This is a genomic window from Alteromonas sp. 5NS40-0096, from assembly GCF_057544385.1.
Genome location: NZ_BAAJLQ010000003.1, coordinates 461,373 through 574,594, shown reverse-complemented (window position 1 = coordinate 574,594; position 113,222 = coordinate 461,373). Strand labels below are relative to the sequence as shown.

Sequence of the window (113,222 nt, the reverse complement as noted above, 5' to 3'; positions counted from 1 at the left end):
AACCGGTGATGTTACCACGACCGTCATCAGTGTTCACACCCATGATCATATTGAACTGAACAGTTTGGTTGTCTGTTACAGTACCAGACGCTGGCGTTTCACCAATCGCTTCTAGTCTTTCTTGCCAGAAACCACTGTCGTTTTTGCTTTGGTTCGCACCGTATTGTAGGTCAAACTCAACGCCTTCGAAGTTTTGTCTTGTGATGAAGTTAACAACACCAGCGATTGCGTCTGAACCGTATACCGCAGATGCACCACCTGTAACGATCTCAGTACGCTCAACAAGTTGAGGAGCGATTAAGTTAAGATCCTGTGCGAAACCAGCAAGAGGGCCACCAGGTGGAAGACGCTTACCGTCAACAAGAACTAGTGTTCTAGTTGCGCCAAGACCACGTAGGTTAGCAGTTGAAGTACCTGTCGCGCCGTTCGCGAATGCAGTTGTTTGGTCAGCGAAGAAAGCTGGAAGAGTATTGATCAAGTCAACTGTATCAGTTGTGCCTCGAATATCGAATAACTCAGCGCTAACAGTAACAACGGGGCTTGAAGAAACAACGTTAGTCGTTGCAATTCGAGAACCGGTAACTTTGATTTTTTCTACAACTTCTTCTTCATCGGAAGCTGCGTCTTGTGCCAACGCTGCACCAGATAGCGTTGTCAAAGCTCCGAAAGCTAAGCCTAAACGAATAGACTTGGCCAATTTAGAACAATTATACATGTATTGTCTCCCTGGACCACTTTGATAAGTGTTTATTATTAATCGCGTGATTTAATCGCTTTGCGATTTTTATTATCAATCGCTCTCAGCGATTATTGTCGATAGGGCTAAACCCTAGAATCATAATAAACTCATAAGCAGACCAGAGGCAACTTCGAATCGACGAATAATTGCGATAAACGGTACTTTTTTCAGTAAAATCTCTCGCCATTGTAAATTTAGTGTTACAAATTGAACAAAAAACAACCAAACAAACGATTATTTTAGATTTTTTATAAAATTCAGTGGAACTAAATGAAAAGAGATCGGTCGCGAGTTTTTAGCGATCTAAAATAGGGATCGATATCAAAAAGAGAGTATTCAATAGACAAGAATGTCATCGCATTTCAGTAACCACTTAACCATAACAAGTCGATTTTCAACAAGGATAAAAACCTACCGAGAAAACTGATGTGGAAATATTTGCTCATTACAGAATAACTATCGCGTTATTCAACTCATTTATGGGTGAAAGAGATTATCAATGCACTGTTTTTCAGTGTAACGTCGTTTTTTCTAAAATAGAAACGGGTGCTATTTTCGATATACGGCTAACCAACATCCTATCGATAGTAAAAATAACCGCTTTTGCCAAATACTGAACTTGTATCCTAGACGACTAGCGTCCAGAATAAATCCTAGCCTCTAGGATCTATGAAGGCATTCAATAAAGGTGAAGTCAAAACAATAAAGGTTGAATAAATGAAACTCGACGACGATATCCACAATTACTACGAACATTTAGTACTTGATAGAATTGCAGAACTGGGGTTGGACAAAAACAAATCAGCCGATTACGTTGCTGACCTCTGTTGCCTTGCACTTAACCAAGTTCCCCCGCGTTATATACGTTATGAAGTTGACATGGCATTTTATTTACCTCAATCCGAACGTCAGCAAATGGAAATGAACGTAGAAAATGCGATTGAGAAAGCAATAAAATTCTTGAATCAAGCCAAAAACCGCAACGACAAAGAATCGTAGATAATAAGAGAAAAGCTGGGAGAATTTGGGTGGCGAGCTCCCAGCCACATCCCGGCACATGAGTCCCCTGCTGCGGCTGCTCCCTTCCGGGCCTGACCGAGTTCACAAAGTATCATTGCGGGAGGACCAAGAGCCCACCATAGAAACTGCTCTAGAGGTATGCCCCTCAAGAGGCTGCGCATTATGACGAGTTACCTCGTAAGATTCAAGTATTGTTTTTAATGCGCTCTTCTGCCATGGTATTTGCAATGATATTGGTCGCAATTTGCTCACTATCACTGCGTTCAAACACTTCTAGAAGGTTGTCAGCAATGCGTTCCAAATGTGCTTTCAATGCTTCATTAGAAGAAGATTCCATGCGTTGATGGAAAATATCAACAATACCACCGGCATTGATGACGTAATCAGGTGCGTACAGAATGCCTTTCTCGAGCAGTGCTGTACCGATGGACTCGTCAGCAAGCTGGTTGTTTGCAGCTCCTGCAATAACTTTGGCCTTAATTTGCTCGATCGATTCTCGATTCAGAGTGGCGCCCAATGCACATGGCGCAATAACGTCGACGTCAAGCGCGTAAATTTCCTCAGGTGACACTGCCGTCGCGCCCAGCTCATTTACTGCAATTTCAACACCCTCTGGAAAAATATCAGTAACAAACAACTCTGCGCCCTCTTTGTGAAGATGACGTGCCAGTCTCAATCCAACGTGCCCCAGCCCTTGGATTGCCACTTTCACCCCGTCAAGGGAGCGGCCTAGCTTGTGCTGTACTGCTGCGCGTAACCCGACAAATACGCCATAAGACGTCGCAGGTGCAGGGTTGCCATCAGGGATTTCGCCCGCGTAGTGGTACCTTGCATTTTTACCAGCAACAAACTGTGTGTGTTCTCCCATTGCTTCGATATCTGAAACGGCAATTCCAGAGTCCTCTGCCGTAATGTACATGCCACCTAATGAGTCAACGAAACGCCCCATCGCCGCCATCTTTTCTGGTGTTTTCTCTTTGCGTGCATCACCAATGATGACAGCCTTGCCACCACCCAATGCCAATTCTGCCATGGCCGCTTTGTAAGTCATGCCTTTCGACAATCTTAAAACATCCGTTAGCGCTTCTTCGCTAGAAGCATAAGTCCACATTCTACAACCACCCAAAGCAGGACCCAATGTCGAGTCATGCACAGCAATAATAGCGGAAAGCCCTGACGCCTCATCATGATGAAAAGCGACGTGCTCGTGTGAAGCGAATTCTGGATGATCAAAAACTGACATAGGTACTCTTCTTGTAATGGGTTTTCGCTTATAATAGCGAAAGTGTCAGAGGACATATCTTGCAATGTTTTTTGTACATCTCGTTTTGATTAAAAACTTTTTAACATATCCCTTTATTGACTAGGATATACATCCTAAAATAGAATTCATTCCATAATAAATATCATAATAAGCTTGGAACCCTAACGATGAAGCTTGATAAATTTGATCGCGAAATTCTGCGAGTACTCCAACAAGACGCCACCGTTTCAATGGCAGACCTAAGCCAAAGGGTAGGTTTGTCTCATACCCCGTGCTGGCGACGAGTCAAAAGAATGGAAGCCGAAGGTATTATTCGTGGGCGAGTTACCCTTCTCGATAGTAAAAAGCTCAACCTAGGCGTGTCCGTATTCATCTATGTAACCCTGAAGAATCACGATGGTGACTCGCTCACGGACTTTGAAAATGCAGTACAGTCAATCGATGAAATTGTCGAATGTCATACAACAAGTGGGGATAAAGATTACTTACTCAAAGTCATTGTCGAGAGCATCGAAGAGTACGAATTTCTATTGAAATCTAAACTGACTCACTTACCTCTCGTCGACCATATCAGTTCGACTTTTGCTTTAAAGCAAGTCAAGAACACGACAGAGCTACCAATCAAAAATCAGTAGCTCTGCAGTACTCACTAAAAGCGCGGTATCCGCGCTTTTTTTATTGCGCGTCAATTTGCTGTTCTGGCGCAGCCTTTTGGAACGCCTCTAGCTGCTGGCAATTTTCCGTAATTTTATTAATTAACGGGTAAGGAGACAGATCGACACCAAAGCGCTTAGCACTATAGATGTGTGGCACTAGACAGACATCGGCTAACGATACATCAAAATCAAAACAATATTTGCCTGCTTGGGTTTGCAGTTTCTCTTCGATTGCGGCAAAGCCTCTTGTTGTCCATTCCGATACCCAGGCTTTTACTTGCGCTTCATCAGCGTTAAAGTTTTGCTTGAGCGCGTTAAGTACACGTAGATTACACAATGGTTGAATATCACTGGCTAGATCAAGCGCCAATGCTTTAACCCTTGCCCGTTCAACGGTATGAGATGGCAATAATGGACAAGGCTCTCGATATCGTTCATCCAAATACTCTATTATGCTAATTGACTGGTTTAAGATGATGTCTTCGTCATCATCTACAAAGGTCGGCACCAAATTAGAGGGGTTGAGTTTGTGGTAGTCCTCCCCGTGTTGCTCGCCCCCATCTTTGACTAAATGCACGGGGACATATTCGTAGTCCAACCCCTTTAAATTAAGCGCAATACGCACTCGATAGGTCGCCGAAGAACGCCAGTAGCCATACAATTTAAGACTCATCACTTCACCTTCTGTCGTTTCGATTTTTATTATAAATTTACACTGGTTTTATTAATGCCGTACTCGCGAAGCTTGTTGGCTATGGCGGTGTGGCTCAGGCCTAACTTTTTAGCCAGTTGACGCGTGCTCGGATAGCTAGGGTAGAGCCTTCGTAGAAGGTCTCTTTCAAATTTTTTCACCTCTTCGTCCAAGGTGCCGTCAAAATTCTCATCTATGAAGGTCGCGGAAGGTGAACACCTAGGCAGTTGTACACTTTCTTTGGTCAATTCGTTGCCATCGAGTAAAGATAGCGCTCGGAACAACGCGTTTTGCAATTGCAGTACGTTACCCGGCCACGGGTATTGATTCAAAAAATCCACACAGGAACGACTCAACTTCGCAGGCCTACGACCAAGCTTATTACAGTGTTGGATAATGAAATGTTCAGCGAGTGGGATAATGTCTTGCTTTCTATCCCTCAACGCCGGAAGAACGAGGCTTAACGTGTTCAAACGGTAATAAAGCGATTTTACGAACTTTCCTTCTTCCACCATCTCGCCAAGATCGACGGCAGTTGTGGAAATGAGTCGCACATCTACCTCATGGCCGACAGACGCCCCAACGCGATAACACTTTTTATGCTCGATAACCGTCAACAACTTGTTTTGAAGTGTTAATGGTAGGGCATCAACGTTTTCAAGAATTACCGTACCGCCTGAAATACTCTCAAATAAACCGGGTTGGCTGGCAATGCTGCCTGCCTCAACCTGTCCAAACAATGCCGCATCGAGCAACTCACAAGGTAAGGCTGCACAATCGAACGTTTCGCACATCCCATCATTTCTTCGACTAGACTGATGAATCGCCGTTGCCAAGCTACTTTTTCCTGTCCCTTCGACCCCGAACAAAAGAATAGGATCGTCTTGATCAGAAGCTTTTTTGGCACTCTCTAGTACCTGTTGCATCGCTGGAGACTGAAAAATAAAGGAGTCAAAACTGTCCTTAGGCGTCTGATGAAACACACTGAGTTGTTGGCCAAGCCTGAACTCAGATTTTAGAATGACGACCGCTCCAGCCAATACCTCGGTTGAATCACCATCAGGTACTGTCACGGGTAGCACGTCTGCAAGATAATCTTGCTGGATAAATTTGACTTTAGAAGACTGAGCTTTTGGTGAATTAGACTCTAGCCAGCGAGAAAAGTTAAACCCTTTTACTACATCTGCAATGTCGCAACCTCTGACATCACTGAGGGCGGTTTCAAGGCCGCTGAGTACGGCCTCATTACACAACAAAACATTGCCTTTGCCGTCAATGGAAAACACAGGATCAGGTAATGTTTTCATGATAGTAGCGAGTTGTTGCTTTTCTCGCTCACCCGGCATGAAAGGGGTCGTTTTTACGTCTTCAATACCGTCGATACGACGGATTTGAGGCATTAAATGCTGAAAGTCGGAAAATTCAATGTTTGGGAAATTCAAAAAGATCTTTCCCACTTTATCGATTTCAATACCGCGTAAGTCGATATTGTGTGTGACCAGAATATCCAACACATCCTGTGTTATGCCTAGCCTATCCTGACAGCTGATCTCTAAGCGCATACCCTTCCTCTATGTAAAGTTATTTTTACAGGATATCACACTTTGGTTACATCTGAATATTTTTTTGGTCGCGCTTTATCGTACCTTCAGCTTGCAATTTTTTCTTTTGGCGGGAACATCGGCTCGAATAATCCAAGCTTTTTGGCCTCTTCTACCAACGCCATAATATCCATCTCTGCCATCGAGAACAGATCATCGAATTGGTCTAAAACGTAGTAAAGTGGCTGCATGATATCGATGCGATATGGGGTGCGTAACACATCCAGAGGACTTAACGCTGAGCGTTTTGCTTCATTGCTTTCAAGTGCGTATAAGGTTTCTCCGGGAGACGACAAAATTCCGCCACCGTAAATGCGCAAACCATCTTCGGTTTTAAGTAGGCCAAATTCAACAGTAAACCAATACAAACGCGCTAGGTAGACCCGATCTTCCTTTGACGCCGCAAGACCGAGCTTGCCATATGTTTGAGTAAAGTGAGCAAAAGCCTCATTGGTTAACAAAGGACAATGACCAAAGACCTCATGGAAGATATCGGGCTCTTGTAAGTAATCGAACTCTTCTCTACTGCGGATAAATGTGGCTACAGGGAATTCTTTGTTCGCCAACAGTGTAAAAAACTTCGTGAAGTTAATTAGCGCTGGTACCTCGGCAGTTCGCCATCCTGTTGTTTTTAACAGCACTTCGTCAATGTCTTTTAATTGAGGAATTCTGTCTTTTGGCATGCCCAAAAGTTCAATACCATCCATATACTGCTGGCATGCTCGCCCAGGTAAAAGCGTTATCTGTCTTTCGTACAATTCTGACCAAATTTGGTTTTCTTCATCAGTCCAGTGGATGATGCCGTTTTCATCAGATTGCTTGGACTGATATTGGGTGCTTTTACTCATGAACAACTTCTCAACTCGAATAACAATGGCTGCAAGTCTAGTGAAAATGAAATGAGAAAAAAGGCTATCTTGTGCGGTGAACTCGCTACAGATGTAACAATAATTTTACACTGTAAACTATTGTAAACACTGAGAAAACACTTATTTTATGCGGCAGAAACTAAAGTAACCATATGAAACACATAAAAAAAGCAGCATGGTTATGCTGCTTTTCTAGGTCGTATACTGTGACTACAGTCGGCTGATTTCTCGATTCAATTGGAACTCTCTTGAGGTGACATATTTCTCCATCGCACGAAGGCGTCGCTCTGCCTCATTAAAGTTACGTTGAATGTGGTGAAACGCTTTTTTTGGAGGCTCGCCCGCTTGCCAAGCTTTCGTTTTCACTTCAACTTTAGTACCGGCGGAGGTTTCTTGGTGGTTTCTCCACCCCTTTCCGCTTTGTTGGCCGAATCCTGATGTTTCAGGCATTGCCAAATCGCTTTGTTTCTTGTCGAGAATAAACCAACACGCAATATAGGTAACGAGTACAAAAGGCCCAGCCAGTAAGAAAAAACCTGTTACTGTGAGAATACGCACTAACCAAATTTCAATTCCGAAGTAGTTAGCTACACCAGCACAGACCCCGGCGATTCTCGCGTTCTCTGTATCTCTGTATAACCCCTTCTTCTGGTTCATGCGCGGTCCCTCCATTCTGGTGCTTCACTGTCCAAAATTGCTTCTAAAGTTTGGATTCTTTCCGACATCTGCTCCGCCTTATCAGCCAAATCTTGCATTGCAGTGTACTCTTCTTGCGTAAGGCCCTGGCTTACTTGGCGTTTACTTCGGTAGTGAAGAATCAACCAAATCGGTGCCACTATAATCATAAAGATAATAATAGGTGCAATTATCAGAGCTAAGATTTCTTCTTCCATGCCGTACCTCCTCGTTAAATATTCCGGCTGCGGCGGGGCGTTGCCCGCCTATGTCACTCGTAAACGACTTACTTCGCTTTTTTGTCTTTTGACTGCATTTGCGCTTTCAGTGCTTCAAGCTCTTCGTCAATTTTGTCGCCAGCTTCAAGCTCAGCAAATTCATCTTGCAGCGTTTTCTTACCTAAATCATAAGCTTCAACTTGTGATTCTAGGTCATCAATTTTACGCTCGTATTGCTCAAAGCGCCCCATTGCATTGTCGACCTTAGAGCTGTCCAAGGTTTTCTTAACATCAAGTCTAGACGATGCTGTCTTCTGGCGCATGATAATCGCTTTTTGACGCGTTTTGGCATCAGCGAGTTTGTCCTGAAGCTGTGCCACTTCATCTTGAAGCTTACCGATCTGTTCTTCAACGATAGCCAGCTCTTTTTTCAATGCTTCTGCCGCTTCTGCACTTTTCTTTTTCTCTTGAAGCGCCGCACGTGCTAAGTCTTCACGTTCCTTACTCAATGCAAGTTCCGCTTTTGCTTGCCAATCTTCGACATCCGCTTCTAATTTACCAACCTGAGCAATAATTTCTTTTTTGCTCGCAATGGTTTTAGCCGATACTGATCTTACTTCAACAAGTGTGTCTTCCATTTCTTGTATAATCAATCGGACCATTTTTTCTGGATCTTCCGCTTTATCCAGAATTGCGTTGATATTAGAGTTTACGATGTCGCTAAAACGCGAGAAGATACCCATAATCAATTCCTCTTACTCTAAATGTTAAATTACATGGTTACAGTCTTGGTATTAATGATTCAATATGCTTGCCAAGTTTACAAAAACTGTAACACCATGAAAAATAAAGATATTTTAAATTTCATTTATCTATCGTAACTGACCTTATTTTCATCTACACTATTAATTGGTCGAAATGACTAATTTTTGAGGGATTTAATGAGCAGGTTTCGCCAACAAGACAATTTGCTGGGTCAAGCAAACAGTTTTTTAGAAGTTTTAGAACAGATTTCACAAATCGCACCACTTAACAAGCCCGTTTTGGTCATTGGTGAGCGAGGTACGGGTAAAGAACTCATTGCCGCCCGCCTTCACTTTTTGAGTAAGCGCTGGGATCAGACGTACCTTAAACTCAATTGTGCGGCACTGAGTGAGAGCTTGTTGGAAAGTGAATTGTTTGGCTATGAAGCCGGCGCTTTCACAGGTGCTAGCAAGCGCCGAGAAGGTAGATTCGAAGTGGCCCACAACGGCACACTGTTTTTAGACGAGCTAGCCAATACATCGGGTTTAATTCAAGAGAAACTCCTGCGCGTAATAGAGTATGGCGAATTTGAGCGTGTTGGTGGAACCAAAACGGTCAAGGTCGACGTAAGGCTTGTTGCTGCAACCAATGAAGACCTACCGGCACTTGCTGATGCTGGTGAGTTTCGAGCGGATTTACTTGATAGGTTGGCCTTTGACGTCATTACTATTCCCCCACTACGAGAGCGGCGGGAAGACATCCTTATGCTAGCAGAGCATTTCGCCATTAACATGGCTCGTGAATTGGAAATGGAATTGTTCAGTGGCTTCACACAAAAAGCCAAAGGTATTCTTCTCGACTACGATTGGCCTGGTAATATCCGAGAACTCAAAAACGTCGTAGAGCGGGCCGTCTATCGATGCAACAACCCCCACATACCGGTGCATGAAATTATTTTAGATCCGTTTGAAAGTGAATTCAGGCCAACAGGTAGGGTGAAAACCAATGATCGCGTCACGTCGTCAAACGAATCGACATCGTCTTCTACCACTTCAACCCCCGTGGCCGACCAGCCAGCACAACCCGTAGCGCCGGCGAATCAATCCATTGTTGAGCCATCGCCGATCATGAACTTTCCGATAGACCTGAAAGAACGTTCGCAACAATATGAAATTGATATGATTCGCGGTGCACTTGAAGACAGCCAATTTAATCAAAAAAAGACAGCAGAAAAGCTCAGTTTGACGTACCATCAGCTCAGGGGCTATTTGAAGAAATACAATCTGCTTGACTCCAGTGAGGAATCAACAGAAGAATCGCGGTAATTACGTGAAAAAAAGACGTTATTTAGCACCATTTTTGCTACTTGTAGGCTTAAATGGTTGCTCTCAGAAAAACCAAGATTTTTTCCAATCGGGCATTATTTACTGTTCCGAGAGCAGCCCCGTCAGCTTTAATCCGCAGTTGGATACGTCAAGCACGACAGCAGATGCAACATCTCACCAACTTTACAACCGGCTTCTGGAGTTTGACCCTGTCTCCGGGCGTATTACCCCTAGCCTAGCGAGCAGTTGGTTGGTATCTGCCGACGGTTTAACCTACGCATTTCAGCTGAGGCGAGACGTTGAGTTTCACACAACCCCTTATTTTACTCCAACGAGAAAGTTCAACGCCGACGACGTCGTGTTTAGTATTAACCGATGGCGTGTTCCCAATCATCCTTATCACGATGTTTCTGGCGGACGTTATCCCTACTTTGATAGCTTGGGCTTGGCGGAAAACATTGCGAAAGTTGAGAGGGTCAATGGTTACCGCGTGGAGATTACCTTGCACGAACGAGATAGTGCCTTCCTAGCCAATCTTGCGAGTGATTTTGCCGTAATTTTGTCTGCTGAATATGCCGACACATTAGTGGAAGCGCAGCTAGCCAAAAATATCGATGACTACCCAATTGGTACAGGCCCATTCAAATTCGTCGACTACCGCAAAGACCAATACGTTCGGTACACGAAAAATGATAATTACTGGATCGACGAGCCAATAAGCGAAACGCTGATATTTGACATTACACCGAAAAGCTCGTTGAGGTTAGCCAAGCTGATGACGGGTGAATGTGACGCGATGGCATTGCCAGCACAAACTGAATTGACAGTAATTCGAGACCATGAGGATCTCAATCTCGAGGATAAACCGGGCTTGAATGTCGGCTATTGGGCATTCAATACGCGTCGACCACCGTTTGACAATCCGGATGTCAGAAGAGCATTAGCCTATGCCATCGACAAAAATAGTTTGCTGGAGGCCGTCTATTTTGATGGTGCGCAGCGAGCGAAGTCACTGTTGCCAGATTCAAGCTGGGCCTATCAAAACGATGCGGATGATACCGCATATAATCCAGTATTGGCGCGTAAGCTTCTCGATGACGCGGGTATCGATGAAGACTTCACAATGACGATTTGGGCCATGCCAGTTGAACGGATTTATAACCCCAATGCGTTAAAGATGGCTGAGCTCATCCAAGGCTATCTGGCGGCCATTGATATTGATGTTGAAATAGTCACCTATGATTGGACGACATTCCGAAAGCGCCTTGAAGATGGCCTTCACGACTCAGTTCTTATGGGTTGGTCTGCAGACAATGGCGATCCCGACAATTTTTATCGCCCTCTTCTCAGTTGTGAGGCGATACCATCAAAAACGAATCGTGCACTGTGGTGTAACGAAGACTTTGATATTTTGCTAGATGAAGCAGTTCAGACCGACGATATCGAGCGCCGAAAAGCCCTGTATGTACAAGTCAATCGCCTGCTGTACGAACGTCTACCATTGGTACCAATTGCCCATGCTTACCAATATCAAGCTTCGAGAAAAAACATTGAAGGCATGGAAATCAACCCATTTGGGGGAGTCAGATTTGCTGGTGTGGAGAAGCTGAAGTGATTACTGCGCTTTTTCGTTACATCACACTGTTCATTTTGACGCTCTTGGTACTTAGCGCACTGTCCTTTTCACTGGCCTATTTGTTTCCGGGTGACCCACTTGTCAATATGTCGGGTATCACGCCACAAAACCCGCTACAAAGAGACGCGCTAATCAGTCAGTACGGGCTAGACAAACCGTATATCGTCCAGTTCGGCTATTTTCTCGAGCGGCTTTGGGAAGGCAATTGGGGATACAGTTTCGTATCAGGTAGACCCTTAAAAGAAGAACTGATTGTCGCGCTACCGGCCACCATTGAGCTTTCCGCCTATGCCCTTTTGGTTTCTCTGGTTTTGGGTATCGGTTTGGGGTGTTTAGCGGGACTTCGAGCTTATTCAACAACGGATTTAACGCTCAATTCGTTAAGTATCTTCAGCTACTCCTTTCCGGTTTATTGGTTGGCACTGCTGTTCATACTCGTGTTCAGTTTACAGCTCGGAATTGTGCCGCTGTCTGGAAGGATCAGCTTGATGTTTGATATTCCATCGCAAACTGGGTTTATCCTGATTGATATTTTAATGGCCGATAACATCGATAGAAAGTTAGCATTTAGTGATGCCCTGCAACACCTCATGTTGCCGACCTTATCGATAGCGATTATCACGACAGCCTCTATCATACGATTAATGCGACGTTCTGTGATTGACGTATTAAACAAACCCTACATTGCGGCAGCGAGATCTCGAGGGTTGTCACGTTGGAAAATATTTTCGCAACACATTTTGAGAAATAGTCTACTCCCAATATTGCCACTTATGGCTATTCAAGTTACGACCCTCATCACAAATGCCATGATAGTTGAAACCTTGTTTTCATGGCCTGGTGTCGGTAATTGGCTGCTACAAGCTATTTATCAAAGAGACTATTGCGCTCTGCAAATAGGCATGCTGGCGGTATCCTTTGTCGTGATCACACTGACAATTGCTATCGACTTTTTTAACCGGTTAATCGACCCAAGTAGGGATAAATTCGATCGTGGCACAGTTTAGTTTTTACGACGACGAGTTTCAGCCATCACCATGGCAGCGTACGTGGCTTGAATTTAAATCTAGCCACGCCGCTATCATTGGTTTAGCCATGCTGACGTTTTTCTTGTTCTTTGCGGTTTTTGCGCCATTAATCGCGCCTTACGATCCTCTCGAACAGAACGTTGATGCATTGCTTGTACCACCCAGCTGGTACTTCAACGGTACCATCTCTCATTTATTTGGCACGGATTCACTCGGTAGAGATTTATTTAGCCGTATTATCTATGGCTGCCAAATCACCTTTGGCACTTCTATCATTGTGGTACTGGTAGCAATGATCATCGGCGTAAGCATTGGCGTAATCGCAGGTATGTTAAGTGGTGTTCGGTCAAGTGTCGTCAACCATTTACTCGATGCTTTGATGGCGATACCCACATTGTTAATTGCGATTATAATCGTTGCAATATTAGGCACCGGCCTCGTTAACAGTATGTGGGCCATTACGCTGGCATTGATCCCCCAGTTTGTTCACAACACTCGCTCTTTTGTGCGCAACGAAATGGAAAAAGATTACATACAATCCTCTCGGTTAGATGGCGCAAATCACTGGCAACTATTCACCTACTCGATTTTGCCAAATATGATTGAGCTGCTAGTCGTTCAAGGTACGCTGGCGCTATCGATTGCAGTGATTGACGTCAGTGCACTCGGCTTCCTTAACTTAGGTGCACAATCCCCACAACCTGAACTCGGCGCGATCCTCGCAAGTAGCTTGGATGTAGCCTATATCGCACCATGGCAAGTCGCCTTGCCCGGTTTGACTATATTTCTCATGGTTTTGGCAATTAACATTGTGGGTGATGGTTTGCGTTCGGCATTGCGAAAAAGGTTGGTGAGATAATGCCAGTACTCGACATCAAGAACCTGACTCTAGAAATGAACACGGGTACGGGTAAAGTCAAAGCCCTAGAGAAAATTAACCTCACCGTTAACTCAGGCGAAATACGTGCATTGGTGGGTGAATCAGGCTCGGGGAAAAGTCTGATTGTTGCAGCAATATCTGGCGCGATGCCAGTGCAATGGTCTCTAACCGCAGATCGCCTAACTTGGGATGGGAAAAATCTGCTGTCTATGTCGGCGGAAGAAAGACGCGAAATTATGCGAAAAGATATCGCCGTGGTGTTCCAGCACCCATCTTCCGCGCTGGACCCATCAGCTACCCTCGGCGAGCAGCTTGAAGAAAGCGTACCGATAGAATTTGTCGAAGGTAAGTGGTTTTGGGAACGTGCACAGTCACGGCACAAACAAGCTGTTGGCGTTATGCACAAAGTGGGTATAAAACAACACAAGAAATACATGAAGGCTTACCCTCATGAAATTTCCAATGACATTGCACAAAAATTCATGATCGCAATGGCGCTCATTTCCCAGCCCAAATTATTAATTGCTGACGACCCCACACGTGGCATGGAAACCACCACCAAAACCCAGATTCTAAAGTTATTCACACGTTTAAACCAAACCCGGGATTTAGGTATCTTGTTCATTAGCCACGACCTGCTGGCGATAGCCAATATGGCAACCACCATGACGGTACTATACTGTGGTCAAACCGTTGAATCGGGCAGGATGTCTAAAATCAGAAAGCGCCCATTACACCCTTATACTAAAGCGCTTTTGGACAGTGCCCCCAGTTTCAGAAATGATCTGCCGCCAAAATCGTGTTTACCTACACTAGAGGGCAGTATTCCAACATTACAGCACTTACCCATTGGTTGTCGGCTTGGTCCGCGTTGCCCCAGAGCGCAGCGCGATTGCGTAAGTATACCTGCGGTCAGACGCATACACGACCATACTTACAGCTGTCACTTTCCTCTCCATATGGAGAAAAACTGATGGAAGTAATGCGTATTGAAGAGCTGAGTTTCGAGAAGTGTAAATCGTCCAATTGGTTCAAGAAAGACGTAGTGTTTCAATTGGGCCCAATCGACCTTTCAGTGAATCGTGGTGAGACCATTGCGATTATTGGTGAGAACAGCTCGGGTAAATCACTGCTTGCCAAACTGTTAGTCGGTGCTGTACCACCAACCACTGGAACCATCTGGTTGCATGAGAGAAAAGACGGCCGAGACGCAAAAATCAGTGGCCCAGAGTGTAGGGCTGGCGACATCCGGATGATGTTTCAACAAACCAGTGAAGCGATGAACCCAGGCATCCCTGTAGGCCGAATTCTCGACGAGCCACTAAAACTCAATACCAACATCCCACAGACTGAGCGTATCGCTATTATTGAAGAAACACTGATAAAAGTGGGCTTACTGCGAGAGCACTATCATTTTTATCGCCACATGCTGTCAGATGGCCAACAACAACGCATCGCAATGGCGAGGGCTTTGTTACTCAACCCCAAAGTCATTGTAGCTGATGAACCTTTCGCAGCGCTTGATCCATCCATTCGCTCGCAAACCGTTAATTTGTTTTTGAAGCTACAGCAGGAAATGGGCCTCGCTTTTATCTTTATTTCTCACAACCTCGGCATTGTTAGACACATTGCTGATAAGGTCATTGTGATGAATGAGGGGCAAATTGTAGAATCTGGTGATACTGAAACGATCTTTCGCTGGCCAAAGCACATGGTGACAAAAAAGCTCATTATGTCTTATCAGTCTTTAGCCGCTATCAAACACCAGCGCTGAGCCTTCCATAGCTCAGCGCCTCGCATTAGCCCATTAGCCTACAAGGGCAAGTAAAATTCCCGCTGCAACAGCAGAACCTAATACCCCAGCGACATTTGGACCCATCGCGTGCATCAGTAAAAAATTGTGGGGATTTGACTCAAGGCCAACTTTGTTTACCACTCGCGCTGCCATAGGGACAGCTGACACGCCAGCCGCGCCAATGAGGGGGTTTATCCCACCACCACTTAGACGATTCATCAACTTTGCCATTAGTACCCCTGTAGCGGTGCCAATGGCGAAAGCGACAGCACCTAGTGCCAAAATCCCCAAGGTTTCAACTGTCAAAAACTTATCAGCAGAGAGCTTTGAACCTACCGCCAAGCCAAGAAAGATAGTCACGATATTGATCAGCTCATTCTGTGCCGTTTTACTTAAGCGTTCAACGACACCACATTCTTTCATCAGGTTTCCGAAACAGAACATTCCCACTAAAGGCGTGGCTGAAGGAAGGAAAAGAATCGTCGCAAGCAACACTGCCAACGGAAAAATAATTTTTTCACGCTGAGACACAGGACGAAGTTGAGCCATTTCAATCTTACGCTCTTCTTCACTGGTTAACGCCTTCATAATCGGCGGCTGAATAATAGGTACAAGTGCCATGTAAGAGTACGCTGCAACGGCAATAGCGCCAAGCAAATCAGGGGCAAGCCTGCTCGCCAAAAATATTGCTGTCGGCCCATCAGCGCCACCTATGATTGCGATAGCAGAGGCATCTTTCAGTGTGAATTCGAATCCGGGAACAAAGTTCAATGCGATAGCACCAAACAAGGTCGCAAAGATCCCAAATTGCGCCGCTGCGCCGAGCAATAGCATTTTGGGATTGGCAATAAGTGCCCCGAAGTCAGTCATCGCCCCTACTCCCATAAAAATCAACAAGGGGAAAACGCCCGTATCGATGCCAACGGTATATATGTAGTAGAGCAAACCACCAGCTTCGCTGAAACCCGCTAACGGTATATTGGTCAGCAGTGCACCAAAACCTATAGGGAATAGCAACAAAGGCTCAAACTTCTTGACAATGGCCAAATAGAGTAACAACAAGCCTACAGCCATCATAACGACTTGGCCTAGCTCGAAATGAGCCAAAGCCGTGCTTTCCCATAATACTCTCAATTTATCCATGGTTTAATTGAGCTCCAATAGTGCTTGCCCGCTTGTCACTGATTCTCCCTCAGAGACAAGCAGCTTAGCGACCACACCTGTGTGAGTCGTCCTAATTTCGGTTTCCATCTTCATGGCCTCTAAAATCAGTACAACATCACCTTCATTTACTTTGTCTCCGGGCTTAACAAGCAGTTTAAATACATTGCCAGCTAGGGGAGCATTCACACTTTTCCCGGCTGAGCTTGCCACAACTGACTGAGGGGCTTCTGCTGCAGGCCCCTGCGACGAGCTCACAGGCGTTATGTCACCCAGCTGCCCTGCTTCACCAACTTCTACGCGGTAAAGCTGACCATCGACGCGTACATCGTAGGTCGCAGGCCCATCAACATTGCCTTGTGATGGCTGAGCAGACTGTACTGGTGTCGCTTCAGGATTTGGTGCGGGTTCGAATGCCTCTGAATTCCCTCTATTTTGCAAGAACTTCAAACCAACTTGTGGGAATAGCGCGTACGTTAACACGTCATCTATCGTGTCATTCGCCAATTGAATATTGGTTTCTTGTGCTAGTTGTTCGAGTTCACCAGTTAGATTGTCTAATTCCGGCGCTAAATTGTCAGCAGGACGACAGGTAATCGCCCGTTTACCCTCTAGTACTCTCGCTTGCAATTCACTATTCACAGGCGCGGCTGTAGCACCGTACTCTCCTTTTAAGACGCCAGCAGTCTCCTTGGTTATACTTTTATAACGTTCACCTGTAAGTACATTGAGAACCGACTGTGTGCCGACAATCTGCGAAGTCGGCGTGACCAAAGGAATAAAGCCAAGATCTTCTCTAACGCGAGGAATCTCCTCTAATACTTGGTCAAACTTATCAAGGGCACCTTGTTCTCTGAGTTGGTTCTCCATATTGGTCAACATACCTCCTGGCACCTGAGCGAGGAGAATCCTTGCATCAACGCCTTTCAAGCTGCCTTCGAACTGTGCATACTTCTTGCGCACATCTCTAAAGTAACTCGCGATCTTTTCGAGATGAGGCAACGACAAACCAGTATCCCTCGGTGTGCCTTCGAGAATAGACGCAATTGTCTCAGTCGCAGTATGCCCGTATGTCATACTCATTGACGACACCGCCGTATCGAGAATATCGATCCCGGCATCAATGGCTTTCTGATAAGTTGCTGTACTCAACCCTGTTGTTGCATGACACTGCATGGCAATTGGTACACCAACGGCGTTTTTGAGTTTGGTTATTAACTCCTCGCATTCATATGGCTTTAGCAGGCCCGCCATATCTTTAATACATATTGAATGTACGCCTTGATCTTCCAGTTGCTTACCCATATCAACCCACAGGTCGATAGAGTGAACTGGACTAACGGTATAGGAAATCGTGCCTTGGGCATGTGCGCCGCAATCAATGGTTGCGCGAATAGCCGTTTGCAAATTGCGCATGTCATTCATGGCATCAAAGATGCGAAACACATCGACGCCATTTTCGTGAGCTCGCTCGACAAACCGCGTAACCACGTCATCAGCATAATGGCGATACCCCAGCAGATTTTGCCCGCGTAGCAACATTTGCTGTTTGGTTTTGGGCATGGCTTTCTTCAGCTCTCGTATACGCTCCCAAGGGTCTTCACCTAAATAACGAATACAAGCATCAAATGTTGCTCCGCCCCAAGACTCAACAGACCAATAACCAGCTTCATCCAGTGCCGCGGCGATAGGCAGCATGTCTTCTAATCTCAAACGGGTCGCCAGTAGCGATTGATGAGCGTCACGTAAAACGAGTTCGGTTATCGCAAGTGGGTTTGGCATAGTGTCTCCTGATTTTATTTGTTCTGTTGTCGATGCATCGCAATTGCCGCGGTAATCGCTGCAACGATACGATTATCGTTATGCGCACTGACTGTTTGAGGTGATGTTCCACGGGACATGGTTTCTTGAGGTGTGCTCTCTGGAAATTTGGCACAAACAAAAGCAATGAGTTTTACTCCGCCAATCAACAGGGTCAGGAATGCAAACACGACGACCATGCCCACTAGCATTAACGTTGCAGCTTCCATCAATTGAGCTGAGATTGATTCTGATACCATGAGTATCTCGATATGTTGAAAAATGAATCGAATAAGTAACATGCAGGAAAGCAAAAGACAACCGTAAAAAGGTCGCACTCTTGCATAATTAGTCTTATTTTCGAGGAAAAAACGAGAATATGTGATTAATTATGCACTTTTTGGACATACTGAATCAGCATTTCGGCACAAATAGATGTTTGAGGCGGTGAATTTTAGATACAAAAAAGCCCGCTTAAAGCGGGCTTTTGCAATGTGGCGCGTGTGGAAGGATTCGAACCTCCGACCGCCTGGTTCGTAGCCAGGTACTCTATCCAGCTGAGCTACACACGCGTAATGTGAGGTTTAGATTGGCGCGTGCGGAAGGATTCGAACCTCCGACCGCCTGGTTCGTAGCCAGGTACTCTATCCAGCTGAGCTACGCACGCGCATTTCTAAACTTCAATGCTTCTAAGAAGCAATAATGGCGGAGAGAGAGGGATTCGAACCCTCGATACCTGTATATAGGTATGGTTCCTTAGCAGGGAACTGGTTTCAGCCACTCACCCACCTCTCCGAAACTGTTTTAAATGTTAAGTCTTTATTCGAGGCTTATCAACTTACTTATTCGTAAGTGGGTGCAATTTAATGCTACAGCTACAATCCTTATATCCCTTACTCGGGAGCGATTCCAGCCGCCTCTCCTTAACGTGGAGCGCAGTTTACTGATTCATGAGGCGAAGTCAAACACTTTTTCAAACAAAAACGTTCGCATGCTTGGATTTTAAACAGATTGATGAATAATTGTTTTTTTTGAACAAGTATCAATCAACACACGCCACTTTTACCTGTCCGTTCAGAGGCACTCTCTAACAATAGTTTCATGGTATAAAAACAAAAAAGGCCGACATAAGCCGACCTTTTTGACATCGATTACTCGATGCTAGGCATCATCTTTTGGTGCACCTACAGATTGGCCACTTTTTTCGGCCTGTATGCGCATATAAATTTCTTCACGATGTACAGATACTTCTTTAGGTGCATTCACACCAATACGTACCTGATTGCCCTTTACGCCCAGTACAGTAACGGTTACATCATCACCTACCATAAGCGTTTCACCAACACGACGAGTCAAAATAAGCATTCTATTGCTCCTGTTCCTTAATCTTGAACATAATCCCTAATACTACACTCAACAACGGCACGACCCGTTTTGAGCAACAGCTTTCCATGTTTCTGTGTCACCGCAAAAACTCGCTGTCTTTAACTTATTGACGATTATAGCTTATCTGTCAACCAAGAAGCGACAGACTCCAGTGCTGACGACAAGTTTTCGGGTTTGTCACCACCCGCTTGCGCCATGTCCGGTCTACCACCACCTTTACCGCCAACCTGCGCGGCAACGTGGTTTACGAGTTCTCCAGCTTTCACTTTTGAAGTCAGATTCTTCGTCACACCGACAATAAGATTAACTTTACCTTGATTTGCAACGCCGAGAACCACAATACCCTCGCCAATGCGATTTTTGAGGTCATCCATCATGCCGCGTAGCGCTTTGGCTTCAACGCCCTCTAGTTCAGACACAAGGACTTTCACACCCTTAATATCTTGGCTTTGACTGAGGATGTCTGCGCCTTGAGCACTAACCAACTTTTGTTTCGCTGTATCGAGCGCTTTTTCAAGCTCTTTGGCTTGAGATTGCAAATTTGAAACCCGTTCAACCAACCCACTCGCATCGGTTTTGAGTAATCCTCCAACTTGCTGAAGCAATTGTTGTTGTGACTGGACCAAGTCCAGCGCCCCAACGCCAGTTACCGCCTCAATTCTACGTACGCCAGACGCGATTCCACTCTCGGCACTAATCTTAAATAAACCGATATCACCTGTTCTTTGTACGTGCGTGCCACCGCATAGTTCAACGGAGAATGGTCCCATGGTAACAACACGCACTTTTTCATCGTATTTTTCACCAAATAACGCCATAGCACCTGAGGCTTTTGCCTCGTCTAACTCCATTAACTGAGTAGACAGACCGTGATTTGCGCGAATTTCTTCGTTTACTCGTTGCTCGATTTGAATTAATTGTTCTGCTGAAACGGCCTCGAAATGGGAGAAATCGAAACGCAGACGCTGTGCATCGACCAGTGATCCTTTTTGCGTAACGTGTTCGCCTAAAATCTCACGCAGCGCGGCGTGTAGTAAGTGAGTCGCGCTGTGATTTTTCTTTATCGCTTCACGATTCTGCGTGTCAATTTTCGCGGTAATTGTCTGGCCTTTGTTGACGGTTCCCTTTGCAACACCTTTGTGAACAAACGCATTACCCATTTTTTGCGTATCTTCGACGACAAAAGTAGCGTCACCGATTAGCAACTCACCTGAATCACCTACTTGGCCACCAGACTCCGCATAGAAAGGCGTCTGATTCAATACAACTAGGCCCTGCTGGCCATCGGTTAATGAATCGACCAGTTGATTGTCGTAAACCAACTCTAATACCTGGCTTTCGTCTTCTGTCGATTCATAGCCTGTAAATTCAGTAGTTTGCTCTAGTTTCAGCAACTCATTGTAGTCAGAGCCGAACTGGCTTGCTTGTTGAGCGCGCTCACGCTGAGCTTGCATTGCCGCTTCGAAACCTTCTTCATCGATTTTAAGTTCGTGCTCTCGAGCAACGTCATTCGTTAAATCGGTTGGGAAGCCGTAAGTGTCGTAAAGTTTAAAAACAACTTCGCCAGGAATCGTATCAGATTTAAGATTAGCTAAAGTATCGTTCAACATTGCCATGCCTCTAGACAGGGTCTTACTGAACTGCTCTTCCTCGACTTTTAGCACTTTTTCCAATACTGGCTTTTGATCGACGAGTTCAGGGTATGCTTGCCCCATTTCGGTCGCCAATGCATCGACTAACTTATAGAAGAAAATGTTATCTGCGCCGAGTTTGTAACCATGACGCACTGCACGGCGAATGATACGACGCAGCACATAGCCACGACCTTCGTTGCTTGGCATCACACCGTCACAGATCAAGAAGCTACATGAGCGAATATGATCCGCAATCACGCGAAGTGACTTATTCTCTAAATCACTTGTGCCGACGACCTTAGCGGCCGCTTTGATCAAATTGTCAAAGATATCGATTTCGTAGTTACTGTGTACATCTTGCAATATTGCAGAAATTCGCTCCAAGCCCATACCTGTGTCTATGGAGGGCTTAGGTAACGGTTCCATGCTACCATCCGCTTGACGGTTAAACTGCATGAATACCAAGTTCCAAATTTCGATGAAACGGTCACCGTCTTCTTCAGGCGAACCCGGAGGCCCCCCCCAAATGTGCTCACCGTGATCGTAAAAGATTTCTGAACAAGGCCCACATGGACCAGTATCACCCATCGACCAGAAGTTGTCTGAGGTCGAGATTTTAATAATTTTTTCTTTGGGTAAACCAATTTCGTTTTCCCAAATGGAAAAGGCCTCATCGTCTTCTGAATATACAGTAACGAGGAGTTTGTCGACGGGCAAACCAAGCTCTTCAGTCAAAAATGACCAAGCGAATTTGATGGCGTCCGTTTTGAAATAGTCGCCAAAACTAAAATTCCCCAACATTTCGAAGAAAGTATGGTGGCGAGCTGTATAACCAACGTTTTCTAGGTCATTGTGTTTACCACCTGCTCTCACGCAACGCTGTGAAGATACGGCTCGCGTGTAAGACCGTGTTTCGGCGCCGAGGAATACATCTTTGAACTGGTTCATTCCGGCATTTGTAAACAACAGCGTAGGGTCATCAGAAGGTACGAGAGACGAACTCGCAACTGACTGGTGCCCGTTTTGACTGAAGAAGTCGATAAATTTTTGACGTATGTCAGCAGTTGATAATGTCATTGCTATTTTTTAGTCCTGTAAAACATGCCCGTGGGATTCATTGCCCGAACATTTAACGCTAAATTAGCGCGTATTAGCATGGATAATTTATAACCTAGAAGGGCGCAACAATACCACGGAAGCCCTTTGATTGTTAGGGCTTGTTTGTGATTGTTGCGCTTTTTCATACTACCTGGTTCACAATTTCATTTTTCATTGGACTCGCCGACAGAAAAACGAAATTGATTGGTTAGGTTTAGACACGTTAGTGAGGGTTTAGCGCATATTGAATCTCTTCATGACCAAATCCTCGATACTGTAAAAAGCGAATTTGCTTCGCCTTGTCCTTTGCTTCAGACGCTACGTGAGCGCCAAACCGCTTAGTTTTTGCGAGAAGCGCTAACTCGAACCAATCTGGGCTATTCTCTTCAAAGGCAAGCTGAATAGCCGATTCGTTTACTTTCATAGCAACCAGTTCTTGCCGTATTCTTCGCGCACCTTGCCCCTTCGCAATACAAGAGCGAACCCGCATTTCTGCATAGCGCGCGTCACTCTGAATGTCAGCGTCAGTGAACTCTTGTAAAATGGACAAAAAAGCCGCCGATTCCAAGCCTTTTTCAGACAATTTACGTATGATCTCAGTTCTCGCATGTTCTCGTCGTGCCAACATGCGAGTAATCGCGTCTGTAATGATCTTTCGATTGTTATCTGACATGGTTTCCTGTTGATATCAGCTCGCTGTGGCAATAGGGTAGAAGTAAGGGCGTATTACACGAATTTCAATGACGATCATATGTAAGGCACACAACAGTGTGTCAGATTTTAACACTGACGAATGGACGAGCCTGACTGGTGACGCAGGTCCATTTTTGCGTTTAGCATTTCTCCAAGCGCTAGAAGACACGGCATGTGTTGGCAATGATTCGGGCTGGATCCCGCGATACTACGGTGCATATGATGGCCAACGCCTAGTGGCTGTTGTGCCCGGTTATACTAAGCTCGATAGTTACGGTGAATATGTCTTTGATTTCTCGTGGGCCAATGCCTACCACCATCACGGTCTAAATTATTACCCCAAGTGGGTCAATGCGATTCCCTACACACCAGTGACAGGGCCGCGTTTACTGTGTAATGCATCGCATAGCGATAAAGCTTCCATTATTAATGCGTTGATTGAATTCATTAAAGCCGATCAAGAAGGCATAGCCTCATCGTTGCACTGGCTGTTTACTGACCACGAATCGTCGAACCATTTAGCGCCACATTTTCCTGCAGAGCGGCGTAACGTTCAATTTCAATGGTTCAACCGGTCATTTACGTGTTTCGATAGCTACTTAGCAGTATTGACGTCGAGAAAACGAAAAGACGTGAGAAAGTCAAGAGCCCGGATTCAAGCGCAAAATATCACGTGTCAACGTTATACTGGTGAAGCTATCTCGCAAACTATGATTGACTTTTTTTACCAGTGCTATCGTCAAACCTATTTGAAGCGCAGCGGCCACGAGGGCTACTTAAGTCTCGAGTTTTTTCAAAATCTCGCGCTGAATATGGCCGACAATATGTTAATTGTCATTGCTGAGCGAGATGGCAACCCCATCGCAAGTGCGCTACTCTTTTTTGATGAAACTGGGCTATTTGGGCGTTATTGGGGAGCCTTGACGTCCATTGACGGTTTACACTTCGAAGTATGCTATTACCAAGGTATAGATTTCGCAATTGAGCAAAACCTGCCAATATTTAACCCAGGAACTCAAGGCGAACACAAAATTCTACGCGGCTTTGAACCCATATACTGCTACTCACGTCACCATTTGTATCACGAAGGTTTCCATGATGCAGTGACGCGTTTCTTAGCAGAGGAAAAACCGGCAATTACGCATTACTATCAACAAGCATTCGATGCATTGCCATTTAACCAAGAATATTTAGATGTAATAACGACAGGTAACGAAGACTTTTTATCTTCATCACATTCACACAGAGACAGGAAAACATGAAAAAAACGATGATAGCCACTCTAGTGGCAGCTTCCGTGGGGCTCGCGGCATGTAGCCAACCACAACAAGTTGAAGAGACACCTCAAGAAACCGCACAAGCTCCCAAAGGTAAAGCGGAATTAGGTAGTTTTGGCGTTGAGCTCAGCGCCCGCAATGAAGCAGTTAAGCCAGGCGATGACTTTTTTATGTATGCCAGTGGTACATGGTATGACAACTATGAGCTCCCTGCCGATAAGACCCGTTACGGTGCCTTTACCAAACTTGCAGAACGCAGTGAAGAGCAAGTCAAAGAAATTATCGACAGCATTATGGCAAAGTCCGACCTCAATGCTGAAGAGAAATTGGTCCATGACTTTTACAAAGCCTACATGGATACTGAAACCATTAACGCGAAAGGCTTACAGCCAATCCAAGATACGTTAGACACTATCCAAAACATTCAAAACACCACTGATTTAACTAAAGTCTTTGGGAATGCGTGGTTAACAGGTACGTCTTCGCCTATCGGCGGCGGTTTGTGGTACAACCGACTTGACCCTAATCAGTATCAGCTAAGTGTTGGTGTTGGTGGTTTAGGGTTGCCAGATCGCGATTATTACCTTACCGATTCAGAACGTTTTGACGGTATCCGTCAAGCTTATGTTGCGCATATTGAGCAAATGCTTGGATTTGCAGGTGTTGAAAATGCTGCAGAAGAAGCGGCTAAGATAATGGCATTGGAGACGGCTATTGCAGAAGTACAATGGCCTCGCGAAAAGCGCAGAAACCGCGACCTGACTCTCAATCAGCTTGAACGCGCTGAATTAACGGATGCCTACGGTGGCTTTGACTGGGATGCTTTCTTTGCTCCAAGTGGACTGGCGATTCCTCATTTAAATGTGACTCAACCTCAGCCGGTTAAAGACGTTATTCAAATCATTAACGATACGCCGCTAGACGATTGGAAGTCATATTTGACTTACCACACAATCAGCAACAACGCTGGCTTATTATCAGAAGACATATACAACGCTAATTTTGATTTCTTCGGCAAAACATTAAGTGGACAACAAGAACCTCGTCCTCGTTGGAAGCGCGCCGTGAGCCAAATGTCTGGTACTGAAAGTCTTGGTTTTGCTATCGGTAAAGTCTATGTTGACCGTTACTTCCCCGAAAGTTCAAAAACACAGATGGCTGAGCTCGTCGAAAATTTGCGAAAAGCACTTGGCGAACGCATTGAAGGCCTAGACTGGATGGGAGAGCAAACGAAGGTCAATGCGCAGGCAAAACTTCAAGCTTTCAACCCGAAAATTGGTTACCCAGATGTTTGGCAAAGTTTTGAAGGTTTATCTATCAGTGATAGTGATCTGGTAGGTAATGTTCGTAACTTACGTCAGTTTTTCCAAGCAAAAGACGTTGAGAATGAACTTAAGCCGACTGACCGTAATCGCTGGGGTATGACCCCGCAACGCGTCAATGCATATTACAACTCCTCGTTTAACGAAATTGTATTCCCTGCGGCTATCTTACAGCCTCCATTCTTCGATCCCAATGCTGACCCAGCAGTGAACTATGGCGCCATTGGCGCGGTCATTGGCCATGAAATGGGTCACGGCTTTGATGACCAAGGGTCTAAATCTGACGCCAATGGTATTCAACAAAATTGGTGGACAGATGAAGACCGTGCCGCTTTCGAACAAAAAGCGGATACGCTAGCGGCGCAATACAGCGAGTATGAACCAATTGAAGGTAACTTCGTCAATGGCCGTAACAGCTTGGGTGAAAACATCGGTGATGTCGGCGGCCTAGCGATGGCGTATCACGCTTACCAACTGAGCCTTAATGGTAAAGAGGCACCTATCATTGATGGCCTAACAGGCGACCAGCGCTTCTTCCTTGCATGGGCCCAAGTATGGAGAGAAAAACGCACTGAGCAAAGTATGTTGAACCAGTTGCGTGGCGGCACTCACGCCCCAGGTCGCTACAGAGCCTTGGCTCCGAGAAACCATGATGCTTGGTACGAAGCGTTTAACGTTCAACCTGGCGATGCACTTTACTTAGCGCCTGAAGACCGTGTACGCATCTGGTAATCCAGTTGCTGTATTCTGATACTAAAAGCCACTTTCATTAAGTGGCTTTTTTATTTCCCAAAATCCACTCGACCAATACGTATTTAGTACACGAATATTAAAGCATCTTATTCGTTTTACCCATGCAAAAACAAAAAAGGCAGCCCTTTGGGCTGCCTTACCTTTTGAAAACGACAATGTATTATTTAGCGACGGCTGCGCCCATATCAACGTCAGCCTGTTGTGACTTTCCCGCAGATGAAGCCGCCTGCTTTTCGCTGTTCTGAACAATCGTCAAACCCGCTTGTAGTGCATCTAATCGCGTTGCGTGTTTATCTTCTTTGTCCATGTGTTCATAGACCTCTAAACCGTGTAACACCGCTTCGACTTCTGGTTTCACACCCGAAATCAACAGCTTTCTACCCGCGGCTTTAGCGTCGGTCGCAATCGTTTCTATTGCAAGCGCTGCAGATACATCCATAAATGGCACTCGCTCAAAGTCTAAAATAAGTACTTTGGCGCCGTCTTTCGCTTTTTCGCGAACTTGGTGACCAACATCAGCAGCCGCGCCGAAGCTCAAAGGACCGCCGAAATCGAACACGCGGATTTTGTTGTTAGCTTTGACCATGATGTCGTGCTCATCTGGATCATCCAAGTGATCAGGAATATTCTTGAGTGCTTCTAGTTGAGTATGGGCAACTTGTTTTACATAGGCCAAAGACGCAAGAACAACACCTGCCGCTACGGCTTGAATCAAATCAACAAAGACCGTCATTACTAATACGATTGCCATCAACACTAGGTCGAAACGCGGACCGCGATGAGACTTTCTGATATAGCTCCAATCGATGATATCTGCACCTGCTTTACACAGAATACCGGCGAGAACCGCATGTGGGATATGCTGAGCCAAACTTCCTAGCCCAAGTACGATTGCGAGTAGTAGTACAGCATGGACCATACCCGAGATTTGACCACGACCGCCGGTTCTGATGTTTACAAATGTACGCATTGTTGCGCCAGCACCCGCTATACCACCGATAAAACCAGCAACTGAGTTACCGATACCTTGACCGATTAGCTCTTTGTTACTGTTGTGGCGAGTACGAGTCATGTTGTCCGCGACCAAAGAAGTCAACAAGCTATCGATTGCGCCAAGCACCGCTAAGATAATAGCCGCTTCGACGACTAGCATCCAAGTGTCTTGCGTAAATGTTGGCATTTGAATTTCAGGCAAACCTGTTGGAATTTGCCCAAGTACTGGAACGTTGCCAATCATCAGACTCGCAATCGTACCGATCAATAACGCAGCCAATGTCCCAGGTACGTATTTACCTAGTGATGCAGGCCATTTATAAGCGATGATCAAAGTACCGATACCCAAGCCTAAAGTCGCAAAGTTAATATCAGCCAATGCTGCAGGTAAATCACCAATTGCCATCAATGTATTACTTGGAGACGGATGTCCCAGTAAGACAATGACTTGCAAGCTGATGATAATGACACCAATACCACTCATAAAACCCGATATAACTGGGTAAGGTACGAGCCGGATGTAATCACCAAGCTTGAGCACCCCCATTATAATCTGAAATACGCCAGCCAAGATAACAGCAGTGAAGATAAGTGCAGGGTCACCAGTTAAACTCGCAAAAAGACCTGCGAGTACAACAACCATCGGCCCTGTTGGCCCCGAAATCTGCGAAGGAGTGCCCCCAAACAGTGCAGCGAAAAATCCTACTGCAATCGCACCGTACATACCTGCTATCGGACCGAGTCCAGAGGCAACACCAAAAGCAAGCGCTAGAGGTAAGGCGACAATACCGGCGGTAATACCACCTGTTATGTCGCCACGAATGTTCGTTAAATCTATTTTCATTGGGTATCCTTATTATACTTATGATACTGAAAGCTGTTGCTCTGTACGCCTGTCTTTTTTCTTCAAACTCACAGTTGTCGCTCTCCTCGCAAGAGAAGCGACCATTAAAAACGTTGTCATTTCTGCCTCAACTTCCTTCAATTTGAGGATAGTTTGGCCGTCATTGCCTTGTAGAAGCACAATGACTGGCTGTGCTAAACAACGTTCTCTTTTGTTACTTCATCTACTTGAGAATGATCGAGCTTACCGCACTTTTCTTTCACCACACCTATCTCTGTACTGCAATGATTAAGCCACTGTTGGATTTGAGCCAGCACTTTCAGTGCCCCAAAAATCAAAAACACAAAAACGAACGCGACGCTAATCAATACTCCTAAAAATGTAATGTGATCGTTAACTTTTATGCAACAGTGTCTTTGATAGATTAATAGAATAGTACTTAACTTCGTGATAGTGTATCGCTATCAGAATTTATCAAAACCGCAAAGAAAAAGAACAAACCATTGAAATCTAAAGAAAAAAATCTATCTTTAAATCAAGTTCATTATTTTATTGCTGTGGCGAAACACCTAAGTTATCGACGAGCTGCACATATTTTGGGGATCAGTCAACCTACGCTGACTAACCAAATTAACAGTTTAGAAGAATATTTAGGCGTTACTTTGTTCGAACGCTCACGCACGGGGACCCATTTATCGGCCCAAGGCAGGCTTTTGCTAGAAGAAGCAGAGAGCGTGTTGTTGGCGTGCGCCAGATTTACTGAAGCGGCGCAAGTCTTGTCCGAAGGCGAGAATACGACCTATCGTTTAGGCATTCCACCTACGTTGGGCCCTTATTTGCTGCCCCATATCTTCCCTGAACTTCACAAAAAACACCCGGGTTTGAAATTCTACGTCAGAGAGGCAGCACCGAGAAATTTACAACAAGGGTTACTTAATGGTGATTACGATTTGATTCTATCGCCAATGACAGCGTCCAATTCGCAAATCATGATGGAACCGCTGTTCACTGAACCACTGAAGTTTGTTATTAACAGCGAACACAAATTAGCTGGCCAAAAATATATACAACCTAAAGCATTGGCAGGTGAAAAGATCCTGACACTTGAGGACAGACATCACTTCCATCACCAAGTCATGCAAATCTGTGGAGAACTCAACGCAGACCTCAGCCGAGATTATGAAGGTACAAGTCTAGATACGCTCCGGCAAATGGTAGTCATGGGAATGGGTTCAGCGTTCCTTCCCGGTTTGTACATTCACTCGGAGCTCCATGACCCGGAAGCACTTCACGTAACAGAGTTGAAAGGCAAGCCCATTTCGCGGGAACATTTCCTCGCATGGAGGAATACATCTCCTTCTCGAACTTTTTTCCGTCAACTAGCTGGTGAAATTCGAGAGCTCGTGGAAACCAAACTCGAAAGCGCGGTGATGACGACAAGCGTCGCGGACACGCGTTAGCGTTTTACATTGAAAATGATGTAAGCCAGAATTATTGATTCATTAATTTGAGGCATAGGGACTCTATACCTCAAACCGACGATAATATGCCAATGTACTTTCATCGGCCAATGGGCACAGGTTATCGCTTAAACTGGCTGACCACTTGTCTCAGCTCTTTTGCAACACCGTTAAGGTCAGCCGCCTCTGAAGCAAGCTCTTGCGCGTTACTACCCGTATTGTTACTGAGGTGAGATATCTCTTCCAGAGCGTGATTGATATCCTCTGCGGCAACGGTTTGTTGCTCTGTCGCACTCGCAATCTGTTGGCTTTGTTGCTGCACTTCGTCAATACTAGTCTCGACCGATGTCAAAAACTGCAGCACATTCTCCGTTTTTGCAACGCTGTCATTGGAGCGCCTTTGACCGTCGGCCATCACAGATTTAGTTTGATTAGCCATCGCTTGAAGTGTTTCAACCATTTTCCGAATATCGTCGGTTGAATCTTGAGTACGACTTGCTAGAGACCGAACTTCATCTGCCACAACAGCAAACCCCCTTCCCTGTTCGCCCGCGCGCGCTGCCTCAATCGCGGCATTTAACGCCAGTAAATTGGTTTGCTCAGCGATGCTATTAATAACATCAACAACTGCGCCAATGTTTTCTGACTCTTGGCTTAGCCCGTCCACAACGGCGACACCCTGCGCAATCGATTCGGCTAAATGATGTATTTCATCTTTTGCATTTTGTGCTTCCTTGACACCAATTTTTACCTGATTATCCGCTTCAATTGCTGCCCGACTCGAATGAGACGCATTGATTGAAATTTCTTCCACTGTTTTTGCCATCTGCTTCACTGCATCATTAACCGCACTCACCTGCTTGCGCTCTTGTTGCAGTTCAGTACTCGCACGGCTCGATACACTTTGTAGATGTGCAGCTGCCTCAGACACACTTTCTGTATGTATGGCTGTGTGCCCCATTAGTTTTTGCAGCTTTTCCGTGAATAAATTAAACTGTTTCGCAAGTTCACCTACCTCATCCTTAGTCGTCACACGAAGACGCTGAGTTAGGTCTCCATCGCCACTGGCAATTTTTGCCATCGCTTTCTTCATGCCAATAATTGGCGCGGCAATTAATCCACTCGCCCAAAAAGTAATAACAGAGATAGCTAAAATAATGGCAATTGCAATCCCAATAGCAGTAACGTAGGTCGTTTGAATGGGTTCTTGAACCACGGCGGCAGGTACGAGAATGCCGAGTACCCAATTCATCCGTGGGCTAGTTAATTTGGCGTGTTTGAAAACGACTAAATAAGGGATGCCTTGCCACGTGAGCTCATACATTCCTTGATTGTTGTTCTTAATATTGCCGACAAGTTCTGCGAACCCCTCACTGTCGTCAAACAAAGTGTCGAAATCAGTAAATTTGGTGCTCAGCGCTAAGTCGATATCTTGCTTTGGGAAATAGACAATTTGTTGCTTATCATCTAGTAAAAAGGCCGTACCCGTTTTTTCATACCGAATACCGTCAATGACTTCGCCTATGGTGCTAATCAGAATATCTACACCGCCAACGCCAAGTAATTCACCTTGATAAGTTACAGGGCCCTGAACAACAGCTGATATGGTATTGTCTTGAGAATCGACCGCTGGAGGTGTGACGTAGATTTCTCTGTTTTCTACTGCGGTATTAAACCAAGGCCTTTTGTTTGCGAAATACCCTTTAGTCACATCATTCGCATTGGGTCCATCCGTATCGACACCAACGCGCCCGCCCTCGTAGAAGTACTCACCGGTTTTTGCACTGGCAAAGAACGCCGATTTAATATTGGCATCCGGTTCGCTGATTGCTGGGAAAACCCGTTTTACTTCATTAATCTTATCAATATTTCCTCGTCCTCTTTCTTTATGAGAATCGAAAAAATCTATGACGTACGGGTTAAAGATAAAATTGTGCGCAACGCCACCATAGCGCGCAAAGAACTGCTCAATCGCTTGTGCTTCGAGAGTAATTAGGCTTTCTAATTCATGTTCAATCGTGGTTTTAGTATTGCTACCAATGAGCGAGACAACGACGGCAAAGGTCACAAAAAGCATGACACTGATGCTGCCACCGACAATTAGCATGAATTTCTTTTGTAACGACATGATATTCCCTTTGTAATTATTATTAATGGTGAATATGCATTTAGCACTGAGATATTTTTATAACAGAAAATCGCTTTGAAATAAGTAAAAAGATAGTTTTTATGGAATATGAAAATGCGCATCCTTTGACGTTGACGCATTTTCAACACCAATTTAGCGAGTTTTTAACTTCTTCCACACCAGCATGAGGTTGTTAGCTGGCATCGCTATTTTTTGCATCAACGTTAAACCGGTTTGCCAAGCTTGTAATTCTTCGATACTTCGGTAACCACCATACCCTCTCTCTAGTAATGAATAATGGAAGTCCTCATTACTTTGTGAGCTAAATTTCCCATTTTCTATGAAAGGACCATACTGACAAAACAAGCCCCCAGGCAGTAAGTGAGTGCTAACATCACTCATGAGATGCTGGACTTCATGCTTTTGCATGATATGAGCGGTATTGGCAGTAAAAACGCCATCGTACTTTCCAGCAGGGAAAGCATCAGCGCCAACAGTAAACGTAATCGGGCGCAATAAATTAGGGGCTGGATGCTCATCAATCCACAGATTAATGCCATCGTGATAATGGTCTTGGTCACTTGTTTGCCATACCAAGTGACTTAGGTGAGATGCAAAATGTACCGCGTGTTGCCCACTGCCACTACCAATTTCAAGCACACGCGTGCACTCGGCAAAGTGCCGAGTGAGCTGTTCAATAATAGGTTGCTTGTTGTTTTCACACGCTTGGCTGTAAGGTTTAGTCATCGAGATTTGGTGCCAACCATTTTTCTGCATTATCGAGAGACCATTGCTTACGCTCGGCGTAATCTTCCAATTGGTCTCGTTGTATTTTCGCCACAGCAAAATATCGACTGTCAGGATGAGAGAAATACCAACCAGAAACCGATGCGCCGGGCCACATTGCATAACTAGACGTCAATTTCATCGTAGTGTGATTTTCTGCGTCAAGCAAATCCCAAATCAACTGTTTTTCAGTATGCTCTGGACAAGCAGCATAACCAGGAGCCGGTCTTATCCCTTGATACTTTTCGCGAATCAGGTCGTCATTATCCAAATGCTCTTGCGCCGCATAGCCCCAGTAGTCTTTTCGCACTTGCTCATGAAGGTATTCCGCAAAGGCTTCAGCTAGCCTATCGGCAACGGCTTTGACCATTATGGCGTTATAATCGTCCCCTTGCTGTTCATAGGACTGAGCTAGCTCGTCTTCTCCAATGCCTGCCGTGACTGCAAACGCGCCGATGTAGTCTGCTATGCCCGTAGACTTAGCCGCGACAAAGTCACTCAAACAGTAATTAGGGTGGTTTTCTTTCAGTGTTTGCTGACGAAGGTGATGGGCAATGCCCAACAATTCATCCCTTGTCTCATCGGCGTAAATCTCGATATCGTCAGCGACACGGTTAGCTGGCCACAAGCCGAATACACCCTTGGCTTGTATATCGTTCGACTCGATCAAACTGTCCAACATCGCATTGGCGTCATCGAAAAGCTCTTGGGCTTGCTCCCCGACGACTTCATCTTGCAGGATTCTCGGGTATTTGCCTGCTAGTGACCACGTCAAAAAGAACGGTGTCCAATCAATATAATTTCGCAAGGTTTTTAAATCAGCAGATATAGCGGTTACACCGAGTTTTTTAGGCGCAGATGCGACTTTACTTAAGTCCAATTCCACGCTATTCGCTCTCGCGGCATCAAGTGATATTGGCTTAGAGCGAGGGCGCTTGCGAGCATGCTGGTCTCTTACTTTTTCATACTCTTTTTTGATTTCGGCGTGATAGATGGGCCTTTGTTCTGAAGAAATTAACTTTTGGCACACGCCAACCGCACGACTTGCATTTGGTACATAAACAACGGGATGTTCGTAATGCTGCTCTATCTTGACCGCGGTGTGAGCTTTTGACGTCGTCGCACCACCAATCAGCAAGGGTAAATCAAAGGCTTGGCGCTGCATTTCTTTAGCAACGTGCACCATTTCATCAAGTGATGGTGTTATCAAACCAGATAACCCTATCATGTCGGCGTTTTCTTCTTTTGCGACTTGCAAAATTTTTGCTGTAGGCACCATGACGCCTAAGTCGATAACCTCAAAATTGTTACATTGCAGCACAACGCCCACGATATTCTTACCAATATCGTGGACATCGCCTTTCACGGTCGCCATTATGACTTTACCGTTACTTGAGCCCGCTTCCTTTTCCTTTTCAATGTATGGCTGTAAGTAAGCGACAGCCTTCTTCATCACCCTTGCAGACTTTACCACTTGAGGAAGGAACATCTTACCCTCACCAAATAGGTCGCCAACCACATTCATACCATCCATTAAAGGGCCTTCAATCACATGGAGTGGCTTGTCTGCTTCTTGCCTAGCAATTTCGGTATCTTCTTCAATGAAATCCGTAATGCCTTTAACTAACGCATGTTCCAACCGCTTAGTAACTGGTAGCTCTCGCCACTCTAAGTTTTCCTTCGCCGCTTCTTTACCACTACCTTGGTATTTAGGCGCCAAATCAAGCAGCCTATCCGTTGCATCATCTCTGCGATTGAGAATGACATCCTCAACCGCCTCGCGAAGCTCTGGAGGAATTTCGTCATAGACCTCAAGTTGGCCAGCGTTGACGATCCCCATATCCATGCCAGCCTTTATAGCATGGAAGAGAAATACGCTGTGCATGGCCTCTCTAACAGGGTTGTTACCTCTAAACGAGAAAGACACATTAGACAACCCGCCAGATATGTGACAATGGGGTAGCGACTGCCTTATACGGCGAGTGGCTTCAATAAAATCGACAGCATAGTTGTTGTGCTCCTCGATACCTGTAGCCACAGCGAAAATATTGGGATCGAAAATAATGTCTTCGGGTGGAAAATCGATTTTGTCCACCAACAAGCGATAGCTTCGCTCACATATTTCAAACTTACGGTCTTCTGTATCGGCTTGTCCTCTTTCGTCAAAAGCCATAACGACCGTTGCTGCGCCGTAGCGTTTGATAAGCTTGGCTTGGGCGAGGAATTGTTCTTCGCCTTCTTTCAAACTGATTGAGTTGACAATGGCTTTGCCCTGGACACACTGCAGGCCTGCTTCAATGATGTCCCACTTCGAGGAGTCGATCATAATAGGCACGCGACTAATGTCAGGCTCGGATGCGATTAGGTTTAAGAAGCGCACCATTGCTGCTTTCGAATCCAACATGGCTTCATCCATGTTGATATCAATGATTTGCGCACCATTTTCCACTTGTTGACGAGCAACATCGAGTGCGCTTTCATAGTCTCCCTCGAGGATCAATCGCTTAAAACGCGCAGAACCAGTAACATTAGTGCGTTCACCGACATTGACAAAATTGGCTGTAGATTGACTCATAACACTACTCGTGAGAAAAAGCTTCAAGACCAGATAGACGCATTTTCACATCTAACGTGGGGACGATTCTGGGTTTGACCGATTCAACAGCATCTGCAATCGCTTTGATGTGGCCAGGTGTGCTGCCACAGCATCCTCCGACAATATTGACTAAACCGGATTCGGCCCACTCTTTGATATGCGTGGCCATTTCATCCGCTTCCATGTCGTACTCTCCAAATTCATTGGGTAAACCTGCATTTGGGTGAGCAGAAACCAAGCATTCAGCAATAGTCGACATTTCGTCAACATATTGGCGTAGCAAGTCCGGACCCAATGCGCAATTTAAACCAAATGATGTGGGCTTAACGTGTCGCAGCGAATTATAGAAAGCTTCCGTTGTTTGGCCAGACAAAGTACGACCCGACGCGTCCGTGATAGTACCAGAAATCATAACGGGTACTGAGCGACCTATTTGTTCAAATGCAACGTCAACAGCAAAAGCGGCGGCTTTGGCATTTAGCGTATCAAAAATCGTCTCAAGCATGATCAAATCGACATCGCCTTCCATTAGCGAGATTGTCGCTTCAACGTAATTATCGACCAATTGATTGAAAGTCACGTTGCGCATTCCGGGATCGTTAACATCCGGCGAAATGGACGCAGTTCTACTCGTGGGGCCTAACACGCCAGCGACAAATCGTGGCTTCGAAGGGTCTTTTTGCGTGCAGGCATCTGCGGCTTTTCGAGCAAGCCTAGCCGCTTCTCGGTTAATTTCAGGTACCAAGCTTTGCATATCATAATCAGCCATTGATAATGCAGTAGCATTAAAGGTGTTAGTTTCGAGAATGTCGGCGCCAGCCTCCAAATACTCGCAATGTATTTGATAAATCAGTTCTGGCTGAGTCAGTACCAATAGATCATTATTGCCTTTCACATCACTCGGCCAATCGGCAAACCGCTCACCGCGATAATCTTCCTCTTCGAGCTTGTGCTTTTGGATCATTGTGCCCATCGCACCGTCAAGCACGAGTATTCTCTCAGATGCAAGTTGCTTTAGGCGCTGTTCTAATGATGATTCTTTCAATGGTCTACCTTTAACCTTTACTCAGATCTGCCAAATCGTATGGCGTAGTTTGATATACGTAGTAGTTAAGCCAGTTGGTAAAAAGTAAATTACCGTGCGACCGCCACCTTACCATAGGACAATTGTTCGGGTTGTCATCCTTGTAGTAATTTTCGGGTAGTGCCGGCGTTTCGCCAGAACCCATATCCCTTTTATACTCTTGGTCTAGTGTCTCTGGGTCGTACTCTGGATGTCCAGTGATAAACACTAATCGCTTATCCTCGGAAGCAACGATATAGGCGCCAGTTTTCTCCGAGCTGGCTAGTACGTTTAGCCCATCAATACTCTGATAATCCGCAATTGGCACTTCACCAAATCTCGAATGCGGCGCGTAAAACTCTGGATCAAAACCGCGCATCAACTCATTGTGTACGTCTTGGACTTGGTGCTGAAAAACACCTGAGAGCTTATCAGATCGCAAGATGCGGCGCTTCCCATAAAAGTGATAGATAGCAGCATGAGCGGCCCAACATAAGAACATCGTAGATTGAACGTGGCGTTTGGCCCAATCCATGATGGTCTTCATTTTATTCCAATATTTCACATCTTCATAAGCCAACATGGCCAAGGGAGCACCGGTTATGATCAGTCCATCATAACTCTTACTGGCTACTTCATCGAACCCTAGATAAAAGTTATCGACGTGCGCTTGAGGCGTATTTTTCGATGTATGGTTATCAATACGAATCAGATCGATATTGATCTGTAATGGCGTATTCGACAACATGCGTAGGATTTGAACTTCCGTTTCGATCTTATTGGGCATTAAATTCAAAATTCCGATTTCCATCGGACGGATATCCTGCGTTGTGGCACGCTGGTCATCCATTACAAAGATATTTTCACCACCGAGAACATTCAGTGCCGGCAGTTCCGCAGGTATTCGAATAGGCATACTCACCCCAATAGTGATGTTTAATTACCTGATTGTGCATCTAGACGTCTAAAAAAGTCAACAAGTTTACGTCTAGACGTCCATACGCTTATTTAAAAAAAGCCGGCTCATGTCGGACATAAGTAAAGAGAAACGTATGGGAAAGTCCAGTGGGCGACGCCCGTCACTTTTGCTCGAGATTGAGCAACGCCTCGATTGAGACGGTTAATTGCTTTGATGAAGGTTAACCAGAAGCAAGGCTTCAGCTTGTGGCAGGTCGCATGCTTGCACTAACTCATCAACAGATGCTCCGTCTTTGGCAAGTTGTACGGCTTTTTGATACAAACGAGTACTGGGATCTTGTTGTTCCAATTCTCTTTGTTTGTTTCCCAGTTGATCGAGTTCGGATTGATACGCGGTGAATTGTTTAGCCATGACCAGACTTTTCGCACGTTCCTCCTCAATCTGATTAGCAATATCTGATACCGTACGTGTTAAATCTCGATTAGCGAGTTTAATCGTACTCAAGGTTGATACTTGATTCGCCAATTGGCGTTTAAGACCAACAATAACTATCAGCAACATCGCTACCACGCCACCGAGTACGACGAGTATCGAAAAAATTACGGTTGGATTAAAAACGTGTTCTAACAAACAGGTATCTACTTCACACTTCAGCTTTAGAAAGGAAGAGGCACGATAGCTCGTGCCTCTGAGACACTTACAGTGAGCTAATTTCGTCCCACTCTTCGTCGCTTAACAACTTGTTAAGATCGACAAGAATAAGTAGCTCGCCATCGCGGTTGCTCACACCTTGAATGAATTTAGCACTTTCTTCTGTACCAACATTCGGCGCACTGTCAATTTCAGAGGATTTTAAGTAAACCACTTCGGCTACGCTATCAACCAAAATGCCCACAACCTGTTCATCTGATTCGATGATAACAATACGCGTGTTGTCAGTGATATCCGTTGGCGGTAAACCAAACCTTGCCCGAGTATCAATAACAGTCACAACATTACCACGTAGATTGATAATACCAAGTACGTACTCTGGAGCACCAGGAACAGGCGCAATTTCGGTATATCGCAATACCTCTTGTACCTGCATCACGTTAATGCCATAGGTTTCCTCACCTAATCGGTAAGTTACCCACTGCAACACCTCATCGTTGCTATCTGCTGCGGCGTTATTTGTTCTTTCGTCATTCATTAACTTGGCTCCCAAAGCTATGGCATCTGGTCGTTACTGCCTAAGCCATTGTTCAACATTGAAATAAGTTGGTACACGTCTACCAACGCGCACATTTTTTCTTTTACCATTCCCGCGAGCCAAGGCCGTTTGCCTATGGATTCGCGCCACTTAACATCTTCTTTTGACAAAGTAACGGTATTAACCAATTTATCACTAGCAAGCCCCCAAGGGCTATTACCTAACATGATAAGATATTGATAGTTTAGCGTCTCTGCCAAATTTTGGTCATATTTTTCTGGCATGACCCATTGCGCCGTATCCACAACGTTAAGTTTTTCTTCTCTATGAAGCATCACGCCCTTAAACCATTTTGGTTTGCCAATTAATGGTCCGACTTTGTCTAGGTTATGGATACCACCTAATGTCGTCAAGGGGACTGCCATTGTTAAACCCGCCACTTCAAAAAACAACGCCTGAAACGTGGACTCCAGCTGATCGTGAATTGGAGCAAACTCTGGCGCTTCGTTTGACGTTACCGCGACTTCACTCTCCGGTTCAGTCTCAATAGCGGGGACATCGATTTCAACGGGCTCTTCATATGCGTCATCTTGAACTTCAATCTCTGGCATTGCAACGGAAGCTTGTTCCAAAAGCTTCGCAGCGCGCTCTGTTGCTTCCGATGGCGCATCAGGCTCCTGCAGTAAGCCATCGAGATAGTCTTTCATGACATCTTCTCTTGCGAATGGCGTACTCTTAGTCATAAACGGGTCTCTTTTTCCAACTGTTCTAACAACTTTTTATAGGCATACACGCCTCGCGCTCTCGGATATGCTACCGAAGCAGGCGACTGCGCCTGGCTCGCGTCTCTGAATCGCGTATCAACGGGAATAGTATGTTCCCATAGTTTGTCGCCGTAATCCGCAATCAAGCGCTTGTGTGCATCAAGTGCAGCATTGATTCTTTTGTCAAACATAGTTGGCACTATCAAAGTGTCAAATTCTTTGGCTAACGATTTACCCATTATTTCAAGGGTATGCATCATTCTATCTAGCCCTTTCAAGGCTAAAAATTCGGTTTGCACAGGTACGATAACGCGATCGCAAGCCGCTAATGCATTTACCATTAGCACACCAAGTACGGGTGGGCAATCCATCAGCACGTAGTCAAACTCGTGGCTGACTTTGTCTAGCGCTTTCTTGAGTACGAGCCCCATACCACTTTGCATGCCCATTTGTCTGTCTAACGTAGCCAGTGCCATGGTTGCAGGCAAAATAAATAAACTGTCTAACTTAGTTGGACACAAGCAATCAAGAACGTTATCGGCAGTGACAGATTGATTATTAATAAAAATATCGTAAACCGAAGTGGATAACTCTTCAGAATCAATGCCAAAGTAGTAGCTCAATGAAGCGTGAGGATCGGTATCAAGCAATAACACTCTCTTGCCTTGCTGCGCTAGCAAGCCACCAAGCGTTACCGTCGTCGTGGTTTTACCCACACCACCTTTTTGATTCGCAATCGTCCAAACCTTCAAATTGGCATACTCCCTAGCACGACTTTCCCCGACTAGCTTTCACACTCTTACCCCATTTCCGTTAGGATACAGCTAGCAATATTCTCTAGCCCAATGTTCTTTTCTGAGATGTTCGCTTGGGCAACCGCTTGCGGCATCCCGTAGACCACACAAGACTCTTGATCCTGGGCCCAAATTTTTGCACCGCGACCTTTTAAGGTTCGGGAACCTTCTCTGCCATCAGCTCCCATGCCCGTTAATATTACACCGAGTACGTCACCGCCGAATACACGCGCTAAACTACCAAAAGTTAAATCGACACTAGGCTTATAACTGATTTTTTCATCCGCGGATACATCGGTCACTTTTATTCGCGCTTGGGACGACGTGCCTTCGATGAGCATTTGCTTGCCACCAGGGGCAAGGTAAGCATGGCCAGGTTTAAGAACATCCCCACTCACCGCTTCAGAAATTTCAATCTTACAATGGTTGTTCAGGCGCTGAGCAAAGGCCGTTGTGAAGGTGCCAGGCATATGCTGTACGAGTACAATCGGATATGGAAAATTTGCAGGCAATGCCGTGAGCACTTTTTGTAGTGCAACAGGACCACCAGTCGAAGCTCCGATCGCTAAAACCTTGTAACGTTTCCCAGAGCGAACCACAGATTTAACCGATTCAACGTTTACCGCGGGCATACTGCTGGGCACACTGCTCATCGAAGATGACACCGACGTGCGATTGCCGGTCAAAACATTAGAAGAACGTAAAAACGTAGTACGTGGTGTACGAGGCGTACTGGTACCTTTCGCGTCAACGCCACGATTGCGTGTAATACCACTACGCCTTGCGATCATACGCACTTTATTCTTCAACAGCGAAGACGCTTCTTTTCTATCTTGAGCGATATCCTCAAAGCGCTTTGGTAAAAAATCCAGCGCCCCAGCTTCAAGTGCGTCAAGTGTTGCTTGAGCACCATCATGAGTGAGTGAAGAGAACATTATGATGGGAACGGGGCACTCAGACATGGCTTTTTTAACAGCAGCAATGCCGTCCATAACGGGCATTTCTACGTCCATCGTGACCACATCGGGTTTGAGTGCTTTGATTTTTTCTATGGCTTCTTGGCCATTGCGCGCTTCATCGATAACTTCGAGTTCGCGATCTTCATTAAGAATTTCGCGAACTCTGCGACGATAAAAGGTCGAATCGTCCACAATAAGGACTTTATAGACCATTTACGGTTTCCTTTTATTTTTATTTAAGCGCCTTTCTAGCATAACGTTTTAACAGGCTCGGAATATCGAGTATCAACGCAATACCACCATCGGACGTAATTGTCGCCCCCGCCATGCCCGGCGTTCCCTGCAGCAATGCGTCTAGCGGCTTGATTACCACTTCTTCCTGACCAATCAGTGCGTCGACAACAAAACCCACTTGTTGAGTACCAATTTGCACAACAACTACATGGCCTTTTTCGCGATCGATTGTTGCTCCACCGCGAATCAACCATTCGCCAAGGAAAAACAGTGGTATCGCTTTTGACCTAACAATCATAGTCAACTGACCATCAACCGTATTGGTTTTCTTGATGTCCATATTGATGATTTCGTTCACTGCGCCTAGAGGCAATGCGAAGGTTTGTTTACCCACCACAATCATTAAGGTCGGCAAAATAGCAAGGGTAAGTGGTACCTTGATCTCAAGTCGAGTACCTTGACCCATTTTAGAATCGATATTGACTGTACCGTTGAGTTGGTTGATTTTGGTTTTCACCACATCCATACCCACGCCACGGCCAGAGATATCACTGATTTCAGTCTTGGTAGAGAAGCCAGGTGCAAATATCAGATTAAAAGCTTCTACGTCTGACATTCTTGCCGCTGCGTCGGCATCAAGTACACCTCGGCTAATCGCGATATCCTTAAGTTTATCTGGATCCATGCCTTTACCATCATCAGTGATAGTAAGCAGGATATGGTCACCCTCTTGTGAGGCTGCTAACTTAACAACACCGGTACTTGGTTTACCTGCTGCAACCCTGTCATCAGGCATTTCGATACCGTGGTCAACAGAATTCCGCACCAAGTGAACTAGTGGATCGGCCAGTGCCTCTACCAAGTTTTTATCTAGATCGGTCTCTTCACCCTCTAGCTCAAGAACAATTTCTTTCTTTAAGCTTCTCGCTAGATCTCGGACGACTCGAGGAAAACGACCAAATACCTTTTTGATAGGCTGCATGCGGGTTTTCATTACCGCGCCCTGCAGGTCGCCAGTCACGACATCGAGGTTTGCAATTGCCTTCGACATGTTCTCGTCGTTGAGGTTAATCCCTAGACTTAACAATCGGTTGCGAACAAGAACTAGCTCACCAACCATATTCATGATCTGGTCTAACCGTTTAGTGTCGACCCTAACTGTGGTTTCTGCTTGAGGCGCAGCAGGAGCTGGCTTCTTGTCATCTTTCTTCGCTGGTGCCGCTGGCGCAGCTTTCGCAGCGGGTTTCGCTGGCGCTTTCGCTTTGGCCGCCGGCTTAGCTGTTTGTTCTTTTTTCGCCTTTTCTACCGCTTTTGTCGCCTCGGCATCTACTTTAACTCTTGGTTTTTCCGCCTTGGGGGGGGCCGGCGCGTCAACACTAGGCCCTTTGCCAGAACCGTGAAGTTGGTCTAGCAAGGCTTCAAATTCATCGTCAGTAATTTCGTCATCACCACCAGCCGCTTCTTGTGCTTTGGGTGCTTCGTTTTTCGCAGGTTCAGGATTAGACTCTGAGCCAAACTGTCCCTTGCCATGAAGCTGGTCTAATAACGCTTCGAATTCATCATCGGTGATATCTTCACTATCCGAAGCTGGTGCAGCGCTTGGAGCAGGTGCTTCATCCTGTTTCGCTGCTGTTTGCCCAGGCGCGCCAGAGCCGTGCAACTCGTCAAGTAGCGCTTCAAATTCGTCTTCTGTTATCTCTTCGATCGAACCACCGTCGCTTGCCTGTGTAACAGGCTCAGGCGCTTCTTCTAACTCAAAAGCGGGTTCTTCGGCAGGTGCAGCCGCTGAAGTGTCGTCGGCATTGCCAAAAATGTTTTCATCAGGGGATTCAGGTTCGCTAAGTTTGTGTAGCACCTCAACCAACGCTGCATCTGCACTCTCAAGAGGTTCGCGCGCTTTTACGCGCTCAAACATCTCAACGACCACGTCTGTGGCCTGCAAAATGACATCCATCAACTCTGGGGTCAATGTGCGTTGACCATTACGCATTATGTCAAAAACATTTTCCGCACCGTGACATATCTCCACTAATTCTGTCAACGACAAGAATCCGGCGCCACCTTTCACAGTGTGGTAACCGCGGAATATGGCATTTAGCAAATCTGCATCTTCAGGATTGTTTTCCAAGTCTACCAGTTGCTCTTGGAGCTGTTCCAAGATCTCGCCTGCTTCGACTAAGAAGTCCTGTAAAATATCCTCATCCACATCAAACGACATGCGCCTGCTCCCCTAAAAACCTAAGCTAGACAGAAGGTCATCAACATCATCTTGACCTTGAACAACATCATCACGCGACTCTGCGTCAATAATTGGACCTTCTGCTTCTACTTTATCGTTCTTTTTCTCAGTTTTATTAGCAAAATTAGAGACTTCTTTTTCGCCAAACATTGTGAGCATGTTAACTAGGCTGTCTTCGACCTCTTTTACGAGCTCAATAACACGGCGAATAACCTGGCCCGTTAAGTCTTGATAGCCTTGTGCCATTAACACTTCAGTTAACAAACTGGTCAACTTGGTCGAATCGGCAGACGTTTGCTCAAGGAACTGGTCCAATTCGGTACACAATGACTTAAAGCCACCCAGTTCTATTTCGCGAGACATGAGCTTTTTCCACTCAGGCATCACTTGGCTAATGCGCTCCGACAAGTTTTCAGCGATAGGCATACTTGCCTCAACCGCATCCATTGTCGTGTTGGCAGCTTTTTCCGTTTCTTCAATAACGTAGGTCAAGCGGCTTTGTGCATCAGGAATGTCTTGATTCGCAAGACCTGCAATGCGCTCATCCAATTGGAAATTGTTCAAAGAGTCATGGAGCTGACGAGTCAGCTTACCGACTTCCGCAAAAAGCTCGATCGACTCTTTCAATGAAGCGGCTTCCAACAAAGCGTTAGCCGCTTCGTTATCACCTTGCTCCAAATACGTGACGAGCTGCTTTGCTTCTTCGAGCGATATTGGGACGTTAGAGTTTGTTGACATCCAGTTATCCTCTTATTATTTCAGGAGCGCCTGGATTAACCTAAACGTTCAAAAATCTTGTCAAGTTTCTCTTTTAGCGTTGCTGCTGTGAATGGTTTAACAACATAACCATTTACGCCGGCTTGCGCCGCTGCAACAATTTGCTCTTTTTTGGCTTCGGCGGTTACCATGAGTACTGGCAAATGTTTGAGCTTGTCATCAGCTCGAATGTTGCGCAGCAAATCAATACCTTGCATTCCAGGCATATTCCAATCAGTTACAACAAAGTCAAAATCACCTTGTTGGAGCATCGGCAATGCAGTGCTACCGTCATCTGCTTCCTGGATATTGGAGAAGCCCAAGTCTTTCAACAGGTTTTTTATGATACGTCTCATAGTAGAAAAGTCGTCTACCACAAGAATTTTCATATTTTTATCCAAAATGGCCTCCACTGAGGGGTTAAATTGTTATCGTTTAGTTCGTGGTTCTATTCACCAGTCCGCCATGACTGCATTCGTGATTTGAGTTTTAGCATGGCCTGACTGTGTATTTGGCTCACTCTTGATTCACTGACTTCGAGTACTTCGCCTATTTCTCTGAGGTTCAGCTCTTCATCATAGTACAAGGAAAGCACAATAGCTTCACGTTCTGGTAATGTAGTAATAGCATGTGCGAGCGCTTTTTGAAAAGCGCCCTGCATTAAATCTTCTAAAGGCGTGTCATTTCCGCGGTTATCATCGGTAGTCAGAACATCCTCAGAGACGCCTAAGTCCTCAATACCCACCAACTTGCCCGCGTTCACTTCACCGAGCATTTGGTGATAACTCGCGATCGGCACATTTAGCTTGTCTGCAATCTCGGCGTCTCGCGCGTCACGACCGGTTTCTTTCTCAACCTGATTGATCGCTTCTGTAATAGCTCGGCTGTTTTTGTGCACAGAGCGAGGCGTCCAGTCACCTTTTCGGATTTCATCGAGCATAGCGCCGCGAATCCTAATACCGGCAAAAGTTTCAAAGCTCGCGCCTTTGCTACCATCAAAATTTTTGGCAGCTTCCAGCAAGCCGATCATGCCGGATTGAATAAGGTCATCAACTAATACGCTTGCCGGTAATCTTGCCATCAAATGATGTGCAATACGTTTAACAAGAGAAGCGTGCTGCTCTACCAGCTGCGCTTTATCGACTTGTTGTTGGTAAGCAGCTGCTTTGCTATTCACCCTTGATTACCCGCCACACTGTTTTTATTCGAGATAAGCTGTTCAATAAAGAACTCCAGATGTCCGCCAGGCTGAGCTGGGATTGGCCATTGTAGTGCTTTAGCTGCAAGCTGAGTGATGGCCATAGACGCTGGAGAACTGGGGAAAGCATCAACTATCGCCTTTTGCTTTCTCACTGAGCGACGGATGTTTTCATCAAAGGGAACCGTTGCCACTAGCTCTAGTGCCACGTCTAAGAAACGCCCTGTTACCTTTGACAGTTTGCTAAAGAGTTCTTGCCCTTCTCTAACATCCCTCACCATATTCGCAACAATTTTAAACTTGAATACGCCGTGCTCTCTGTTCAAGAGTTTAATCAATGCATACGCATCTGTCAGGGAAGTGGGTTCATCACAGACCACAACAAGGATATCTTGAGATGCTTTTGAGAAACTCAATACCATGTCGGAAATGCCCGCCGCGGTATCCACAATGAGTACATCAATTTGAGAGCGCAATTCGCTGAAAGCGCGAATTAAGCCAGCATGTTCCGTCGGCGACAGCTCAGTCATAGACTGTGTGCCAGACGTTGCTGGAGCGATCTTGATGCCATGAGGGCCGGTGATAAGAATATCATCCAGTGTGCATTCGCCCGACAAGACATGGGACAGGTTTCTTTCCACCCGTAATCCCAACATAACGTCGACGTTTGCCAGACCCAAGTCGGCATCCAATACCATCACGCGTTTACCTTGCTTTGCCATCGAAATGGCAGTGTTCAACGTGATGTTTGTTTTTCCTACGCCACCTTTACCGCCGGTGACTGCTATAACTTTGATTAACCGTGATTGATTCATCTTTCGTAAGCTACTCGCTTGATCTTCGATCATACTGCTCGTGCTGCATTTACCACATGATTGCCTCTAGTATGATTCAATCCGTACTTTTTATAAAGCTTTGCGGCAGCAGATACGAGAGATTTTCCATCAGCAACTTTAATGTCCTCAGGGACTTGCTGTCCGTCGGTGACATAACTCACCGGAATTTGGCGCTCGATGGCAACACTTAATGCTTCGCCCAGACTATAACATTCATCGACTTTAGTGAATATGCATCCATCAAGTTTTACCGACTCGTATGCATCAAATATATGCTGCAATGCTGAATATTGCGTACTCGCTTGTGCAACTAAATATTGTCTAATGGGTTGCGTATTAGCCTGAGTAAAGTTCGTCAACTGTTTAATTAAACGACTATCGCGCTGACTAAAGCCCGCAGTGTCCACTAAAATAAGGCGTTTGTGACGCAACTGGAACAACTGGTCAGCAAGCTCTTCACTTGACTGTGCCTTTCGCGTAACACAACCGATGATTTTGCCATAAGTAGCCAATTGCTCAAAAGCGGCAATACGATAAGTATCGATAGTAATCATCGCTACCTGGTCTGCACCGTATTTCTGCGCGTAACGAGCAGCAAGTTTAGCAACTGTTGTCGTTTTACCTGTGCCAGTGGGTCCTACAAGCGCGACCACACCACTATGAGACAGGATATCATTACCAGAAACATTCACGCGATTAGCTAAAAGTTTTAAAACGTATAGCCAAGCCTCTCGTTCAGTACAATCCGCTGGCGTATAATTTACGAGTTGCTCGGCTAGGCTTCGGCTAATCCCCATTCCTTCAAGTCGCTGTGCCAAATACCTCAAGGTAGGACGCTGGCGGCGTTGCTTCGCTTCCATTAAGTCAGCAACTTGATGTTGAAGCACGCTGCGCAAAGAGGCTAGCTCTTCTTTAATGCTGTCTAATTCACCTTGCTTTAACGATTGTGACGGTTGGGAGAAATCGTCAAAGCCATCATTCACCTCATTAACTTTTGAGTCGACAAGCGCATCGGCTGAAAAAAGTTCGGGTTCATGTGCGGGCTTGGTTGCCGGTTGTGTCATACCTCGAGGTTGAGATTGGGCTCGGGGCTGAGAATGAGGTTGAACCGATGGCTGAGGTGCTGGCTGTCTTTGTGTTGACGTGTGAGGTTGTTGCATCGATTGCTGAGATTGCTTCTCCAATAGCGCTTTAAGACTATCGGGACCATCGTCACCGATAATCTCGCTCAACGTCGGAACAGGTTTTCCTGAAAACGATTCGTTTTTAGGTGCCACTTTGGGTGTTGGCTCTTTGTCATACGCGGCGACGAGTTCGATGCCGTCAGCGACTTTGCGATTCGACATAATAACGGCGTCTTGACCTAACTCGGCTTTTACAAGGCTTAGCGCCTCTCGCATATCTTTGCCAAAAAAACGTCTAATTTTCATTCCCAACCTCTTTTCTCAATCGCTGTCAGATTATTGACCTATTGAGCTAACAATTTTAATTTGCTTATCATCTGGCACTTCCTGATAAGACAAGACATGCAGTCCCATCACGGCATTTTTCAGGAATCTAGACAGTACTGGCCTCAACATTCCCGACGTCAGCAGCACCGCCGGCTCTCCGGCTAATTCTTGCTGTTGACTAACTTGCTGTAACGATTGCTGCATCCGGTCAGCAAGTCCAGGCTCGATACCAGCGCCATTTTCTCCACCCGCTTGTAGTGACTGGTGCAACATCTGTTCCAAGTCTGGCGCCAAAGTTATGACGGGGATTTCTTGAGCCCCACCGCTTATTTCTTGAACAATCAATCTCTTGAGCGCAATTCGGGTAGCAGAGACTAGGACATCAGGGTCTTGGCTCTTAGGGCCGTATTCAGACAGCGTTTGCACTATGGTACGCATGTCGCGAATAGGCACACCCTCGTAGAGCAAGGTTTGCAACACTTTCACCACAGTACTGAGCGGGATGATATCTGGTACCAGTCCTTCGACTAATTTCGGACTGTGTTTCGCCAACATATCCAACAACTGCTGGGTCTCTTCATGACCCAACAATTGGTAGGCGTTATTGGTCAAGAGCTGGCTTAGGTGAGTGGCAACAACTGTTGCTGCATCCACGACAGTGTAACCAAGGGTTTGGGCATGCTCTCGCTTGCTAGGTTTAATCCAAACGGCTTCTAAACCGAACGCGGGATCTTGTGTCGGTCGGCCCTCTAACTTGCCAAATACTTGACCGGGGTTGATTGCCATTTCTTCATCGTGGCTAATTTGTGCTTCGCCAATACTGACGCCAAGCATGGAAATAGTGTAGGCGTTGGGGTCTAAGTCTAGGTTGTCGCGAATGTGCACTGGCGGCACCAAGAACCCGAGCTCTTGCGATAACTTCTTACGCACGCCCTTGATTCGCGTGAGAAGTTCTCCTCCTTGTGTTTTATCGACCAGAGGAATGAGACGATACCCCACTTCGAGACCAATCGTATCAACGTGTTGTACGTCATCCCACCCGAGTTCTTTGACTTCTGGCGGTGGTAGGTCTGATTGATCCACGGCTGGTAGCTTGGTGGCTTCCTCTTTGGCTTTGATGGCCTGCCGGCTTCGCCAATATGCATAGCCACCAGCCAAAGCAGAAAACCCGAGGAAAGCCACATGTGGCATACCTGGAATAATACCCATTACAAACAGCACGCCCGAAGTAATGTACAAAGCCTGCTGGTTGCCCAGTTGTTTGGTGATTTCTGTGCCCATCTCTTGCGTTTCGTTTTCACGCGTAACAATGATCGCGGTGGCAACAGACAATAATAGCGAGGGTATTTGAGCCACTAGGCCATCACCAATAGTGAGAATAGTGTAAACCTCAAGGGCTTGGCCAAAGTTGAGATTGTGTTGAATCATGCCGATAAAAAGTCCACCGACAATGTTAATCAGCATAATGAACAAACCCGCCACGGCATCACCTTTTACAAATTTAGATGCACCGTCCATTGAACCGTAAAAGTCTGCTTCTGCGGTGATTTCTTCTCGACGGTGGCGGGCTTCGTCTTGGTCTATGTAACCCGCGTTTAAGTCCGCATCTATGGCCATTTGCTTACCCGGCATCGCATCGAGTGTAAACCTGGCGTTCACTTCTGATATACGACCCGCGCCTGCCGTTACGACTTTGAAGTTGATAATCAATAAGATGGCGAAAACGACAACACCCACAGCGTAGTTTCCACCAATTACCACCTCGCCGAAGGCCTCGATGACCTTACCCGCCGCATCTCCGCCCTCGTGACCGTACAACAATACCACCCGTGTTGACGCAACATTCAGCGCCAACCGCAGTACCGTTGCAATGAGCAAAACGAGAGGAAATATACCAAAATCAATCGGGCGCTCGGTAAAAACAGCTACCAATATAATGACGAGTGAAAGGGCGATATTGAAACTGAACAAAATGTCCAGTAACAAGGGGGGCATAGGCAGTATGACCATCCCCATGATGGCCAATAGCACAATCGGTGCACCAAGACCTTGGGATAACTTTTGCAGTTGTGCCTTATCAAAACGCTGCAAATAGGCCGATAACTCCATGGGGCAACTCTCTCACTATCAAAATTTTGACGCTTTTGTCGGATAGTAGAGTCAGTTTCAACATGTGTGCCAAGTTGCTAGCGAACCAGTTCTGGCGGGATTGGCAAGTCTTTCTTGAGTGGTTTAGGACGTTTGCCTTTACCTGCTTTAAACGCTTTAAGTTGGAAAACATAAGCGAGTACCTGGGCTACCGCCATAAACAGGCCGTGCGGTATTTGTTCCTCAACTTCGGTGGAGTAGTAAATAGCACGAGCTAACATAGGTGAAGGCACGATCGGCACTTCATGTGCCCCAGCAATTTTTCGAATGTGCATCGCCAGTTCGTCAATGCCTTTAGCCACCAATACTGGCGCCAAACTGCCATTATCATCGTATTTTAATGCGACAGAGTAATGAGTAGGGTTGGTCACTACTACGTCGGCATTTGGCACTTCCTGCATCATCCTGCGAGCAGCAGCTTGATATTGTAGCCTTCGGATTCTGCCTTTTACTTGGGGATCACCATCGGCATTTTTGCGTTCGTCTTTCACTTCCTGCTTAGACATTTTCATTTCTTCATTGTGCTTATACGACTGATAAGGCACATCGAAAATAGCAACGGGTATCATGCCTAGGGTAATAAACAAAAACGCCCAGCCCAGCATATCAATGGCGTGAAAGATGTTGTTTGGGTAGGCTTCAAAGTCGAGGTGTAGGGCTTCGTCTTTAAAGAAGATTAAGGCAACGTATGCCATGCCCATGATCAAGAAAAACTTGGCAAATGACTTCAAAAGTTCAACCAAGCCGTTCATACCAAACATTCTCTTGAAGCCACTAATAGGGTTCATCTTATTGAATTTTGGCGAAGCAGATTCCCACGTAAAATTAAACCCACCCAATGCGATAGAGCCATAGATACCGCCAGCCATTGAAACCACCATGAACAATAACACGGGGCCACTCACCGCCGAGAGCATCTCTCCCCAAGCAGCAAACATATGAGTGGTATCGTAGGTTTCGTCACGGGATAAGGTAAACATGCGCTGCGTCATCAAATAGACACCTCTCGCAATATCGGATCCCAAAATCAATATTAAAATGGCGCTGAAGACCAACACTAGTGTAGTAGACAGTTCTTTCGATCGAGCTAATTGGCCTTTTTTCCTGGCATCTTCTAATTTTTTCGCCGTGGGTTCTTCGGTTTTGTCATGCGTATCTGCCATCGTCCCCTCCCCTTAAACTGGACATATCTGCAGTAGTTCACACATAAACTGCAGCGCCCGTTGCCAATGATTAGTAAAGTGATCGGTGAAGTTATCTAACGTAATCCAAATAATGACTAAGCCCATCATTTGAGCAATGGAAAAGCCGATGCTAAAGATATTGAGTTGCGGTGCCGCTTTTGTCATGACACCAAATGACAAATTGACAATCAGTAATGAGACAATCGGCGCCAGAGACAAGGTGACAGCAGCAACAAACATCCAGCTCGCCCAATGCGCTATGTTTTTGAACTGCTCGCCTGTCCACCAAGCTTCACCGATTGGAAAAGCCTCAAAGCTTAGGACGATCATTTCGATCATGGCGAGATGACCATCTAAGCTCCAAAATAATAACGTCGCCAAAATCAGGTAAAACTGACCGACAGCAGGGACATTGATACCATTAACTGGGTCAACAATAGACGCAAAGCCCAAACCCGTTTGCATGGCAACAATCTGACCGGCTAAAACAAATGTGTTGAGAACCAACATTGAAACAAAGCCGATGGCGAGCCCGATAAGCACTTGCTGAATACCAATGAGGAAGCTTCCCAAATCGACTAAATTGTCCATTGGCACTGGTGGAACAACTGGTAGAATGACAAAAGTGAGCATCACGGCTAACAGGGTTCTTGCTTGAATCGGAATAGTTTGGGCACTCATCCCAATCATTGCCGCAAACAAACCACTGATCCTCATAAACGGCATGAGAAAGTCCGCTAAGAACTGGTTGATGGTGCTCAGTGGGATTGTTGCTTCCACGGCTTAGCCAACCACCTGTGGGATACTTTCCACCATATGAAAAGTGAAGTCCATTAGCTTTTGCACCAACCAATTGCCTCCCCAACTCAAAGCCAACAGCGTTACAATTAACCTGGGAAGAAAGCTCATGGTTTGTTCGTTAATAGAGGTGGCCGCCTGGAAAACAGCAACGATAAGCCCCACAATCAAACTCGGTACAATAATGGCTGACACCAAGAGAATAACGAGGAACATAGATTCGCGGAGAATTTCGACAAAGACTTCAGGTGACATAGCGGCTCCTAGGTACCCATACCAAAGCTAGTTGCCAAGGTACCGAAAATTAGGTTCCAGCCGTCAACAAGCACAAACAGCATAAGTTTAAATGGCAAGGATACGATCATAGGAGATAGCATCATCATGCCCATCGCCATCAAGATTGACGCCACAACCAAGTCGATTATCAAAAAGGGAATAAAAAGCATAAAGCCGATTTGAAATGCCGTTTTCAACTCGCTGGTAACGAATGCCGGGATCAAGACATTCATGGGCACGTCAGCAGGATCGTCAAATTGATCTTCCATCCCGCCAATTCTGACGAAGGTTTCTAGGTCTTTGACCCGAGTTTGGGATAGCATAAAGGCTCTGAAAGGGCCCTTCGCTTCTTCAACCGCTTCCATCATGGTCATTTCCTCAGCCAAATATGGCTGCAATGCACGAGCATTGGCTTCTTCAAACACAGGCCCCATGATGAACATAGACAAGAACAAACTTACACCTATTAAGATCTGGTTGGATGGCGACTGCTGTAAACCAATAGCCTGACGTAAAATTGACAAGACAACGATGATTCTTGTAAACGACGTCATCAACATAATGAAGGCAGGTATCAAGCTCAAAGCCGTCATGATAAACAGGGCTTGAAGCGTCATAGTGTAATCTTGGCTACCATCACCATTAGTGGTAACCGTTACTGCTGGAATACCTTGTTGCGCTAATGCTGGCGCACTACTCAATCCGATAACCCCGACAAGTAATAACAACCATACCGATAAGCGACGTTTATTCATCACGCTGCCCTCTGTTGTTTGGGTTAATTTTGTCAGCCATAGCTTGCGCGAGCTTTTGTTGAAATGAACCCTGACTCGCCGTACTGGAATCGGCTTGTGTATCTATGGGCGTGGTTAACTTACTCAAGTGTGTTATTTGTTGGCCCGTTACACCGATGAGGTGCTGCTCACCGCCAACTTCTATGACCATGATCTTTTCTTTGACGCCAGCCATCATGCTGGCTACCACTTTCATATGACCGCCATTAACCGAAGTGACATTAAATCGACGCATCACATAGGCAACCGCGAAGATCAGGCCGACGACGACTAAAAGTGATAGAAAAATTGACGCTATTGAAGATATTGAAGAGTAGCTCGATGACGAGCCCGTGTTTGCAATAGCGGGAAGTGCAATGACCCCGAGCACTGAGGCCATTGATTTTATTAGGTTTTTACCTAAGCTTTTTAATTCTCTCGATTTGACTAATAACATCCGTTAACCGAATACCAAATTTATCGTTGACGACTACTACTTCTCCATGAGCAATCAACGTGCCATTTACTAAAACATCTAATGGCTCACCTGCGACTCGGTCAAGTTCGACAACTGAACCTTGGTTCAGTTGTAATAGGTTTCGGATACTAATATGGCTTCGGCCAACTTCCATCGAAATGGTAACCGGTATGTCCAGTATGGTATCGAGTTTCTTTTTTTCTTCCTGAGTTATTGGAGCGTCATCTGACAACTCGTCTAATTCGGCAACTTGGACATCATCGCCTTCAGGCTGCTCTGCCTCTGACTCAGCTTGTTCAGCCATTGCTGCAGCCCAATCGTCTAAGCCTTCTTCTTCACTCATGATATCGCCTCTGTTAAAGCCCTTGTTACAGGTCTTCTTCTAAAATTTGTAGCTCGGCGTCGTTGTCAATGACACGACCCCCTCTTGTTAGTAACTGCAGCTCAGATTTCACCGACTGAGGCCTTGCAATTTTATCTGTAATTTTCAGCGCTAAATTATCCCTAGAGCGGCCCAGCTTAGCGCGGAAAGTAGGTAAATCTTCAATCAATACTGTGATGTGCTCAGGTATTTCAACGGGTATGATGTCTCCAGGTTTAAATTCCATGAGCTCTCGCAACGATACTTCAAAATCCATCATGTGAGTGGTCAGTGCCACATTCACATCCATGATTTCATCCCGCAGCGCTTTACTCCAGCGCAGATCGGTATCTTCTTTGTCACTTTGGACACCCGCATCAAGCAACTCTCGAATCGGCTCCAGCATTGAATAAGGCAATGACACATGGAAATCACCACCACCGCCATCTAATTCAATGTGGAAAGAGCTAATCACCACGACTTCGGTGGGACTCACAATGTTTGCCATCGCCGGATTGACTTCTGAATCTAAATATTCAAAAGACACATCCATCACCGGAGCCCAAGCTTCTTTGTAATCTTCAAAGATAATTTTGAGCAACATTTGAATGATGCGTCTTTCTGTTGGCGTAAATTCACGACCTTCGATTTTGGCGTGATATCGTCCATCACCACCAAAAAAGTTATCGACAAGAATAAAGACCAGGCGCGCTTCCATGGTAATGAGGCCCGTGCCTTTTAACGGTCTAAAACGCACCATATTCAAACTGGTGGGTACAAACAACGTGTGAATATACTCACCGAATTTAATCATCTGGATGCCGTTAATCGACACCTCAGCGGAGCGACGCATCATATTGAACAAACTGACGCGCATGTGACGAGCGAAGCGTTCATTCACAATTTCCAGAGTAGGCATTCTACCCCTGACAATTCTATCTTGTGACGAGAAATCGTACTCTAACGCGGAGGAATCCGAGGGAGCATCACTTACCTCTTCTTCTTCAACATCATCTACGCCATGGAGTAGCGCATCGATCTCGTCTTGTGATAGTAAATCGCTCACTTATCTACCTACCTATTGCATTACGAAGCCAGTAAACAACACGCGCTCTACAATATCTGCGCCTGCAATTTCGCTCATCGCTCTTTGTACTTCATTTAGCGCTTGGTCACGCAGCGCTATTTTTCCGGCTTCTGTGACTAAGTCGTCAGCGTTTGTTGCACTGAACACTTGCAATAAAGTGCCTTCAATGCGAGGAATATGCGTTTTGGCGATTTCCTCATTATCCGTGCCTCGTACCATCAACTGAACTTTAATCTGCACGAGTCTGTCTCTACCATTGCCCGGTACGTTAAATATGAAGGGGCGAGGCATTGCAACGTACAGTGCCGTTCCGACTGCCGCATTGGTATCAACCATTTCCGCTGCAGGTGCTTGCTCTCCCTCTTCCATCAGTTGCTCAGCTGCTGGTTCATCACCACCAGAGAACAAGAAAAAGTACGCCGCGGCACCGCCGATAATCACGACTACAGCAATAATGATGATCAACATCATCTTGCCTTTTTTCCCGCCTTCTTCTATCTGTAATTCTTCTTCAGCCATGTCCATTCCCCAACTTGGTATTGGGTGTATTATCAAGCTTCACGGAAAAATCGCAACGGTTGAAATCAAACATAGGCATCAACGCCGCCTTGAAGTTGGCGTGTCACAGGTTGCTCTATGACATTCACGTCTTCTTCTTCATAGTCAAACGCTTCATTTCCCGTTCCTGCAAAACCTTGGTTTTCGTCCTGACCATCATGCGCTTGTCTGTCCTGCTGTTGAACAAACGCTTCTCCCAGTTCAATGCCTTGTTCGCTCAGCATATCCCGCAGTTTCGGCATAGCATCAGCGATGGCATCCCTTGCCGCAGCAGACTGGACGACGAAGTTAACACTTGCCGCCTCACCAGACACGTTCACTCTGACTTGCATGCTTCCCATTTCTGGTGGATCAAGGCGTATTTCTGCCATAGATTGCCTTGCATTCACCATCCAACGAATTTTTTCCGTTATCTGTTGTTTGCCTTCTGGAGTTTGAAATGCCGCCGGCTTTTCCGATGCTTGTGTTTGCTGCTGTGTGTGTTGGTTTTCTACTTGTAATCGCGTTGTCTCGCTGACTGATACATCAGCACCTGTATTCGAATCCAACGTGTAGCGCGCATCCGCAATTTGCTGAGCAAGATTTAAAAAGCCTTGAGACTGACTGATTTGTTGTTCAATTTGCGCAGTAATTTGTGGGGTGACAGTTACGCCACTTTCAACCAATGTTTGTGCAATCACATCATCTAGGTTAATGGCAGGTTCATGCCCTTGTTCAATTTGTGCTGAAATCTCCGCCACAGCAGAACTCAACGCGCTTTTGACTTGTTCTTGTAGCTGAGGTGTAGCATTGGGTACTGCGGCAACGACACTTTCTGTAATCCGTTGGATTGTCGAGGCTTGCACCGGCTCACTCTGAGCACCTAGCAATTGCTCTAGGCTCGCTTCTGGTAATTCAGGGCCGTCCGCTGATGGTGTAGCATTCACCACTGGAGTTTGTTCCGTTTTAGCGCTAGCGGTATTGATCAAATCAGCGCGATTCGATGACTCGCTAGTTAGAATTTGCTTTACAATTTCGGCATCAACGCTCAGCTGCTGTTCGGCGGTCACGACATCTGCCGCTTCAGGTACGTCATCTGAAGTCTGCGCGGTTAATGCTTGATTAATGAGCGTTGCCAGTTGCTTCAACGAAGCGGCTTCATCTTCGACACCTTGTTCATTGATAGGTAGTTCATCAGTCGTTTTTTCATTGATAGGTGCTAGTGTGGCATCGACTTCTAGCGCCGCTAACTCCACGTCGATAGACCCCGCCGATTCAGAGGATTCAGGAGTACCAACACCAGGAAAGATGGGCTCTTGAGTATATCTCGCTTCGAGAATATCGCGACTAATCTCATCCACTTCAGGGCCTTTAACCCCCAAAATATCACTGAGTTTTTGTGTTAGCCTGTCAACCGTTTCTTTATCAATATCTGTCAATGCGATGCCGTCATTTGTCGCATTCGCGTCACGGTTATCTTTAATTGCTCCTTGACGAAACGCTTCAACAAGCTCAGCAAGCTCTTTATTGACAGCCCTCACCTCGGTGACATCAGACTCATCAACACCTTTTTGGGAGCTTGGTTGATGCTGGACTTGGCGCGCATATTCAACCAATGCGATTAGCTCATCGGTACGCGAGCTGCCCTCATCAATTTTGGCTGTTTGTGAATCAGGAGCTGGCTTCACTGGCGCTCGCTCGGGGTAAGTCACGGCGTATGTCTCGGTTTGCTTGACTGCGTCTTCGGTCTCTATGTGATGAGGTTGGACTACAGTTTCTTTGACCGTGTTGGCAAACTCTTCACTGAGTTCTTGTTCATCGGCAGCAGTGGTAGAGGCAATTACACTACTCTCATCAAGCTGTTCGGATTGCTCGTCATTGGCGTGCGCTGCACTTGAGTCCTGTAATTCCCGTTTATCACTTGCGGGCTTTTCTTTCGGCTGGACACCAACCTCATTTGGCTGTTCAGCGCCATAGTTTTGCGACGCTTCTGTCACTTCTGTCGCATCGCTTTCATCATTCGAGAAGCGTTGACGAGGCTCTTCATTCCCCGCTTTGGACTGATTTAACAAATCCGCGAACAGTGCTTTACCTTCAGCACTCGACGTGTCTTCGCTACTGACTTCGACGTTAATCGGCAAAGCGGCAATATCTGAACTTTTAGCGGCAACCTGTTGCATCTTTAATCAAACCCAATCAATTCACTAAACAAAAAAGTCAGTAAAAACATAAACCTAAAATTTGGCATCTGCATTATTGACCTATAGTGATGTAGAAACAGCAATTACCGTTCCAACTTCAATGACTCGCAAATTAACTTTGCTTCCTCATTCTGAAAAAACGCTGGTTGGCAAGTTCGTCTAACATGCTTTGTTCTTGCCTTGCAGCCCGAATAGCCAGCTCGCTTTGTTTGCTTTCAATCAGCTTATCGACAGCTTTACGTCGCTGTTGTTGTTGTAACCATTTGGCTTTGCGCTGCTGAGCAACCATGTCCGCTCGTGCGATAACTTCATTCTGCTGTTCACAGGCTTTATCCAATTTGGCTACGAAAGACAAATGTTGATGATAGTGTTGCGCATCGACGCCCTCTTTACCGGTGGACTGTATTTGCTGCAGATATTCAACCCGGTATTGTTCTAGGCTTTGTAGTTTTTGCTTTTGCGCATTCAGTTCGTTTTCAGCAATGCGAAACTCATTGGCGAATCGCTGCTCTTTGTCTTGTTCCCAACGGGAAACGAGTTGAAGTTGTTTCACGCGTTGTTACCCCAGTCCTTTGGCTAGCGCTTGCATACCTTGCAAACTGTCATCGAAAGAAAGTGTTTGGCGCATACCCTGTTGCAAAAATGCATTGATTGCCGGTTCCGCCTGTATCGCTAAATCAATTCTCGGGTCAGACCCTCTTGCATAAGCACCAATGGAAATGAGGTCGCGGTTTTGTTGATAATTAGAGTAGACCTGCCGAATTCTTCTGGACTGCGTTTGATGCTCCTCGGAAGTCACTTGTGGCATGACGCGGCTTACCGATGCTTCAATATCAATCGCAGGATAATGACCAGAGTCTGCAAGTCGTCTAGACAGTACCACATGACCATCTAAGATAGCTCTTGCGGCATCAGCAATCGGGTCCTGGAGGTCATCTCCTTCGGTGAGTACGGTGTAAAACGCAGTAATCGAGCCTTGCCTTTCCCCGCCATTACCAGCGCGTTCAACTAAGGCAGGCAAGCGAGCGAAAACTGAAGGTGGATAACCTTTTGTCGCAGGAGGCTCACCTACAGCGAGGGCAATCTCACGTTGTGCCATGGCATAACGCGTCAAAGAATCAATCAGTAACAATACGTTCATGCCTTGGTCGCGGAAGTATTCAGCGATCGTAACCGCCGTCTCGCACCCCTTTAGTCTCATCAATGGCGACGTATCCGCGGGGGCAGCCACAACCACGGCTTTTTGACGCTCTTCCTCTGTCAGTATTTCCTGAATAAACTCTTTGACTTCTCGACCCCGCTCTCCGACTAGACCGACAACCACCACATCAGCATCAGCACCTCGAGTCATCATACCCATCAACACACTTTTCCCTACACCACTGCCTGCAAACAAGCCCATGCGCTGCCCAACACCAACGGTGTTCAGTGCATTAATGGCTCTCACTCCTACATCCATTGGCGTATTGATAGGACGACGAATAAGTGGGTTCATCGGCGGCTTCGACGTCGGTACCCGTGTTTCTGGAATAATAGCGCCGAGCCCATCTAATGGTTGGCCATTACCATCAACCACTCTACCAAGTAAGTTCATGCCAACAGGTAAGCCGCTGTCGCGACTGAGTGGCAAAACACGAGAGCCTGGCACGATGCCTCTGACGGCCTCAGTTGGCATTAAATAGGTGATGTCGTCACCAAAGCCGACGACCTCTGCCTCAATTTCCCCCTCAATGGTCTGTACCAAACACTGGCTGCCTACTGGCAGTTGGCAACCGACAGCTTCAAGTGTGAGTCCAATCCCCCTAACCAGTTTGCCTGCGGCAACCGTCGGCGGGTTGGGAATGTGTTGCTGGAGATTTTGAAAATGCTGAGCAAGAGAGTCAGTCATCTGCCAGACCTTGGTCTAACAAAAATTTGGTCAATATTTCTTTGCTGCGACGTTCTACAGAAACGTCGACCGCATTGTGCTCTGTTGTAATATCGCAGCCGCCTCTCTCGAGAGCGGGCGTCTCTACAAACTGCCACCCCTTTTCTGTCTCTACATCCTCTCCATAGTGGGCTTTTACCATGGCAATGTCTTCAGGATTTAGATGAATCTGGTAGCGATTTTCATTTATCGGAAGCGCTTTTAATCCTTCGCTTAATGCTTGTAGCACAACCTTTTCACTCAACACAGATTCCGTTCGAATCACAGCTTTTGCCAATGAGACTGAGAGTTTGGTGATTTCTTGTTTCGCTTGTTCAGTGACTTGTTCTAACGGATGATGGATTTGTTCGGACATAGACTGCCAATGATTGGCAAGACTGTTAATTGTCTCTTCGCCTGCAGCTAAACCCGATGCTTTCCCCTCTTCGAAGCCCGAATCAAATCCTTCTTTTTTACCCTCGGCTAAACCTTCTTCTTTTCCTTCTTGGTAGCCAATTTGCTTGCCTTCACTGTGACCTTCTTCATAGGCTGCTTGACGAATCGCTTCTATTTCTTCAGCAGTAGGCGGTAGAATTTCTTCCTCTTCTTCAGGAGGTTCATATACCCAATCTGACCGTCGATTTAGCGCATTCGTTTTGTTTTCTTCATGCGCTTTCACAACCGACTCAACGTAGGGAATGTCCCACGTTTTAGCATCGACTTCATCTGGATTGAGGCGCTTTACTGACATACGTCATACCTATTTTGAATCAACAACATTAGAGGAATTCTTCCCCGCCACCACCGCCAAGCATGATCTCGCCGGAGTCTGCCAAGCGTCGAGCAACCGATAGGATTTCTTTTTGTGCTGTTTCCACTTCACTGATGCGTACTGGGCCCATTGCCTCGAGATCATCAACCAACATTTCTGCGGCACGTTTAGACATATTCGCCGTGATCTTATTCTTGAGCTCTTCGTCGGCCCCTTTGATGGCTTTGAGCAAGGCGTCTTGTTGCACTTCACGAAGAATGGCTTGAATGCCTCTGTCATCGACATCGACGAGGTTATCAAAGACAAACATCAAGTCTTGAATCTGTTGACTCATTTCTTCATCTTGCTCACGAATCGCATCCATGAGCTGACCTTCAATATTGGTGTCGAGATAGTTCATAATGTCAGCAGCAGACTTAAGGCCGCCCATCTTCGCGGCTTGTGCACCGGCCTGTCCGGCAAACTGTTTCTCCATGATTTCGTTCAATTCTTGTAGCGCAGCTGGTTGAACTTCTTCCAAGTTGGCAACCCGCATCAACAGATCCAGCCTGACTTTTTCAGGGAACTGGGACAAGATTTCGGCGGATTGCTCTGGCTCCAAATACGACATAACAATCGTTTGAATTTGGGGGTGCTCGTTGCGGATGATACTGGCCACTTGTTTGGAATCCATCCACTTGAGTGAGTCCAAGCCTTTCGCGCCGCTTCCCATGAGAATTTGATCAATGAGATTCGCTGCTTTGTCTTCACCCAAGGCAGCCGTTAATGCACGCTTAACAAAGTCTTGGCTTTGGAAACCAATGGTTGAGTAATTTTGAATTTCCTCGATGAAATGTTTATGTACAGCCGTAATTTTCGACTGTGTCATATCATCGATTTTCGCCATCTCGGCACCCAATTTTTGCACTTGCTTTGGCTCTAAGTGCTTTAAAATTTGTGCTGCATCTTCTTCTGACAAGCTAAGCAGTAATATGGCAGCTTTCTCGACACCTTCGAGCTTACTGACATCATACCCGGGTTCTGTTGTCGCTAATTCTTCAGACATCTCTTTACCTTACTCGTCTTGTAGCAGCCAGCCCTTCACGACTTGGGCGGATAATTCAGGTTCGTTGGCAACAAGGGCACGAACGGCTTTCAATACATCTTCATCTTTGTGTAAGTCCGGCAGCATCAATGAACCATCCGGAGCAAAACCAACCGCTCCCTCATCAAACTCCTGGCTCAGCATGCTGATGGTTTCGTCACCCAAGTCAAGTGCTTCATCTGCATCAAACTCATCTCCCGCTTGTGCATCTTCAGGATTAAGCAGTTTCTTAACGATTGGACGAACAACAACCAATATGAGGACCAATGCCAATAAAAAGCCACTTACGAACTTAATTTTAGGCCACATTCCAGGTTGTTCCCAAAGCGGTACATCTTCGACCTCACCGGCATCAACTCTGCGGAAAGGAATACTGACCACCTCGAGAGAGTCACCGCGGGTAACATCGAAACCGATACCGCCTTGTAATAAACGGCGAATGTTGAGCAATTCTTCTTGATTGCGAGGCTCCGTTGTAACAGTGCCATCCTCTGCTGTAGTTGCGGTGTAGTCCACTGCGACAGATACGCTCAAACGACGGATAACCCCGGTTTGTTGCTTGGTGTGACTAATGGTCGTATCTAGCTCGTAGTTTCGTGTCGTTTCTTTACTGTTGCGGCCTGGTACAACTTGTTCGACATCACGCCCTACTGCGTTTTCTGGGATATTCGATTCTAGCGGCGGTTGATTCGTCAATGCTCCTGGAATACCACCAGCCACTTGGCCAACACTGTTTTCCTCTATCAACATTTCACTTCGAACGGCCGGCAGGTCGGGATTGTAACGGCGTTGTGTTTGCTCAACCGAAGTAAAGTCCATGGTGACATCGGCTTGCGCAGTGTAGTTACCCAAACCTAAAACGGGTATCAAGATGGCGTCAATTTTGTGAAGGTATTCTTGCTCCCGTTGCTGCTCGATTTCATATTCTTTGCGGGCACGTGCACTAAGCGAATCTTGTGAACCCGAATTCAGCAAGCGTCCATTGCTGTCAGTCACCGTCACTCTCGACGGCTCCATTCCTTGCACAGCAGAAGCAACGATATCTACTACCGCATCGACTTCTTCTGCCGAGATAACGGCGCCGCGCTTGGCTGTCAAGACAACAGTTGCACTGGCCTTTTTCTCACGTCGAGCAAATACATTCTCCTTTGGCATTGCCAGTAGCACCCGAGACTTTTGAATACTGCTGATGTCTTCAATCGTTCGAGCAATCATTTGCTCTCTTGCATGCTTAAGGCGTTCCATTTCAACTCGTTGACTAACACCAAATCCCATGTCTTGCATGATGATATCGGCGCCCGCCTCAGGCTTACCCGATACGCCCTGCCTCGTCATACCTAGTTTAATATCTTGGTACTGTTCGGCCCTTACGGAAACAAGGTTACCTTCTAATTTGTAGTCAATTTGATTAGCGTCGAGATAGTCGAGTGTTTCGATAAGCTCTTGTGTTTCCATTTTTCCCAATGGACGATAATCAGGCTCTTGCACCCAAATGACGATAAAAATGGCAATGGCGACACAAATAACTAGCACGACCACTAGCGTGATCTGACGCATCATATCGGCACTGCCGATGGCGTCCATAAATCCCGAGCGTTGTTCTGCCTCGGTGTCGGTTCCCATTCCCGAATCGGCAATCGTTAAATCTGTTCCAGTCGCTTCAGCCATCTCTCAAACCCCAATTACACCGGCATATTCATTATTTCTTTGTACGCTTCCAAGACTTTATTGCGTACCTGCAGTGTCGCTTCAAATGCGATACCGGACTTTTCCTTAGCAACCATCACTTCCGCTAAACTCAAACTGGTGTCACCCATTTCAAATCGCTGCTGCATTTGTTTTGACTCGAGTTGCATACTGTTCACGCCATCAACCGCGTTTTTTAGCATGGTGGCAAAGTCCTGGCCTGAGTGAGTAGGTTGAATTTGATCAACAGGCATTTCCGGTTGCAAACGCGTTTGTCCGATCATGGCCTGCATTTCTTGATACAAACTATTGGCTTTCACATCCATCTTGGCTTACCTCGGTTAAGTGCTCGAGCGCTATTTCGCTAATAATCACTTTCTGCAATTACCGAACCAACTTTAAAAACCTATAAAATTCATAAAGATAGAGTTACACGCCAATAAAATGACACAAAAAAAGCAGCTTGCGCTGCTTTTTTTACGTCTTACCGACACTATGCTGGTACTTGAATACCATCCTCACGCATCCTCGCGAGTTTATATCTCAATGTACGTGGACTGATACCTAACTTTTCGGCGACATCTTTGCGTTTGCCGTTACACAATTGCAAGGTATCAAGGATAATTTGATGTTCTTGTTGCCTCAATTCAGAGCCCAAGCGACTTGCGTCTTGGTCTGTCACATCGATGGAATCTGTAGGCACGGCGATTGCCTCAGCACTTTCTAACATTAAATCATCCGAATCAATCACTTCAGAATCAGCTAAAATCAGTGCCCGCTGGATCACGTTTTCCAACTCTCGAACATTACCGGGCCACGAATATTGGGTCAGTTTGTTTCGTGCTGCCGCACTGAGCTTGGGGCATTGGCTGCCATTACTTGACGCATGACGCACCAATAGATGTTCTGCAAGAGGCACTATGTCTCCAGTGCGCTGACCAAGTGGCAGCCATGTCAGTGGAAACACATTCAATCGATAGTACAAATCTTCTCTAAATTCGCCTGCGTCTACTGCCTGCTTGAGGTCTCTGTTACTTGTTGCAATGACCCTTACATCCAATTTAATGGTTTTACGGCCGCCTAAACGCTCGACCTCTCGCTCTTGCAGTACACGTAATAACTTAGCTTGCAACGCTAAGTCCATCTCGGTGATTTCGTCGAGTAAAATGGTGCCACTTTGTGCTTGTTCAAATTTTCCGGGACAGGCTTGAATCGCCCCCGTGAATGCACCTTTTTCGTAACCAAACAGCGTCGCCTCCAGCATGTTCTCTGGAATAGCAGCACAGTTAATTGCAACAAAAGGGGCTTCATTTCGCGGAGATTTATCGTGAATGTATCGAGATAATACCTCTTTGCCTGAACCACTTGGCCCAAGCACCATTACATTCGCTTCAGAGCGCGCCACTTTTTCAGCCAAAGTAAGTAACTTCAAACTCGAGGCATCAGCCACTATCGGCGTTCTCGATTCGACGCGCTGTGCTGGCGCGTAACGACCAACTAAGTTCAGCAAAACTTCAGGAGAGAATGGTTTGGATAGGTAATCTGTAGCACCATCTCGCATTGCTTGAACCGCATCGTCAATCGTAGCGTAGGCCGTCATCAATAATACGGGTAATTGAGAGAATTTGGTTTTGATATTTTTGAGCAGACTTAACCCATTCATACCGCCCATCTGAATATCGCTTACCACTAAATCGACAACGTGATTAGAGAGTACAACCAACGCTTCTTCCGCGCTGTCGGCAGCGAGAACACGGTATCCCCCTAACAGAAGTGTATCAACAAGCGCCTCTCTTAAGCCGGCATCGTCTTCAACGATAAGAATAGTTGTTTGGTTCATTATGCTGCTCCACTTACTGATACATTTGCGGTTTGGCTATTAGGTGAAATCAAAGGAAGAGCAATAGTGAAAACCGCACCGCGCGATGGCGCATTGATAACACTCAATTTACCTTGATGTGCGTGTGCTACGGTTTTGACTACTGCCAAGCCAAGCCCAGTGCCTTGGGTCTTGGTAGTGAAAAAAGGCTCAAATATTTTGTCTTTGTGTTCATCAGCCACACCGGGCCCAGCGTCTGCAACAGATAGGCAGAGCTGACCATCGAAGATATTTGCAGAGAGACTTATTGTCGATCCCTTTGGTGAGACTTGGCAGGCATTGTGAACTAGGTTAAGAATCGCCCCCTGCAAAGAGGTGATATTACCCATCACGCTTGCATGTTGGTCGAAACCATTAAACACGAGGTTCAATTGATGCTGTTGTGATAAGGTTTCGCTGTTCGGTTCTACAGCGCCGCGAATATCAGCCAGTGACAAACAACTTACCACTTGGTCATCACCTGACTTAGCGAACAACAACATGTCATTAACTTGGCTCTCAAGTTCTTTCAATCTGTCATTCAGTTTGTTGGCAAATTGATGACTGGCCTCGGGCGCTAAACCTTTTCGCTTTAAGTTAGACGCATACAACATGGCAGCAGATAAGGGAGTACGAACTTGGTGAGCGAGCGACGCCACCATCTTGCCCAGTGATGACAATTTCTGCATATGGCTGACTCGAGCCTGAAGCTGCCGAGTTTCGGTCAGATCCGTAATAACGATAAGCTGCCCTGGTTCGTTTTCCAAAGGCGTAATAGAAAGCTTAACTCGACGACCGTCCACCAACGATACCTCGTGGCCGTCATCGGCGCGAGGTTTGAATGAACGAGTAATTATCGTACGCCAAACTTGCCCTTCTAAAGGCTCGCCAAGCAAGTCCTTCGCTTGATGATTGGCCTGCCTAACTCTACCTTTGCCATCGAGTACGATGACACCTGCAGGCATTACCTGCAGAAGGTGCTGTAACTGTGATGACTGTTTGCGCAAAGCATCCAGTTCACTTTGGGTGGTAACCGTTAGGTTTTCGGGTGATGCACTGGCGGCACTGTATGCGACGCCTTCATACGAATGAACGTCGGAAGTCGAATACTCTAAATTACTTTCAAATGCCATGGCAATCACACCTCACTCTTTCAGATGGGTGAGATAAAGCATTTGCCATGCCAATTTTTTATTTCTTAAATTTCAATGATTTACAATGAAAAATGAGGCACTGACTCGGCGTCAAAAATATGACTTGGGAACGCGACTAGGCTTCGCCTTCCCTTTGGATATCATACTTGCGCATTTTCTCAACCAACGTGGTTCTGCGCATACCTAGCTTATCAGCCGCTCTAGCAACAACCCATTCGGTTTGATCAAGCGCTTGTTGAATTAACGTTATTTCGAGTTCAGATAAGTATTCTTTGAGGTTGACTCCTTCAACCGGCAATGCCGAACTCAAGGAAACTGAATTAACAAACTCTTCTTGCTCCGCTTCCTCCGAATCATCAGCTGCAGCGGCTTCTGCAAATAGCTCGTTAAATGCCTGCCTTTCCAGCAATTCTTCTGGATAATCTGGCTGGTAACTTTCAACTTCGCCATATTGATACTTAGGGGGCAAGTCGGGTACATCTACGATTTGATCTGGGTACAAAATAGAGAGTCTTTCGACTAAATTAGACAACTCTCTGACGTTACCCGCCCACTCGTGTTCCATAAGTGATGCAATCGCGTTTTCTGTAAAACGAACATTGACTCCACCGTCATTGCTCAATCGAGAAATGAGTTCTTGTAGCAGCAGTGGAATGTCTTCTCTGCGCTCGCGCAACGCTGGGCTGTCTATTGGAAACACATTCAAACGGTAGTACAAATCCTCACGGAACTTGTCTTCTTTGATCATGGTTTCAAGATTGCGATGAGTAGCAGCAATAATTCTCACATTACACTGAATCGGTCGAGTGCCGCCGACTCGCTCATAAGTACGTTCTTGCAACACGCGAAGCAGTTTCACCTGCATTTGCAAGGGCATATCGCCTATTTCATCCAAAAACAGTGTGCCGCCTTCGGCTAATTCAAAACGGCCTTTACGGGCACTGATTGCACCGGTAAACGCTCCCTTTTCATGACCAAAGAGTTCACTTTCCAATAGTTCTCCGGGTATTGCACCACAGTTTACAGGGATGAAAGGGCCATCTTTTCGCGCTGACATAAAATGTACGTTTCGGGCAACGACTTCTTTACCCGTGCCTGATTCACCAAGAATGAGAACATTAGCATCCGTTGGGGCGACTTGTTCAACCATTTTTCGCACAAATTGAATCTGCGCACTTTGCCCCACCAAACTGCGAAAAAGCTTAGTTTTTGCTTTTACCGACGAGCCTTGTTTTGGACGATTGCGCAAATATTCCTGACACCGATGAATACTTTGAGTCAACGAAGGGTACGTAACGGGGAGCGGCACTACGCTCACCAAATTCTGACCAGGAGAGATTATCGTACAATCTTCGCATACGCCGACGAATGGTAATTGTGGAAATGCCGAAATGATCGCCTTAGCAGCATTGAGATCTGACATATCGATGAGTACCGAACCCGACGTATTTCGCAATGCCGACTGACAATCATCGAACGACAATGCCACACAGCTATCGCCGATAAAGGTAATGATGGTTTCTAATTGTTGTTTAAGCTCGACGTTATTACTGACGAGCAAGATATCGGTCATCAATTCACCAAATTTGCGTATTTTTATTAGAGTTTAGCGCATACCCAGATTGTAGCGATAGTTGGAACGAGTGCAACTAACATATCAAAAAAGCATTGAATTTTAATACAAAAGACGAACTGCCTTTAAAATTGAAACACAAAAAAAGGGCGTACTATTTACGCCCTTTTTTTCAGATACTTACAAGTTAACTCAATAGAGAAAGTACTTGGCCTTGCTGTTGGTTTGACAGAGCTTGCACACTAATTGACGCCTGCCCCAACACATTATTTGCCGCTTGTTCAGATGTTGCCTGAGCGAAGTCAGTATCAGCAATTCGAGAACGGGCAGCAGCCGTATTAATATCAGCTTCAGATAAATTTCGAGCTGCACTCTCAAACCTTGATTGAACCGCACCGAGTTCACCTCTTGCAGACCCGATGGCTTCAATGGCTGCATCAGCTTCTTCAAGTGCTGCTTCGGCTCCACCAGCGGTTGTCACATCTACATTCAATAAACCAGACAACTGGCTAGCGATGTCGTTGGTTTCGACATCAATTTGTTGACCTGCATTTGCACCGACTTGGAAGCTGATATTACCGTCGCTTGTTAGCAGTTCCTGACCCGCAAAATTGGTTTGTTCAATGGTCTGTGAAATATTGTCTTGGAGCTGCGTGATTTCAGACTGAATCGCCTGGCGATCAGCGTCGCTCAAAATGCCATTCCCTGCTTGAATGCTTAATTCTCGAATGCGATTCACATCTTCATTGATGCCACCTAAACCGCCTTCTGCTACTTGAGCCAGAGAAATACCATCGAAAGCATTACTTATCGATTGGCGAGTCCCTTCGTTTTGCGCCGTTAATCGGTCTATGATTTGCTGCGCTGCTGCGCCATCAGCGGCGCTGTTGATACGGCTACCTGACGATAAGCGTTCAAAAACACTGTTTTGACGCTCCTGTACTTGCCCTATCAAAGAAGAACTGTTGTTGTTAATAATCATCTGGACGGTCCTCATCACCTCACTACTTGAGTATAACACAGCACTGCTCAAGTTATAACCAATTGAGAGTATGGAACGACATACCTAAATATCACTTCTGATAACCACCTCATTGCATAAACCTCAGCGAGTGTTTCGTTGAAGGGTAAAACGATGGAAGGTTTCCAGATTAACCTATAAAGTTAAGCGCCGCTAAGCCGATGATATTATGATGTAAATGCAATATGACCTTGTTGTTGGTCATGGTTAAGAATACAGATTGTCTGTGATTCGTTTTACCAAACGGAAGCGATATGAATATAGCCATTATTCCTGCACGTGGTGGGAGCAAACGAATTCCACGTAAAAACATCAAGCACTTTTGCGGAAAACCTATGATAGCCCACGCTATCGAAAATGGTTTGGCTAGCCAATTTATAGATAAAGTTGTTGTATCCACCGACGACGAAGAGATTGTAAGCGTCGCCAGAGAGTATGGTGCAGATGTCCCCTTCATCCGTCCATCTGAACTTGCTGATGACTTCACTGGAACTAGCCCAGTCGTCCGTCACGCCATTTCAGAGCTGCTTAAATTAAACTGGGATATCGAATTTTGTGCTTGTATCTATGCCACGTCACCACTGCTTTCTGTTGGTTTGATTGACGAGTGTTTTAACGAACTAAGCAGCCATACCGATACCGACTACGTATTCACTGCCGCAAGATACGCATTCCCCATACAACGTGCAGTAGTGAAAACGAAAAACGGTGGCGTAAAACCATTCGACGATTTCGGTATTACGCAGCGGTCCCAAGACTTAGAGCCTGCCTACCACGACGCAGGGCAATTGTATTGGGGACACTACGAAACCTGGCTAGATACAAACAAGCGTATTTTTGGTGAACATTCGAGAATGAAAGTCATGCCAGACCATCTAGTTCAGGATGTCGATACACCTGAGGATTGGCTTAGAGCTGAACTTCTTTACAAGCTTATTCAAAACGAGTCAGAACGTTGAAAATCGTGTTTCGTGTTGATGGTAACAGTGAAATTGGACTTGGCCATTTTATGCGATGTCTATCACTTGCCAAACAATGCGGTAAAGAACATGACATTTGGTTTTTGTCTCAAGAGGTTTCATCGGCGTTATTGTCTTTACTGCAACAAGCGAATGTAGCGCTATTGCCGATATTTGTTGACTCTCACCAAATCAATAATGAGAGTACCAACCAGCACACGGATGAGCAATCGACGCCTCAGGAAAAAGAGGCGATAATCTGCCTCGAAACGCTTGCCTTACAAGGTGTTGGTGACGTCGATCTATTGATCGTAGACCACTATGGTTTGTCCGACATTTTCTGTTCGAAGATGCGTGATAAGGCAAAAAACATTCTTGTGATCGACGACTTGGCCAATCGCCCCCATGATTGTGACATTTTGCTTGACCAAAACTTTTTTGAAGATACAAAAAGCCGCTATACGGGCTTACTACCGGAGCACTGCATTACATTACTTGGTCCCCAGTTTGCAATCTTGCGGGATGAGTTCTATCAAAAACAAGGCATTAATCGGCGCAAAAATCACCTCGTTGTCTGTTTTGGGGGGAGCGACCCTATGAATTTGACAGAGCGTGTCGTCGACATTTTGATATCATTAAAGCTCAATACGATAACAGCCGATATCGTAGTTGGTTCGGGCTACAACCGTGTTGAACAGTTAGAAGTCAAAGTAAAACAACATGAGAATATGACACTGTATGTCGACTGCCCAACTATCTCTCGGTTAATGCATCGCGGTAGCATAATGATTGGTGCAGGCGGTTCCATGCATTGGGAAAGAGCACACTGTGGAATACCGGGCCTAATCATTACGTTGGCAGAAAACCAAAGACAAACAACTCAGTGGTTAGACAAGAATGGGTGCTGTGTGTGGTTAGGTGACGCGGATGATATCGATGATTGGCAGATAAGCCAAGGTATCGAAGCGGCGATAAACTCGCCCAAAAGAATGCAAGACATTGCCACTAATGCTATGAATCTAGTGGGAAAAGCGACAAACTCTGCGTCCATTGCAGAATTGATTTTAGAACGTGTACGAGGTACTCATGAAGCCAATTAGAATTGGTGAAATTAACATCGGCTCGGGACTGGCTCCCTTCATTATTGCCGAAATGTCGGGCAATCACGGCCAATCCTTGGATAAAGCGTATAAGCTCATTGATGCTGCGGCAGAAGCCGGTGCACATGCCATAAAACTGCAAACCTACACGCCAGATACGATTACATTGGATTGCCATGAGAACGAATTTTTTATAGCGGACAAAAACAGCCTTTGGGAAGGCAACTCACTTTACGATCTTTACAAAGAAGCCATGACGCCATGGGAATGGCATGAGGAACTGTTCGACTACGCCAAATCTAAAGGATTACTCGCATTCAGTACACCATTTGATCTCACGGCGGTCGACTTTTTAGAAACACTCAACCCACCCTGTTACAAGGTCGCGTCATTCGAAAATACTGACCACGCTATTCTCGCCGCAGTTGCCAAAACAGGTAAGCCAGTCATCGTATCGACAGGTATGGCGACACAAGCGGAGATCGCTGAGTCGGTCGAGGTACTCAGGGAAAACGGCTGTGAAGATCTCATTCTTTTAAAGTGCACAAGCAACTACCCAGCGAACCCGGTTGACGCCAACCTCAGCACAATCCCTCATTTGCAAGCGTTGTTTGATTGTCACGTAGGATTATCGGACCATACTCTGGGTGTCGGCGTAGCGGTTGCGGCCACAGCGTTGGGGGCTACCGTTATCGAAAAACACTTTGTATTGGATAGACAAGGTGGTGAGGTAGATGCCGAATTTTCATTGGAACCTCACGAGCTTAAATTGTTAGTCGAAGAAACGGCTCGTGCTGCTGTCGCTATAGGCAAAGTTAATTACGGCGCAACCGAAAGGGAAAAGGCGTCTCTTGTACACCGTCGTTCACTGTATATTGCGCAAGATCTCAAAGCTGGAGATGTATTAACACCAGAAAATTTACGGTCAGTGCGGCCAGGGTTGGGCTTGGCCCCCAAATACTTGCCATTACTACTGGGAAAATCGCTAAAGCGTGACGCCCCGAAAGGGACGCCAATGAGCTGGGAGCTTTTATAATATGAAAGTCATTCTGTTTGGTGCAAGTAAAGGGGGAGAAAACTACGTTGCCAATCACCCCCAAGTCGATGTCATTGCTTTTGTCGACAACGATGCGTCTAAACAGGGCTCTAGTTTTTTAGGGAGACCTATCATCGCACCAGCCGAAATCTCGGCACACTGTATCGACAAAGTCGTGATCACGAGTCAATGGGTTGACCAGATTCACAGTCAGTTAAAAAATGATTTAGGTTTGCCAGACGAGAAAATTGAAATCCCCAGCAAACAATCAGTGAAAGCAGCCCTGCCTTTTGAAGATCCTGCAACATTGGCTTTTGCCGAGGCCCTACTGCGGTATTTGAACCAATTTTGTCAATCAAAAGGTATATCAGTCTGTTTAGACTCAGGTACATTACTAGGCGCGGTGCGAGACAAAGGGCTAATTCCGTGGGATGACGATATTGACCTCGCTATCGATAAAGACAATTTCATCAAACTTCAATCCCTTTTACCGGAGCTTGCAGCGAAGCTGTCGGACAAATTTAATGTTGATTGGCGTCTGGTAATCATTACAGTGAACGGTTTAGATGCCTGCATAAACATTGAATTCACAAATTCAAACAACAGTAATTTTGTCTTATTCGATGTCAGTATCCAGCGTAGAGAGTCAATCAACGGGTATTCCGAATTACTGTCCTCTGGCGGACTCTTTTTCGCCCCTGCAGCCCATTTTGACAGCTATGAATCAATCGACTTTCTGGGCGATGAATTTTGTGTACCTTCTGCTTCAAAAGACTTTCTTACGTTTATGTATGGCGAGTGGAGCCAACCCAAGAAAACAACGCAAATTACAGAATATGAAAATCGAAGAGCGACGATGCCTGCGCCGAAAACGGGTATCACCATCGAAAAACGATCTGTAAATTACTGAGGTATTGAAACAGCGTGAATGTACTTCTCTCAAGTTCAGGAAACAAAGTTCCTCTTCTGTTGGCTTTGAAAGATGCGGTGAGTAGGCTAGGCATTGGAGGTACTGTAACCGCGGGCGATATCAATAATCAGGTACTCACAAGTTACTTTTGTGATGCATTTTGGGAAATGCCAGCAACGATTGACGCCAACCGCTCCCAAATCATTACTGAGCTAAAAAAACATCAGATCACACATGTTTTACCGACGAGGGACGGTGAATTGCTTTTTTGGGCAAACATGAAACCGCTTCTACAATCCGAAGGAATTGATGTTATCGTCGCTAGTGAACCAGCGATAACGCGGTGTCTTGACAAATTGAAGTTCAGCCAACATAACGCTCCAAACATTATTTCCAGCTGCACAGATTTATCCGCTTTTGGACAACATAGTGAATCGCCTCGCTTCGTCGTTAAAGAGCGGTTTGGTTCCGGCAGTGCTTCAGTTGGAATCAATCTATCTGCAAATGACGCTTTGACTCATGCTAGCACCTTATCATCGCCGATTTTTCAACCTTACATTGACGGGCAAGAAATCAGTATTGACGCGTGGTTAACACAAGAGTATCAACTCAAAGCTGCGATGTGCAGAGTGAGGGCACTCGTGATCAACGGTGAATCACAAGTAACGTACACATTGCCGGATTCGCCATTCCTGCCACAAATAGAGCGGATACTTTCATCATTGAAGCTTTCGGGCCCAGTTGTGCTGCAAGCAATCATAAGGCAAGGTAAGTTGCATATCATTGAATGTAACACGCGATTTGGAGGCGCATCAACGCTCGGCATAAAAGCGGGTGTGGATAGCTTGTTTTGGAGTCTAAGTGAATCTTTAGGGGTAGATGTCAATGCTCTTCCCGTGTCACTCTGTGAGCAAACTATCAGACAAATACGCGCTGCGACAGACTTCTATCTATGATCTATATATTTGACCTCGATGACACCCTTTACGATGAACGGCAGTACGTCGAATCAGGATTACGGGCAGTAGCAGCGGTTTGCGAAGAGAACTGGGGAATTAACCAGGTGCTTGGGTTTAAGGCGTTAATCACACTACTGGATACGAACGGTCGCGGCCGGGTATTTGATGATTTCTTATCGATGTATGGCATAAATGCTAATAACGCCAATGTCCGAAAGTGTGTTTCGGCCTACCGATTACACACCCCATCCATTTCTGTCCCTACTCAACACCTGAAGATACTAGAAAGCTTACCCGCTCCGTTATATCTGGTGACAGATGGTAATAAAGTCGTCCAAAGCAACAAAGTGCAAGCGCTCGGCATTGAACATTATTTTAAACGGGTCTTTATTACACATAGATTCGGTGTAAAACACGCAAAGCCATCTACTTACTGCTTCGAACAAATAAAGAGAGCCCAGCAGTGTCAGTGGAGCGACATGACATATATTGGTGATAACCCCGCCAAAGACTTCGTCAATTTGAATAAACTGGGTATGCCAACGGTTAGGGTGTTAACAGGCGTTCATCGGTATACTAAAGCCAAACAGGGATTCGATGCGACATATACGATATCCTCTTTGAGCGACTTACAATCATTGACATTTTGACCGCTCGAAGTATCACATAATCCCATAGTTTATAATGCTTTATGGCAAATGTATCGACACGTGATATATTGTATTCATAACCATAAAAACAGCGAGCAACTCCATGTTCGACGGAAAATCAATTCTCATCACGGGCGGGACCGGATCGTTTGGTCATAAGTACGTAGAAACCCTGTTGGCGAGACACAAACCTAAGCGCTTAATTATCTATTCGCGTGACGAGCTGAAGCAGTTTGAAATGCAACAAAAATTCAATGCTTCCTGCATGCGCTATTTTATTGGTGATGTAAGAGATAAAGAGCGTCTCCACCGAGCAATGCAAGGCGTAGATTTCGTCATTCATGCTGCAGCTATGAAGCAAGTACCTGCTGCAGAATACAATCCGACTGAATGTATCAGAACCAATATCGATGGAGCAGAGAATGTTATCAATGCCGCTATCGACAATAATGTCACTAAGGTTATTGCGTTATCCACGGACAAAGCCGCCAACCCAGTCAATTTGTATGGAGCAACAAAACTTGCCTCGGACAAGCTTTTCGTAGCGGCTAACAACATTGTTGGAGCAGGTGCTTCGCGATTTTCCGTTGTGCGCTATGGCAATGTTGTGGGCTCGAGAGGTTCTGTCGTCCCGTTTTTTGACAAACTGATTGCAGAGGGTAGCGATCATATCCCAGTCACTCACAAAGATATGACACGTTTTTGGATAACACTGCAGCAAGGCGTAGATTTCGTTTTAAAGAATTTCGAGCGCATGTTGGGCGGTGAAATTTTTGTTCCCAAAATACCATCTATCCGTATTGTTGATTTAGCCGAAGCGATGGCGCCAAATACACCGATTAAATACGTAGGTATTCGTCCCGGTGAGAAGCTTCACGAAATGATGTGTCCTGGGGATATGTCTCTACACACCTTTGAGTTTGACGACCATTTTGTTATTGCACCGGCAATCAAGTTCTTCCATCGCAGTAACAATTTCACGTCCAATGCGCTAAATGAGCAAGGTCAACTTGTGAAAACGGGTTTTGAGTACGTGTCCGATACAAATGAAAAATTCCTGAGTATCGAAGAGATAAAGCAGTTTAACCGGGAAGCACAAAAGTGATTCCTTATGGTCGCCAGCACTTAGACCAAAAAGATATTGAGGCCGTACTAGACACCTTACAATCTGACTGGTTAACACAAGGTCCAGCAGTACCTAAATTCGAGAATGCTCTTGCCCAATATTGCGAAGCAAAATTTGGTATTGCAGTTAATAGTGCGACCTCTGCTCTGCATATTGCTTGTTTGGCTCTTGGCGTCAGCAAAGGCGATCTTGTTTGGACCTCACCTAATTCCTTTGTAGCCTCCTCTAATTGCGCACTGTATTGCGGAGCCGCAGTGGACTTCGTCGATATTGATTTGCAAAACGGCAACATGTGTGTCGACGCTTTAAAGCAAAAGTTAGAAAACGCTCAAGCGAACGACTGCTTACCAAAAGTAGTCATCCCCGTACATTTTGCTGGGCAACCTTGTGATATGGCACAAATTAGGGCGCTCTCCAAACGTTACGGTTTCTATGTTATCGAAGATGCCTCACATGCCGTTGGTGCAAAATATCAAAACAAGTTAGTCGGCAGCTGTGAATATTCTGATATTTGCGTGTTTAGCTTTCACCCGGTGAAAATTATTACCACCATGGAAGGCGGCATGGCATTAACTAATAACCCATCGCTTGCCGATAAAATGCGCATGCTACGCAGTCATGGTATAACGAATGACCCCGCCGTGATGACTGAAGAAAGTCATGGGCCTTGGTATTACCAACAAATCAGCTTGGGCTACAACTATAGGATGACTGATGTTGAGGCAGCACTTGGATTTAGTCAGTTGCAAAAACTGAAAAGTTTCGTTGAACAGCGCAATGCCATTGCTTCAAGGTATGATGATTTGCTCCTGAGTGCAGACCGTATTACTCCCCTAAAACAAAACGATAACTCCTACAGTAGTTATCATTTGTACGTAGTAAGAATCTCAGAGTTGGACAAAGATCAACACCAATCGCTGGTGGCAACATTAAGAAAAATGGGAATTTTCGCTCATCTCCATTACATCCCAATTCATATGCATCCGTATTACAAGACGATGGGCTTTCAACCGGGCGACTTTCCCAATGCAGAGCGTTACTATTTGCAAGCATTGACACTCCCCCTTTATCCTGACCTATCGAAAGAGCAACAAAACTATATTGTCAATTCCGTAGTCCAGACTGTAAATGAGTTGACTAAAGGCAGCTGACAGCGAGGCACTCTTGGATATTAAGCTGCTTGTTTGTGCTTCATAGTTTAAGTATTGGCGGTGTTCGCCGATATAAGGCGTAATAGCGGCGACTAATTTAAACCTTCACAAAACATTTCCATGCTCAAGAAAAAAGACATTCGACACATATACGATAGTTACACTCAACTCAGAAAAATGAAGAAGGTTGATGAACTACGTGTAGACAGCAAACCGAAGGCATTAAATCTCAACATTATTGATAGCTGTAATTCAAAATGTACGATGTGCAACATATGGAAAAACGAAGACAGCATAGATATTTCGCCAGAGCAACTTCGCGAGATTTTATCAGACCCTCTATACAATGAGCTCCAACACGTAGGTGTCACCGGTGGTGAGCCAACACTTCGCAATGATTTGCCTGATATATACCGTGTCATCATTGAAACTTTACCCTCTTTGAAAGGTGTAAGTATGATTACGAACGCCATCAATGAGAATGATGTGAAGTCGAGGATTCTAGCAATCAACGATATTTGCAAAAAACAACAGATGAACTTTTCGGTAATGATTTCCATCGATGGTGTAGGAAGTACTCATGACAGGGTAAGAGGTATAAAAAACAACTTTGCATCTTCTATAGCAATTTTTAACTTTTGTCGTGATGAGTTACAGATACCCACTTCATTTGGATGCACGATTTCAAAACAAAATGTGTGGGAAGTAGATGACTTTCTTTACTACGCCAAAAAGCATCAAATGTATGGCAGATTTCGCGTAGCAGAGTTCATAAACCGTTTGTACAACAGTAATAGAGACAAGGTCATCAGAAATTTCGACGAAGACGAAACCTATAACCTTCTACTGTTTTTTGAAAAACTTAAACGCAATTATGAGCCAGGTTCAACAATTAAAAGAACTTACCGGAGTATCCAGCATATGTTGCAAGGGGGCGAGCGTCTTATTGGTTGTCCCTACCATAACGATGGCGTGGTATTAGGTTCAAAAGGTCAATTGAACTATTGCGCTCCAAAAGGGACAGATTTCGGTAATGCATTAGATGCATCTTCAGAAACACTTTACAAAGCACACTTTTCTCAAAAAGAGCAGATTGTTGCCAAAGATTGTAAGAATTGCATACACGATTATCATGCAGGAATCACATACTCAGAGAAAAAAACGCAGCTCACAGAGCTTACTCATCACAGATTGCTGAACATAGACAACCAACACTTGGTTACTTGGTTAGCAAAAACACTAGAAAAGCCAATAAAAAACGCGCCCTATCAGGTATTTATAATTGGTTGGTATGGAACTGAAACCGTGGGCGACAAAGCCATTCTTGGCGGTATTATTGACCAATACAAACAAGCCCATGGTAACAATATTGAAATTGTTATCGGAAGCCTATATCCATTTGTTACAAAACAAACGTGCAAAGAGTTGAGCATATCGGCAAAAATCGTATCCACAAAGTCTCTCGACCTATTGCGTTATGCTAAAAGTGCCGATGAGGTTGTAATGGGTGGCGGACCTCTCATGGATCTTCACGAACTGTACATTCCGCTGTTGGGTTTTGCCGTTGCAAGAAAGTACAACAACAAAGCCGTGGTATATGGCTGCGGAATTGGCCCATTGCACGACACAAAATATCAGCATGCAGTACAGCGAATTCTGTCTCTCGCGACTGATATAAAACTTCGAGATAAAAAAAGTATAGAACAAGCTATTAAGTGGGGACACACTGAAGCCGAATTGACAGGGGACTTCGCAAAACCTTACATTGAGCGCCATTTTATAAAACAGAAGCTCGCAACGTCCGAACCATTTATTGCATGCTACTTACGAGATTGGACCTATGAATATTCTCGAGAATTTTCAGAACAGGAATTTGCGGTACGCAAAAAGAAATTCGAATCAGGCATTGCCAACCTGATAAAACAAAAAGCTGTAGAGTTAGGCATAAATCGAATCTATTTTGATCACATGCACAACTTTGATGTTGGCTACGATGATCGCGATTTTAGTCGATATTTTATTGAAACCTATTTTGCAGACACACCTGAGCTGGATTTAACCTTTAACAACAGGTTGTCATCAGTGAAGAGTATTGTCCACACAATGCAAACCGCTTCATATAATATCTGTATGCGTTTTCACTCGGTATTATTCGCCCACACTCTCGAAACCAACTTTACTGCTATCGACTACACAAATGGCGGTAAAATTAGTAACTACTTGGCCGATAGTGGTGATCTTGCTTGTATGATTACCCCGAGTGAGTTGATCGACTAATGAAAATTTTGCTTGTGAATACCTATGACAGAGGTGGGGCCGCAAATGCCTGTATTCGCTTGCATCAAGCATTATTAGGTGCGGGATTCACTTCACACCTTCTGACGGCAGACAAGTCTCGGGATGACATTCCAAACCATTTTAGCTATGCGGAATTCACGGGGAAAACTGCTGGAAACATTTTAAATAGACTAGCATACGTAGACATAGATGATCACGGCCCCTACTCTACGAAAGAGATAAAAAAGATATCCATGGCAGCCTCTGAGTATACTGATGTCTTTTCGTCCATATACAGTGACTATCGAATAGAAGATGCGCCTTCTATATCATCCTATGATATTGTTAATCTGCATTGGACGTCGAGATTCTTAAACTGGCCATCGTTTTTCGCGTCGACGCAAATTAAGCGGGTTGTTTGGTCCCTTCATGACATGGCTCCCTTCACCGGTGGCTACCACTACAGCGACGGATTTGAGGGTTACAAAGGCGATGATAGCTCGCCTCACTTTCTGCGTCACACATCAGACCCAGATTTTGCTAAAAAGCTCCTCAGTGAGAAGCAACACATACTCGCCAAATGCACAATTCCTGTCGCAGTAGTTTCACTATCGCAATGGCTTCACCAGTGTGCTCAAGATAGCACCTTGTTTAAATGCTACCCTATCAGGCGGATCCCAAATAGTGTGGATACCAAATTGTTTTGTTATGGTGATAGGTTGGCCGCGCGAAAATCACTCAAGCTGCCGTTAGATAAAAAGCTTATTTTGTTTGTGAGTGAAACTATTGCGAATAAGCGAAAGGGATTCCATCTGCTGGAGGCTGCGCTAGCGAATGCAAGCTCACAAGAAGTAATGCTGTGCAGCGTGGGGAAACTTACGGATAACAATCCTAACTTCCACAATTTCGGCAATATTGATGATGATGAACACCTCGTTGATATCTATCGAGCCGCAGATTTGTTTGTTTTGCCTTCGCTAGAAGATAACCTTCCAAACGTGGTTGTTGAAGCTTTGTGTTGTGGAACACCTGTTGTTGGATTTGAAATTGGTGGCATGCCAGACATGATCACCAATGGGGAGAATGGTTGGCTATCTCAGGAAATCAGTGCTAATGCTTTGTGGCAGTCGATTAACTGCGTATTTGACACTTACAAACAATATGATCGTAAACAAATATCCGAAAAAGCTCAGCGTCAATACAACTACTCGCAGCAAGCGATTTCATTTCACCACTTTGTTCAGTCGTTACTAAGCTAATCTACTTTTCCCTTGGCAAGGGTGTCGCAGTATAAAAATCCTCAGTCTCTGTGTGTATCATAATCATGGAACCTCTTGGTATCGCATCGTCATCTAAAGCTTTGTAGACAAAGCGTAAGGCTCTTCTAGGCATATCAGAGTTGTTTTGCGCCGAACTGTGAATGAGATAGTTGCTAAATAGGACGACGTCTCCAGGCTCAGTTTCTACAAATACTCGCTTGGACGCCTCTCCCTCACCCAATCGAATACGATCATGGTGAGTTGCACCCTCGACATGATACCACTCTCTAAACCCCCTAGAATGAGAACCTGGGATAACTTGTAAACACCCATTTTCTCGCGTCGCATTGTCCAGCGATACCCAAGCCAGAACTTTTTCACTCTCGTTAGGTTTATTTAAGAAATCTTGATGCCAAGGCACTTCGTTCTCTTTATCTGCGGGTTTATACAAATAAGAGTTTACGTACAGATAGACACTTCGTTGGAAGTAACTTTTTAAAAAGTCGACGATTTGAGTTTGCTCTGCGAACATTCTTACGGCAGGAAAGCGTTGGTATACATCATACAAAACACCATTGTCGGTTCGGTGAGTTAAATACCAACGGTTGGTAATATCTCTAGTTTCCCGCGCTGAAATAACATTCACCGCCTCTGAAAGTACATCGCCTTTGTTTTTACAGGTCGAGTCGTCGAAAACGTTTTTTAATACAATAAAACCGTTTTTATTGAAGCTATCAACCAGGGATATCACATCAAGTTCTGTCATATAATGCCTGTAAACTTGGAGAGCATTGATCCCATATGGCCTCACTTAGCTCTCTCGATAACTTATCTTTCCATTGACTCACACCTGCATCTCTGACAAAAGTAAAATCATTATCGAAATTCTGCTGATGGTTAGGCCTAGACAGGGTTTGCTCTAACTCTTTGACTTTAGTAGGCCGAGAGAATGAAATTGCATTTTCTAATACAGCATCAGGTAAATCCGCATCAAAACCATCGATAAAATGTCTAAAACACAGACTAGCTGACTGCATCATATCTTCATACTTGAATACCCATGACGCCCTATCCAACCAACTGTCGATGTGCTGATTATAAGCGGGAATCCCCATCTTGGGATCCGCGATAAAGTCTTCGAATGTACCCGAATAGCGATGGCTTTTTCTTTTCGAAGCATAATAATAAAAAGAAATCATCGTATCGCGAGGGTCTCTCAACAAATACAGTGCTTTCGGAAGAGAATAGAGACTATGGCTTTCGAATAGCTGATGCGTTTTTACTAGCCTTGGCAATTTACCACCATGCCATTCAAAAGATGTTAGATCATCTTTTAGACATTCCGGCATTATTTGCCCTAGCGAGTAAAAATCTACTGGTTTCTTGGCACCATTCATCAGGTTCACTAGGTTTGCAAAAACGAATCGCGTAAACGTAGAGCCCGTTTTAGGGAATGATACAATTAACACATCACTGGATGCTAAACCTTGTAACTTGTCTCGTTCCACAACCTTGTCCACCTTAAACTCTGCATTTATCGTTATGTTGATTAAACCATTCCCATGTCTGTACCAATCCAGCATGAAGCGCAATTTTTGGGCGCCAGTTAGTCAATGATGAAATCAAACCAATATCCAAGCGCTTAATTGGCGTCCCCTCTGGTTTACTTGTATCAAACACAAGTTCTCCGTCAAAACCTGAAATTTCCCGCAATGTATTCGCCAGTGCTTTAATGGTAATGTCTGTACCAGTGCCAATATTAATATGTGACATCATGTCTTGAACACCAGACTGTAAAACCGACCGAGGAAGCTCAGAAACTGCAACCACACCTTCGGACAAATCATCTACATGCAGAAATTCTCTTCGCGCATTTCCACTTCCCCATATATTTACCGATTCAGCTCGTGTAGATTTTGCGATATAAAACTTGTTGATTAAGGCTGGAATAACATGGCTGCTAATGAGCTCAAAGTTATCATATGGGCCATAAAGGTTGGTAGGCATGACACAACGATAATCTCTTTGATACTGACGGTTAAAACTCTCGCACAATTTAATACCAGCGATCTTTGCTATCGCATAGGGCTCATTCGTTGGTTCTAAATGCCCTTTAAGTAATTCGGATTCTACAATCGGTTGAGAGGCATATTTAGGGTAAATACAACTTGACCCTAAATACATTAGTTTATTGACATCAGCCTCATGTGCAGCAGCGATAACATTGGCGCTTATCAACAAGTTGTCGAGAATAAAGCTAGCCGGGTAATGTTGGTTTGCATGGATTCCTCCGACTTTTGCAGCAGCTAAATACACTTCATCTACGGCGTTAGTTTTGAAAAAGTGTCGCACAGCGCTCTGGTCAGTAAGGTCAAGCTGCGCTTTTTCAACAGTCAACAACTCAACTTCCGAATCTGCCGAGAGTGTGCGGCACAATGCCCGGCCGACCATACCATTGTGACCAGCCACAAATATCCGTTTTGCTCCCATTTTTACTGGTCTCCACTAATAGGAAGCTCGAAGCCATTTTCTTTTAAAAACGCGTGTCTTTTCGCTTCTTTGAAGTCTTCTTGTACCATTTCTTTGCACATAGACTTCGCCGAAATTCGCGGTTCCCAATTTAATTTATTTTTTGCTTTTTCAGCATCACCCAGCAATGATTCTACTTCCGCTGGTCTAAAATACTTTTCATCAACCCTGACAAGCACATCACCAACATTGACAGCGGGAGAGCGTTTTCGATCGACCTTTATCACGGTAGCCGTTTCATTTTTGCCCACTCCAGAGAAACAGAGCTCAATACCTAATTCTTGTGCCGACCACCTTACGAAATCTCTAACAGAATGCTGTTCACCCGAGGCAATTACGAAATCTTCTGGTTGATCTTGTTGCAACATGAGCCATTGCATATAGACGTAGTCTTTGGCATGCCCCCAATCTCTCAATGAATCTAAATTACCGAGATACAGGCAACTCTCTAGCCCCTGAGAAATATTCGCCAAACCCCGAGTGATTTTTCGAGTTACAAATGTCTCGCCGCGCCGCGGTGATTCGTGATTAAACAAAATACCGTTGCAGGCAAAGATACCGTATGCTTCTCTGTAGTTCACTGTAATCCAGTATGCATACAACTTAGCGACAGCATAGGGAGAACGAGGATAAAATGGCGTTACCTCATTCTGTGGTGACTCTACAACTTTTCCATAAAGCTCTGAGGTTGAAGCTTGATAAAATTTTGTTTTGTTTTGTAGGCCAAGTAACTTTATAGCTTCCAAAATACGTAAAGTGCCAAGTGCATCGACATCAGCTGTATATTCTGGTGAATCAAAACTCACTGCTACATGACTCTGAGCCCCTAAATTGTATATCTCATCAGGTTGTATCATTTGCACTAACTTAATGATGTTAGAGCTGTCAGTGAGATCTCCGTAATGAAGAATGAAATCTCTATATGATTCAAAAGGGTCTTGGTAAATATGATCTACACGTTGGGTATTGAAAGACGAAGATCGCCTCTTTATGCCATGTACTTCGTAGCCTTTTTCAAGCAACAATTCCGCTAAGTAAGAGCCATCTTGACCGGTTACTCCCGTTATAAGGGCTTTCTTTTTACGTGACATCAAAGATCTCTCCAACTCACTACGTTCATAGATTTGCTTATTTGACAAAGCGTCGTAGACACTTCATGTTCGTGTGTACCTTCAATACAATTAATGATGTAATCCAGTGCCATACCTTGGACTCGATTTAAACCCACAACAGAAATACCATCAATATCCTCAGTTTGCCCTACTTCAGAAACAACAAAACAAATCGGCGTTACTCCACCTTGAGAAAGAAGTTGTGCGACAATTAAAGACATTTGACGAGTTCCGAAAATGCCCACTCGCTTTCCAACATACTGCGAACAAGAAATTTGCTCTTTTACAACTTTATAGAGAAGTGCCTTAACGTCTAAAATATTTTTATCTAAATGGTGCGGGTCTCGTACTTGTGTTTCTCCCAGTAACATTGAAATGACGTCTTGTTCTCTTTTCAGAGTGAGCCGATTGTCATTTGTCGAGCTTACCCCCCCTTGACGAAAATTTGCAGAGATTAAATCAAGGCTCTTCCCCTGAAAACCGCTGATAGCAGCGTGCATGAAATAGCGATCTGCACACAGTTTAAAGCACTCGTTAAAAAGACCTATCTGTTCGAAAAGTGATGTTTTACAAAAGAATCCTTGATGACATAGGCTGAGGTTTTGGTCGATATTTGAATCTGTTAGCCACACTTCTCCAGTTTCGTCATTGACACATCGTACCCGCGTCGCAATGTAATCAACTTGATATTCGCTAAACGAAGCGATTACGCTCGAAATAATTTCAGTATCATAAAGAGAGTCGTCAGCACCCAAAAAGTAAATAATATCACCTGTAGCGAGTTGAATACCTCTATTAAAAGCGTGGTAAATCCCTCGATCACGTTTTGAAAATACAACCTGAACATGGTCATATCGAGCGACGACTTGGAGCGTGCTATCTGTTGAACCACCGTCGATAATAATATGTTCAATAGAAGCAATAGCCGATTGATTTGCCACACTTTCCAGACATTCATCGATAAGATGAGCACAATTGTATGTAGCGGTAACAATAGTTATCTTCATTTGTGATTCACAGATTTCTGAATTTGGCACTAAGCGAGAATCAAGAAATCATCGTCCTCTTTCATGTCTTTTGATTGAAGCAATAACGCCAGCTCTTTTCGCGCTGGTTGAGCCGCTATAACGATAATTTTTGCGAGGTCACCACCAAAGTACTCGTCGAGACTAATTACTGGAAACGTCGCCTCGCCAATACAAACACGCCTTCCTTCGGCCGCCTCCCACTCAACAAAAGCACTGATAGTTATATTGCGTTCAGATAAATAGCGACCAAATGACCTCGCCATCTGCCCCGTACCGAAAACAAATACTGATTTGTTTGTCATCGCAGGCGCAAAACGCTCCCACTTTTCACCAATCACCGCTTTTAAACCTTGATCCAAATCGTGCTCTGTCAATGTGGCAGTAACCGAGGTATCACTCACTCTTACTTTTACCAGCACTTCATCTACGCACCCAAACTTACGCCCAGCATTGAGCAACCTCAAAAACAACACGTAATCCTCGAACATTCGAAGATGTGGGTACCCGACCTGTTTGACCACATCAGCTTTTGCAAAATAAGTAGCGTGCGTGAAACACGGCCAATGCTTTAAGTTGGCTTCAATATCTGGTCTGCGAGAAATACCATTGAGTTCGCGTTCTTTACTTGCTTTAAAATTAAGGAAACGTTCTGAGCGGTCAATTACATCATTATCTGCGAAGTAAGACAGATGGCATTTGGCGATATCGACATCATTTTCAGTTAGGAATGTAAGTTGCTTTTCAAAGCGATTGGGTAAACATATATCGTCTGCGTCAACTTTTGCGATATATGGGCTTTCCACATAAGCCAATGCTTCATCCAATCGAGCCCCTACTCCCTTATTTGAATTACGAGGGAAAACTTTTAGGCGGCTATCATTGTAACCTTCGAGCATATCCAGTGTATCGTCTTGTGAACCATCGTCTATGACCAGTAATTCAAAATCCTCGAAGGTTTGCGATAGCACTGAATCCACGGACTGATGAATCCAACGACTGGCGTTATACGTCGTCATTAGAGCCGCTATTCTTGGCATTTAGCCTCACCCCCATTAGCCTTTCGAATTTCTGCAATCTTTGCCTCCTTTCGACGAACATATTCCACTTGCGAAATGTGCTCTCTTCGCAAGTCTGCAGCTTTTAATCTCGGCATGTAAATCAGCCGGTCGCCGCTTGCTAATACAAGTTCATCGCCACTCAAAGCCTTATCGCTGAGTACAATAAAATCTGGCCCACCGTAAATATGTCGAGACTGACCAAGGCACAGCATCTGGTCATAAAAAGACAACGACATTTCTGGGTGTTGCGTGTATTTTTGAAGAATTAGGACATCAGTTAATCCAGAAGTTAACGCAATCAGCGCAAGGTCTTGCCTTGACAAGTCATTTGCCTGAAGGGGGTTTGATGGATTCAGATAGTCTCCAGGGCAGACTATGGTTATACCGACAATGTCTTTACACATATCATCCGAGACGTGTTCAGCGATATTACAAACATTGGGATCGATTTTGATTTGTCCAGATTGACGAAGCCAATTCAGATGAACCCTGCGACTAGAAGAATCGGCATGGGACGTAGCAAGTTTAGTCATGTTTGTCAGTTTAACTTCAGACAAATCACTCCCCAAATACAAAGGCGTCTCTCGCCAGACATTGGATAAAACCTGTTTTCTTCGAGTACCAGATAACGAAGACACAGCATCAAGACCATATTGGTCATTAGACATGATCAAAATAATGTCGTTGACATAATCGCCCCATATCGCCAGAAGTGAATTACCGATTTGAACGGCAATGTCGCTGTCTCCGACATTCAATAGCTTACTAAACATACTATTGATGTAGTTGAACGTCCCATTCAAGTAGTAGAAAACGAGAGACTTTTTCCTCATATAAGAAGCAACACTAAAATCCCTTTGTTTGCTAACAAACGCATCAATATCAGCCAGTGAATTGAAATGAGTATCGACTAATTTAGCGAGCGTATTAAGCTCTTCAAGCAAGCTTACAGAGTTATAACCAGTCTCATATTTATCCAATAATTCGTCATTCTTCTCAGAAGAAAAAATATGACTATGCAGAAGCTCGATCACTTGTTTCTTGTCTTCAGTCGAGTTGACTAAAAGAATGTTATCCGGCCTTAAGGGTTGTGCCCCATAAATTTTAGCACCATCATTTACGTTATAAACATCGGAAGAAGATAGAGCAAACCTTTGCTCTAAAACGCTTTTTGAAACCTTAAATTCGTACTTGGTTTTCACCCACGGTTTAAAATTGCCAGGTATAACCAATGACATAGCGTGATTTTCGGCGTAATTATATAGTTCGTTCCCTTGGGCGTCGTAATACCCCGATGACTTTGAGTGATGGTAAGTGTCGCTCACAAACCCCATATCGGTGCCAAACAAATAAATCTGTGTAAAACCAATTGTCGATACTAAATCAGCAGCGAAATTAGTCACTGTAGGATAAGCTAGCTCTAGAAGTTCAAACGGATGTGTTTTATCAAGTTCGGTTAAACATACAGTCGCCGCTTCTCCCTGCTTAAAAGCCAACAAAGTATGGCCAAACAACTCAACAGCATCAGGATGAATACCATTGCAACTAAGCAACGTAATTTGTTTTAAATAATCTCTGTCATCAACTCTTGATAGCCAATCAAACGTCGAACGGTTAGTTTCAATTTCTGCGTGAAAATCTGGCGTTATTCCGTGCCTGTGAAGGGCCTGCAATGATGTACCACACGATATAACAATAGCTTGCTCCCTCTCTTCTTTGATGTTTTCAATCAGTCCATCCAACGAAGGACCATTACCGACCAAAAACACTGGGGTATCGAGTAATCTCTTAGCAATATCATGCTTTGCACAACGCATCAAAAAGGGGATATTGTTCTGCAATGCCCAACGTGTATGAGCAGTTCCATACTTTGCATTATCAAAATAATCCCCCATAGCGATAATAACTTGCAATTGCTCTCTCAGTTCAGAGACAGCATCAGCCAGCTTTTCGTTTAAATAGCCTTGGTAGATGTAGGTATTTGCCAACACATATGGCCCGACAGATTGAAATTGAACTAAGATATCGTTGGTAAGGTTCGTACCATCGTCCCCAATATTCAAGTATAAGCGTTTGTTTCCTTCATCAAACCTTTGAAGAACCTGTTGCCAATCTACCGAAAACAGCGAAGCAAAAAACAAGTCCTTGTCCGGCTCACAAACAAACAGCATTTCTACGTCATGATTCGCCGTCAAGGCCTCAACACTATAGCCATTCCCGAGACCAAACATGATGAGTGATTTCACTTTATCAGGTAGAGCACTATCTGCCTCTTCAACCCCTTTAAAAACGTTCTCACATTCAGCCATAAACTGATAATGAAGATAGCTTTTTAACTTTTTACCATTGTAAGTTAGCAGCAATCCATCTTTATTCGGTCGTTCGGAAAAGGCGGCAAAGCTAGCATCGGCTTCGTTTCTGGGAGCTACAGCAAACAGCGCGCCTGTTTCAATGTGATACAGATTCACATCGCCATCAGTGTCAGCGATTGGCCGCCAATTTTGAGGAATGTAGTTTTTGAACTCTTCATGCAATTCGGGGAAATAACGTTCTAACGTTGCTAAGTTTCGTTGATAAGTACTTTGGTCCAAGTGCGCTTCACAAAGCTTCATCTGTTCCTTCACGGGAGCCCACAACGCCAAATAGCTGTCACTAACACTTTCAACATGACGTTCTGGTATCCAGCTTTTTACTGCTTCCCAATTCCCCGTTTTGATAGTTATTTCAAAATTATTGAAATTGGGCAGATGTAAATGTTTATAAAACTGTAACGTTTTCACATCGGTATGCGTGAGCAACTCATTGATATCTTTGGCGATATTTGTCGCATCATTGCCAATTTGTAGGTAAAGCGCTACGTTATTCTTCTTTGCCCTTTGTAACAGCGCTTTCCAATTGGTGGAAGTCAATGAACAAACGAAATAATCGATGTTGGGCTCATAAACCACAATGTGTTGATAATTTGTCGAGTCGACAGCTGATTCTAAGTGATAACCCAACCCCAAACCCAGAATGATTAATCCGTTCGAACCGGGTAATGAGTCAGGTTTAACGCTAAATTCGGGGCCATGGTTTACATAGTATTCAAAATGAGATGCGACCTCATTTTTTGGGTGCATTCCATACAAAACCTGGCCGCTACTGTAATTGACTATGTTTAATTCTTCGTATTTGTTACACAGTAAAGTTGATTTTGCAGACTCATTCCCCCTAGCGAGTTCAGCGAGAGAAGGGATGTAACGTTCAAGAGCACCTATGCTCAATCGATAATTTTCTCGCATAGCCGGCGCTAACGCTCTTTCTATCTCTAGCTGCCGCTCTTCTTCTTGATGAATATGAAATTGAATCTGCTGTAACATAGTTATTTGTATTTTTTAACTGCCGCTCGACCACGAGAAAACTTAACAGCTTCTGCCTTAGCACTTAATAGCAAAGCCTGAGCCACTTCTTCGAGCTGCTGATTATTTATGTGTTCCTTTTCGGCAAACAATTTTCGCTGTTGCCCATTCAGTCGAGATAATTCTCGAAGGACAACTTTATGCCGGACCTCGGTTAAATAATAAAAACGATCTGATGAAAAGTGTTCGCCCGAGGCTGCCAAACAAGTAGTCAGCTGACTATTGACTACTTGTAAAAAAACAGGCGTATAGGTGTGATTTAAATTAGGATTATTCAAACAGCTTGTCGTTTTTGACGCTGAGCTTCATAAGCTTCCTGTTTTGCATCTTCTGGAATCTGAACCCATGCGTCGCGAATTGGTGATAACAGGCTAGACACTTCATCTAAAATATTCAAGTCGTTATTGACATGGGCGTCTGTCAGACGCTCAACCATATAGCTATATAATGAATACAGATTATCTGATAGGTCTCCACCAGTCTCCATATCCAGGGTATCTCTTAAATGAATAATTATCGCACTGGCCTTCGATATGAAATTAGCCTTTTCTACCATATCTTGGCGGTCCATTGCGCCTTTTGCATAGGCGATTCTGTCAATGGCACCTTGCAATAGCATTAGCGTCAGTTTATGTGGATCTGCAGTCGCAATATCTTGTTTGAGACTACCTTTTTTATATGCGTTGATACCCTTTAAAGCCATAATTCGCCTCCTTATATTATCCGCCCAATGACGCTAGCAGAGCGGCACCTGTCTGACTCAGACGAGCAACGGTTAAGTCTAAATTTGTATATCTTTCTCTGAGCAAAGACTCGTAACTAAAGATTCTAAGCTCTAGGGATTCTCGTGCATTAGCAATCTCGTCTTTTTCGTCCTCTGCAGCCTGTTCCCGCAAATCTAGCAGCCCTCGAGACTGTGTGTATTGGTCGACGAAATCATAAAGTCTAACGGCAATACCATTGGTACTATTCGTAAATAGTTCAGCGACACCATCAAAATTGTCATCGAGCGCATCATCTAAACGGCTTTCACCGGTGCCCAATCCAAAATCTGTGCTGCCAATTTCAAGTTTTCCATCAGAGTTAAGCTCTACACCGATTTGGAACAAGCTACCAACGGCTGAGGTATTCACACTGTCACCAACGATAGATGCTAATCCACTGCGAATAGAGCGAACCAAGGCATCTCCTGCAAGGGCACCATCGTCTTCTAGTTCTGACTCACCAAACCGACTTAAGCGGTCTAATTCATCAATAAGACCGTTGTAGTTTTCCACGAAGGCACGGATTTTTTCATCCAGGCCTTCTCTGTCGTTGCCAATTTGTAACCGCGTTGTTTGGCGAGTGACACCATCTGTATCGAGCGGAGAAATTGTCTCAGCGGTGAATGATACGTTTTGGATGGTATTGTTGAATTCATTCGAGCTACTTTGCACCTCAATACCATCTACCGTCGCAATTGCATTGGCAGCACTCAGTACTGGAGACAGGAACGTCGATGTCTCTGTTGAATCTGTTGTCGCGATACGTTGAAGATCAGCTAAATCATTGTCATTGACGATTGAAAGGTCGTTACCCGACCCAGTGACATCTGACGTGATAACTAATTTAACACCACCTGAAGTGGTTCCGGTTTCGATAAGGTTAGCATTGACGCCAAAGTTATTTTCATTGCTATTAATCGCCTCGCGCAACTCTGCAAGCGTCATACCTGCACTGACGTTAACGGTGAAAGTATCGCTGGTCGTCCCGACTTTAAACGTTAGACTCCCGCTACCAGAAGATAAAATAGAATCGGTTGAAGCTGCAAAACCGGGAAGTGTCCCCGCGTCTGTGTTATTAGTTTCGATTCGACTACCGCTGGCCAATTGGCTTACGGCGATATCATACGTGCCTTCTAGCGCGCTGTTTGATGCCTCAGCGGTGAGTACTTCTGTGTCTTCGGATGGGTTAGTAACGGTGGGCTCACGTCCATTGAGGTCGTTGTCGCTTCTGAGGTCATCGAGGGCTTCCTCGAATTCTTCCAATTTTGACGTCAGTGTACCCAGCGCAGAAATTTCGGCATCCGCACTTTCTTCTCTCGCGTTTAGACGGTTGTCTTCCGGCTCACGCTCAGCTTGTATCAACTGTGATACAAGGTCATCAAGCGCTAGGCCCGAACCTACACCTAATGATTGAATACTCATGGGCTACCTCATTACTATACTTGCCGGTTAACAAACACTCCTACACTGCTACCGATATCCTGCTGAAGATCTTGAATTCGTTCAGCTAAACGCAGCACTTCATCCGACGGAATTTGCCTAATCACATCACCTGATGACGAATCTTTTACCGTAACGACCGACCGATTCGAATTCTCATCAAATGAAAAGTCCAAATTCCTATTTTGAACCTGAAGGAATGATTGCACTTCTTGCACGGCAAGTTCAATGTCCCGATCTTGCCTCTCACTACTCTGGTTATCGGCATTTTGTTGCCGTACTTGAGTGTTAATTACATCATTTTGCTGCTCAGATTGCCTCGGCGTATCAGCCACTGGCAATGGCTGTGAGTCCGTTGCTAAATTTGTACCAGCAAAATTCTGGCCAATTTGTGTATTTGATATTTCCACAATTAACCTCCCCTATTACAAAACGGCAAAACGGGCCCTCACAAAGTAAGGCACCCGTTTACGCTTTATCAGGTTGTAGTATAGCTTATCCTAGCAGCGATAACGCTGTTTGAGGACGCTGGTTAGCCTGACTTAAAACCGATACAGATGCCTGTTGGATAATCTGATTACGTGTTAACTCAGCAGTTTCAGTTGCGAAGTCTGTGTCACGAACTCGCGAACGTGCACCCGATACGTTTTCAGAGATATTAGACAAGTTTCTGATGGTTGACTGGAAGCGGTTTTGAAGCGCACCCAGCTCAGCTCGTGTCGCACCGATTGAAGAAATCGCGCTATCAATACTTGCTAAAGCAGCAGACGCTCCACCAACAGTAGAGATATCAACTGAACCAACGCCTAAGCCCGATGCACCGAAACTTGCACCGTTAGACGTGGAAAGGTTTACACTGATAGTTTGACCTGCGTTTGCACCAACTAGAAATGCAGCAGAGAAACCGCCAGTTAGAATGTCTACGCCGGCAAACTGAGTATCAGTTGCAACACGAGAGATTTCATTTACAAGCGCTGTAACTTCTTGTTGAAGTGCTGTTCTATCTGCAGAACTGTTGATACCGTTCTGTGATTGAATTGCCAATGTACGAATACGCTGCAAGCTGTTGGTTACTTCATCTAACGCACCTTCAGCAGTTTGCGTCAAAGAAATCGCATCGTTGGCGTTACGTACAGCTTGGTTCAAACCTTCCACCTGAGAAGTTAGACGGTTTGAAATTTGAAGGCCCGCGGCATCATCAGCTGCACTGTTAATACGGAAACCTGAAGACAAACGCTCGAAAGACGTACTTAGGTTACTACCAACATCAGCAAGCTGACGCTGCGCATTTAGGGCGGACACGTTAGTATTTACGAAAAGACCCATATTCTACCTCCTGGGATTTGAGCAGCATTTTTGCTATACTCAAGTCCTTATGTTCTCAACCAGCTAGGTCACTACTCCTGACTGGTCACCTCAATATGGCAGAGCTAACGTGGCCCCACCGATCAGTAACTTACATTACCCCTCAACAATAGGTATCGGCCCAGACTTGACAATCTTTAGCGTTTTTTTCAAAAAAACTCAATTAATTTTTAAGTGATTGAAATAATTAAATTATTTAAACCAAAAAAATTCAAAAAATATTAAACCCACTGCTGTTTCTTGATAGTTTTCACATATTGATGAGAGGTTTTAGGCGCACTAATGGGGTCTGCGGAAAGCGTTTAAGCACACTATAGGGAAGAATTTAAAACTGTGATGAGTTTGATATGCTGAGATTTACATTTCTCTGCGTAGTCCATTAGCATTAGTCATTCAGAACGACAAAAATGTTGTAAGTCAGAATTAGTAATGTTTATCCACGCCAACGCTATTGGGTCCTTACACCCTGCACACGCGTAAAATCGGATTGGTTTTACACCTTTAGTGCAGCCATTTCCATGGTATTTGACGGTCAATAGGGGTCGCCTAATGATAAAAGTGCGATACCCAAGTGGACAAAACTAGGTCCGTCGAATTATTGACAGGAAACTTTGGCACGATAGGTGCTTAATAAAATTTACTTGCTTGGCGGGTGATTCGGAATAAAAATAAAAAAGGCCGGGTCACGAAGACCCGACCAACTTGCTCACGTTAGGAGATGGAGCAAATTCTCAAAATTTGGTTTCTGTCGACTGGCAGGATAGTAGAAAAATACTGGCCTCTCAACCTAAACTTCTACACTCTCAGTCCTGTTAGTCGGCGCTTTATTCAATGGGTGGCCTTACGGCCGCCTTCCTTGGCTTAGGGTTGGCCTCTCAATTCCTACCCTCTATTAATTCATTACTGAAGTAGACTCAATGCCGCTTGTGGTCGCTGATTCGCCTGCGACAACACTGTTGTACTCGCCTGCTGAATAATCTGCCAGCGGGTAAGCTCTGCCGTTTCAGTGGCAAAATCTGTGTCTTTGATGCGAGACCTTGCCGCCGAAACGTTCTCAGATATGTTACTGAGGTTTCTTATTGTCGACTGGAATCGATTCTGAATCGCACCTAAGTCAGCCCTTACACCACCAATTGCAGATATCGCCGAATCAACGGCACTAAGCAAACTAGATGCGCCAGCTGCAGTTTCTACCGTGCCACCAGCAACACCTAACCCAGTCGCACTAAAACCGTTAAACCCAACAAAGTTTGTTGATGAAAGGTTAACTGAAATCGTTTGACCCGCATTCGCACCAACGAGAAACGCGGCGGAGTATGAACCACTCAATATTCCAACCCCGGCAAATTGTGTCGTTGTAGCGACTCGCGAAATTTCTGCTTGCAAGGCTTGAATTTCTTTTTGAAGTGCAGCGCGGTCTGAAGAACTATTGATACCGTTTTGCGACTGAATTGCCAGCACACGAATTCGCTGTAACGCCGTCGTGGTTTCTTGAAGCGCACCTTCCGCTGTCTGTGCCAGAGAAATGCCATCATTGGCGTTTCGCACAGCCTGGTTTAAGCCTGTTACCTGCGATGTCATACGATCCGATATCTGCAACCCGGCGGCGTCATCTGCTGCACTGTTGATGCGAAAACCTGACGACAGTCTTTCAAAAGCAGTATCTAAGTTGTTACCAGAAGTGAATAGTTGGCGCTGGGCATTCAACGCCGACACATTAGTATTAACAAATAAGCCCATGTTACTCTCCTAACAGTTGAAATAACGCCACTTTTTATTGTTTTGTCGGCGCAGTAAAAAAATTTTCAACGTGTTGGCACAAGCTATGCATTAAGATATGCGTTAGTGTCGATACACTGACGCTTTGCAAGGCAATATGCCAAGTAAAGCACTTGCTAAACTGAGACTTGGTTTTACCAGTCTCTTGCTGACAGACAGGTATGACGTTCAGACCTCATACCTCTCACTACCTCCTGGCTTCATTCCTGTCAGTCGGCATTTCAGCATCCACACGGCAGCAGCATCGCCACAGTGCAGGTTTAGCGTGCTTAGCACGTTAGTTTTAAACCTAATCTACTCTCAGGTCGGTTGCAGTCTGCCCCCACATATTGCAAACCGACCCTTTATCTACTCTCTTTCGCTGCAGTCTGCCCCCGCATTAATACAGCGTTTTAACTCTCATTATTGCAACAATTGCAGTGCGGCTTGTGGGCGCTGATTAGCCTGTCCCAATACCGTTGTGCTTGCTTGTTGAATGATCTGCCAACGAGTCAACTCTGCGGTTTCAGTGGCATAGTCGGTATCGCGAATTCGCGAACGAGCGGCAGATGCATTTTCAGAAATATTGGTTAAGTTTCGAATCGTCGATTGGAAGCGATTTTGAATCGCACCTAAATCTGCGCGTTTCGCGTTGATAATCGAAATCGCGGTGTCGACAAGCGGTAATGCAGCTGAAGCTTCGGCTGCCGTTGACACTGACACGAACGAACCACCGGTTAGACCAGAAAAGCCGTAGCCGCCAGGTCGTGACAAGTTGAAACTGATAAATTGACCCGCTTGCGCACCGACCAAAAATGCCGTCGAAAAAGTACCTGTAAGAATATCGCCGCCAGCAAACTGGGACGTTGCAGCAATTCGGCTAACTTCATCTTTCAGCGCTTGCACTTCTTTTTGAAGTGCGGTTCTGTCTGCAGATGTATTAATGCCATTTTGCGCTTGAATCGCCAAAACGCGAATGCGTTGCAAGGCTGTCGTGATCTCCTGCATTGCCCCTTCGGCAACCTGCGCGAGCGATATACCGTCATTGGCATTTCTCACCGCTTGATCAAGACCTTTAATTTGAGATGTGATTCGGTCTGAAATTTGTAGGCCAGCCGCATCATCTTTCGCGCTGTTGATACGAAAACCGGAAGATAATCGTTCAAAAGCGGTATCTAATTGTATATTTGAGGTAAATAGTTGCCGCTGAGCATTCAGCGACGACACATTCGTGCTAACGAATAAGCTCATTTTGTAATCTCCTAACGATTTTTATACTTCCAAGTTTTTGTTTTTATTATTAGAACTTGGGTTGCTTTAACACTTTTATTATTGTTTTGTGTGTTTCAGCAATGGCCTGCGTTTTTATTATTGTTTGCAGTGCCTTTGTATTAGTTATCGTACGGGCAGGAGAAAACCTTTAGCCTTTTTTGCTAAATAATTTTTTTATATAAATATCAGTTATTTAAGGGATGCGCCGAATCAGATTCGGCGCATTTTTTTGGCAAATTTAAAATATATTTTAATTTACCTGGGTGCAGAACAGGTCACTACCTCCCGGCTTCATTCCCCAATTTGGTCATCGTTCTTATCCAAGTAGCTGAAGTGCAGCCTGAGGACGCTGATTCGCCTGAGACAATACTGTAGTACTTGCCTGCTGAATGATCTGGTTACGAGTCAGTTCAGCAGTCGTTGCTGCAAAATCTGTATCACGAATACGTGAACGTGCAGCAGACACGTTTTCTGAGATGTTGCTCAAGTTACGAATCGTAGATTGGAAACGGTTCTGAAGAGCACCTAATTCCGCTCGTGTTCCACCAATTGATGAAATCGCCGCGTCAACTGCAGCCAATGCAGCTGATGCACCACCAGTTGTTTCGACACTCACCGTTCCAACACCAAGACCAGAGGCACCAAAACTTGCGCCGTTAGACGTTGACAAGTTGATGCTGATAGTTTGACCGGCATTAGCGCCAACCAAAAAGGCCGATGAGAAACCACCAGATAGAATGTTCAGTCCACCGAATTGTGTATCTGACGCGATTCTGGATAGTTCGTTCAACAACTGTGTAACTTCAGCTTGAAGTGCTACACGGTCTGCGGAAGAGTTGATACCGTTTTGTGACTGTACAGCCAATTGACGGATACGCTGCAATGCATTTGTTGTCTCGTTAAGCGCACCTTCAGCAGTTTGAGCAAGAGAAATTGCATCATTTGCGTTACGTACAGCCTGATTAAGACCTTGAATTTGCGAAGTTGTTCTGTCTGAAATCTGCAAACCCGCAGCATCATCAGCAGCGCTGTTGATACGGAAGCCTGAAGAAAGACGTTCGAAAGATGTGCTCAGTGAATTACCAACATCAAACAACTGGCGTTGGGCGTTCAATGCAGACACATTGGTATTGACGAATAAACCCATAGGTTACTCCTACACTCTCAGTCCAGCATACGCTGGCTGCCGGATTTCCGGCGTTTACACTATATAGTAGTCATCAATACCGGAGGGGTAATTGATGTACTGGCTCTCTCGGTATTCTTATCGACAGGGTGGCAAATCCCTTTAGAAGAAAAATCATTTTTTTGCCGTCTCATGGCAAAAAACTGCCTCTTGTGTCATCCTTAAACAGTTGAATCCATTATGATTAGTGACTATGTCCACCTTGAAAATTAAATCGATCCAGCGCGTGTCCTCCGGTTCAAATCACTGTGCGTTTACCGACTTATACGAACAATTTGGACTGACACTATGTTGCTACAGAGAAGCGCACAACCATGTGAGTGGAGATGGCATTGTTGTCATCGTAGCCATCAACCAAAAGGGAGAAAGTTTCAAACAGCGCTTGTCATTTCCTGGCTGGGATTTGCGGGATCCGAAATTTTATCCAGAGGATGGAGGTAAGCTGAGGCTATACGCTTACGCTAAGCCTACAACATCAGCAACACAAGCTATTGGTCAAAAAATGTTTGGTTGGTTTACGAGCACTGGTCAGTCATGGTCTTCGTTAACGAAATTTGGGCCAAGACATTGGTGGCTTTGGCGGCTCAGAAACTTCAAAGGTAGGGCCTGGGGCCTGGCTTATAGTCGGCCGAAAGATAGAGTCGATTTGTATTCAGGGGCAATTGGAGGTCACCTTGAGCGCGTCAAAGAAGGGATTTTAAGCAAAGCTAAGCATCAGTTGGGCTATCCTAACGAATCTGACCTGTACCTTGGCCAAAATAAAGTGATGTGGGCGATTGTCCGGCGCGATGCAGACAGCTATAGCGCCCAACTTGGCTGCGCGAAAGCGCCCTACACACAGTGGCAGTGGTTTGATTTGGGGTGCTATATCGGTGGGCCTGTTTGGGCCAGCTTGTCTGAAGAACATATGCTGGTTGCGGGTCGTGATTGGGACGGTAAAAAGACACTGACCACGGCAATTTGGTCACTATCGCTGAAAACCAAAACCCTAACTAAACAACTGACTTTACCCAGTGGCGGCGATACGAGCTACCCGGGATTAGTTGTTGAAGGTGACATATTGAAAATGTCTTACTACTCGAGCCATATTGATCAACAATCTAGAGTGTATCTGGCCCAAATTTCAGGCTTAGATTCGCTTAAAAACGAACTGGCAACAGCAGGTTAATTGCAATGTTGAAGTCGCCCTTGCAATCAAAGATGAGTGCAAAGGCACTATGGTTTTAGATGAAGTTGAACAAACTCAAGTTAGTAACTTGAGGAAAAGTCGCTAGCGCAGCACTCAAAGCGGTTTCTTGCTTGGCAAATTCAGCTGAAGCAGCAGCGTAATCGACATCTTCAATCGCAGAACGGGCACTTTTGTTGGCGATCTCCAAATCTAAATTGGTTGCTTCAATCGATTCCGCAACATTTAAACGACCACCAATGGACGATGTCTCAAGTTGCATACTGGTTAAACCATTATCGATGCCAACCAAGGCATCGGCTAAAGCCTCGCGATAGTCGCCATCAGAAATGGAAGAATCCGACAAGGCCCTGAATAAGTCATCCAATGTTTGCGCTAAATTTTTCTTTTCTGGCTGGTCTAACGAAAAATCGGCAGTATCGCCTACTCCACCAGTCAGCGTAAAATCGATTCCTCTGAAGTTAAATGGCTCTCCAGAAGAAAAGGCCAAGGTATCGACAAGAGCCCCAGTACCGACATTTCTTACTTCCACTTGATTGGCCGCCGTGATCGTAATTCTGTAGTCGTTGTTCGCCGCCGTTACGCCATCGTAATTCGCTTCATGAAAGGTATTAAACGTGCCTTGTTGCGTCAGTAACGCATCATCAATAGTCAAACCCGTAGAACCAGTTACCGAGAAGTTTAATCTCGCCTCAACATTTTCAAAGACGTTAAACCCAGAAGACGTGCCACGAACAGTAACACTGTCTGACAATTTGATATCATTAGTGCCGCTGTCCCCTTGATAAGTAAAAGCATTGCCAGCTGCACCGGGATTGTATGCAAATGGCTGAATTTGGGATTGATGACCACCAAAGATGTAGTCTCCACCCGCATTCTGTGAATTCATCAAATCGAAGACTTCATTGCGAATCTGCTCAATTTCCGTCGCAATAGCCCTTCGGTCCTCATCATTGAGCAATCCTGAACCGCCTTGTATGGTTAACACTCTCGCTCGATTCACTGAGTCGGTAATATTACGTAATATGGCTTCTTGTTCTTCTAAAGAGCTGGTTAAAAGATCATTATTTCGTCGATATTGGTCTATTTTATCGAGATCTTCGTTGATTCTAACCAGTTGAGAGGTACCCACGGGGTCATCACTTGGCCGATTGATTTTTTTACCTGATGCAAGCTGCTGTTGAGTATCAGCCAGCCCTCTCTGGCCATCGAGAATCGCTTGTATGCCGCGGTCGTAAAGCTGACTAGTTGAAACTCGCATGGTGCTTACCTAACTGAACTTAAAATGGTGTTGAACAACTCTTGGGCAGTTGTCAGTATTCGCGCTGCGGCCGCGTATGATTGCTGGTAACGAATCAAGTTTGCCGCTTCTTCGTCTAAGTTAACGCCGGATGTAGACTCAAACCACGTATTAGACTGTTCTAACATCGCGTTGGCCGCATCCAAAGATATCTCTGCACTTGACGCTTGCTCTCCGATTCTCCCTACCAATGAAGAGTATGACTCGTGAAATGTTCTCGGTTGTGAATTGCTGTTCGTACTGAGTTGGACGAGACCGTCTTGCTGTAGATCACTCATCTGCAACAAATTACTATTGTCATTGATCCCGTTGGTATTGTACGAAATATCAAACACGTCACCCGCAACAGGAGCCCCCTCAATACTGAGATCATACCCCGGATAATCATCTAGTGCAGCGAAGCTAGCAGGCCAAGCGGGGCCGGCTCCTGAGGTCTCGGCTTGAGCCAGTAAGTTGTTGTAATCGGTAACACCGGTGACATTTGCAATGGTATTTCCAGCATCATCTAAAACTTGATAGCTCGATGCTGAGGTAAACAATATTTGAGCAGGTGCACCGACAGTGGCGTCGGGTGAACCTGCTACATCGTGAATACCGCCAGCACCGTCGAAAGCAGAAGCTTCTGCACCCAATGCCGCATCTACTGTGGTGTTAGTTACCGTGATACCAGTCACTTGCGCATCGCCGAGGTTATCGAGATTTGGCTGGACGCGAATTGGCGCTGCAAACGCCAAGTCTTCGCCTCGATTTGTTGCAAGCGTAATCTCGGTCGCCAGCTCTTTAGCGGGACGAAACAAGAACTCGTTGCCAACGGCATAGCCGCTCGCACTTTGGAAATCGACTTCAATACCGCCAGGGATACTATTAAACCCGGTACCAACAGTAATACCCGTGAAAGACACAGCCGATCCGGTTTCATCGACTTTTGGGCTACCGTCACCATTGAGAAACTCTACCGATACTTCTGTTGGTAGTCCGCCAGTCACCGCAGTTACCGTCACTTTAATATCAGCATCCGTGAAGGTAATGCCATCGCCGGCTTCAATCCGTCCTGTGGCATCTAACGCTGTTGAGGTACCATCGAAAGTAAGCCCCTCAAACTCAGGAATATCAAAGATGTCACCGCCTAACTGCAGATCCATGTCCATCCCTAATGCGTTTTGCGTATTTAGCGCATCTGCAAACGTTACGGTCAATTGTCCGATATCGCGCTGTGCTGCGCCTAACACTTCATCTCGGTAACGAAACAAGCCACCTAAAGTACCGCCGAGCTCATTCTCAGTCAGGTTGATAGCAGTATTGTTTTTAGCGCCATCAAAATCCGTTGATAGCTGTAATTCTTTGAAAGTAAGATCGGTCGTGCCCGCCAGTTCAATGACGTTAAACGAACCATCATCCAAGACCAGAGATTCTCCCGAGGTAAGGTTGACAAGAACAGTACCATTGCCGTTGCTACTATCTCTCACGTCGATGGCCACGATATCAGCAAGCTCATTGATCAGCTGATCTCTCTCATTGTACAACGCACTGGGGGCGTTATCAGGATTACCACCAGCACTCGACAATATGGATTGGTTCAAATCACCAATGCGTTGAATCAAAGTATTCGCTCGGTTCACTTCACTGGTGAATTCAAGGTTGAGCTCTTGCTCTCGATCATTCAAATAGTCGGCAAGTACGTCCGTGCGACGTAAAAATGATTCACCGCGAGCAAGCACTACATCTCTTGACGCTAGGTTAGTCGGGTCATCTGCGGCTGTTTGTAGCGCACTAAAAAAGTCACTTAATGCAGTGGCAAGAGAGTTTGCTTCATTCGCTAATATATCGTCGATAGCAGCCGTTTTTTCTTGAAACGATTCCAGCTCTCCAACACGGGTAATATCTCGGCGAAGCTGATTTTGTGCAAAAACGTTAATCACTCGCTCAGTCGTGACATTACCCACTCCGCCAACTAAACCGTCTTGCAAGGTAGTGCGCTCGCGGACATAGCCTTCCGTGTTGACATTAGCAATATTGTTACTTGTAGTTTGGAGTAAGCTGTTACTCGCGTTAACACCCGCAGAGGCAATCGTGAACAAATCTACATTTCTAATCATGGCCTAAACTCCGCCAGCGTCGCGCTTTTTAGCACCGACAAGATCTTTTCACTGTATTTAGGATCTGTCGCGTACCCTGCTTCTTGTAGTGCATTAAAATAAGATTCGCTGTCTTGAGCGTTACCGACAGCATCCTTGTACCTGTGCTGCGACTGAATAAAGTCGACGTAGTCGGTGAGGCCCTGCTCAAGAGTATCGTAAGCTCTAAAGGCAGCTTTCTGCGGTTTCGCCGTGCCATTTGTAAATTCTAAAGTATCAACAACGGCCTGCTTCCCTTGCCAATTTGCGTTCGCTTTGATCCCAAATAAATTAAAGGAGCTATCACCATTGCCTTGATGAATGACAAATTGTCCCCACCCAGTTTCCACCGCCGCTTGAGCAATAAGTGCTTTTGGATCAAGACCCAGCGCTTGAGCCGCTTTTTGTGCGTGTGGATACAAGGTTTCAACAAACGATTTGGCATCGTCAAAACCGGGGGCTTTAAAGGCAGGCTTATCTGCTTTGACCTGTGACTCAGAAACAGTTTGTCCGTCGGTTCGGCTGATTCGCGTCGTCAAACTATCAAGATTGCCGTCGTTACGCACAACACTACCCGGCGTAAAACCGTCTTTCCCTGGGCTCATTTGCTGCACAATTAAATCAGCGAGTCCCATACCACCGCCACTGGCTAGGTCATTGGCTAATTGCTGATCGTGCATGTCGCGATAGAATTGCACTTGTTGACTGTTAAAAGGACTATCTTTATCGGCAAGGGCATCTTGTGCTTTGCGCATCGATTTCAACATCATTTGAACGAAAATGGCTTCGAACTGCTGCGCAGCTTCTTTCAGGGCGCCTTCGTCACCGTTATTCACGGCTTCTCTAAGTTTATTAACGCTGCCCATATCATGGACATTGCGCGCCATTTCTACTTGATGTTTTGCGCTGCCGTCTATCATTAGATCACCACTAGCTCGCCTTGCAGCGCGCCTGCTTGGCGCAACGCTTCAAGGATTGCCATTAAGTCGCCTGGCGCCGCGCCAACTTCATTGACTGCTCGCACTAGCTGATCAAGCGTGACACCGGGGTCAAACGTGAACATGCGACTATCCGCCAAATTGACATCGACGATTGAACGCGTAGTAACGACAGTTTCGCCATCGGCCAACGCGTTGGGCTGAGATACTTGCTGGTTTTCCGCAATTGTTACTGTCAGGCCGCCGTGAGTGATTGCGGCTGGTAACAAACGGACATCCTGCCCGATGACAATGGTACCAGTACGGCTGTTAATCACGACGCGCGCTGGCGCTTTGGCGGGTGTGAACTCGAAGTTTTCCAAAGTCGCTAAAAACCCAACTCGCTGACTCACATCACGAGGAGCAGACACTTTTACGGATGTCGCATCTAGCGGTTTCGCGATCACATACCCTTGCTCAGGCTGTGCTCCCAACCGCATATTGATCGTGTCGGCCAGTGCTTTCGCTGTAGAAAAGTCAGGGTAATGAAGGTTAAGGGTAAGCGAATCGCCCATACCAAAGCCACTCAATACCTCCCGTTCAACAACGGCACCGTTGGCAATTCGACCGACCGTTGGCGTGTTGATGACAATTCTTGAGCCATCTCCACCTTCAGCGCCAAAACCACTGACGACTAGACTCCCCTGCGCCACAGCATAAACATTGCCGTCTACGCCTTTTAAGAAAGTTTGAAGTAGGGTACCGCCCTGTAGGCTCTCGGCCTCACCGATAGACGATACTGTGATATCAATAGTCTGGCCTGGCTTAGCAAAGGCCGGTAAATCTGCGTGTACGGCAACCGCAGCGACATTGGAAATATTGGGTCTAGCGTTAGCCGCCAATTGGATACCAAAATTACCCAACATCGTTCTAAAACTTTGTTCAGTAAACGGACTTTGCTCACCTGTACCAGGCAAACCAACAACCAGACCATAACCGATCAACTGGTTAGATCTCACACCTTGAATACTGGCGACATCTTTGATGCGCTGTGCCATCACAGTTTGGCTAGCGAACACCGAGAAAATCAAACAAAGTACGAATCGAATACGCATATTACCGTCTCTCTAAAAAGGCCACAGACTGGAAGAGAAAAATTTCGTTAACCACCCTTTCTCTTGCGCTCGGGCGAAACTCCCTGTTCCGCTGTATTGAATTCGGGCATTGGCAATTTTTGTCGATTGCACCTCGTTTTGAGGGCTAATGTCTGCCGGGCGGATAATGCCAGTAAGGCGGATATATTCATCACCCTGATTTAGGGTTAACCACTTTTCACCGCGAATCACAAGGTTTTGGTTGGGTAGCACTTCAACAACAGTGACAGAGATATTACCTTGTAGACTGTTGCTCTGATTGGCCTGGGCATCACCTGTAAATTCATTGGTTGAATCAATGCCGAGCTGAATGGACTGTCCATTGACTGTCGCATTGCCACCCCCTAACCCCGTTATAGGTTCCACTGTCATCTCAGTTTCGCGAGTGGTTAGTGTTCGAGCAACCTTTGTCGCATTGGTGTTCTCACTCAGCATCACGGTAATGATGTCACCGACTCGCCTAGCCGTAATATCAGAGTAGAGACTATTGGCCATGTACGGGCGAAATAGAGAACCGTCTTGTACCAATTTTTCTCGCGGTATCTCTGGTATTACCGGTGCAAAAGAAGGATCATCGGCCTGTACCGGTGGTTCACTTGTCGACATGCAACCCGACAACAGCAACGCAATCAATAAGGGTCCAAAGGTTCTCACAAATTCACCTATTAAAGTTGTTGAATGACTTGACCCAACATCTGGTCAACAGAAGAGATAACCTTAGAGTTCATCTCATACAAACGCTGACTTTCAATCAGGTTTACCAATTCCTCTGTCACGTTTACATTGGAGGTTTCAAGGGTACCTTGTGCCAACGTCCCCAATCCTTGCAGTCCCGGAATACCTTGAATAGGTGCACCACTGACGGCAGTTTCTAAAAAGAGGTTTTGGCCAATCGGCTGTAACCCCGTTGGGTTAATAAAATCAGATACGTTGAGCTGACCAAGAATTTGGCCATCTGGCTGACCTCGAACAGTGGCAGATACTTGCCCGTCTTGAGATATCGTTATCTGCTGCGCATCTTCGGGGATAGCAATTTGTGGCTGTAATAAAAAGCCAGCGCCAGGCGTTACAATCTGGCCTTGGTCATTCAGCGTAAACTGGCCATTACGGGTGTAAGCAATCGTGCCGTCCGGCTGAAGAATCTCAAAATAACCCCGGCCTTGAATCGAAATATCCAGCGCGTTATCTGTAGTCAGCAAGTTACCTTGGGTGTGCGACTTTTGTGTCGCGACCACTTTAGACCCCGCACCTAGCATCAGGCCGGAAGGCAATTCGGTATCGGCAGATGAACGCCCGCCAGGTTGATTAATATTCTGATAAAGCAAGTCTTCAAATACCGCTCGGTCTTTTTTGAAGCCAACAGTAGAGGCGTTTGCAAGGTTGTTGGAAACCACTGCAACGTCAGTCTGAGCCGCATCTAGTCCAGTTTTACTAATCCACAATGCCGGGTGCATGTTTCTACCTCCGTTGCGTTCGCCGCAACTAATCTTGTTTAACTTACAGAATTCTCAGCAGCATATTGCCTCGGGTATCGAGCTCTTCTGCTTGCTTCATTAATTTCACTTGTATCTCGTAGTGTCGTTGCAGACTCATCATGCTAACCATCTCATCCACAGCATTGACATTTGAGCCTTCCACAACCCCAGTACGTACTCTTACCGTTTCATTCGCATCTGCCGTTTCGCCATTCATCAATCGAAATAAACCATCTCCACCTCTATGAAGGTCTCGCGGTGGTGGATTGACGAGCTTTAGTCGGCCAACCTCTTCGAGAACGGTCGGTGGCGCGCCTTGTGGACGTGTAGAGACAGTGCCATCGCCAGCGATATTGAGATTTTCTAAGGGCACAGGTAGGAAAATAGGCCCGTTATCACCTAACACCATATTGCCGGCCATGTCTTGTAATATGCCATCAGGACCGAGCTGAAAACTGCCGTCACGTGAGTAAGCCTCATTACCTTGCTTGTCCTGAACAGCAAACCAACCATCGCCTTGAATTGCGACGTCTAACTCGCGATCAGTTTGAATCATGGCCCCACCTTCATAGTTATTAGTGGGACTCTCTGTCATCGCAAACACGCGAGTCGGCAAACCTTCGCCGTATGCCGGCATTGCTCTTGCCTGTTCAAGCTGCGCTTTGAAACCGTTGGTTTGTGCATTCGCCAAATTATTGGCGCGGACGCCCGTCGCCAGTAAGTCTTGTGACGCTCCACTTGACGCGATGTACAGTAATTTATCCATGACGACCTTTTGACAAAAACCACAATAATACTGAGTAGCTGCAAGGCTAGTGCCAAAATGCAAAAAAGCCGCAATTGCGGCTTTTTTGTCGGGGTGAAGATGTCCGTTATCGGATATTCAGAATAGTCTGGTTAAGCTGGTTGTTAACTTCCAACGCTCTCGAGTTAGCCTGGAAATTTCGCTGAGCGATAATTAAGTCAATCAGCTCTGTCGTTAGGTTAACGTTAGCTTGCTCCAGCGCAGATGAGTTAATTTCACCAAAGGTACCAGTTGTACCCTCACCCGCCAACGCCTCACCAGAGAGAATGCTCTCTTTCCACTGTGTATTACTTTGTTGCGTTAGTCCCTGTTCATTTGAAAAACGAACCAGTGCGATTCGAACAACAGGCTCTGAAGTACCGTTGGAGAACGTCGCTCTCACCAATCCATCAGGACCAATGTCAATACCGGTAAGTCGTCCTACTGGCAAACCATCTTGCTCAAGAGACGTGACTTCAAATGCAGAAGCAAACTGCGTAGGTTCTACTGGCGTCGCACTGCCAGGTGATAAGTTAAAATCGACAGTAACTTGCTGCGAAGGATCAGCACCATTGGCAAGAATACCAGCGCCAAACGCCTCGGTCATCAGTTTCAAGTCAGCTTGAGCAGTACCATCGGCGGACTCTATCGCTTGGAAATCCCCGCCTGTAGAGAAGATGAGTTTGGCAGCACTGACCGCGTTACCTGATGCGGTACCCAATGCATTGGTTGCTGTCGCCGGGTCGGAATCAGTACCATCTGAGTTTGTAATATCAACTAATACATCATCGACAGCCGTCGCCACATACCATTCATTATCAACCGCATTATCTTTAACAAAGTAGTAGGTCATAATGTGGCTGTCACCGAGTGAATCGTAAACCGTCACCGATGTCGCAGCGTTGTATGTCAATGGATCATCGGGATCGAATGCCGCAGGATCTAAACCTGTGTCACTGGCAGGTAAGTTCATTCTTAAATCGACTTCACTGGTCTGTTGCGGAGAACCAGAAGAGTCTGGGATACGCACAGGCACAGTTGTACTTAATGCAACAGAGGAGCTTGTGCCGTCAGGGTTGATTGGGAAACCCAGCAAGTTGTCGCCGTTACTGTTAACTACGAAGTTATCCGAATCCAGTTTGAACTGACCCGCTCGCGTAAAGCTAAAGTCTCGAGATTCGATTTCTGGCACGGTAGCGAAAAAGCCGGTACCTGTAATAGCCAAGTCAAGAGCAGTGTTTGTAAACTGCAGACTACCTTGCGAAAATTGTTGTGCGACTTCTTGTGTAATAACACCGTCACCGACTTTGGTTCGGCCACCCGATAACAAAGACGCAGCGTAAACATCACCAAATTCGGCGCGAGATTCTTTAAAGCCTACTGTGTTAACGTTTGCAATGTTATTTGCGGTAACATCTAGGTCTCGTTGTGCTGCGGATACACCGCTCAAAGCTATATTAAAAGACATATTCTATATTCTCCACTTAACCGCCGATCTGGATAACATCATCTAAGTTGATACTGACGTCACCGTCCAAATTCAAAATAATACCTTGGTTACTGCCTGCTAGACTGACACTGGAAACGTGTCGATTGATTGCAGTAGGAATGGCAACGCCTTCATTGTTTGCCTCTCCTGTTACTGAAACTACATATTCACCGGCCGGCATAGGATTGCCGCGTGAATCCGTTCCGTCCCAGCTAAATTCAATATTGCCTGCCGGTTGTGTACCGGCATCAATCACTCGGATGACTTCACCCAAGCCATTTTGAATAGTGATTTCCATGTTCTGAACGGTCTGCTCATTGACAACTACGCCAGTGAAACCTTCGCCTTCAGCTCCCATGTAACCAATGTTACCGTTAACCAATACGTCTTGACCGATCAAGCCCGACGCTTGTAACGCTTGATTAGACGTCATTGATGTTGCGAATGATTCAAATTGTTCATTCAGCTGAGAGATACCTTCAGAGGTAGTAAATGCTGTCATCTGCGACACCATTTGATCATTATCTACCGGCTTGGTGGGATCTTGGTTAGCGAGCTGTTCGGTCAGCAAGGCAAAAAAATCTTCTTGGGTTAAGTTCTGTTCGGAGCCATCGACGACAGGAACCGTCTCTTCTTGCCACCTTAGATTACTGTTTAACCCTAACGTATCTATCGTATTCACAATATTATCCTCGTCCGCTCAAACTAGCCTATTGGCCTTGCCCTAACTGCAATACTCGTCGGAACAAACGTTTGGTGGTATCCGCAACCTGTACATTAGTTTCGTAGGCTTTTGATGCCGACATCATGTCCGCCATTTCTTCAACCACATTGACGTTCGGCTTATAAATGTAGCCATTTTCATCCGCCATGGGGTTGCCTGGTGCGTATTCGATTTGTAAAGGCTTGTTACTTTCGACCACACCCAATACTTGTACCCCAACCCCTTTAGTCTGGTCATCGGTGGCACGCTGCATCTCTGCGGCAAAAACTGGGTGTCTAGCTTTGTAAGTGTCGCCATAACTGCTACTGACGCTGTTAGCGTTAGCAATATTACTCGCTGTCGTATTCAGCCTGACTGATTCCGCTTCCATACCAGTGCTGGATATGGACATTACATTAAAAAGTCCCATTAGCGACCTCCTCCACTTACTGCTTTCTTCATTCCTTTTAGCTTACCGTCGAGGAATTGAAGTGTGGCTTGATAACGCAGACCATTATCCAAAAAGGCATTTCGCTCTTTTTGTACTTCGACTGTATTACCATCACCCGTATCTGGTTGAGTGGGAACGCGAAAGTCGATGTCGTAACCGCCTTTCACACTGCCCGCAATATGTTTTTCATTGGTACGCGTTAAACTTTGACCTTGTTGTAGCTTGGCTTGACTCATCGCCTGTTGAAAGTCGATGTCTTTTGCTTTGTAACCTGGCGTGTTTGCATTTGCCAAATTACCGGCAATGACTTCCATCCGGTCATTCCGGATATCCAATGCTTTCTGATGAAAACCAACTAGTCGGTCTAAATTAATTGCCATAACGCGCTCCTCATTCATCGAAGAGGTAGCAATTCAAATGCCAAGTATTTACTTTGAGGAGAAAAAAGCGCGCAGGATACGCGCAAAGCGTTATTTTTTCTGGTAGTAGAGGCCCGGGTGGCATTTCACCATATTGAACAAATCCCCAGCGACACTGATAGATTCAGATGCGCCAAGGAACAAAATGCCGCCAGGAGGAAGTAAAGCGGCAATTTGTTGCAGTATCTTTTGTTTTACTTCCGGGCTGAAATAAATCAAAACGTTCCTACAGAACACAATGTCAAACTGGCCCAAACTAGCGTAACTGTGTAGCAGGTTAAAACTCTTAAATTGAACCATGCGTTTCACATTGGGTTTAACCTGAAGCATGCCATTAGCATGAGGCGAAAAATAGCGTTCTCGCCTGTCTACTGGAAGGCCTCGAGCCAACGACAATTCGTCATAACACCCTTCTCGGCATTTATCGAGCATCGAATTCGATAGGTCCGTGGCGGTAATATCTACAGATAACCGGGATACAGAGGGCGTCAAACGCTGTGCTTCAAGCGCAGACATAGCAATCGAATAGGGTTCTTGCCCCGAAGAACACGCCGCACTCCAAATACGCAGACGAGTTTTCTTCGCTGCCGCCTGTGGCAACAACTCTTTAATTAGAAGTTCAAATGGATAGTTGTCTCTAAACCACAGTGTTTCGTTAGTTGTCATCGCATCGACAACGGTTTGCAGAAGTTGGCGGTCACGGCCTGAGATTGCCTGCTCGACCAACCCATCTAAACTGTCATAGGGTTGGTCATAGAGTAAAGATGACAGTCGACTACGAACGAGGTATTGCTTGTTTTGCCCCAAAACAATACCGCATTGCTGCTCTAGAAAACGACTGAACTTAGCGTAGCTGTCCGTTGAAAGTTCTTTGTTCTTCAATGAAACGCTCTGTCGGTTGTCTATCAATCGTTACCTAACCATTTTTGCACAGCAGTGGCTAGTTCGTCCGGGTGAAACTTCGCAATAAAATCATCTGCACCTACTTTCTGAACCATTGCTTGGTTAAAAACCCCGCTCAAAGAGGTGTGTAAAACTACGTGTAATCGTTCGAGCTCCGGCGTATTTTTGATTTCAGCGGTTAAGGTGTAGCCATCCATCTCAGGCATTTCGATATCCGATACGATAACACCCACTCTGTCGGTAACATCACCGGTTTCAGCGGCAATCTCTTTCAATCGATTCAACGCTTCTAGACCGTTTTTCGCCATTTCAATTTCTAGGCCTAAGGTCGTTAGCGCCTTTTTCACCTGATTCCGTGCAACAGCGGAATCATCAGCGATAAAGATGATCTTGTCCTCATTGCCTTCAGTAGATAAATTGGCTGCAACGTCTTCGCTCACATCAGTATTCAATGGCGAAATTTCATTGAGAATCTTTTCTACGTCGAGTATTTCGATCAATTCATTCTCTACCTCAGTCACCGCCGTCAAGTAACTTGCCCGGCCAGTCCCTTGTGGTGGAGGCATGATGGCATCCCAGTTCGTATTAATGATGCGTTCCACCGCGCCAACTAAAAAGCCTTGGACTGAACGGTTGTACTCGGCGATGACAATAAACGCACTCGATAGGTCTTCAATACGTTTCCCGCCTGTCGCCATGCTCAAGTCGATAACGGATATGGTTTGCCCGCGAATATGAGCGACACCGCGCACTAAGGCGTTGAGTTTTGGCATTGCAGTCAGAGGAGGACATTGTAGTACTTCTCGTACTTTGAACACGTTTATCCCGAATCTTTGGCGGCCATTCAGCCTGAAAAGCAAAAGCTCCAGCCTGTTTTGCCCCACCAACTGTGTACGTTGGTTAACGGAGTCGAGAATTCCTGACATACATCACCTCTTTTTCATTTGGGCATGAACATTGCGTTGTTCTAATAAAACGCTTTAATGCGATCGTAAACGTCATTTTTATGACGCTTTAGCTGTTAAAAGTTATCGGTATTGCATAAGCATTGTTTAATCATAGTCAATCTGACGCAAACTGAACATGAAAAAGTCATTATGAACGTAATAAACTCTAAACGAATCAAAACTCGCAGCTTCATTACACTGATGATGGGACTTTTATTGGGTTTCAGTTCTGCTAGTTCAGCGACTCAACCGCAACCATCAAACCACGTTCAACTGACTCAAGCAATCGAAAGTTATCTCAGTCAACTAATCAGTCCATCGTTTGACAGCGAGCGAATCCACGTCGTAGTTTCACCAATCGACAAACGGATAAAAATCCCTGCATGCACGGGAGGTTACCACTTGCATGCAGAGGAAGAAAGCCTTTCTCAACCCTACATTTCAGTGCGTGCGAGCTGCCCAGATACAAATTGGTATTTATTTGCCAGCACTCGAGTCACGCGTACACGCTCGATCGTTGTTACCTCAGGCATACTGAGCCCAGGCACAGTATTATCTGCACAAAATTTAACCTTAGCCGAAGTCGATGTTAAACGACTTAGACACACGGCTTACACGAGCATGGACACACTTATCGGTGCTAGGATCAAGCAGCGAGTACGGGAAGGCCAACCGGTACAAGCAAACATGTTGTGTTTCGTCTGTAAAGGCGATCGCGTTACGATCAAAGCGCAAATGACAGGAATGCAAGTAAAAACGTCGGGAATTGCGAGCCAAGATGGTGTCATTGGTGATGCAATTCAGGTGATGAATACCAATTCTAGAAAGACAATCATCGCGCAAGTTGCTAGTGCACAAGAAGTTATTGTGAATCTGTGATATGCTCTCAAAAAGGTATGAATTTAGACGTAAGTTTAATTAAAGATCTCCCAGACTCCGCCGATAACCTGTGTGAGGTGGAAAAAGGTAGTGAGACAAAACCATGGCTATCAATAATGTAACTAATGGTGCTCCAAAGGCGCCAATTGATAACGCAAGGGCGAATACGCAGCAGGCGCAACAACAAGCGACTGCGCAAAATGCTCAGCAAACACAGCAGGCCGCTGCGGCACCGAGGCAGGATTCAGTATCCCTGACTCAGTCTGCTCAGCAACTGAATCAAGTTCAGAAGAAAGGCACTGAGGCGCCCGTCAATCAAGAGAAGGTTGACCGACTCAAAAAGGCAATTCAAAGCGGTGAGTATGAGATTAACCCTCAATCTCTTGCGCGTAAAATTGCACGTCTTGAATCAGAAATATTTGGTTCTAAGTAGTATATCGGTTGAAAATGGCTGCAAATATTCATTCGCTGATTGACTCCCAACTTGAAAACCTGACGACTTTGTCAAGTTTACTTGAGCAAGAGTTACATCTCATTTCAGGCAGAGATGCCGACGCCTTGATGCAGCTGTTAGCAGAAAAATCAAACAACCTCGAAGCCATAGCAAAAATGGACAGCGCCATAGCAGAGGTTTATCAGAGTTTGACGGAAACCGAGCGTTCGGAAGAATCACTTCAGCACAAAATCAGCGAAATCCAGTCTTTACTCGAAGACTGCAAATATCGCACATCGGTAAATCAAAAAGCCGTGGAACAAGGTCAACTCAAAATTGCCCACTTACGCAATATGCTGACTGAAGCGCGTGCCAAAGAGTCGATGACCTATGACAAAAGCGGTCAAACGAAAGGCGGCACGCTTGGCAAAGGTATCAGCGCCTAAGCCACTTTCTCCATTGCACGCTTAGACATTGAAAGCACCAAACGTCTGGGCAATAGTGGCACAATCCAATTTATCAGAAACCTCAAATTTCTCTCGTTAATCACAACTAACTTGTTATCTAGCATTCCTTGATAGCCTATTTTGGCCACTGAAGCGGGGCTTTTTGCATGCTTAAACAGGTCAACGCCTTCGAGGTTTCCCGCTTTGACAAATCCTGTGTCAACTGCGCCTGGGCACAGTGCAGTCACCGAAATACCCGTTCCTTCCAACTCTTTCGCTATCGCTTGGCTAAAAGACGTAACGTAAGCCTTGGTTGCGTAGTAAACGGCTTGCAATGGCCCGGGCATAAATGAGGCAGTAGATGACACATTGAGTATTTTGCCCCGTCGTCTTTTATGCATGTCTTGGATAAATAGATGTGTAAGTTCCGTCAGGGCAACGAGGTTGACTTGAATCATCGCAGCATCACTTTCGATGTCTCGTTCGTGAAAAAAACCGTGGCCACCAAATCCGGCATTGTTGATGAGAATATCAACATCGATACCAGTGGCTTGGACCTCATGATAAATTTCTTTTGCCGCGCCAGGCAGTGAAAGGTCTTTGTCAATGACGCGTACTGCTATTTCATAGGTATCCGTCAGAAAAGTTGCCAGCTCTTTAAGTGCATCAACGTTTCTTGCAACGACAACTAGATCACCACCACGTTGCGCATGTTCGATACAAAAAGCACGGCCAATACCGGAAGACGCGCCAGTGACAAGCGCGACCTTGTTTGAAGGTTGTTGTAACATATCAGGTTCACTTGTGTAGATAAGATACGGCGATCTTAGTACTGTTTGACCCGCACCACACTCGCTGAACACGCCAAGTGACTTGCAATATACGCCCCTTATTGGAAAAGCGCTCTATGCTAG

At 45.4% G+C, this 113,222-nt stretch carries 106 protein-coding genes, 3 tRNA genes and 1 other RNA gene (1 of these 110 only partly in view); 25 read left to right on the top strand and 85 right to left on the bottom strand.

What is annotated here, in order from left to right; translation table 11 throughout:
- Positions 1 to 715, bottom strand: a 715-nt coding sequence (locus AC27G9_RS12520) for a TonB-dependent receptor plug domain-containing protein (RefSeq protein WP_487074667.1), incomplete at its 3' end; no start/stop codon positions are given.
- Positions 716 to 1,456: 741 nt separating this feature from the next.
- Here AC27G9_RS12520 and AC27G9_RS12515 point away from each other — a divergent pair.
- The gene (locus AC27G9_RS12515) at positions 1,457 to 1,738 is read left to right on the top strand and encodes a late competence development ComFB family protein (RefSeq protein ID WP_487074665.1); all 282 of its coding nucleotides are present in this window, start codon (positions 1,457 to 1,459) and stop codon (positions 1,736 to 1,738) included.
- A gap of 35 nt (positions 1,739 to 1,773) precedes the next feature.
- Here the strand turns inward: AC27G9_RS12515 and ffs are convergent.
- Positions 1,774 to 1,870, bottom strand: an RNA gene (gene ffs, locus AC27G9_RS12510) — signal recognition particle sRNA small type.
- Between the two features lie 73 nt (positions 1,871 to 1,943).
- Positions 1,944 to 3,002 carry a Leu/Phe/Val dehydrogenase gene (locus AC27G9_RS12505; RefSeq protein WP_487074663.1) on the bottom strand — a complete coding sequence of 353 codons (1,059 nt, stop codon included), beginning with the start codon at positions 3,000 to 3,002 and terminating at the stop codon, positions 1,944 to 1,946.
- A gap of 188 nt (positions 3,003 to 3,190) precedes the next feature.
- Between AC27G9_RS12505 and AC27G9_RS12500 the strand changes: the two genes are divergently transcribed.
- Positions 3,191 to 3,658 carry an Lrp/AsnC family transcriptional regulator gene (locus AC27G9_RS12500; protein ID WP_487074661.1) on the top strand — a complete coding sequence of 156 codons (468 nt, stop codon included), beginning with the start codon at positions 3,191 to 3,193 and terminating at the stop codon, positions 3,656 to 3,658.
- A gap of 40 nt (positions 3,659 to 3,698) precedes the next feature.
- Here AC27G9_RS12500 and maiA read toward each other — a convergent pair whose 3' ends face one another.
- The 6 genes from maiA to pspA form a co-directional block, all read right to left on the bottom strand.
- Positions 3,699 to 4,352, bottom strand: coding sequence for a maleylacetoacetate isomerase (gene maiA, locus AC27G9_RS12495; RefSeq protein WP_487074659.1), 654 nt, complete (start codon positions 4,350 to 4,352; stop codon positions 3,699 to 3,701).
- A 29-nt stretch (positions 4,353 to 4,381) separates the two neighbouring features.
- Positions 4,382 to 5,932: a sigma-54-dependent transcriptional regulator gene (locus AC27G9_RS12490; protein ID WP_487074657.1), complete on the bottom strand. Its 1,551-nt coding sequence runs from the start codon at positions 5,930 to 5,932 to the stop codon at positions 4,382 to 4,384.
- Positions 5,933 to 6,018: 86 nt separating this feature from the next.
- Positions 6,019 to 6,819 carry a phenylalanine 4-monooxygenase gene (gene phhA, locus AC27G9_RS12485; protein ID WP_487074655.1) on the bottom strand — a complete coding sequence of 267 codons (801 nt, stop codon included), beginning with the start codon at positions 6,817 to 6,819 and terminating at the stop codon, positions 6,019 to 6,021.
- Between the two features lie 231 nt (positions 6,820 to 7,050).
- On the bottom strand, positions 7,051 to 7,497 hold the full coding sequence (pspC, locus tag AC27G9_RS12480) for an envelope stress response membrane protein PspC (protein WP_487074653.1): 447 nt from the start codon (positions 7,495 to 7,497) through the stop codon (positions 7,051 to 7,053).
- A complete protein-coding gene (pspB, locus tag AC27G9_RS12475; protein ID WP_487074651.1) occupies positions 7,494 to 7,733 on the bottom strand; it encodes an envelope stress response membrane protein PspB in 240 nt (79 codons plus the stop codon). The genes pspC and pspB overlap by 4 nt, the downstream gene beginning before the upstream one ends.
- Before the next feature lie 68 nt (positions 7,734 to 7,801).
- A complete protein-coding gene (gene pspA, locus AC27G9_RS12470) occupies positions 7,802 to 8,476 on the bottom strand; it encodes a phage shock protein PspA (protein WP_487074649.1) in 675 nt (224 codons plus the stop codon).
- 198 nt (positions 8,477 to 8,674) lie between these two features.
- On the opposite strand from pspA, the gene pspF reads away from it, so the two are divergent.
- Genes pspF through AC27G9_RS12440 form a run of 6 tightly spaced genes read left to right on the top strand, consistent with a single transcriptional unit; the run spans position 8,675 to position 15,120 of the window.
- Positions 8,675 to 9,802 (top strand): phage shock protein operon transcriptional activator, encoded by a 1,128-nt coding sequence (pspF, locus tag AC27G9_RS12465; protein ID WP_487074647.1) that lies wholly within the window; start codon positions 8,675 to 8,677, stop codon positions 9,800 to 9,802.
- Between the two features lie 34 nt (positions 9,803 to 9,836).
- A complete protein-coding gene (locus AC27G9_RS12460) occupies positions 9,837 to 11,417 on the top strand; it encodes an ABC transporter substrate-binding protein (RefSeq protein WP_487074691.1) in 1,581 nt (526 codons plus the stop codon).
- Positions 11,414 to 12,445 carry an ABC transporter permease subunit gene (locus tag AC27G9_RS12455; RefSeq protein WP_487074645.1) on the top strand — a complete coding sequence of 344 codons (1,032 nt, stop codon included), beginning with the start codon at positions 11,414 to 11,416 and terminating at the stop codon, positions 12,443 to 12,445. The genes AC27G9_RS12460 and AC27G9_RS12455 overlap by 4 nt, the downstream gene beginning before the upstream one ends.
- Complete coding sequence (locus AC27G9_RS12450; protein WP_487074643.1) at positions 12,432 to 13,325, top strand: ABC transporter permease subunit; 894 nt, start codon at positions 12,432 to 12,434, stop codon at positions 13,323 to 13,325. The genes AC27G9_RS12455 and AC27G9_RS12450 overlap by 14 nt, the downstream gene beginning before the upstream one ends.
- Positions 13,325 to 14,320, top strand: coding sequence for a peptide ABC transporter ATP-binding protein (locus AC27G9_RS12445; protein ID WP_487074641.1), 996 nt, complete (start codon positions 13,325 to 13,327; stop codon positions 14,318 to 14,320). Before AC27G9_RS12450 ends, AC27G9_RS12445 begins: the two co-directional genes overlap by 1 nt.
- A gap of 8 nt (positions 14,321 to 14,328) precedes the next feature.
- The gene (locus tag AC27G9_RS12440) at positions 14,329 to 15,120 is read left to right on the top strand and encodes an ATP-binding cassette domain-containing protein (protein ID WP_487074689.1); all 792 of its coding nucleotides are present in this window, start codon (positions 14,329 to 14,331) and stop codon (positions 15,118 to 15,120) included.
- A gap of 33 nt (positions 15,121 to 15,153) precedes the next feature.
- On the opposite strand, the gene AC27G9_RS12435 is transcribed toward AC27G9_RS12440, so the two are convergent.
- The 9 genes from AC27G9_RS12435 to AC27G9_RS12395 all read right to left on the bottom strand — a co-directional run bounded on the left by AC27G9_RS12435 (position 15,154) and on the right by AC27G9_RS12395 (position 22,893).
- Positions 15,154 to 16,284, bottom strand: coding sequence for a sodium ion-translocating decarboxylase subunit beta (locus AC27G9_RS12435; RefSeq protein WP_487074639.1), 1,131 nt, complete (start codon positions 16,282 to 16,284; stop codon positions 15,154 to 15,156).
- Between the two features lie 3 nt (positions 16,285 to 16,287).
- Positions 16,288 to 18,084, bottom strand: a complete 1,797-nt coding sequence (gene oadA / locus AC27G9_RS12430) for a sodium-extruding oxaloacetate decarboxylase subunit alpha (protein ID WP_487074637.1) — start codon at positions 18,082 to 18,084, stop codon at positions 16,288 to 16,290.
- Positions 18,085 to 18,098: 14 nt separating this feature from the next.
- Positions 18,099 to 18,362 carry an OadG family protein gene (locus AC27G9_RS12425; protein ID WP_487074635.1) on the bottom strand — a complete coding sequence of 88 codons (264 nt, stop codon included), beginning with the start codon at positions 18,360 to 18,362 and terminating at the stop codon, positions 18,099 to 18,101.
- A 235-nt stretch (positions 18,363 to 18,597) separates the two neighbouring features.
- Positions 18,598 to 18,674 (bottom strand) — tRNA-Arg (locus AC27G9_RS12420).
- A gap of 18 nt (positions 18,675 to 18,692) precedes the next feature.
- Positions 18,693 to 18,769, bottom strand: a tRNA-Arg gene (locus AC27G9_RS12415).
- A gap of 36 nt (positions 18,770 to 18,805) precedes the next feature.
- A tRNA-Ser gene (locus AC27G9_RS12410) sits at positions 18,806 to 18,897 on the bottom strand.
- A 366-nt stretch (positions 18,898 to 19,263) separates the two neighbouring features.
- On the bottom strand, positions 19,264 to 19,467 hold the full coding sequence (csrA, locus tag AC27G9_RS12405; protein ID WP_487074633.1) for a carbon storage regulator CsrA: 204 nt from the start codon (positions 19,465 to 19,467) through the stop codon (positions 19,264 to 19,266).
- Between the two features lie 134 nt (positions 19,468 to 19,601).
- Entirely contained in the window at positions 19,602 to 22,199 is a 2,598-nt protein-coding gene (gene alaS, locus AC27G9_RS12400) for an alanine--tRNA ligase (RefSeq protein ID WP_487074631.1), read from the bottom strand.
- Positions 22,200 to 22,443: 244 nt separating this feature from the next.
- Complete coding sequence (locus AC27G9_RS12395) at positions 22,444 to 22,893, bottom strand: regulatory protein RecX (protein WP_487074629.1); 450 nt, start codon at positions 22,891 to 22,893, stop codon at positions 22,444 to 22,446.
- A gap of 67 nt (positions 22,894 to 22,960) precedes the next feature.
- Here AC27G9_RS12395 and AC27G9_RS12390 point away from each other — a divergent pair, with 67 nt between their 5' ends.
- Complete coding sequence (locus AC27G9_RS12390) at positions 22,961 to 24,175, top strand: GNAT family N-acetyltransferase (protein ID WP_487074627.1); 1,215 nt, start codon at positions 22,961 to 22,963, stop codon at positions 24,173 to 24,175.
- Positions 24,172 to 26,244, top strand: coding sequence for a M13 family metallopeptidase (locus tag AC27G9_RS12385; protein ID WP_487074625.1), 2,073 nt, complete (start codon positions 24,172 to 24,174; stop codon positions 26,242 to 26,244). Before AC27G9_RS12390 ends, AC27G9_RS12385 begins: the two co-directional genes overlap by 4 nt.
- A gap of 181 nt (positions 26,245 to 26,425) precedes the next feature.
- Here AC27G9_RS12385 and AC27G9_RS12380 read toward each other — a convergent pair whose 3' ends face one another.
- Entirely contained in the window at positions 26,426 to 28,102 is a 1,677-nt protein-coding gene (locus AC27G9_RS12380; protein ID WP_487074623.1) for a SulP family inorganic anion transporter, read from the bottom strand.
- Between the two features lie 503 nt (positions 28,103 to 28,605).
- Between AC27G9_RS12380 and AC27G9_RS12375 the strand changes: the two genes are divergently transcribed.
- Positions 28,606 to 29,562 (top strand): hydrogen peroxide-inducible genes activator, encoded by a 957-nt coding sequence (locus tag AC27G9_RS12375; RefSeq protein WP_487074621.1) that lies wholly within the window; start codon positions 28,606 to 28,608, stop codon positions 29,560 to 29,562.
- Positions 29,563 to 29,683: 121 nt separating this feature from the next.
- Here AC27G9_RS12375 and AC27G9_RS12370 read toward each other — a convergent pair whose 3' ends face one another.
- From AC27G9_RS12370 to AC27G9_RS12195, 36 genes are all read right to left on the bottom strand, one after another.
- The gene (locus AC27G9_RS12370; RefSeq protein WP_487074619.1) at positions 29,684 to 31,690 is read right to left on the bottom strand and encodes a methyl-accepting chemotaxis protein; all 2,007 of its coding nucleotides are present in this window, start codon (positions 31,688 to 31,690) and stop codon (positions 29,684 to 29,686) included.
- Between the two features lie 153 nt (positions 31,691 to 31,843).
- On the bottom strand, positions 31,844 to 32,437 hold the full coding sequence (locus AC27G9_RS12365; protein WP_487074617.1) for a DUF938 domain-containing protein: 594 nt from the start codon (positions 32,435 to 32,437) through the stop codon (positions 31,844 to 31,846).
- Complete coding sequence (metH, locus tag AC27G9_RS12360) at positions 32,430 to 35,051, bottom strand: methionine synthase (RefSeq protein ID WP_487074615.1); 2,622 nt, start codon at positions 35,049 to 35,051, stop codon at positions 32,430 to 32,432. The genes AC27G9_RS12365 and metH overlap by 8 nt, the downstream gene beginning before the upstream one ends.
- A gap of 4 nt (positions 35,052 to 35,055) precedes the next feature.
- The gene (locus AC27G9_RS12355; RefSeq protein WP_487074613.1) at positions 35,056 to 36,117 is read right to left on the bottom strand and encodes a homocysteine S-methyltransferase family protein; all 1,062 of its coding nucleotides are present in this window, start codon (positions 36,115 to 36,117) and stop codon (positions 35,056 to 35,058) included.
- Between the two features lie 10 nt (positions 36,118 to 36,127).
- Complete coding sequence (metA, locus tag AC27G9_RS12350) at positions 36,128 to 37,051, bottom strand: homoserine O-succinyltransferase MetA (protein ID WP_487074611.1); 924 nt, start codon at positions 37,049 to 37,051, stop codon at positions 36,128 to 36,130.
- Between the two features lie 204 nt (positions 37,052 to 37,255).
- Complete coding sequence (locus tag AC27G9_RS12345) at positions 37,256 to 37,684, bottom strand: DUF2802 domain-containing protein (protein WP_487074609.1); 429 nt, start codon at positions 37,682 to 37,684, stop codon at positions 37,256 to 37,258.
- A gap of 67 nt (positions 37,685 to 37,751) precedes the next feature.
- Positions 37,752 to 38,243 carry a chemotaxis protein CheW gene (locus AC27G9_RS12340; protein WP_487074607.1) on the bottom strand — a complete coding sequence of 164 codons (492 nt, stop codon included), beginning with the start codon at positions 38,241 to 38,243 and terminating at the stop codon, positions 37,752 to 37,754.
- A gap of 17 nt (positions 38,244 to 38,260) precedes the next feature.
- Positions 38,261 to 38,986, bottom strand: a complete 726-nt coding sequence (locus tag AC27G9_RS12335) for a chemotaxis protein CheW (RefSeq protein ID WP_487074605.1) — start codon at positions 38,984 to 38,986, stop codon at positions 38,261 to 38,263.
- A complete protein-coding gene (locus AC27G9_RS12330) occupies positions 38,983 to 39,759 on the bottom strand; it encodes a ParA family protein (protein ID WP_487074603.1) in 777 nt (258 codons plus the stop codon). The genes AC27G9_RS12335 and AC27G9_RS12330 overlap by 4 nt, the downstream gene beginning before the upstream one ends.
- A 47-nt stretch (positions 39,760 to 39,806) precedes the next feature.
- Complete coding sequence (locus tag AC27G9_RS12325; RefSeq protein WP_487074601.1) at positions 39,807 to 40,973, bottom strand: protein-glutamate methylesterase/protein-glutamine glutaminase; 1,167 nt, start codon at positions 40,971 to 40,973, stop codon at positions 39,807 to 39,809.
- Between the two features lie 19 nt (positions 40,974 to 40,992).
- Complete coding sequence (locus AC27G9_RS12320; protein WP_487074599.1) at positions 40,993 to 43,212, bottom strand: chemotaxis protein CheA; 2,220 nt, start codon at positions 43,210 to 43,212, stop codon at positions 40,993 to 40,995.
- A gap of 12 nt (positions 43,213 to 43,224) precedes the next feature.
- Positions 43,225 to 43,971 carry a protein phosphatase CheZ gene (locus tag AC27G9_RS12315; RefSeq protein WP_487074597.1) on the bottom strand — a complete coding sequence of 249 codons (747 nt, stop codon included), beginning with the start codon at positions 43,969 to 43,971 and terminating at the stop codon, positions 43,225 to 43,227.
- A gap of 35 nt (positions 43,972 to 44,006) precedes the next feature.
- Entirely contained in the window at positions 44,007 to 44,390 is a 384-nt protein-coding gene (cheY, locus tag AC27G9_RS12310) for a chemotaxis response regulator CheY (RefSeq protein WP_487074595.1), read from the bottom strand.
- 47 nt (positions 44,391 to 44,437) lie between these two features.
- Positions 44,438 to 45,166, bottom strand: a complete 729-nt coding sequence (locus AC27G9_RS12305; protein ID WP_487074593.1) for an RNA polymerase sigma factor FliA — start codon at positions 45,164 to 45,166, stop codon at positions 44,438 to 44,440.
- A complete protein-coding gene (locus tag AC27G9_RS12300) occupies positions 45,163 to 46,035 on the bottom strand; it encodes a MinD/ParA family ATP-binding protein (RefSeq protein ID WP_487074591.1) in 873 nt (290 codons plus the stop codon). The genes AC27G9_RS12305 and AC27G9_RS12300 overlap by 4 nt, the downstream gene beginning before the upstream one ends.
- Positions 46,032 to 47,453, bottom strand: a complete 1,422-nt coding sequence (gene flhF / locus AC27G9_RS12295) for a flagellar biosynthesis GTPase FlhF (RefSeq protein WP_487074589.1) — start codon at positions 47,451 to 47,453, stop codon at positions 46,032 to 46,034. Before flhF ends, AC27G9_RS12300 begins: the two co-directional genes overlap by 4 nt.
- A gap of 30 nt (positions 47,454 to 47,483) precedes the next feature.
- Positions 47,484 to 49,583: a flagellar biosynthesis protein FlhA gene (gene flhA / locus AC27G9_RS12290; protein ID WP_487074587.1), complete on the bottom strand. Its 2,100-nt coding sequence runs from the start codon at positions 49,581 to 49,583 to the stop codon at positions 47,484 to 47,486.
- A 77-nt stretch (positions 49,584 to 49,660) separates the two neighbouring features.
- Positions 49,661 to 50,785: a flagellar biosynthesis protein FlhB gene (gene flhB, locus AC27G9_RS12285; RefSeq protein WP_487074585.1), complete on the bottom strand. Its 1,125-nt coding sequence runs from the start codon at positions 50,783 to 50,785 to the stop codon at positions 49,661 to 49,663.
- A gap of 12 nt (positions 50,786 to 50,797) precedes the next feature.
- Positions 50,798 to 51,532 (bottom strand): flagellar biosynthetic protein FliR, encoded by a 735-nt coding sequence (fliR, locus tag AC27G9_RS12280; protein WP_487074687.1) that lies wholly within the window; start codon positions 51,530 to 51,532, stop codon positions 50,798 to 50,800.
- 57 nt (positions 51,533 to 51,589) lie between these two features.
- Positions 51,590 to 51,859, bottom strand: coding sequence for a flagellar biosynthesis protein FliQ (fliQ, locus tag AC27G9_RS12275; RefSeq protein ID WP_487074583.1), 270 nt, complete (start codon positions 51,857 to 51,859; stop codon positions 51,590 to 51,592).
- Between the two features lie 8 nt (positions 51,860 to 51,867).
- Entirely contained in the window at positions 51,868 to 52,635 is a 768-nt protein-coding gene (gene fliP, locus AC27G9_RS12270) for a flagellar type III secretion system pore protein FliP (protein WP_487074581.1), read from the bottom strand.
- Positions 52,628 to 53,110, bottom strand: coding sequence for a flagellar biosynthetic protein FliO (gene fliO / locus AC27G9_RS12265; protein WP_487074579.1), 483 nt, complete (start codon positions 53,108 to 53,110; stop codon positions 52,628 to 52,630). The genes fliP and fliO overlap by 8 nt, the downstream gene beginning before the upstream one ends.
- On the bottom strand, positions 53,070 to 53,474 hold the full coding sequence (fliN, locus tag AC27G9_RS12260; RefSeq protein ID WP_487074577.1) for a flagellar motor switch protein FliN: 405 nt from the start codon (positions 53,472 to 53,474) through the stop codon (positions 53,070 to 53,072). The genes fliO and fliN overlap by 41 nt, the downstream gene beginning before the upstream one ends.
- A gap of 25 nt (positions 53,475 to 53,499) precedes the next feature.
- Positions 53,500 to 54,558, bottom strand: coding sequence for a flagellar motor switch protein FliM (fliM, locus tag AC27G9_RS12255; protein WP_487074575.1), 1,059 nt, complete (start codon positions 54,556 to 54,558; stop codon positions 53,500 to 53,502).
- A gap of 12 nt (positions 54,559 to 54,570) precedes the next feature.
- A complete protein-coding gene (fliL, locus tag AC27G9_RS12250; RefSeq protein WP_487074573.1) occupies positions 54,571 to 55,098 on the bottom strand; it encodes a flagellar basal body-associated protein FliL in 528 nt (175 codons plus the stop codon).
- A gap of 65 nt (positions 55,099 to 55,163) precedes the next feature.
- The gene (locus tag AC27G9_RS12245) at positions 55,164 to 57,296 is read right to left on the bottom strand and encodes a flagellar hook-length control protein FliK (protein ID WP_487074571.1); all 2,133 of its coding nucleotides are present in this window, start codon (positions 57,294 to 57,296) and stop codon (positions 55,164 to 55,166) included.
- Between the two features lie 133 nt (positions 57,297 to 57,429).
- On the bottom strand, positions 57,430 to 57,870 hold the full coding sequence (gene fliJ, locus AC27G9_RS12240) for a flagellar export protein FliJ (RefSeq protein WP_487074569.1): 441 nt from the start codon (positions 57,868 to 57,870) through the stop codon (positions 57,430 to 57,432).
- Positions 57,871 to 57,876: 6 nt separating this feature from the next.
- A complete protein-coding gene (fliI, locus tag AC27G9_RS12235) occupies positions 57,877 to 59,205 on the bottom strand; it encodes a flagellar protein export ATPase FliI (RefSeq protein WP_487074567.1) in 1,329 nt (442 codons plus the stop codon).
- Positions 59,198 to 59,974 (bottom strand): flagellar assembly protein FliH, encoded by a 777-nt coding sequence (gene fliH, locus AC27G9_RS12230; RefSeq protein WP_487074565.1) that lies wholly within the window; start codon positions 59,972 to 59,974, stop codon positions 59,198 to 59,200. Before fliH ends, fliI begins: the two co-directional genes overlap by 8 nt.
- A 28-nt stretch (positions 59,975 to 60,002) precedes the next feature.
- A complete protein-coding gene (gene fliG / locus AC27G9_RS12225) occupies positions 60,003 to 61,040 on the bottom strand; it encodes a flagellar motor switch protein FliG (RefSeq protein ID WP_487074563.1) in 1,038 nt (345 codons plus the stop codon).
- A gap of 9 nt (positions 61,041 to 61,049) precedes the next feature.
- On the bottom strand, positions 61,050 to 62,747 hold the full coding sequence (fliF, locus tag AC27G9_RS12220) for a flagellar basal-body MS-ring/collar protein FliF (protein WP_487074561.1): 1,698 nt from the start codon (positions 62,745 to 62,747) through the stop codon (positions 61,050 to 61,052).
- Between the two features lie 14 nt (positions 62,748 to 62,761).
- Positions 62,762 to 63,091, bottom strand: a complete 330-nt coding sequence (gene fliE, locus AC27G9_RS12215; protein ID WP_487074559.1) for a flagellar hook-basal body complex protein FliE — start codon at positions 63,089 to 63,091, stop codon at positions 62,762 to 62,764.
- A gap of 167 nt (positions 63,092 to 63,258) precedes the next feature.
- Entirely contained in the window at positions 63,259 to 64,605 is a 1,347-nt protein-coding gene (locus AC27G9_RS12210; protein ID WP_487074557.1) for a sigma-54-dependent transcriptional regulator, read from the bottom strand.
- Complete coding sequence (locus tag AC27G9_RS12205) at positions 64,605 to 65,756, bottom strand: sensor histidine kinase (RefSeq protein ID WP_487074555.1); 1,152 nt, start codon at positions 65,754 to 65,756, stop codon at positions 64,605 to 64,607. The genes AC27G9_RS12210 and AC27G9_RS12205 overlap by 1 nt, the downstream gene beginning before the upstream one ends.
- A 136-nt stretch (positions 65,757 to 65,892) precedes the next feature.
- On the bottom strand, positions 65,893 to 67,350 hold the full coding sequence (locus AC27G9_RS12200; RefSeq protein WP_487074553.1) for a sigma-54 dependent transcriptional regulator: 1,458 nt from the start codon (positions 67,348 to 67,350) through the stop codon (positions 65,893 to 65,895).
- Positions 67,351 to 67,537: 187 nt separating this feature from the next.
- On the bottom strand, positions 67,538 to 68,332 hold the full coding sequence (locus AC27G9_RS12195) for a flagellin N-terminal helical domain-containing protein (RefSeq protein WP_487074551.1): 795 nt from the start codon (positions 68,330 to 68,332) through the stop codon (positions 67,538 to 67,540).
- Between the two features lie 293 nt (positions 68,333 to 68,625).
- Between AC27G9_RS12195 and pseF the strand changes: the two genes are divergently transcribed.
- The 10 genes from pseF (at position 68,626) to AC27G9_RS12145 (ending at position 79,798) form a co-directional block, all read left to right on the top strand.
- The gene (gene pseF / locus AC27G9_RS12190) at positions 68,626 to 69,330 is read left to right on the top strand and encodes a pseudaminic acid cytidylyltransferase (RefSeq protein WP_487074549.1); all 705 of its coding nucleotides are present in this window, start codon (positions 68,626 to 68,628) and stop codon (positions 69,328 to 69,330) included.
- Positions 69,331 to 69,335: 5 nt separating this feature from the next.
- Positions 69,336 to 70,430 carry a UDP-2,4-diacetamido-2,4,6-trideoxy-beta-L-altropyranose hydrolase gene (pseG, locus tag AC27G9_RS12185; protein WP_487074685.1) on the top strand — a complete coding sequence of 365 codons (1,095 nt, stop codon included), beginning with the start codon at positions 69,336 to 69,338 and terminating at the stop codon, positions 70,428 to 70,430.
- A complete protein-coding gene (gene pseI, locus AC27G9_RS12180) occupies positions 70,417 to 71,466 on the top strand; it encodes a pseudaminic acid synthase (RefSeq protein ID WP_487074547.1) in 1,050 nt (349 codons plus the stop codon). The genes pseG and pseI overlap by 14 nt, the downstream gene beginning before the upstream one ends.
- A gap of 1 nt (position 71,467) precedes the next feature.
- Positions 71,468 to 72,376, top strand: a complete 909-nt coding sequence (locus tag AC27G9_RS12175) for a nucleoside-diphosphate sugar epimerase/dehydratase (protein WP_487074545.1) — start codon at positions 71,468 to 71,470, stop codon at positions 72,374 to 72,376.
- Positions 72,377 to 72,390: 14 nt separating this feature from the next.
- Positions 72,391 to 73,332: an ATP-grasp domain-containing protein gene (locus AC27G9_RS12170; protein ID WP_487074543.1), complete on the top strand. Its 942-nt coding sequence runs from the start codon at positions 72,391 to 72,393 to the stop codon at positions 73,330 to 73,332.
- Positions 73,329 to 73,985, top strand: coding sequence for an HAD family hydrolase (locus tag AC27G9_RS12165; protein ID WP_487074541.1), 657 nt, complete (start codon positions 73,329 to 73,331; stop codon positions 73,983 to 73,985). The genes AC27G9_RS12170 and AC27G9_RS12165 overlap by 4 nt, the downstream gene beginning before the upstream one ends.
- Positions 73,986 to 74,088: 103 nt before the next feature.
- A complete protein-coding gene (pseB, locus tag AC27G9_RS12160) occupies positions 74,089 to 75,090 on the top strand; it encodes a UDP-N-acetylglucosamine 4,6-dehydratase (inverting) (protein WP_487074539.1) in 1,002 nt (333 codons plus the stop codon).
- Positions 75,087 to 76,262 carry a UDP-4-amino-4,6-dideoxy-N-acetyl-beta-L-altrosamine transaminase gene (gene pseC, locus AC27G9_RS12155; protein WP_487074537.1) on the top strand — a complete coding sequence of 392 codons (1,176 nt, stop codon included), beginning with the start codon at positions 75,087 to 75,089 and terminating at the stop codon, positions 76,260 to 76,262. The genes pseB and pseC overlap by 4 nt, the downstream gene beginning before the upstream one ends.
- Positions 76,263 to 76,382: 120 nt before the next feature.
- Complete coding sequence (locus tag AC27G9_RS12150) at positions 76,383 to 78,539, top strand: polysaccharide pyruvyl transferase family protein (RefSeq protein ID WP_487074535.1); 2,157 nt, start codon at positions 76,383 to 76,385, stop codon at positions 78,537 to 78,539.
- Positions 78,539 to 79,798, top strand: a complete 1,260-nt coding sequence (locus tag AC27G9_RS12145) for a glycosyltransferase (RefSeq protein WP_487074533.1) — start codon at positions 78,539 to 78,541, stop codon at positions 79,796 to 79,798. Before AC27G9_RS12150 ends, AC27G9_RS12145 begins: the two co-directional genes overlap by 1 nt.
- Position 79,799: 1 nt before the next feature.
- On the opposite strand, the gene AC27G9_RS12140 is transcribed toward AC27G9_RS12145, so the two are convergent.
- The 15 genes from AC27G9_RS12140 to AC27G9_RS12070 form a co-directional block, all read right to left on the bottom strand.
- A complete protein-coding gene (locus tag AC27G9_RS12140; RefSeq protein ID WP_487074531.1) occupies positions 79,800 to 80,564 on the bottom strand; it encodes a phytanoyl-CoA dioxygenase family protein in 765 nt (254 codons plus the stop codon).
- Positions 80,551 to 81,306, bottom strand: a complete 756-nt coding sequence (locus AC27G9_RS12135) for a sulfotransferase domain-containing protein (protein ID WP_487074529.1) — start codon at positions 81,304 to 81,306, stop codon at positions 80,551 to 80,553. Before AC27G9_RS12135 ends, AC27G9_RS12140 begins: the two co-directional genes overlap by 14 nt.
- Positions 81,307 to 81,319: 13 nt before the next feature.
- Positions 81,320 to 82,288 (bottom strand): GDP-L-fucose synthase family protein, encoded by a 969-nt coding sequence (locus AC27G9_RS12130; protein WP_487074527.1) that lies wholly within the window; start codon positions 82,286 to 82,288, stop codon positions 81,320 to 81,322.
- Positions 82,289 to 82,290: 2 nt separating this feature from the next.
- Complete coding sequence (gmd, locus tag AC27G9_RS12125; RefSeq protein ID WP_487074525.1) at positions 82,291 to 83,418, bottom strand: GDP-mannose 4,6-dehydratase; 1,128 nt, start codon at positions 83,416 to 83,418, stop codon at positions 82,291 to 82,293.
- Positions 83,418 to 84,446 (bottom strand): glycosyltransferase family 2 protein, encoded by a 1,029-nt coding sequence (locus tag AC27G9_RS12120; protein WP_487074523.1) that lies wholly within the window; start codon positions 84,444 to 84,446, stop codon positions 83,418 to 83,420. The genes gmd and AC27G9_RS12120 overlap by 1 nt, the downstream gene beginning before the upstream one ends.
- Before the next feature lie 29 nt (positions 84,447 to 84,475).
- Positions 84,476 to 85,504: a glycosyltransferase family 2 protein gene (locus AC27G9_RS12115; protein WP_487074521.1), complete on the bottom strand. Its 1,029-nt coding sequence runs from the start codon at positions 85,502 to 85,504 to the stop codon at positions 84,476 to 84,478.
- Positions 85,492 to 88,884, bottom strand: a complete 3,393-nt coding sequence (locus tag AC27G9_RS12110; RefSeq protein WP_487074519.1) for a motility associated factor glycosyltransferase family protein — start codon at positions 88,882 to 88,884, stop codon at positions 85,492 to 85,494. Before AC27G9_RS12110 ends, AC27G9_RS12115 begins: the two co-directional genes overlap by 13 nt.
- A gap of 2 nt (positions 88,885 to 88,886) precedes the next feature.
- A complete protein-coding gene (locus tag AC27G9_RS12105; protein ID WP_487074517.1) occupies positions 88,887 to 89,201 on the bottom strand; it encodes a hypothetical protein in 315 nt (104 codons plus the stop codon).
- On the bottom strand, positions 89,198 to 89,626 hold the full coding sequence (gene fliS / locus AC27G9_RS12100; RefSeq protein ID WP_487074515.1) for a flagellar export chaperone FliS: 429 nt from the start codon (positions 89,624 to 89,626) through the stop codon (positions 89,198 to 89,200). Before fliS ends, AC27G9_RS12105 begins: the two co-directional genes overlap by 4 nt.
- 16 nt (positions 89,627 to 89,642) lie before the next feature.
- Positions 89,643 to 91,109, bottom strand: coding sequence for a flagellar filament capping protein FliD (fliD, locus tag AC27G9_RS12095; RefSeq protein ID WP_487074513.1), 1,467 nt, complete (start codon positions 91,107 to 91,109; stop codon positions 89,643 to 89,645).
- Positions 91,110 to 91,123: 14 nt separating this feature from the next.
- On the bottom strand, positions 91,124 to 91,537 hold the full coding sequence (locus AC27G9_RS12090; RefSeq protein WP_487074511.1) for a flagellar protein FlaG: 414 nt from the start codon (positions 91,535 to 91,537) through the stop codon (positions 91,124 to 91,126).
- Between the two features lie 85 nt (positions 91,538 to 91,622).
- Positions 91,623 to 92,453 (bottom strand): flagellin N-terminal helical domain-containing protein, encoded by an 831-nt coding sequence (locus AC27G9_RS12085; RefSeq protein WP_487074509.1) that lies wholly within the window; start codon positions 92,451 to 92,453, stop codon positions 91,623 to 91,625.
- A gap of 939 nt (positions 92,454 to 93,392) precedes the next feature.
- Positions 93,393 to 94,232, bottom strand: a complete 840-nt coding sequence (locus AC27G9_RS12080; RefSeq protein ID WP_487074507.1) for a flagellin N-terminal helical domain-containing protein — start codon at positions 94,230 to 94,232, stop codon at positions 93,393 to 93,395.
- A 441-nt stretch (positions 94,233 to 94,673) separates the two neighbouring features.
- The gene (locus AC27G9_RS12075) at positions 94,674 to 95,501 is read right to left on the bottom strand and encodes a flagellin N-terminal helical domain-containing protein (protein WP_487074505.1); all 828 of its coding nucleotides are present in this window, start codon (positions 95,499 to 95,501) and stop codon (positions 94,674 to 94,676) included.
- Positions 95,502 to 95,838: 337 nt separating this feature from the next.
- A complete protein-coding gene (locus AC27G9_RS12070) occupies positions 95,839 to 96,669 on the bottom strand; it encodes a flagellin N-terminal helical domain-containing protein (protein ID WP_487074503.1) in 831 nt (276 codons plus the stop codon).
- 232 nt (positions 96,670 to 96,901) lie between these two features.
- Here AC27G9_RS12070 and AC27G9_RS12065 point away from each other — a divergent pair, with 232 nt between their 5' ends.
- A complete protein-coding gene (locus AC27G9_RS12065) occupies positions 96,902 to 97,876 on the top strand; it encodes a hypothetical protein (protein WP_487074501.1) in 975 nt (324 codons plus the stop codon).
- A 55-nt stretch (positions 97,877 to 97,931) separates the two neighbouring features.
- On the opposite strand, the gene flgL is transcribed toward AC27G9_RS12065, so the two are convergent.
- From flgL to AC27G9_RS12000, 13 genes are all read right to left on the bottom strand, one after another.
- Entirely contained in the window at positions 97,932 to 99,155 is a 1,224-nt protein-coding gene (gene flgL / locus AC27G9_RS12060; RefSeq protein WP_487074499.1) for a flagellar hook-associated protein FlgL, read from the bottom strand.
- A 5-nt stretch (positions 99,156 to 99,160) separates the two neighbouring features.
- Positions 99,161 to 101,290, bottom strand: coding sequence for a FlgK family flagellar hook-associated protein (locus AC27G9_RS12055; protein ID WP_487074497.1), 2,130 nt, complete (start codon positions 101,288 to 101,290; stop codon positions 99,161 to 99,163).
- Entirely contained in the window at positions 101,287 to 102,228 is a 942-nt protein-coding gene (flgJ, locus tag AC27G9_RS12050; RefSeq protein WP_487074495.1) for a flagellar assembly peptidoglycan hydrolase FlgJ, read from the bottom strand. Before flgJ ends, AC27G9_RS12055 begins: the two co-directional genes overlap by 4 nt.
- The gene (locus AC27G9_RS12045) at positions 102,228 to 103,340 is read right to left on the bottom strand and encodes a flagellar basal body P-ring protein FlgI (protein WP_487074493.1); all 1,113 of its coding nucleotides are present in this window, start codon (positions 103,338 to 103,340) and stop codon (positions 102,228 to 102,230) included. The genes flgJ and AC27G9_RS12045 overlap by 1 nt, the downstream gene beginning before the upstream one ends.
- A 12-nt stretch (positions 103,341 to 103,352) precedes the next feature.
- Positions 103,353 to 104,033, bottom strand: coding sequence for a flagellar basal body L-ring protein FlgH (flgH, locus tag AC27G9_RS12040; RefSeq protein WP_487074491.1), 681 nt, complete (start codon positions 104,031 to 104,033; stop codon positions 103,353 to 103,355).
- 11 nt (positions 104,034 to 104,044) lie between these two features.
- Complete coding sequence (gene flgG / locus AC27G9_RS12035; protein ID WP_487074489.1) at positions 104,045 to 104,833, bottom strand: flagellar basal-body rod protein FlgG; 789 nt, start codon at positions 104,831 to 104,833, stop codon at positions 104,045 to 104,047.
- Positions 104,834 to 104,876: 43 nt separating this feature from the next.
- Positions 104,877 to 105,620, bottom strand: coding sequence for a flagellar basal body rod protein FlgF (locus tag AC27G9_RS12030; protein WP_487074487.1), 744 nt, complete (start codon positions 105,618 to 105,620; stop codon positions 104,877 to 104,879).
- Between the two features lie 106 nt (positions 105,621 to 105,726).
- Positions 105,727 to 107,106: a flagellar hook protein FlgE gene (flgE, locus tag AC27G9_RS12025; protein WP_487074485.1), complete on the bottom strand. Its 1,380-nt coding sequence runs from the start codon at positions 107,104 to 107,106 to the stop codon at positions 105,727 to 105,729.
- A 16-nt stretch (positions 107,107 to 107,122) separates the two neighbouring features.
- Complete coding sequence (locus tag AC27G9_RS12020; protein WP_487074483.1) at positions 107,123 to 107,809, bottom strand: flagellar hook assembly protein FlgD; 687 nt, start codon at positions 107,807 to 107,809, stop codon at positions 107,123 to 107,125.
- A 28-nt stretch (positions 107,810 to 107,837) separates the two neighbouring features.
- Positions 107,838 to 108,260: a flagellar basal body rod protein FlgC gene (flgC, locus tag AC27G9_RS12015; RefSeq protein WP_487074481.1), complete on the bottom strand. Its 423-nt coding sequence runs from the start codon at positions 108,258 to 108,260 to the stop codon at positions 107,838 to 107,840.
- Positions 108,260 to 108,661, bottom strand: a complete 402-nt coding sequence (flgB, locus tag AC27G9_RS12010) for a flagellar basal body rod protein FlgB (RefSeq protein ID WP_487074479.1) — start codon at positions 108,659 to 108,661, stop codon at positions 108,260 to 108,262. Before flgB ends, flgC begins: the two co-directional genes overlap by 1 nt.
- Positions 108,662 to 108,751: 90 nt before the next feature.
- A complete protein-coding gene (locus tag AC27G9_RS12005) occupies positions 108,752 to 109,582 on the bottom strand; it encodes a CheR family methyltransferase (protein ID WP_487074477.1) in 831 nt (276 codons plus the stop codon).
- Between the two features lie 23 nt (positions 109,583 to 109,605).
- The gene (locus AC27G9_RS12000; RefSeq protein WP_487074475.1) at positions 109,606 to 110,529 is read right to left on the bottom strand and encodes a chemotaxis protein CheV; all 924 of its coding nucleotides are present in this window, start codon (positions 110,527 to 110,529) and stop codon (positions 109,606 to 109,608) included.
- Positions 110,530 to 110,700: 171 nt separating this feature from the next.
- Here AC27G9_RS12000 and flgA point away from each other — a divergent pair, with 171 nt between their 5' ends.
- The 3 genes from flgA (at position 110,701) to AC27G9_RS11985 (ending at position 112,308) form a co-directional block, all read left to right on the top strand.
- Entirely contained in the window at positions 110,701 to 111,429 is a 729-nt protein-coding gene (gene flgA / locus AC27G9_RS11995; protein ID WP_487074473.1) for a flagellar basal body P-ring formation chaperone FlgA, read from the top strand.
- A 103-nt stretch (positions 111,430 to 111,532) separates the two neighbouring features.
- Positions 111,533 to 111,862, top strand: a complete 330-nt coding sequence (flgM, locus tag AC27G9_RS11990; protein ID WP_487074471.1) for a flagellar biosynthesis anti-sigma factor FlgM — start codon at positions 111,533 to 111,535, stop codon at positions 111,860 to 111,862.
- Positions 111,863 to 111,876: 14 nt separating this feature from the next.
- A complete protein-coding gene (locus AC27G9_RS11985; protein ID WP_487074469.1) occupies positions 111,877 to 112,308 on the top strand; it encodes a flagella synthesis protein FlgN in 432 nt (143 codons plus the stop codon).
- Here the strand turns inward: AC27G9_RS11985 and AC27G9_RS11980 are convergent.
- Both AC27G9_RS11980 and AC27G9_RS11975 read right to left on the bottom strand, forming a co-directional pair.
- Positions 112,305 to 113,099: an SDR family NAD(P)-dependent oxidoreductase gene (locus AC27G9_RS11980; RefSeq protein ID WP_487074467.1), complete on the bottom strand. Its 795-nt coding sequence runs from the start codon at positions 113,097 to 113,099 to the stop codon at positions 112,305 to 112,307. The genes AC27G9_RS11985 and AC27G9_RS11980 overlap by 4 nt on opposite strands.
- Positions 113,100 to 113,218: 119 nt before the next feature.
- Positions 113,219 to 113,222 carry the final stretch of an LPP20 family lipoprotein gene (locus AC27G9_RS11975; protein ID WP_487074465.1) on the bottom strand. Its footprint extends 464 nt past the window's final position, so only the last 4 of its 468 coding nucleotides appear in the window; its start codon lies off the right edge, out of view — the gene reads right to left on this strand; the stop codon is at positions 113,219 to 113,221.

Bases quoted from the DNA above. Each gene is read 5' to 3' on its own strand.
- pspA (WP_487074649.1), bottom strand. From the start codon at position 8,476: ATGGGTATCTTCTCGCGTTTTAGCGACATCGTAAACTCTAATATCAAC.
- fliH (WP_487074565.1), bottom strand. From the start codon at position 59,974: ATGTCAGTAAAGCGCCTCAATCCAGATGAAGTCGATGCTAAAACGTGG.
- AC27G9_RS11985 (WP_487074469.1), top strand. From the start codon at position 111,877: ATGGCTGCAAATATTCATTCGCTGATTGACTCCCAACTTGAAAACCTG.
- pspB (WP_487074651.1), bottom strand. From the start codon at position 7,733: ATGGAAGAAGAAATCTTAGCTCTGATAATTGCACCTATTATTATCTTT.
- flgG (WP_487074489.1), bottom strand. From the start codon at position 104,833: ATGCACCCGGCATTGTGGATTAGTAAAACTGGACTAGATGCGGCTCAG.
- AC27G9_RS12120 (WP_487074523.1), bottom strand. From the start codon at position 84,446: ATGAAGATAACTATTGTTACCGCTACATACAATTGTGCTCATCTTATC.
- gmd (WP_487074525.1), bottom strand. From the start codon at position 83,418: ATGTCACGTAAAAAGAAAGCCCTTATAACGGGAGTAACCGGTCAAGAT.
- AC27G9_RS11980 (WP_487074467.1), bottom strand. From the start codon at position 113,099: ATGTTACAACAACCTTCAAACAAGGTCGCGCTTGTCACTGGCGCGTCT.
- AC27G9_RS12340 (WP_487074607.1), bottom strand. From the start codon at position 38,243: ATGAATGACGAAAGAACAAATAACGCCGCAGCAGATAGCAACGATGAG.
- fliQ (WP_487074583.1), bottom strand. From the start codon at position 51,859: ATGTCACCTGAAGTCTTTGTCGAAATTCTCCGCGAATCTATGTTCCTC.
- AC27G9_RS12245 (WP_487074571.1), bottom strand. From the start codon at position 57,296: ATGCAACAGGTTGCCGCTAAAAGTTCAGATATTGCCGCTTTGCCGATT.
- AC27G9_RS12110 (WP_487074519.1), bottom strand. From the start codon at position 88,884: ATGTTACAGCAGATTCAATTTCATATTCATCAAGAAGAAGAGCGGCAG.
- AC27G9_RS12195 (WP_487074551.1), bottom strand. From the start codon at position 68,332: ATGATTATTAACAACAACAGTTCTTCTTTGATAGGGCAAGTACAGGAG.
- AC27G9_RS12055 (WP_487074497.1), bottom strand. From the start codon at position 101,290: ATGATTAGAAATGTAGATTTGTTCACGATTGCCTCTGCGGGTGTTAAC.
- flhB (WP_487074585.1), bottom strand. From the start codon at position 50,785: ATGGCAGATACGCATGACAAAACCGAAGAACCCACGGCGAAAAAATTA.
- flgL (WP_487074499.1), bottom strand. From the start codon at position 99,155: ATGCGAGTTTCAACTAGTCAGCTTTACGACCGCGGCATACAAGCGATT.
- AC27G9_RS12175 (WP_487074545.1), top strand. From the start codon at position 71,468: ATGAAAGTCATTCTGTTTGGTGCAAGTAAAGGGGGAGAAAACTACGTT.
- flgC (WP_487074481.1), bottom strand. From the start codon at position 108,260: ATGGGACTTTTTAATGTAATGTCCATATCCAGCACTGGTATGGAAGCG.
- AC27G9_RS12425 (WP_487074635.1), bottom strand. From the start codon at position 18,362: ATGGTATCAGAATCAATCTCAGCTCAATTGATGGAAGCTGCAACGTTA.
- flgJ (WP_487074495.1), bottom strand. From the start codon at position 102,228: ATGATAGACGGCAGCGCAAAACATCAAGTAGAAATGGCGCGCAATGTC.
- AC27G9_RS12150 (WP_487074535.1), top strand. From the start codon at position 76,383: ATGCTCAAGAAAAAAGACATTCGACACATATACGATAGTTACACTCAA.
- AC27G9_RS12370 (WP_487074619.1), bottom strand. From the start codon at position 31,690: ATGTCGTTACAAAAGAAATTCATGCTAATTGTCGGTGGCAGCATCAGT.
- AC27G9_RS12300 (WP_487074591.1), bottom strand. From the start codon at position 46,035: ATGATCGAAGATCAAGCGAGTAGCTTACGAAAGATGAATCAATCACGG.
- AC27G9_RS12140 (WP_487074531.1), bottom strand. From the start codon at position 80,564: ATGACAGAACTTGATGTGATATCCCTGGTTGATAGCTTCAATAAAAAC.
- AC27G9_RS12440 (WP_487074689.1), top strand. From the start codon at position 14,329: ATGCGTATTGAAGAGCTGAGTTTCGAGAAGTGTAAATCGTCCAATTGG.
- AC27G9_RS12505 (WP_487074663.1), bottom strand. From the start codon at position 3,002: ATGTCAGTTTTTGATCATCCAGAATTCGCTTCACACGAGCACGTCGCT.
- fliG (WP_487074563.1), bottom strand. From the start codon at position 61,040: ATGTCTGAAGAATTAGCGACAACAGAACCCGGGTATGATGTCAGTAAG.
- maiA (WP_487074659.1), bottom strand. From the start codon at position 4,352: ATGAGTCTTAAATTGTATGGCTACTGGCGTTCTTCGGCGACCTATCGA.
- pspF (WP_487074647.1), top strand. From the start codon at position 8,675: ATGAGCAGGTTTCGCCAACAAGACAATTTGCTGGGTCAAGCAAACAGT.
- flhA (WP_487074587.1), bottom strand. From the start codon at position 49,583: ATGGAGTTATCGGCCTATTTGCAGCGTTTTGATAAGGCACAACTGCAA.
- AC27G9_RS12065 (WP_487074501.1), top strand. From the start codon at position 96,902: ATGTCCACCTTGAAAATTAAATCGATCCAGCGCGTGTCCTCCGGTTCA.
- AC27G9_RS12130 (WP_487074527.1), bottom strand. From the start codon at position 82,288: ATGGGAGCAAAACGGATATTTGTGGCTGGTCACAATGGTATGGTCGGC.
- AC27G9_RS12315 (WP_487074597.1), bottom strand. From the start codon at position 43,971: ATGTCAACAAACTCTAACGTCCCAATATCGCTCGAAGAAGCAAAGCAG.
- fliS (WP_487074515.1), bottom strand. From the start codon at position 89,626: ATGGCTTTAAAGGGTATCAACGCATATAAAAAAGGTAGTCTCAAACAA.
- AC27G9_RS12445 (WP_487074641.1), top strand. From the start codon at position 13,325: ATGCCAGTACTCGACATCAAGAACCTGACTCTAGAAATGAACACGGGT.
- flhF (WP_487074589.1), bottom strand. From the start codon at position 47,453: ATGAAAATTAGACGTTTTTTTGGCAAAGATATGCGAGAGGCGCTAAGC.
- fliF (WP_487074561.1), bottom strand. From the start codon at position 62,747: ATGGCTGAAGCGACTGGAACAGATTTAACGATTGCCGATTCGGGAATG.
- AC27G9_RS12200 (WP_487074553.1), bottom strand. From the start codon at position 67,350: ATGACCGATATCTTGCTCGTCAGTAATAACGTCGAGCTTAAACAACAA.
- AC27G9_RS12365 (WP_487074617.1), bottom strand. From the start codon at position 32,437: ATGACTAAACCTTACAGCCAAGCGTGTGAAAACAACAAGCAACCTATT.
- flgA (WP_487074473.1), top strand. From the start codon at position 110,701: ATGAACGTAATAAACTCTAAACGAATCAAAACTCGCAGCTTCATTACA.
- AC27G9_RS12115 (WP_487074521.1), bottom strand. From the start codon at position 85,504: ATGCCAAGAATAGCGGCTCTAATGACGACGTATAACGCCAGTCGTTGG.
- fliE (WP_487074559.1), bottom strand. From the start codon at position 63,091: ATGGATGTGAAAGCCAATAGTTTGTATCAAGAAATGCAGGCCATGATC.
- AC27G9_RS12335 (WP_487074605.1), bottom strand. From the start codon at position 38,986: ATGACTAAGAGTACGCCATTCGCAAGAGAAGATGTCATGAAAGACTAT.
- fliR (WP_487074687.1), bottom strand. From the start codon at position 51,532: ATGCCGTTTATGAGGATCAGTGGTTTGTTTGCGGCAATGATTGGGATG.
- AC27G9_RS12075 (WP_487074505.1), bottom strand. From the start codon at position 95,501: ATGAGCTTATTCGTTAGCACGAATGTGTCGTCGCTGAATGCTCAGCGG.
- flgE (WP_487074485.1), bottom strand. From the start codon at position 107,106: ATGTCTTTTAATATAGCTTTGAGCGGTGTATCCGCAGCACAACGAGAC.
- AC27G9_RS12395 (WP_487074629.1), bottom strand. From the start codon at position 22,893: ATGTCAGATAACAATCGAAAGATCATTACAGACGCGATTACTCGCATG.
- AC27G9_RS12080 (WP_487074507.1), bottom strand. From the start codon at position 94,232: ATGGGCTTATTTGTTAATACTAATGTGTCGGCGTTGAATGCCCAGCGC.
- AC27G9_RS12390 (WP_487074627.1), top strand. From the start codon at position 22,961: ATGACGATCATATGTAAGGCACACAACAGTGTGTCAGATTTTAACACT.
- AC27G9_RS12030 (WP_487074487.1), bottom strand. From the start codon at position 105,620: ATGGATAAATTACTGTACATCGCGTCAAGTGGAGCGTCACAAGACTTA.
- AC27G9_RS12380 (WP_487074623.1), bottom strand. From the start codon at position 28,102: ATGAAAATAGATTTAACGAACATTCGTGGCGACATAACAGGTGGTATT.
- csrA (WP_487074633.1), bottom strand. From the start codon at position 19,467: ATGCTTATTTTGACTCGTCGTGTTGGTGAAACGCTTATGGTAGGTGAT.
- AC27G9_RS12490 (WP_487074657.1), bottom strand. From the start codon at position 5,932: ATGCGCTTAGAGATCAGCTGTCAGGATAGGCTAGGCATAACACAGGAT.
- AC27G9_RS12205 (WP_487074555.1), bottom strand. From the start codon at position 65,756: ATGGCATTTGAAAGTAATTTAGAGTATTCGACTTCCGACGTTCATTCG.
- pseF (WP_487074549.1), top strand. From the start codon at position 68,626: ATGAATATAGCCATTATTCCTGCACGTGGTGGGAGCAAACGAATTCCA.
- AC27G9_RS12070 (WP_487074503.1), bottom strand. From the start codon at position 96,669: ATGGGTTTATTCGTCAATACCAATGTGTCTGCATTGAACGCCCAACGC.
- AC27G9_RS12165 (WP_487074541.1), top strand. From the start codon at position 73,329: ATGATCTATATATTTGACCTCGATGACACCCTTTACGATGAACGGCAG.
- AC27G9_RS12500 (WP_487074661.1), top strand. From the start codon at position 3,191: ATGAAGCTTGATAAATTTGATCGCGAAATTCTGCGAGTACTCCAACAA.
- metH (WP_487074615.1), bottom strand. From the start codon at position 35,051: ATGAGTCAATCTACAGCCAATTTTGTCAATGTCGGTGAACGCACTAAT.
- AC27G9_RS12145 (WP_487074533.1), top strand. From the start codon at position 78,539: ATGAAAATTTTGCTTGTGAATACCTATGACAGAGGTGGGGCCGCAAAT.
- AC27G9_RS12085 (WP_487074509.1), bottom strand. From the start codon at position 92,453: ATGGGTCTTTTCGTAAATACTAACGTGTCCGCCCTAAATGCGCAGCGT.
- oadA (WP_487074637.1), bottom strand. From the start codon at position 18,084: ATGCCAAACCCACTTGCGATAACCGAACTCGTTTTACGTGACGCTCAT.
- AC27G9_RS12325 (WP_487074601.1), bottom strand. From the start codon at position 40,973: ATGGTCTATAAAGTCCTTATTGTGGACGATTCGACCTTTTATCGTCGC.
- AC27G9_RS12210 (WP_487074557.1), bottom strand. From the start codon at position 64,605: ATGAACCAAACAACTATTCTTATCGTTGAAGACGATGCCGGCTTAAGA.
- flgB (WP_487074479.1), bottom strand. From the start codon at position 108,661: ATGGCAATTAATTTAGACCGACTAGTTGGTTTTCATCAGAAAGCATTG.
- fliI (WP_487074567.1), bottom strand. From the start codon at position 59,205: ATGACTGACTCTCTTGCTCAGCATTTTCAAAATCTCCAGCAACACATT.
- AC27G9_RS12385 (WP_487074625.1), top strand. From the start codon at position 24,172: ATGAAAAAAACGATGATAGCCACTCTAGTGGCAGCTTCCGTGGGGCTC.
- pseB (WP_487074539.1), top strand. From the start codon at position 74,089: ATGTTCGACGGAAAATCAATTCTCATCACGGGCGGGACCGGATCGTTT.
- AC27G9_RS12515 (WP_487074665.1), top strand. From the start codon at position 1,457: ATGAAACTCGACGACGATATCCACAATTACTACGAACATTTAGTACTT.
- fliO (WP_487074579.1), bottom strand. From the start codon at position 53,110: ATGTTATTAGTCAAATCGAGAGAATTAAAAAGCTTAGGTAAAAACCTA.
- AC27G9_RS12045 (WP_487074493.1), bottom strand. From the start codon at position 103,340: ATGCGTATTCGATTCGTACTTTGTTTGATTTTCTCGGTGTTCGCTAGC.
- AC27G9_RS12320 (WP_487074599.1), bottom strand. From the start codon at position 43,212: ATGTCGTTTGATGTGGATGAGGATATTTTACAGGACTTCTTAGTCGAA.
- pseI (WP_487074547.1), top strand. From the start codon at position 70,417: ATGAAGCCAATTAGAATTGGTGAAATTAACATCGGCTCGGGACTGGCT.
- fliL (WP_487074573.1), bottom strand. From the start codon at position 55,098: ATGGCTGAAGAAGAATTACAGATAGAAGAAGGCGGGAAAAAAGGCAAG.
- phhA (WP_487074655.1), bottom strand. From the start codon at position 6,819: ATGAGTAAAAGCACCCAATATCAGTCCAAGCAATCTGATGAAAACGGC.
- flgM (WP_487074471.1), top strand. From the start codon at position 111,533: ATGGCTATCAATAATGTAACTAATGGTGCTCCAAAGGCGCCAATTGAT.
- fliP (WP_487074581.1), bottom strand. From the start codon at position 52,635: ATGAATAAACGTCGCTTATCGGTATGGTTGTTATTACTTGTCGGGGTT.
- alaS (WP_487074631.1), bottom strand. From the start codon at position 22,199: ATGACATTATCAACTGCTGACATACGTCAAAAATTTATCGACTTCTTC.
- pspC (WP_487074653.1), bottom strand. From the start codon at position 7,497: ATGAACCAGAAGAAGGGGTTATACAGAGATACAGAGAACGCGAGAATC.
- AC27G9_RS12435 (WP_487074639.1), bottom strand. From the start codon at position 16,284: ATGGATAAATTGAGAGTATTATGGGAAAGCACGGCTTTGGCTCATTTC.
- metA (WP_487074611.1), bottom strand. From the start codon at position 37,051: ATGCCTATTCGAATACCTGCGGAACTGCCGGCACTGAATGTTCTCGGT.
- fliN (WP_487074577.1), bottom strand. From the start codon at position 53,474: ATGAGTGAAGAAGAAGGCTTAGACGATTGGGCTGCAGCAATGGCTGAA.
- AC27G9_RS12000 (WP_487074475.1), bottom strand. From the start codon at position 110,529: ATGTCAGGAATTCTCGACTCCGTTAACCAACGTACACAGTTGGTGGGG.
- fliD (WP_487074513.1), bottom strand. From the start codon at position 91,109: ATGAGTATTCAATCATTAGGTGTAGGTTCGGGCCTAGCGCTTGATGAC.